The organism is Acinetobacter chengduensis, assembly GCF_003664645.1.
GTDB classification, from domain to species: Bacteria; Pseudomonadota; Gammaproteobacteria; order Pseudomonadales; family Moraxellaceae; genus Acinetobacter; species Acinetobacter chengduensis.
On the sequence record NZ_RCHC01000003.1, the window covers coordinates 1 to 115,343 of the forward strand.

At 38.8% G+C, this 115,343-nt stretch carries 119 protein-coding genes and 1 riboswitch (1 of these 120 running past the window's edge); of the genes, 52 read left to right on the plus strand and 67 right to left on the minus strand.

Annotation, left to right across the window (positions count from 1 at the left end; all coding sequences use genetic code 11):
- Nucleotides 1-328: 328 nt before the first annotated feature.
- From D9K81_RS03125 to ftsY, 4 genes are all read right to left on the minus strand, one after another.
- Nucleotides 329-958 (minus strand): DUF2057 family protein, encoded by a 630-nt coding sequence (locus D9K81_RS03125; RefSeq protein WP_120373191.1) that lies wholly within the window; start codon nucleotides 956-958, stop codon nucleotides 329-331.
- Between the two features lie 190 nt (nucleotides 959-1,148).
- The gene (locus tag D9K81_RS03130) at nucleotides 1,149-1,742 is read right to left on the minus strand and encodes a nitroreductase family protein (protein WP_120373192.1); all 594 of its coding nucleotides are present in this window, start codon (nucleotides 1,740-1,742) and stop codon (nucleotides 1,149-1,151) included.
- A gap of 216 nt (nucleotides 1,743-1,958) precedes the next feature.
- Entirely contained in the window at nucleotides 1,959-2,645 is a 687-nt protein-coding gene (locus D9K81_RS03135; protein ID WP_120373193.1) for a nitroreductase family protein, read from the minus strand.
- Between the two features lie 220 nt (nucleotides 2,646-2,865).
- Nucleotides 2,866-3,969, minus strand: coding sequence for a signal recognition particle-docking protein FtsY (ftsY, locus tag D9K81_RS03140; protein WP_120373194.1), 1,104 nt, complete (start codon nucleotides 3,967-3,969; stop codon nucleotides 2,866-2,868).
- Between the two features lie 245 nt (nucleotides 3,970-4,214).
- Between ftsY and D9K81_RS03145 the strand changes: the two genes are divergently transcribed.
- Entirely contained in the window at nucleotides 4,215-5,537 is a 1,323-nt protein-coding gene (locus tag D9K81_RS03145) for a M16 family metallopeptidase (RefSeq protein ID WP_227602054.1), read from the plus strand.
- An 11-nt stretch (nucleotides 5,538-5,548) separates the two neighbouring features.
- Nucleotides 5,549-7,048 carry a M16 family metallopeptidase gene (locus D9K81_RS03150; protein WP_120373478.1) on the plus strand — a complete coding sequence of 500 codons (1,500 nt, stop codon included), beginning with the start codon at nucleotides 5,549-5,551 and terminating at the stop codon, nucleotides 7,046-7,048.
- On the opposite strand, the gene D9K81_RS03155 is transcribed toward D9K81_RS03150, so the two are convergent.
- Both D9K81_RS03155 and D9K81_RS03160 read right to left on the minus strand, forming a co-directional pair.
- Complete coding sequence (locus D9K81_RS03155) at nucleotides 7,045-7,377, minus strand: hypothetical protein (protein WP_120373196.1); 333 nt, start codon at nucleotides 7,375-7,377, stop codon at nucleotides 7,045-7,047. The two genes, D9K81_RS03150 and D9K81_RS03155, sit on opposite strands and share 4 nt — an antisense overlap.
- A gap of 121 nt (nucleotides 7,378-7,498) precedes the next feature.
- Nucleotides 7,499-7,855: a hypothetical protein gene (locus D9K81_RS03160; protein ID WP_120373197.1), complete on the minus strand. Its 357-nt coding sequence runs from the start codon at nucleotides 7,853-7,855 to the stop codon at nucleotides 7,499-7,501.
- A 233-nt stretch (nucleotides 7,856-8,088) separates the two neighbouring features.
- On the opposite strand from D9K81_RS03160, the gene D9K81_RS03165 reads away from it, so the two are divergent.
- From D9K81_RS03165 to D9K81_RS03175, 3 genes are all read left to right on the plus strand, one after another.
- Entirely contained in the window at nucleotides 8,089-8,322 is a 234-nt protein-coding gene (locus D9K81_RS03165; RefSeq protein WP_120373198.1) for an SEL1-like repeat protein, read from the plus strand.
- A gap of 148 nt (nucleotides 8,323-8,470) precedes the next feature.
- Entirely contained in the window at nucleotides 8,471-8,833 is a 363-nt protein-coding gene (locus D9K81_RS03170; protein WP_120373199.1) for a DUF2750 domain-containing protein, read from the plus strand.
- A gap of 104 nt (nucleotides 8,834-8,937) precedes the next feature.
- Nucleotides 8,938-9,372, plus strand: coding sequence for a CBS domain-containing protein (locus D9K81_RS03175; protein WP_120373200.1), 435 nt, complete (start codon nucleotides 8,938-8,940; stop codon nucleotides 9,370-9,372).
- A 304-nt stretch (nucleotides 9,373-9,676) separates the two neighbouring features.
- Here D9K81_RS03175 and trpB read toward each other — a convergent pair whose 3' ends face one another.
- The 9 genes from trpB to D9K81_RS03220 all read right to left on the minus strand — a co-directional run bounded on the left by trpB (nucleotide 9,677) and on the right by D9K81_RS03220 (nucleotide 17,710).
- Nucleotides 9,677-10,885: a tryptophan synthase subunit beta gene (gene trpB / locus D9K81_RS03180; protein WP_120373201.1), complete on the minus strand. Its 1,209-nt coding sequence runs from the start codon at nucleotides 10,883-10,885 to the stop codon at nucleotides 9,677-9,679.
- Between the two features lie 164 nt (nucleotides 10,886-11,049).
- Nucleotides 11,050-12,237, minus strand: coding sequence for a vWA domain-containing protein (locus tag D9K81_RS03185; RefSeq protein ID WP_106986679.1), 1,188 nt, complete (start codon nucleotides 12,235-12,237; stop codon nucleotides 11,050-11,052).
- 263 nt (nucleotides 12,238-12,500) lie between these two features.
- Nucleotides 12,501-13,352: an AAA family ATPase gene (locus D9K81_RS03190; protein WP_106986678.1), complete on the minus strand. Its 852-nt coding sequence runs from the start codon at nucleotides 13,350-13,352 to the stop codon at nucleotides 12,501-12,503.
- Nucleotides 13,353-13,375: 23 nt separating this feature from the next.
- Nucleotides 13,376-13,759, minus strand: a complete 384-nt coding sequence (locus D9K81_RS03195) for a hypothetical protein (protein ID WP_120373203.1) — start codon at nucleotides 13,757-13,759, stop codon at nucleotides 13,376-13,378.
- Nucleotides 13,760-13,780: 21 nt separating this feature from the next.
- Nucleotides 13,781-14,086, minus strand: coding sequence for a YcgL domain-containing protein (locus D9K81_RS03200; protein WP_120373204.1), 306 nt, complete (start codon nucleotides 14,084-14,086; stop codon nucleotides 13,781-13,783).
- A 127-nt stretch (nucleotides 14,087-14,213) separates the two neighbouring features.
- Nucleotides 14,214-15,356 carry a ribonuclease D gene (locus D9K81_RS03205; protein WP_120373205.1) on the minus strand — a complete coding sequence of 381 codons (1,143 nt, stop codon included), beginning with the start codon at nucleotides 15,354-15,356 and terminating at the stop codon, nucleotides 14,214-14,216.
- Between the two features lie 192 nt (nucleotides 15,357-15,548).
- Nucleotides 15,549-16,145 carry a recombination mediator RecR gene (recR, locus tag D9K81_RS03210; RefSeq protein ID WP_120373206.1) on the minus strand — a complete coding sequence of 199 codons (597 nt, stop codon included), beginning with the start codon at nucleotides 16,143-16,145 and terminating at the stop codon, nucleotides 15,549-15,551.
- A 13-nt stretch (nucleotides 16,146-16,158) separates the two neighbouring features.
- Nucleotides 16,159-16,488 carry a YbaB/EbfC family nucleoid-associated protein gene (locus D9K81_RS03215; RefSeq protein WP_106985024.1) on the minus strand — a complete coding sequence of 110 codons (330 nt, stop codon included), beginning with the start codon at nucleotides 16,486-16,488 and terminating at the stop codon, nucleotides 16,159-16,161.
- 34 nt (nucleotides 16,489-16,522) lie between these two features.
- Nucleotides 16,523-17,710: an O-succinylhomoserine sulfhydrylase gene (locus D9K81_RS03220; RefSeq protein WP_120373479.1), complete on the minus strand. Its 1,188-nt coding sequence runs from the start codon at nucleotides 17,708-17,710 to the stop codon at nucleotides 16,523-16,525.
- A gap of 141 nt (nucleotides 17,711-17,851) precedes the next feature.
- On the opposite strand from D9K81_RS03220, the gene D9K81_RS03225 reads away from it, so the two are divergent.
- The 11 genes from D9K81_RS03225 to D9K81_RS03275 all read left to right on the plus strand — a co-directional run bounded on the left by D9K81_RS03225 (nucleotide 17,852) and on the right by D9K81_RS03275 (nucleotide 26,202).
- Nucleotides 17,852-18,949 (plus strand): alpha/beta fold hydrolase, encoded by a 1,098-nt coding sequence (locus D9K81_RS03225; protein WP_120373207.1) that lies wholly within the window; start codon nucleotides 17,852-17,854, stop codon nucleotides 18,947-18,949.
- 14 nt (nucleotides 18,950-18,963) lie between these two features.
- Nucleotides 18,964-19,836 (plus strand): NAD(P)-dependent oxidoreductase, encoded by an 873-nt coding sequence (locus tag D9K81_RS03230; RefSeq protein ID WP_120373208.1) that lies wholly within the window; start codon nucleotides 18,964-18,966, stop codon nucleotides 19,834-19,836.
- An 85-nt stretch (nucleotides 19,837-19,921) separates the two neighbouring features.
- Nucleotides 19,922-20,191: a YARHG domain-containing protein gene (locus D9K81_RS03235; protein WP_120373209.1), complete on the plus strand. Its 270-nt coding sequence runs from the start codon at nucleotides 19,922-19,924 to the stop codon at nucleotides 20,189-20,191.
- Between the two features lie 32 nt (nucleotides 20,192-20,223).
- Nucleotides 20,224-20,637, plus strand: a complete 414-nt coding sequence (locus tag D9K81_RS03240; protein ID WP_120373210.1) for an HIT family protein — start codon at nucleotides 20,224-20,226, stop codon at nucleotides 20,635-20,637.
- Nucleotides 20,638-20,959: 322 nt separating this feature from the next.
- Nucleotides 20,960-22,039, plus strand: a complete 1,080-nt coding sequence (locus D9K81_RS03245) for a porin (RefSeq protein ID WP_120373211.1) — start codon at nucleotides 20,960-20,962, stop codon at nucleotides 22,037-22,039.
- Between the two features lie 404 nt (nucleotides 22,040-22,443).
- Nucleotides 22,444-22,635, plus strand: coding sequence for a cytochrome oxidase putative small subunit CydP (cydP, locus tag D9K81_RS03250; protein WP_120373212.1), 192 nt, complete (start codon nucleotides 22,444-22,446; stop codon nucleotides 22,633-22,635).
- On the plus strand, nucleotides 22,635-24,221 hold the full coding sequence (locus D9K81_RS03255; RefSeq protein ID WP_120373213.1) for a cytochrome ubiquinol oxidase subunit I: 1,587 nt from the start codon (nucleotides 22,635-22,637) through the stop codon (nucleotides 24,219-24,221). The genes cydP and D9K81_RS03255 overlap by 1 nt, the downstream gene beginning before the upstream one ends.
- Nucleotides 24,218-25,363, plus strand: coding sequence for a cytochrome d ubiquinol oxidase subunit II (gene cydB, locus D9K81_RS03260; protein ID WP_120373214.1), 1,146 nt, complete (start codon nucleotides 24,218-24,220; stop codon nucleotides 25,361-25,363). Before D9K81_RS03255 ends, cydB begins: the two co-directional genes overlap by 4 nt.
- A gap of 23 nt (nucleotides 25,364-25,386) precedes the next feature.
- Nucleotides 25,387-25,488: a cytochrome bd-I oxidase subunit CydX gene (gene cydX, locus D9K81_RS03265; protein ID WP_004653762.1), complete on the plus strand. Its 102-nt coding sequence runs from the start codon at nucleotides 25,387-25,389 to the stop codon at nucleotides 25,486-25,488.
- Between the two features lie 3 nt (nucleotides 25,489-25,491).
- On the plus strand, nucleotides 25,492-25,794 hold the full coding sequence (locus D9K81_RS03270) for a cyd operon YbgE family protein (RefSeq protein ID WP_120373215.1): 303 nt from the start codon (nucleotides 25,492-25,494) through the stop codon (nucleotides 25,792-25,794).
- Between the two features lie 108 nt (nucleotides 25,795-25,902).
- The gene (locus D9K81_RS03275; RefSeq protein ID WP_120373216.1) at nucleotides 25,903-26,202 is read left to right on the plus strand and encodes a hypothetical protein; all 300 of its coding nucleotides are present in this window, start codon (nucleotides 25,903-25,905) and stop codon (nucleotides 26,200-26,202) included.
- Between the two features lie 305 nt (nucleotides 26,203-26,507).
- Here D9K81_RS03275 and rodA read toward each other — a convergent pair whose 3' ends face one another.
- The 6 genes from rodA to D9K81_RS03305 all read right to left on the minus strand — a co-directional run bounded on the left by rodA (nucleotide 26,508) and on the right by D9K81_RS03305 (nucleotide 32,721).
- The gene (gene rodA / locus D9K81_RS03280) at nucleotides 26,508-27,644 is read right to left on the minus strand and encodes a rod shape-determining protein RodA (protein WP_120373217.1); all 1,137 of its coding nucleotides are present in this window, start codon (nucleotides 27,642-27,644) and stop codon (nucleotides 26,508-26,510) included.
- An 87-nt stretch (nucleotides 27,645-27,731) separates the two neighbouring features.
- On the minus strand, nucleotides 27,732-28,457 hold the full coding sequence (gene ispD, locus D9K81_RS03285; RefSeq protein ID WP_407923616.1) for a 2-C-methyl-D-erythritol 4-phosphate cytidylyltransferase: 726 nt from the start codon (nucleotides 28,455-28,457) through the stop codon (nucleotides 27,732-27,734).
- Nucleotides 28,426-28,821: a septum formation initiator family protein gene (locus D9K81_RS03290; RefSeq protein ID WP_106985010.1), complete on the minus strand. Its 396-nt coding sequence runs from the start codon at nucleotides 28,819-28,821 to the stop codon at nucleotides 28,426-28,428. Before D9K81_RS03290 ends, ispD begins: the two co-directional genes overlap by 32 nt.
- Nucleotides 28,822-28,836: 15 nt before the next feature.
- Nucleotides 28,837-30,126: a phosphopyruvate hydratase gene (gene eno / locus D9K81_RS03295; RefSeq protein WP_120373219.1), complete on the minus strand. Its 1,290-nt coding sequence runs from the start codon at nucleotides 30,124-30,126 to the stop codon at nucleotides 28,837-28,839.
- Nucleotides 30,127-30,191: 65 nt separating this feature from the next.
- Nucleotides 30,192-31,049: a 3-deoxy-8-phosphooctulonate synthase gene (gene kdsA / locus D9K81_RS03300; protein ID WP_086174228.1), complete on the minus strand. Its 858-nt coding sequence runs from the start codon at nucleotides 31,047-31,049 to the stop codon at nucleotides 30,192-30,194.
- Between the two features lie 31 nt (nucleotides 31,050-31,080).
- Nucleotides 31,081-32,721, minus strand: coding sequence for a CTP synthase (locus D9K81_RS03305; protein ID WP_120373220.1), 1,641 nt, complete (start codon nucleotides 32,719-32,721; stop codon nucleotides 31,081-31,083).
- A gap of 225 nt (nucleotides 32,722-32,946) precedes the next feature.
- On the opposite strand from D9K81_RS03305, the gene D9K81_RS03310 reads away from it, so the two are divergent.
- The gene (locus tag D9K81_RS03310; RefSeq protein ID WP_121523125.1) at nucleotides 32,947-33,375 is read left to right on the plus strand and encodes an internalin; all 429 of its coding nucleotides are present in this window, start codon (nucleotides 32,947-32,949) and stop codon (nucleotides 33,373-33,375) included.
- A gap of 100 nt (nucleotides 33,376-33,475) precedes the next feature.
- Here the strand turns inward: D9K81_RS03310 and D9K81_RS03315 are convergent, their stop codons facing one another.
- Complete coding sequence (locus tag D9K81_RS03315; protein ID WP_120373221.1) at nucleotides 33,476-34,366, minus strand: LysR family transcriptional regulator; 891 nt, start codon at nucleotides 34,364-34,366, stop codon at nucleotides 33,476-33,478.
- 109 nt (nucleotides 34,367-34,475) lie between these two features.
- On the opposite strand from D9K81_RS03315, the gene dkgB reads away from it, so the two are divergent.
- A complete protein-coding gene (gene dkgB, locus D9K81_RS03320) occupies nucleotides 34,476-35,282 on the plus strand; it encodes a 2,5-didehydrogluconate reductase DkgB (RefSeq protein WP_120373222.1) in 807 nt (268 codons plus the stop codon).
- Nucleotide 35,283: 1 nt separating this feature from the next.
- Nucleotides 35,284-36,459 carry an MFS transporter gene (locus tag D9K81_RS03325; RefSeq protein ID WP_120373223.1) on the plus strand — a complete coding sequence of 392 codons (1,176 nt, stop codon included), beginning with the start codon at nucleotides 35,284-35,286 and terminating at the stop codon, nucleotides 36,457-36,459.
- A gap of 41 nt (nucleotides 36,460-36,500) precedes the next feature.
- Here the strand turns inward: D9K81_RS03325 and D9K81_RS03330 are convergent, their stop codons facing one another.
- The 3 genes from D9K81_RS03330 to D9K81_RS03340 form a co-directional block, all read right to left on the minus strand.
- The gene (locus tag D9K81_RS03330; RefSeq protein WP_120373224.1) at nucleotides 36,501-37,592 is read right to left on the minus strand and encodes a YheT family hydrolase; all 1,092 of its coding nucleotides are present in this window, start codon (nucleotides 37,590-37,592) and stop codon (nucleotides 36,501-36,503) included.
- 186 nt (nucleotides 37,593-37,778) lie between these two features.
- On the minus strand, nucleotides 37,779-38,183 hold the full coding sequence (locus tag D9K81_RS03335) for a nuclear transport factor 2 family protein (protein ID WP_120373225.1): 405 nt from the start codon (nucleotides 38,181-38,183) through the stop codon (nucleotides 37,779-37,781).
- A 108-nt stretch (nucleotides 38,184-38,291) separates the two neighbouring features.
- Complete coding sequence (locus tag D9K81_RS03340; RefSeq protein ID WP_120373226.1) at nucleotides 38,292-40,316, minus strand: NADPH-dependent 2,4-dienoyl-CoA reductase; 2,025 nt, start codon at nucleotides 40,314-40,316, stop codon at nucleotides 38,292-38,294.
- A gap of 183 nt (nucleotides 40,317-40,499) precedes the next feature.
- On the opposite strand from D9K81_RS03340, the gene D9K81_RS03345 reads away from it, so the two are divergent.
- The 3 genes from D9K81_RS03345 to D9K81_RS03355 all read left to right on the plus strand — a co-directional run bounded on the left by D9K81_RS03345 (nucleotide 40,500) and on the right by D9K81_RS03355 (nucleotide 43,167).
- On the plus strand, nucleotides 40,500-41,069 hold the full coding sequence (locus tag D9K81_RS03345; RefSeq protein ID WP_120373227.1) for a PadR family transcriptional regulator: 570 nt from the start codon (nucleotides 40,500-40,502) through the stop codon (nucleotides 41,067-41,069).
- Between the two features lie 139 nt (nucleotides 41,070-41,208).
- On the plus strand, nucleotides 41,209-42,120 hold the full coding sequence (locus tag D9K81_RS03350) for an alpha/beta fold hydrolase (protein ID WP_120373228.1): 912 nt from the start codon (nucleotides 41,209-41,211) through the stop codon (nucleotides 42,118-42,120).
- A gap of 147 nt (nucleotides 42,121-42,267) precedes the next feature.
- Nucleotides 42,268-43,167: a LysR substrate-binding domain-containing protein gene (locus D9K81_RS03355; RefSeq protein WP_120373229.1), complete on the plus strand. Its 900-nt coding sequence runs from the start codon at nucleotides 42,268-42,270 to the stop codon at nucleotides 43,165-43,167.
- 351 nt (nucleotides 43,168-43,518) lie between these two features.
- Here the strand turns inward: D9K81_RS03355 and map are convergent, their stop codons facing one another.
- Nucleotides 43,519-44,313: a type I methionyl aminopeptidase gene (gene map, locus D9K81_RS03360; RefSeq protein ID WP_120373230.1), complete on the minus strand. Its 795-nt coding sequence runs from the start codon at nucleotides 44,311-44,313 to the stop codon at nucleotides 43,519-43,521.
- A 360-nt stretch (nucleotides 44,314-44,673) separates the two neighbouring features.
- On the opposite strand from map, the gene brnQ reads away from it, so the two are divergent.
- Both brnQ and D9K81_RS18630 read left to right on the plus strand, forming a co-directional pair.
- On the plus strand, nucleotides 44,674-45,966 hold the full coding sequence (brnQ, locus tag D9K81_RS03365; RefSeq protein WP_120373231.1) for a branched-chain amino acid transport system II carrier protein: 1,293 nt from the start codon (nucleotides 44,674-44,676) through the stop codon (nucleotides 45,964-45,966).
- Between the two features lie 690 nt (nucleotides 45,967-46,656).
- Nucleotides 46,657-46,902, plus strand: coding sequence for a hypothetical protein (locus tag D9K81_RS18630; protein ID WP_120373232.1), 246 nt, complete (start codon nucleotides 46,657-46,659; stop codon nucleotides 46,900-46,902).
- A gap of 179 nt (nucleotides 46,903-47,081) precedes the next feature.
- Here D9K81_RS18630 and D9K81_RS03375 read toward each other — a convergent pair whose 3' ends face one another.
- Complete coding sequence (locus D9K81_RS03375; protein WP_120373233.1) at nucleotides 47,082-47,546, minus strand: hypothetical protein; 465 nt, start codon at nucleotides 47,544-47,546, stop codon at nucleotides 47,082-47,084.
- A gap of 122 nt (nucleotides 47,547-47,668) precedes the next feature.
- Between D9K81_RS03375 and D9K81_RS03380 the strand changes: the two genes are divergently transcribed.
- The gene (locus D9K81_RS03380) at nucleotides 47,669-48,535 is read left to right on the plus strand and encodes an alpha/beta hydrolase family protein (RefSeq protein ID WP_120373234.1); all 867 of its coding nucleotides are present in this window, start codon (nucleotides 47,669-47,671) and stop codon (nucleotides 48,533-48,535) included.
- Between the two features lie 813 nt (nucleotides 48,536-49,348).
- On the opposite strand, the gene D9K81_RS03385 is transcribed toward D9K81_RS03380, so the two are convergent.
- From D9K81_RS03385 to D9K81_RS03395, 3 genes are all read right to left on the minus strand, one after another.
- Entirely contained in the window at nucleotides 49,349-49,564 is a 216-nt protein-coding gene (locus tag D9K81_RS03385) for a hypothetical protein (protein ID WP_120373235.1), read from the minus strand.
- A 208-nt stretch (nucleotides 49,565-49,772) separates the two neighbouring features.
- Nucleotides 49,773-51,167 (minus strand): class II fumarate hydratase, encoded by a 1,395-nt coding sequence (gene fumC / locus D9K81_RS03390; RefSeq protein WP_120373236.1) that lies wholly within the window; start codon nucleotides 51,165-51,167, stop codon nucleotides 49,773-49,775.
- A 210-nt stretch (nucleotides 51,168-51,377) separates the two neighbouring features.
- On the minus strand, nucleotides 51,378-52,385 hold the full coding sequence (locus D9K81_RS03395; protein WP_120373237.1) for an NAD-dependent epimerase/dehydratase family protein: 1,008 nt from the start codon (nucleotides 52,383-52,385) through the stop codon (nucleotides 51,378-51,380).
- 416 nt (nucleotides 52,386-52,801) lie between these two features.
- On the opposite strand from D9K81_RS03395, the gene D9K81_RS03400 reads away from it, so the two are divergent.
- On the plus strand, nucleotides 52,802-53,362 hold the full coding sequence (locus D9K81_RS03400) for a lipocalin family protein (RefSeq protein ID WP_120373238.1): 561 nt from the start codon (nucleotides 52,802-52,804) through the stop codon (nucleotides 53,360-53,362).
- Nucleotides 53,363-53,922: 560 nt separating this feature from the next.
- Here D9K81_RS03400 and D9K81_RS03405 read toward each other — a convergent pair.
- Nucleotides 53,923-54,090, minus strand: a complete 168-nt coding sequence (locus D9K81_RS03405; protein WP_407923617.1) for an acyl-CoA thioesterase — start codon at nucleotides 54,088-54,090, stop codon at nucleotides 53,923-53,925.
- Between the two features lie 131 nt (nucleotides 54,091-54,221).
- Nucleotides 54,222-54,491: a hypothetical protein gene (locus D9K81_RS03410; protein WP_120373240.1), complete on the minus strand. Its 270-nt coding sequence runs from the start codon at nucleotides 54,489-54,491 to the stop codon at nucleotides 54,222-54,224.
- Nucleotides 54,492-55,455: 964 nt separating this feature from the next.
- Between D9K81_RS03410 and tusD the strand changes: the two genes are divergently transcribed.
- Genes tusD through D9K81_RS03430 form a run of 4 tightly spaced genes read left to right on the plus strand, consistent with a single transcriptional unit; the run spans nucleotide 55,456 to nucleotide 56,840 of the window.
- On the plus strand, nucleotides 55,456-55,824 hold the full coding sequence (tusD, locus tag D9K81_RS03415; protein ID WP_120373241.1) for a sulfurtransferase complex subunit TusD: 369 nt from the start codon (nucleotides 55,456-55,458) through the stop codon (nucleotides 55,822-55,824).
- Between the two features lie 44 nt (nucleotides 55,825-55,868).
- Nucleotides 55,869-56,219, plus strand: a complete 351-nt coding sequence (locus D9K81_RS03420) for a hypothetical protein (protein WP_120373242.1) — start codon at nucleotides 55,869-55,871, stop codon at nucleotides 56,217-56,219.
- An 11-nt stretch (nucleotides 56,220-56,230) separates the two neighbouring features.
- On the plus strand, nucleotides 56,231-56,515 hold the full coding sequence (locus tag D9K81_RS03425; protein ID WP_120373243.1) for a hypothetical protein: 285 nt from the start codon (nucleotides 56,231-56,233) through the stop codon (nucleotides 56,513-56,515).
- A 13-nt stretch (nucleotides 56,516-56,528) separates the two neighbouring features.
- Nucleotides 56,529-56,840, plus strand: a complete 312-nt coding sequence (locus D9K81_RS03430; protein ID WP_120373244.1) for a TusE/DsrC/DsvC family sulfur relay protein — start codon at nucleotides 56,529-56,531, stop codon at nucleotides 56,838-56,840.
- Nucleotides 56,841-56,907: 67 nt separating this feature from the next.
- On the opposite strand, the gene D9K81_RS03435 is transcribed toward D9K81_RS03430, so the two are convergent.
- Nucleotides 56,908-57,390: a winged helix-turn-helix transcriptional regulator gene (locus D9K81_RS03435; RefSeq protein ID WP_120373245.1), complete on the minus strand. Its 483-nt coding sequence runs from the start codon at nucleotides 57,388-57,390 to the stop codon at nucleotides 56,908-56,910.
- A 346-nt stretch (nucleotides 57,391-57,736) separates the two neighbouring features.
- Here D9K81_RS03435 and D9K81_RS03440 point away from each other — a divergent pair, with 346 nt between their 5' ends.
- Complete coding sequence (locus tag D9K81_RS03440) at nucleotides 57,737-58,960, plus strand: OmpP1/FadL family transporter (RefSeq protein ID WP_120373246.1); 1,224 nt, start codon at nucleotides 57,737-57,739, stop codon at nucleotides 58,958-58,960.
- A gap of 92 nt (nucleotides 58,961-59,052) precedes the next feature.
- Here the strand turns inward: D9K81_RS03440 and D9K81_RS03445 are convergent, their stop codons facing one another.
- The 16 genes from D9K81_RS03445 to D9K81_RS03520 form a co-directional block, all read right to left on the minus strand.
- On the minus strand, nucleotides 59,053-59,799 hold the full coding sequence (locus D9K81_RS03445; RefSeq protein ID WP_120373247.1) for an adenosylcobinamide-GDP ribazoletransferase: 747 nt from the start codon (nucleotides 59,797-59,799) through the stop codon (nucleotides 59,053-59,055).
- Nucleotides 59,796-60,407, minus strand: a complete 612-nt coding sequence (locus D9K81_RS03450) for a histidine phosphatase family protein (RefSeq protein WP_120373481.1) — start codon at nucleotides 60,405-60,407, stop codon at nucleotides 59,796-59,798. The genes D9K81_RS03445 and D9K81_RS03450 overlap by 4 nt, the downstream gene beginning before the upstream one ends.
- Nucleotides 60,408-60,436: 29 nt before the next feature.
- Nucleotides 60,437-61,489 (minus strand): nicotinate-nucleotide--dimethylbenzimidazole phosphoribosyltransferase, encoded by a 1,053-nt coding sequence (gene cobT, locus D9K81_RS03455; RefSeq protein ID WP_120373248.1) that lies wholly within the window; start codon nucleotides 61,487-61,489, stop codon nucleotides 60,437-60,439.
- Nucleotides 61,486-62,010: a bifunctional adenosylcobinamide kinase/adenosylcobinamide-phosphate guanylyltransferase gene (gene cobU, locus D9K81_RS03460; protein WP_120373249.1), complete on the minus strand. Its 525-nt coding sequence runs from the start codon at nucleotides 62,008-62,010 to the stop codon at nucleotides 61,486-61,488. Before cobU ends, cobT begins: the two co-directional genes overlap by 4 nt.
- Nucleotides 62,007-62,633, minus strand: a complete 627-nt coding sequence (locus D9K81_RS03465; protein WP_235831029.1) for a 2'-5' RNA ligase family protein — start codon at nucleotides 62,631-62,633, stop codon at nucleotides 62,007-62,009. Before D9K81_RS03465 ends, cobU begins: the two co-directional genes overlap by 4 nt.
- 188 nt (nucleotides 62,634-62,821) lie before the next feature.
- Entirely contained in the window at nucleotides 62,822-64,909 is a 2,088-nt protein-coding gene (mtlD, locus tag D9K81_RS03470) for a bifunctional mannitol-1-phosphate dehydrogenase/phosphatase (RefSeq protein ID WP_120373251.1), read from the minus strand.
- 476 nt (nucleotides 64,910-65,385) lie between these two features.
- A complete protein-coding gene (locus D9K81_RS03475; protein WP_120373252.1) occupies nucleotides 65,386-66,672 on the minus strand; it encodes an MFS transporter in 1,287 nt (428 codons plus the stop codon).
- Nucleotides 66,673-66,772: 100 nt separating this feature from the next.
- Nucleotides 66,773-69,019, minus strand: a complete 2,247-nt coding sequence (locus D9K81_RS03480) for a TonB-dependent receptor (RefSeq protein ID WP_120373253.1) — start codon at nucleotides 69,017-69,019, stop codon at nucleotides 66,773-66,775.
- Nucleotides 69,016-70,308 (minus strand): MFS transporter, encoded by a 1,293-nt coding sequence (locus tag D9K81_RS03485; protein ID WP_320158837.1) that lies wholly within the window; start codon nucleotides 70,306-70,308, stop codon nucleotides 69,016-69,018. The genes D9K81_RS03480 and D9K81_RS03485 overlap by 4 nt, the downstream gene beginning before the upstream one ends.
- Nucleotides 70,302-70,676 (minus strand): hypothetical protein, encoded by a 375-nt coding sequence (locus D9K81_RS03490; RefSeq protein ID WP_120373255.1) that lies wholly within the window; start codon nucleotides 70,674-70,676, stop codon nucleotides 70,302-70,304. Before D9K81_RS03490 ends, D9K81_RS03485 begins: the two co-directional genes overlap by 7 nt.
- Nucleotides 70,673-71,317 (minus strand): GNAT family N-acetyltransferase, encoded by a 645-nt coding sequence (locus tag D9K81_RS03495; protein ID WP_120373256.1) that lies wholly within the window; start codon nucleotides 71,315-71,317, stop codon nucleotides 70,673-70,675. Before D9K81_RS03495 ends, D9K81_RS03490 begins: the two co-directional genes overlap by 4 nt.
- A gap of 26 nt (nucleotides 71,318-71,343) precedes the next feature.
- Complete coding sequence (locus D9K81_RS03500) at nucleotides 71,344-73,215, minus strand: IucA/IucC family protein (RefSeq protein ID WP_120373257.1); 1,872 nt, start codon at nucleotides 73,213-73,215, stop codon at nucleotides 71,344-71,346.
- Nucleotides 73,212-74,672 (minus strand): lysine N(6)-hydroxylase/L-ornithine N(5)-oxygenase family protein, encoded by a 1,461-nt coding sequence (locus D9K81_RS03505; protein ID WP_120373258.1) that lies wholly within the window; start codon nucleotides 74,670-74,672, stop codon nucleotides 73,212-73,214. Before D9K81_RS03505 ends, D9K81_RS03500 begins: the two co-directional genes overlap by 4 nt.
- A complete protein-coding gene (locus tag D9K81_RS03510) occupies nucleotides 74,665-76,485 on the minus strand; it encodes an IucA/IucC family protein (RefSeq protein WP_120373259.1) in 1,821 nt (606 codons plus the stop codon). The genes D9K81_RS03505 and D9K81_RS03510 overlap by 8 nt, the downstream gene beginning before the upstream one ends.
- A 447-nt stretch (nucleotides 76,486-76,932) precedes the next feature.
- On the minus strand, nucleotides 76,933-77,400 hold the full coding sequence (gene ybaK, locus D9K81_RS03515) for a Cys-tRNA(Pro) deacylase (RefSeq protein WP_120373260.1): 468 nt from the start codon (nucleotides 77,398-77,400) through the stop codon (nucleotides 76,933-76,935).
- Between the two features lie 132 nt (nucleotides 77,401-77,532).
- The gene (locus tag D9K81_RS03520; RefSeq protein WP_120373261.1) at nucleotides 77,533-78,729 is read right to left on the minus strand and encodes an alkane 1-monooxygenase; all 1,197 of its coding nucleotides are present in this window, start codon (nucleotides 78,727-78,729) and stop codon (nucleotides 77,533-77,535) included.
- A gap of 190 nt (nucleotides 78,730-78,919) precedes the next feature.
- Here D9K81_RS03520 and D9K81_RS03525 point away from each other — a divergent pair, with 190 nt between their 5' ends.
- Nucleotides 78,920-79,855 carry a helix-turn-helix transcriptional regulator gene (locus D9K81_RS03525; protein ID WP_120373262.1) on the plus strand — a complete coding sequence of 312 codons (936 nt, stop codon included), beginning with the start codon at nucleotides 78,920-78,922 and terminating at the stop codon, nucleotides 79,853-79,855.
- 63 nt (nucleotides 79,856-79,918) lie between these two features.
- Here the strand turns inward: D9K81_RS03525 and lpxB are convergent, their stop codons facing one another.
- Nucleotides 79,919-81,097 (minus strand): lipid-A-disaccharide synthase, encoded by a 1,179-nt coding sequence (gene lpxB, locus D9K81_RS03530; RefSeq protein WP_120373263.1) that lies wholly within the window; start codon nucleotides 81,095-81,097, stop codon nucleotides 79,919-79,921.
- 115 nt (nucleotides 81,098-81,212) lie between these two features.
- On the opposite strand from lpxB, the gene D9K81_RS03535 reads away from it, so the two are divergent.
- From D9K81_RS03535 to D9K81_RS03550, 4 genes are all read left to right on the plus strand, one after another.
- Nucleotides 81,213-81,809 carry a hypothetical protein gene (locus D9K81_RS03535; RefSeq protein ID WP_147395904.1) on the plus strand — a complete coding sequence of 199 codons (597 nt, stop codon included), beginning with the start codon at nucleotides 81,213-81,215 and terminating at the stop codon, nucleotides 81,807-81,809.
- 122 nt (nucleotides 81,810-81,931) lie between these two features.
- Nucleotides 81,932-82,840 (plus strand): sulfite exporter TauE/SafE family protein, encoded by a 909-nt coding sequence (locus D9K81_RS03540; RefSeq protein ID WP_120373265.1) that lies wholly within the window; start codon nucleotides 81,932-81,934, stop codon nucleotides 82,838-82,840.
- 126 nt (nucleotides 82,841-82,966) lie between these two features.
- Entirely contained in the window at nucleotides 82,967-84,058 is a 1,092-nt protein-coding gene (locus D9K81_RS03545) for a 3-deoxy-7-phosphoheptulonate synthase (protein ID WP_120373482.1), read from the plus strand.
- A 76-nt stretch (nucleotides 84,059-84,134) separates the two neighbouring features.
- Nucleotides 84,135-84,659, plus strand: a complete 525-nt coding sequence (locus tag D9K81_RS03550) for a protein tyrosine phosphatase family protein (protein WP_120373266.1) — start codon at nucleotides 84,135-84,137, stop codon at nucleotides 84,657-84,659.
- On the opposite strand, the gene ispF is transcribed toward D9K81_RS03550, so the two are convergent.
- A complete protein-coding gene (ispF, locus tag D9K81_RS03555) occupies nucleotides 84,647-85,135 on the minus strand; it encodes a 2-C-methyl-D-erythritol 2,4-cyclodiphosphate synthase (protein WP_120373267.1) in 489 nt (162 codons plus the stop codon). The two genes, D9K81_RS03550 and ispF, sit on opposite strands and share 13 nt — an antisense overlap.
- Nucleotides 85,136-85,234: 99 nt before the next feature.
- Here ispF and D9K81_RS03560 point away from each other — a divergent pair, with 99 nt between their 5' ends.
- The gene (locus D9K81_RS03560) at nucleotides 85,235-85,882 is read left to right on the plus strand and encodes an A1S_1983 family putative colistin resistance protein (RefSeq protein ID WP_120373268.1); all 648 of its coding nucleotides are present in this window, start codon (nucleotides 85,235-85,237) and stop codon (nucleotides 85,880-85,882) included.
- 162 nt (nucleotides 85,883-86,044) lie between these two features.
- Here the strand turns inward: D9K81_RS03560 and D9K81_RS03565 are convergent, their stop codons facing one another.
- The gene (locus D9K81_RS03565; protein WP_120373269.1) at nucleotides 86,045-87,289 is read right to left on the minus strand and encodes a D-amino acid dehydrogenase; all 1,245 of its coding nucleotides are present in this window, start codon (nucleotides 87,287-87,289) and stop codon (nucleotides 86,045-86,047) included.
- Between the two features lie 163 nt (nucleotides 87,290-87,452).
- A riboswitch (glycine riboswitch) is annotated at nucleotides 87,453-87,544 on the minus strand.
- Nucleotides 87,545-87,703: 159 nt separating this feature from the next.
- On the opposite strand from D9K81_RS03565, the gene D9K81_RS03570 reads away from it, so the two are divergent.
- Both D9K81_RS03570 and D9K81_RS03575 read left to right on the plus strand, forming a co-directional pair.
- A complete protein-coding gene (locus D9K81_RS03570; RefSeq protein ID WP_120373270.1) occupies nucleotides 87,704-88,483 on the plus strand; it encodes a hypothetical protein in 780 nt (259 codons plus the stop codon).
- A 256-nt stretch (nucleotides 88,484-88,739) separates the two neighbouring features.
- The gene (locus tag D9K81_RS03575) at nucleotides 88,740-89,273 is read left to right on the plus strand and encodes a hypothetical protein (RefSeq protein ID WP_120373271.1); all 534 of its coding nucleotides are present in this window, start codon (nucleotides 88,740-88,742) and stop codon (nucleotides 89,271-89,273) included.
- Between the two features lie 139 nt (nucleotides 89,274-89,412).
- Here D9K81_RS03575 and D9K81_RS03580 read toward each other — a convergent pair whose 3' ends face one another.
- The 4 genes from D9K81_RS03580 to D9K81_RS03595 form a co-directional block, all read right to left on the minus strand.
- Nucleotides 89,413-89,964: a GNAT family N-acetyltransferase gene (locus D9K81_RS03580; protein WP_120373272.1), complete on the minus strand. Its 552-nt coding sequence runs from the start codon at nucleotides 89,962-89,964 to the stop codon at nucleotides 89,413-89,415.
- Between the two features lie 111 nt (nucleotides 89,965-90,075).
- On the minus strand, nucleotides 90,076-91,161 hold the full coding sequence (gene aroC, locus D9K81_RS03585) for a chorismate synthase (protein WP_120373273.1): 1,086 nt from the start codon (nucleotides 91,159-91,161) through the stop codon (nucleotides 90,076-90,078).
- 13 nt (nucleotides 91,162-91,174) lie between these two features.
- Nucleotides 91,175-92,185, minus strand: coding sequence for a 50S ribosomal protein L3 N(5)-glutamine methyltransferase (gene prmB, locus D9K81_RS03590; RefSeq protein ID WP_120373274.1), 1,011 nt, complete (start codon nucleotides 92,183-92,185; stop codon nucleotides 91,175-91,177).
- A 73-nt stretch (nucleotides 92,186-92,258) separates the two neighbouring features.
- Nucleotides 92,259-92,654 carry a lysozyme inhibitor LprI family protein gene (locus D9K81_RS03595; protein ID WP_120373275.1) on the minus strand — a complete coding sequence of 132 codons (396 nt, stop codon included), beginning with the start codon at nucleotides 92,652-92,654 and terminating at the stop codon, nucleotides 92,259-92,261.
- 156 nt (nucleotides 92,655-92,810) lie between these two features.
- Here D9K81_RS03595 and D9K81_RS03600 point away from each other — a divergent pair, with 156 nt between their 5' ends.
- From D9K81_RS03600 to D9K81_RS03625, 6 genes are all read left to right on the plus strand, one after another.
- Entirely contained in the window at nucleotides 92,811-93,116 is a 306-nt protein-coding gene (locus D9K81_RS03600; RefSeq protein ID WP_120373276.1) for a hypothetical protein, read from the plus strand.
- Nucleotides 93,117-93,260: 144 nt separating this feature from the next.
- Complete coding sequence (locus tag D9K81_RS03605) at nucleotides 93,261-94,634, plus strand: ABC1 kinase family protein (protein WP_120373277.1); 1,374 nt, start codon at nucleotides 93,261-93,263, stop codon at nucleotides 94,632-94,634.
- A 225-nt stretch (nucleotides 94,635-94,859) separates the two neighbouring features.
- Nucleotides 94,860-96,155, plus strand: coding sequence for an acyl-CoA dehydrogenase family protein (locus tag D9K81_RS03610; RefSeq protein WP_120373278.1), 1,296 nt, complete (start codon nucleotides 94,860-94,862; stop codon nucleotides 96,153-96,155).
- A 22-nt stretch (nucleotides 96,156-96,177) separates the two neighbouring features.
- Nucleotides 96,178-97,377: an acyl-CoA dehydrogenase family protein gene (locus tag D9K81_RS03615; RefSeq protein WP_120373279.1), complete on the plus strand. Its 1,200-nt coding sequence runs from the start codon at nucleotides 96,178-96,180 to the stop codon at nucleotides 97,375-97,377.
- Nucleotides 97,378-97,468: 91 nt separating this feature from the next.
- On the plus strand, nucleotides 97,469-97,957 hold the full coding sequence (locus tag D9K81_RS03620; RefSeq protein ID WP_120373280.1) for a GNAT family N-acetyltransferase: 489 nt from the start codon (nucleotides 97,469-97,471) through the stop codon (nucleotides 97,955-97,957).
- Nucleotides 97,958-98,196: 239 nt separating this feature from the next.
- Entirely contained in the window at nucleotides 98,197-98,772 is a 576-nt protein-coding gene (locus D9K81_RS03625; protein ID WP_120373281.1) for a lytic transglycosylase domain-containing protein, read from the plus strand.
- Between the two features lie 142 nt (nucleotides 98,773-98,914).
- Here the strand turns inward: D9K81_RS03625 and D9K81_RS18825 are convergent, their stop codons facing one another.
- Both D9K81_RS18825 and D9K81_RS03630 read right to left on the minus strand, forming a co-directional pair.
- Complete coding sequence (locus tag D9K81_RS18825; protein ID WP_407923618.1) at nucleotides 98,915-99,028, minus strand: hypothetical protein; 114 nt, start codon at nucleotides 99,026-99,028, stop codon at nucleotides 98,915-98,917.
- 297 nt (nucleotides 99,029-99,325) lie between these two features.
- Nucleotides 99,326-99,559: a hypothetical protein gene (locus tag D9K81_RS03630; protein ID WP_120373282.1), complete on the minus strand. Its 234-nt coding sequence runs from the start codon at nucleotides 99,557-99,559 to the stop codon at nucleotides 99,326-99,328.
- 206 nt (nucleotides 99,560-99,765) lie between these two features.
- On the opposite strand from D9K81_RS03630, the gene D9K81_RS03635 reads away from it, so the two are divergent.
- A complete protein-coding gene (locus tag D9K81_RS03635) occupies nucleotides 99,766-100,257 on the plus strand; it encodes a CinA family protein (RefSeq protein ID WP_120373283.1) in 492 nt (163 codons plus the stop codon).
- Nucleotides 100,258-100,331: 74 nt separating this feature from the next.
- On the opposite strand, the gene prpC is transcribed toward D9K81_RS03635, so the two are convergent.
- Both prpC and prpB read right to left on the minus strand, forming a co-directional pair.
- The gene (prpC, locus tag D9K81_RS03640) at nucleotides 100,332-101,468 is read right to left on the minus strand and encodes a bifunctional 2-methylcitrate synthase/citrate synthase (protein WP_120373284.1); all 1,137 of its coding nucleotides are present in this window, start codon (nucleotides 101,466-101,468) and stop codon (nucleotides 100,332-100,334) included.
- 3 nt (nucleotides 101,469-101,471) lie between these two features.
- The gene (gene prpB / locus D9K81_RS03645) at nucleotides 101,472-102,356 is read right to left on the minus strand and encodes a methylisocitrate lyase (protein WP_120373285.1); all 885 of its coding nucleotides are present in this window, start codon (nucleotides 102,354-102,356) and stop codon (nucleotides 101,472-101,474) included.
- Between the two features lie 235 nt (nucleotides 102,357-102,591).
- On the opposite strand from prpB, the gene D9K81_RS03650 reads away from it, so the two are divergent.
- From D9K81_RS03650 to D9K81_RS03660, 3 genes are all read left to right on the plus strand, one after another.
- Nucleotides 102,592-103,242 (plus strand): TetR/AcrR family transcriptional regulator, encoded by a 651-nt coding sequence (locus tag D9K81_RS03650; protein ID WP_120373286.1) that lies wholly within the window; start codon nucleotides 102,592-102,594, stop codon nucleotides 103,240-103,242.
- A 117-nt stretch (nucleotides 103,243-103,359) separates the two neighbouring features.
- Nucleotides 103,360-104,280, plus strand: coding sequence for an ornithine carbamoyltransferase (gene argF, locus D9K81_RS03655; RefSeq protein ID WP_120373287.1), 921 nt, complete (start codon nucleotides 103,360-103,362; stop codon nucleotides 104,278-104,280).
- Nucleotides 104,281-104,380: 100 nt separating this feature from the next.
- The gene (locus D9K81_RS03660) at nucleotides 104,381-104,851 is read left to right on the plus strand and encodes a hypothetical protein (RefSeq protein WP_120373288.1); all 471 of its coding nucleotides are present in this window, start codon (nucleotides 104,381-104,383) and stop codon (nucleotides 104,849-104,851) included.
- A gap of 393 nt (nucleotides 104,852-105,244) precedes the next feature.
- Here D9K81_RS03660 and D9K81_RS03665 read toward each other — a convergent pair whose 3' ends face one another.
- From D9K81_RS03665 to argC, 5 genes are all read right to left on the minus strand, one after another.
- Nucleotides 105,245-105,598 (minus strand): YnfA family protein, encoded by a 354-nt coding sequence (locus tag D9K81_RS03665; protein ID WP_120373289.1) that lies wholly within the window; start codon nucleotides 105,596-105,598, stop codon nucleotides 105,245-105,247.
- 78 nt (nucleotides 105,599-105,676) lie between these two features.
- Nucleotides 105,677-107,953, minus strand: coding sequence for an ATP-dependent Clp protease ATP-binding subunit ClpA (gene clpA, locus D9K81_RS03670; protein ID WP_120373290.1), 2,277 nt, complete (start codon nucleotides 107,951-107,953; stop codon nucleotides 105,677-105,679).
- Nucleotides 107,954-107,962: 9 nt separating this feature from the next.
- Nucleotides 107,963-108,379: an ATP-dependent Clp protease adapter ClpS gene (gene clpS / locus D9K81_RS03675; protein ID WP_120373291.1), complete on the minus strand. Its 417-nt coding sequence runs from the start codon at nucleotides 108,377-108,379 to the stop codon at nucleotides 107,963-107,965.
- 19 nt (nucleotides 108,380-108,398) lie between these two features.
- Nucleotides 108,399-109,151 (minus strand): DUF6776 family protein, encoded by a 753-nt coding sequence (locus D9K81_RS03680; RefSeq protein WP_120373292.1) that lies wholly within the window; start codon nucleotides 109,149-109,151, stop codon nucleotides 108,399-108,401.
- 77 nt (nucleotides 109,152-109,228) lie between these two features.
- The gene (gene argC / locus D9K81_RS03685) at nucleotides 109,229-110,281 is read right to left on the minus strand and encodes an N-acetyl-gamma-glutamyl-phosphate reductase (protein WP_171406865.1); all 1,053 of its coding nucleotides are present in this window, start codon (nucleotides 110,279-110,281) and stop codon (nucleotides 109,229-109,231) included.
- Between the two features lie 478 nt (nucleotides 110,282-110,759).
- Between argC and D9K81_RS03690 the strand changes: the two genes are divergently transcribed.
- Together D9K81_RS03690 and D9K81_RS03695 are read left to right on the plus strand one after the other, a co-directional pair.
- Entirely contained in the window at nucleotides 110,760-111,509 is a 750-nt protein-coding gene (locus D9K81_RS03690; protein WP_120373293.1) for an HD domain-containing protein, read from the plus strand.
- Nucleotides 111,510-111,565: 56 nt separating this feature from the next.
- Nucleotides 111,566-112,378, plus strand: coding sequence for an alpha/beta fold hydrolase (locus tag D9K81_RS03695; protein ID WP_120373294.1), 813 nt, complete (start codon nucleotides 111,566-111,568; stop codon nucleotides 112,376-112,378).
- Between the two features lie 28 nt (nucleotides 112,379-112,406).
- Here the strand turns inward: D9K81_RS03695 and D9K81_RS03700 are convergent, their stop codons facing one another.
- Together D9K81_RS03700 and rpiA are read right to left on the minus strand one after the other, a co-directional pair.
- Nucleotides 112,407-113,087: a M48 family metallopeptidase gene (locus D9K81_RS03700; RefSeq protein WP_120373295.1), complete on the minus strand. Its 681-nt coding sequence runs from the start codon at nucleotides 113,085-113,087 to the stop codon at nucleotides 112,407-112,409.
- Between the two features lie 168 nt (nucleotides 113,088-113,255).
- Nucleotides 113,256-113,927 carry a ribose-5-phosphate isomerase RpiA gene (rpiA, locus tag D9K81_RS03705; protein WP_120373296.1) on the minus strand — a complete coding sequence of 224 codons (672 nt, stop codon included), beginning with the start codon at nucleotides 113,925-113,927 and terminating at the stop codon, nucleotides 113,256-113,258.
- 107 nt (nucleotides 113,928-114,034) lie between these two features.
- Between rpiA and ilvA the strand changes: the two genes are divergently transcribed.
- A protein-coding gene (gene ilvA, locus D9K81_RS03710; RefSeq protein ID WP_120373297.1) for a threonine ammonia-lyase, biosynthetic crosses the window boundary here: on the plus strand, nucleotides 114,035-115,343 show its 5' portion. Its footprint extends 230 nt past the window's final position; the window shows 1,309 of its 1,539 coding nt (coding positions 1-1,309); its start codon is at nucleotides 114,035-114,037; its stop codon lies beyond the right edge, outside the window.

The following is a 115,343-nucleotide window of genomic DNA, read 5'->3' on the forward strand; positions in this document are numbered from 1 at the left end:
ATTCTTCATAATCTCTTAATGATCTATTTGCGCCTCATCAGCAACAAATTCAACAACTTAGCGTAACATTTTGTTTCGTTCATCGTGTTGATGTGGTGTATTCTATACGGATTTAAAACAAGCGCAACCCATATTTCCAAATTAATTAGAAATACTGAATCATTCGATTATTTTTTAGCCTAAAACAGCATATTTATTAAAATTATGCCTATTTTTAAAGCATGATTAAACATTTTATTTGTATCTGTACTTTTATCATTCATACGCACAATAAAAAAGCTGGATCACTCCAGCTTCAAATAATGCTATTAAATTAAACTCGCAATATTTAATTACTCTGTTCTGCCAACCAAGACATAAATGCTTGTCGCTCTTGCTTGTTTGCTTGTTGCCAACTTTTAATCAAAGTCTGTGTTGATGACGTAGCTGATGCATTTTGCACAGCTGGCGTATTATAAACAGCTGCAGGTTGATGTGCTTGTGGTGGTATTTGTGTTGCATCTAATGTATCTGAATCAGAAAATACTGAGCTTAACCACGACTTACTGGCTTTAGCTCCAGCTTGCTGAACTAATAGTTGTTTATTTTGATCATATAAGCCAATGATTGGCTCATCTTTATATTTCTCTGCTTGATCAAAATCTTTTGGCGGATTAATTAATGCCAAACTGTAATTATTACCATCTTTTAAAACTGGGGTTTTAACCGTTACGATGCCTGATTTTAAAATATCGTGTGAATTGTCTGGGTGTTGATAATAACCACTATAACGAACACTAATCACATTCGTTCCAGCGTTAAGTTTAATTTTGTTATTTGATCGCAAAAGATTAGCACCAATATCTTGATCATTCACCGCAACAATTTTAATTTCTTCAGGAACTGAAAGTGTAACCGCCGAAAAAGCGATGCTACTCAATAACAATGCGCCAATACCTGTCGCAATTTTAAAAACCATGTCTATACTCTTGCTGTTCTATTCAATTTTAGATGCACTATGCAATGTATAAATGACAGCTTTATGACAATGATTTTCTACTCATAAAAAAGAGCGCCTTAGCACTCTTTTTTACATCATGAGTATAACAAAGGAAATGCATTGATTTAACTTTTCACTTTGATATCTAACTCAGCTAAATGGTCTAGCATTAATTAAATGTTTTAAAACGTTCAGCATCATCTATAAATGTTTTGTCACCAGCAGGCGCTTCAATTGAACCAAACACCAATTGTGCGCGTAACTTCCATGATTCAGGAATATTAAATTTAGCCGCAACTTCTGCATCCACAATTGGATTGTAATGCTGTAAAGATGCGCCAATGTTTTGTTCTGCTAATGCTGTCCATACAGCAAACTGTGCAATGGCTGTTGAATGCTCTGACCATACTGGGAAATTATCTGCATATAGCGCAAATTGTTCTTGAAGCGCTTTTACTGTTGCTTGGTCTTCATAAAATAATGCTGTACCAAAACCCGCAGCAAAACTGCTAATTTTTGCATCAGTGCCTGCAAATGCTTCTGCTGGAACAATTTTACGTAAGGTCTCACGTACAATATTCCAAAATTGCGTATGTGATTCACCAAATAAAGTCACGACACGTGAAGTTTGTGAGTTAAAAGATGAAGGACTATGACGTACTGCTTCTTGAATTGTCTCTTCAATAACCTTTTGGTCAACTGATAGGTTTTTACCAATTGCATAAATCGTACGGCGTTGTTTAATTTTATCTAGAAAAGACATTTTGAACCCTCTTGTTGTTGTATCGCAAATATTGGATAACGCAATCATAGGGGATTTAGATGAATTAGAAATGACCAAATTTATGACATTACGTCTCATTTTTAGAACACCCTAAGTGTTCAAGCGAAATCAAATGCGCTAAAAGCCTTATTTTATTTAATAATTATTTTAAAAAGATGAAGCGGTATAAACATACCGCTTAAACAAAAAAACAACTTATGCATAGATGCGGAAGCTCTCTTGATCTTCTCGCTCTTCTTTTTCAGGGATTGAGCCTTCAATAGAACCAAAGACCAACTGCGCCCGCATAAGCCAATCCGAGTGAATATCAAAGTGCTGATTAACCGCTTGGTCAATCACTGGATTATAGTGCTGTAAAGAAGCACCTACACCCAAATCAGCCAAAGCAGTCCACACTGCGAATTGAGCCATACCAGATGTCTGCTCGGACCAAACCGGAAAATCACTCGCACTAAACGGGACTTTTTTCTGTAATTTCTGAATAACAGATTGATCTTCGTAAAACAAAACCGTACCAAAGGCATTCGCACATTTTGCGATTTTCATTTCTACGCCTTCAAATACACTGATGGGCACATTACGGCGCTCGACATCTCGCACAATATTCCAAAACTGCTGGTGCGATTCACCAAACAACACCACGATACGTGTACTTTGTGAATCATAGGCTGATGGGCAACTGCGCACAGATTCCTGAATTAGTTCTGCAATATAGGCTTGACTAAAATGAATCCGCTTACCTAAATCATAAATGCTACGGCGTTTTTTGAGCTGATCTACAAATGTCTGTTCCTCAGACACTTCTATATCTTTTTTCTTAAGCTTAAAATCTTTTGTGATATCTGCTGTTAGTACATGACTAATCTTACTCAACAGTGCCATAGTGAATCCCCTAAAAATAACATCACAACAACAATGTATTGATAAGCTTAGTGTAATAAATTTTAACCTTTAGATTTGGTTTGCTTTTTAGAAAATAGTTTGTTTTTCCATCGCTTAGCATCTTTAAAAACAACAAACTCCGCACTAGGCGGAGTTTATGTGAAATATCACACATTTAGGCTTTTTGTATTTTCAATACTTTAACTTCAATGTTTAATACTTATTTGTCGGTTTCAAAGAGTGCTGCTACAAATGATTTTGCTGAGAATGGACGTAAATCATCAATTTTCTCACCCACACCAATAAAGCGAATTGGCACATGCGTACGGCTTGCAATATTAAACAATACGCCACCTTTTGCAGTACCGTCTAATTTGGTAATGGTTAAACCTGTGAGGCCTACAGCTTCATCAAACATTTCAACCTGATTAATCGCGTTTTGACCTGTACCTGCATCAACCACCAACATCACCTCGTGTGGAGCTGTTGCATCAATTTTTTGCATTACACGTTTAACTTTAGTCAACTCTTGCATCAAGTTGCTTTTGTTATGTAAACGTCCTGCTGTATCTGCAATTAATACATCTATACCTTTAGCACGTGCACTTTCAAAGGCATCATAAATCACTGATGCAGAATCTGCACCATGACCTTGTGCAACAACAGAAATATTGTTGCGCTCGCCCCAAATTTGAAGCTGTTCAGTGGCTGCTGCACGGAAGGTATCGCCCGCTGCCAACATCACTTTCTTCCCTTCACCTTGCAAGCGTTTAGCCAGCTTACCAATAGTTGTGGTTTTACCTACACCATTTACACCCACAACCAAAATCACATACGGGTTTTTATTTGGATCGATGTGTAATGGTTTTACACGTGGTGCAAGCAAAGCTACCAATTCTTCTTGAAGGGCCTTATATAATGAATGCGAATAAATCAAATCACCACGTGCAGTACGTTCGGTTAGATTCGCAATAATCGTTTTTGTTGCATCTACACCAATATCAGCTACCAGAAGTTGTTCTTCAACTTCTTCCAATAATTCGTCGTCAATTTCCTTACCGCCGATCAGAATGTTCACCATTCCATCTGCAAGGTTTTTACGGGTTTTGGTTAAACCCTCTTTCATACGACTAAAGAATCCGCCTTGAGGCGCTTCTTTTTCAACTGCCACTTCTGATGCTACAGGCTCGGAAGCAGGAACTGCTACTTGTGGAGTTTCTACAATTGGCACGTTAACGGATGCTAAACTCGGTAATGTGACGTCATCATCCCCAAAATCAGCATCAATCAAAAATTTATCTTGCCCATTAGATTGCTGTTGCATGCCGAATCCTTGAAAAGCACTGCGTTAAAAACAATGATTCTAGCATAAGTTCCCAGTTTTTTAGCCATTCGTCTGCTCGCATTGCATGACATGCCAAAAAACAACATTGCTATCCTTGTGTTTATTCTTAGGTTTATTAAAAATAGTGCTCTACCACACACGCTTATTTGGAATCGCTTGTGCGCACTCTTTATTTTCGATCTTTTTTAAATCGCGCTTCGCGAGCACTCCTTTTTACAAGTTTATTGAGCACAACTGTTATTGGCTCAATCACACATGCAGATTCTCGTAGTCAGCTAAGCCGTACAACATTTGAAACCACGCTCAAAAATGGCTTAAAAGTCATTATTCGTGAAGATCATCGCTCTCCAATGGTGATGACACATATTTGGTACAAAGTTGGCAGTAGTGATGAATCGGGGAATCTTTTAGGTATTTCTCATGTGCTTGAGCACATGATGTTCAAAGGTACCAACAAAGTCCCAAATGATGAATTTACCCGTTTAAGTCGCTTATACGGCGGTAGTATTAATGCCGCAACGTTTACCAACTACACCAATTATTATCAGCTTTACCCTAAAACCTATTTCCCAATGGCTTTAGAACTTGAAGCAGATCGTATGAGTAACTTAAAACTTAAGCAATCTGACTTTGAACCTGAAATTAAAGTAGTAATGGAGGAACGTCGTCAGCGGACAGATGATAATCCCCGTTCTTGGGCTTTTGAGCGCTTTAAATGGTTGGCCTACCCAACCAGTCATTATCGCCAGCCCGTGATTGGCTATATGAAAAACCTACAAAACATTCAACTGGATGATCTAAAGCGATGGTACAAAACATGGTACGCGCCCAATAATGCTATTTTGGTGATTGTTGGAGATGTGAATGCTGAGCAAGCCTTGCTTCAGGTACAAAAATATTTTGGCGACATCCCTTCACAAAAACAGCCTTCTCGAAATGATGTTTTAGAATTTGAAAGACCTGGTTATCGACATTTGGAATTAAGCAATAATGTACAGATTCCAAATTTATATATGGCATGGAATGTACACTCTTTAAGTTCAGCTAAAAACCCGCAAGATGCTTATGTGCTTAACATTATTCGCAACTTACTCGATAGCGGTATTTCATCACGTCTACAAGAACGCCTCATACGCGATAAGAAAATATTGACCACATTGAGCGTCTCTTATGACCCTTATAATCGTGGTGATAGTTTATTTAGTATTTCTGCTATGCCTGCATCTGGAGTATCACTAACAGATGCGCAAAAAGCCATACAAGCTGAAATAGATTTACTTAAAAATGAATTAATTGATGCCACTGAAATGGATCGTATACGAACCAAATTTATTGCCAATATGATTTATAACCAAGATGATATTGCTGGTCAGGCCAAAACCATTGGCAATCTGGAAGTGAATGATCTGAGCTTTCGCCTGATGGATGAATTACCCCGCCATTACGAAAATGTCAGCCCACAAGATGTACAAAAAGTCGCCAACACTTATTTTGTTCGTGACAACTTAACCACCATGTACCTTACTCCAGACCAATCGTCTAAATAATGGATGCCAATATGTTTAACACAACATCTCGCTTGTTCTTGGCACTCGTAATCAGCGCTGGACTAAATAATATAGCTTATGCAACTTCAGATGAAGGCTACTTCAACAACCAAGATAATCTTGATATTTCACCAAATACATTACAGTCTATTCCACTCTTACAAAGCTTAAAAAACTTAGCAACTACAACTGAGTATCAAGCACCCTATGTTCATGAGCTCAAAAATCGATATGGCGTGCGTAGCTTATTTGTAGAGTCTCAAGACTTACCTATGGTAGATATACAGCTCACCTTTAATGCAGGTTCTGCACGTGATAACGAAATTGCAAATGGATTGGGTGGCTTAGCCAGCATGACTGCACGGCTGATGAGTGAAGGTACTGAAAAATATAACGCGACACAAATTGCCAGTGTATTTGAGCAAACAGGTGCTAGATATAGTATTCAAGCGTATAGAGATATGTTTGTGGTTCATTTACGCGTACTTTCAGACCCTAAAAAACTCGAACCTGCGCTCAACATGTTGCTTGAAATTTTAAACAATGCGACCTTTAAAAATAACAGTCTGAGCTTAGCTATAAGCAATAACCAAGCTGGACAACAACAGCTTAAAGAGAACCCAAGCCGTTTAATGGGCATTCAGTTTTATCGTAGTGTTTATGGAACACACCCCTATGCTGAGCCTATCACTGGCACCAATGGCAGTATTAAACGCATTAATCCAGAACGTTTAAAGCAATTCCGCGATACCTTCTTGGTGGCTCAGAATATGAATATTGCTATTACAGGAAAATTGAACAGCAAAGAAGCACAGAAACTAGCTGAATATATCTCTGGCCATGTGCCACAAGGTAATAAAGCAGGTGAATTAGCCCAACCTGTAAGCAACAACAACTTTGTGATTAAGCATATCCCATTTCAATCTGCGCAAGCCCATGTCACCTTTGGTCATATTGGTACCACACGTAATGACCCAGACCGCCTTGCTTTAGAAGTTGCCAATCGAATGTTTGGCGGTGGTGGTTTTAATTCTATTTTAATGCAAGAGCTTCGCGTGAAACGGGGCTATACCTATGGGGCATATAGTAGTTTTAGCTTCAGTCAAGCGCCGGGCGTATTTAGCTTTAGTTACTCTACACGTCAAGACCAACTGATGGACAGCATCAAAGTTGCTCATAAAGCGTTTGCTGATTTTATTCAGAAGCCTATAGACCGTAAGCAATTAGAAGATACTAAAGCAGGCATGCTACGTGCTTATCCCAATAACTACAGTAGCAACGCTTCAATTAATGCGCAGCTTGGATTATTAGGATTTTATGGGCAACCCGCAGATTACCTCAGCCAATATCCAAAATTATTGGCTCGTTTAAGTGTGGAAGATATTGAAAAGGCGCTACATAAACACTTACATGCAGATAACATGACGATTGTTGTGGTAGCACCATCTCTAGACCAAGATGAGTTACAAAGCATATTGCAACAAAACCTTAGTCCAGCACAAAATCCTTAAAGGCTTTCCTCTTGAGCATCAGGGAGTCGGTGCGCACGCACTGACTCCTTTTGATAGGCATGCATTAAGCGAAAGTACTGACGCAGGCTAATTTGACGTTGTTGCTTCAAATTCTCAGCCATTTCCTGTGTTAATGGATGAATGTGTTGCTCAGATAGCAACTCAACATTGTGATATTTCTGCACAGAGATAGGACGGGTTAAAGCAAAACACGATATACACAAAATGAGTACAACAATGGTCGCAATTAAATAATTATAAATTTGCTCTAGCTTTATTTTCGACAGATTCGATTTCAATTGAAGAATTTTTTCTAAATCAATAGTCATACACTACCTCAAGTTAAAAGTAGTGTATGGATGAGTTAGATGAAGTTCAAGTCACACTGCTGTTTTCTTGTACAAGCTGTGGACTTAGATACCAACAAGATAGAATTTTGCTCATATTTTTCTAAATAATGGCACGGATCACTGCAAAATATAAAATTGCAGCAATGATGACCAAAACCACGATCATAGCAAATACGCTTAAGCCACCCTCAGCCTCAGCAGGATGTAAGTCATCTTCGTCCGCAATGCTTAAAAGCTCTCCATTATAAACTTGATAAAAGGCTTCACGCTGAGGCACATCCAGTTCACGTGTAAAGTCATATACACGTTTACGCTGTGCTAAACCAAATTCTCCCAAATGAATTTCATTATGAAAAATTGCCTCATCCAATTTCATACGATGCAAGTGAGCCAGTGCAATCACTTGCTCCGCTGATGGAGGCATATCAAAACTTAAACCGTCTAAAATACGACTCATGTGCTGTTCTCCTTGTTATTTAATTATTTTCACTCATTATATTAATAAATATTCAAACTGATCATTGTTTAATCATGTAAACTCAACTACAGCTATATGGTTTTGCGTTTTTATTTGACAATTCCCATATTTTGTAATATTAGTTTAATAATACTTAGTTATATTGAGTATGCATCAAATAGGGTCTATGTACCCAAGTCTGATGTGATCATAATTACAATAAGGAGTTTTATATGATTCAACAAATCTCTCAACATGAACTAGAACATGTTTATGCAAATGCGGTAAATACAATTCAATCACAAATGAATTTTGTGGACGCAGTAACAGAGCTAGAACAAGCGGCACGCGCTGGCCACGGTAAAGCAGCAATGTTTTTAGCAGAACTTTACTATCAAGGTTTCCGTGTAGAGCGTGATTCCTACAAAGCCCAATACTGGGAAAAGATGGCCACCATGCAGGCTTAATAAAACGTCACCTAGGTGGCGTTTTTTTTATCTTAAAATTTCATGAATACACATTTATTTACGCTTTTTTGGCTAAGCTTAAACACTAGTTTCATCTCTGACTATTAAAATAAGCCAATGTTCCAACTACAGTAAGACCAGATTTCTAATGCACACCTTTCACCCTATTTCTAAAGAGCTGTTTTTTAAAATTACGATTTTAAAAACCATGATGTATTGTGGCGTTCTCTGGGGACTCTATCGAGACGGATGGGCAATGAGCAATGATGGGGAAGATTATATCTTTCCTTTTTGGCTCAATGGCTTACAAGCACATCGCTATGCCAAAAAACATTGGCCAAATTACACCCCAAAAAGAATTACCCCTCAAGATTTTGAAGTCGCATTATTACCTACACTCACCCGTATTCATGCCACGCCAGCACTTTATACAGCGAATAAAAAATTTAAATTGACCACAGCACAAATGCGACATTTTTTCTTTACGCCACACCAATTTGTGATAGCTTAAAGATAGAGATCACACAATAATTTTATGCATCTTGATATTGGATTTCTATGCAATATACGATACTTTCAAACCAATAATAACGCTAAATATGGAACGCAAAGATCATGACAAATGTAGCCCAAGTACTGAAAGAAAAAGCTTTTCAAACTGTTTACACCATACGTCCAGATGCAACTGTACTTGATGCCATTAGTTTAATGGCCGAAAAAGGCATCGGTGCTATTGTGGTGACTGAAACCAATGGCCAGCTTGCAGGTATTTTATCGGAACGTGATTACACACGTAAAATTGCGCTCATGCAGCGTAAATCGTTTGATACAACAGTGAGTGAAATTATGACTGCTAAAGTGCTCACCGTGACCCAAAGTGCAACTGTTGAAGATTGCCTTGAGTTAATGACCGATAAACACCTCCGTCATTTACCCGTAGTTGAGAACGATCAGTTGCTTGGCTTGATTTCTATTGGTGACCTCGTAAAAGCAGCAATGGATGATCAACACAAGCTGATCGAACAGTTACAGCAATATATTTCAGGTTAAAATATTTTGACTATAATCCCTGCATGTTCAGGGATTTTTATTATCTCAAAATTAAATGTAATGACAAAGACATTCCTTCGTATATACTTTTTTTATAACTTAACGGAAAATATCGCTAAATAAGGCTTTGTTTTTGTGATATATCTAAATTTTTATTTGGCCACTCTTCACTTCAACCCAGCTTTTATAAAAGATCTATACAAAAAAATATCCCAGTCAAAACTGGGATATTTAAGTCACAGATGAATCTGCTATGTACTCTCTAAATTAAATACATAGTGCTCAATCTATGGGCTAATAAGAATTAATTTAAACCTAATTTATCTGCAACATAATCTGCATCTTTATCGCCACGACCAGATACATTTACAACAATTTTAATTTCTTTGCCAAGTTTAGGTGCTTCACGTAAAGCCCAAGCCACGGCATGAGAACTTTCAAGTGCTGGCACAATACCCTCTACACGTGACAAAGTCATAAATGCATCTAAACATTCTTGATCTGTTGCGGTGGTGTATTCAACACGGCCTAAATCTTTTAATAAACTATGCTGAGGCCCAACCCCAGGATAATCCAAACCCGATGCAATAGAGTGCACAGGTAAAGGTTCACCCTTTTCATCTTCTAGCACATAGCACGCCATGCCATGAATTTGACTTGGCTTTCCTAAGGTTAAAGTTGCTGAATGCATGTTTGTATCTAGACCATGTCCAGCTGGCTCTACACCAACTAGCTTCACATGAGGTTCATTTAAAAATGCTGTAAATGCACCAACAGCATTTGAACCACCACCAACACAAGCCACAACATAGTCAGGATTTGCACCAAAGCGCTCATTGGTTTGAACTTTAATTTCTTCACCAATAATTGATTGGAAGTCACGTACCATCATTGGGAATGGATGTGGACCAACAACAGAACCAATTGCATAAATGAAGTTTTTCGGGTCTTTTAGGTATTCTTCAAAAGCACTATCCACTGCATCTTTAAGTGTTGCAGTACCGCGTGTAACTGAAATTAAGTTTGCACCTAAAATTTTCATTTTCACCACGTTTGGATGTTCTTTTTCAATATCTACTTGCCCCATGTGAATTTCACAAGGAATACCCACAAGCGCACATGCCGTTGCAAGTGCTACACCATGCTGACCTGCACCTGTTTCTGCAATCACTTTGGTTTTACCCATGTATTTCGCAAGCAATGCTTCGCCTAAACAATGGTTAATTTTGTGTGCACCTGTGTGATTGAGGTCTTCACGCTTCAAATAAATTTGTGCGCCACCCAACTTCTCAGACAAGCGCTTTGCATGAAATAACGGACTTGGACGACCAACATAGTGAGCAAATAACTCTTTTAATTCATCTTGGAATGCCACTGTTTGGCGGATTTCCTGATAAGCAACATTGATATCATCCATCGCTTGCTTTAAGTCAGGTGGAATAAACTGACCACCATAATGACCAAAGAAGCCTTCTTCATTTGGTAAGGCAATGCCATTAATTTGATGATCCATACATAACCCCTGCACATAAAAAACAAAACAAAAATAATGACCCGATACTAACGAATTTCTTCTAAATACAACAAGCCATAACTTAAATAATCTTCAAAAATATCTAATACAACATTCATAACACTAGACACATATATCTAACAAGATTACCCATTCAATCCAGCTTAACGTGCAAGATATTTAGTCATGTCTTCCACACCCTTTAAGGTCATTGGGTACATGTGATCTTCAAAGATTTGCTTAATTTGACCAATAGTTTGCGTGTAGTGCCAATAATTATCTTCTTCTGGGTTTAACCAAGCTGTTTTGTCAAAATGCTTACGCAAACGATGCAACCACACATTACCCGCTTCATCATTCATATATTCGACTGAGCCACCTGCTGAGTTCAACTCATAAGGTGCCATGCTGGCATCACCAACCACAATCACACGGTAGTCACGCCCATAGGTATTAAATAAATCCCATGTATTCATTCGTGTATTTGAACGACGGATATTGTCTTTCCAAACATAGTCATACAAACAATTATGAAAATAGAAGTATTCTAGGGTTTTAAATTCTGTTTTTGCAGCACTAAAGAGCTTTTCACATTGTGCAATGTGTGCATCCATCGAACCGCCTACATCAAAAAGCATCAGCACTTTAATACGATTACGGCGCTCTGGCACCAATTGAACATCTAAAATACCCTGCTTGGCTGTTTCACGAATTGTGCCATCAATATCCAGTTCTTCGGCGGCACCTTGGCGAGCAAATTTACGCAAACGGCGCAATGCCATTTGCATCTGACGACTACCTAAAATTTGGTCATCATCTAAATTACGATATTGGCGTTGTTCCCATACTTTTACCGCAGAACGTTTACGGCCGGGACCACCAATGCGCACACCTTCAGGATGATCACCAAAAGCGCCAAATGGTGATGTGCCTCCCGTGCCAATCATCTTATTCCCACCCTGATGCTTTTTATGTTGTTCGCGCAAGCGCTCTTCCAACATTTTCATCAGCTCTTCAAGTGAGCCTGCTTTTTTCAGCTCTTCACGTTGTTCTGGCGTTAAGTGCTTTTCAAGCAACTCCAAATCAAACCATTCTTTGGGTAGCTTATGCACCTGATTGAGCAATTCGTCTAAATCAAAGGTCGATATACCATCAAAATAGTCTTTCATTGCACGGTCAAATTTATCAAAGAATCGCTCATCTTTGACCATAACTGTTTTGGCAAGCTGATAAAACTCATCTTGGTCCGCAAAGACTAAGCCCGCAGCCACGGCTTCATTTAAATCAATGAGCTCACGTGTAGAAACAGGAACACCGTATTTTCGAAGGGTATAAAACAATCGCACAAACATAGGCGAATAAAATCCATTAAATTTATAGTGAGTCTAAGCAGATCACATAATCACAGCCAAAAATTTAGAGCATTTTTGCGAAGTATGTATCTTTTTGAACTATGGCCTTTTCTTCAATATTATTCAAAATTACTTTTATAAGTAAAGTGGCAAGCTGTAACTCACCATTCAGTATATTTCAAACAATATGATGAACTTCTTTTAAGCAGAACATTAAAAAAACAAAAGCTGGACATTCCAGCTTTTGTTTCAAATTTCATGAATTAACGACGTGACATAAATGCTAAACGCTCGAGTAACTGTACATCTTGCTCATTTTTAATTAATGCGCCGTACAGTGGCGGTATTGATTTCGATTTATCGGTATTACGTAAGATATCTTCTGGCATATCATCTGCCATGAGCAGACTTAACCAATCAATCAATTCTGAAGTTGAAGGTGGTTTCTTTAAGCCCGGAATTTGGCGTAATTTAAAGAATACCTGTAATGCTTCATTGACCAATGTGGCAGAAATATTCTCAAAGTGTACATCAATAATTTCACGCATCGTAGTTTCATCTGGGAACTCAATATAATGGAAGAAACAACGACGCAAGAATGCATCAGGTAGTTCTTTTTCATTATTTGAAGTAATGATCACGATTGGACGTTGTGTCGCCGTAATGGTTTCACCCGTTTCATATACATAAAACGACATTTTATCGAGTTCATGTAATAAGTCATTTGGAAACTCAATATCTGCCTTATCAATTTCATCAATTAATAAAACACAGCGCTCTTCACTGGTAAATGCTTCCCACAATTTACCCGGCTTAATATAATTTTTAATATCATACACACGGTCATCGCCTAATTGGCTATCACGCAAACGTGAAACAGCATCGTACTCATACAAGCCTTGCTGTGCCTTAGTGGTCGATTTGATATGCCATGTAATAAGCTTAAGACCTAAACTTTCAGCAACCTGTTCTGCGAGTAAAGTTTTACCTGTACCTGGCTCACCTTTTACAAGCAATGGTTTTTGAAGGGAACGCGCAGCTTTAACTGCAAGTTTTAAGCTATCCGTAGCGATATATTGAGCTGTGCCATTAAATTGCTGATTTTCAACAGACATGTCATAACCTTTATTTTTTTACTTTAAAGCGGTGAAGTTTTTTTGTGAACAACATTTGAGGCTTTGTTGGCAGTATATTTTGACCATAAGTAGCCAAGTACCATACAAATACCCAATACAAAAAGAATAAGTGATAAATTTGCCCAGACCAAAGGCTGATCTTTAGTTAATACACCAAAAAGCAAGCCAAAAATTGCGGGCGCAATCGAGGCATTGTTCCCCTCAGAAACTGTCGGCGTCAAAAGAATGGCAAACATGATAATCCATGTCATACCACCCAAAATCTTCGGCAAGCGTTTTGCCACGCCATACCAGCACAGTAGCGCAATCACGCTACCAAGCAAATATACCGTGACAGCAATGCTATCTTCAGGAATTGAGTCTAATACAGCCCATAAACTATCCATTTCACAACTCCTGAATATTAATTAAGCACCACGTAAACCTTCTGGCGCAGCGGCATTCGGGTCAATTAAGCCTTCCGGAGGCATTTGTAGGAAAAATCCTTTCGTAACAATTGAATCCATCACATGAAGCACGTTTACACGCGCCAATTTACGTGATTCACTCAATTCCAAATCCATAACAAAAGTTGCACGGCCAAATGCGGTACGCACTGCTTCAGGTAAAACTTCAAGCGGATTTGCTGGCTCTTGGTTTTCTTTAACTTCCTGACGAGCAATGTAAATATACATTTCGTCTTTTTTGCTCGATTTGTAAATTGAACAGAACATAATTTGAAACAACACTCCTAAAATGCAAGGCAAAGGATACATCAAAAAAAGACTGATACATTAATGTTTATTAACGCATCAGTCGTGAATTTGTACAATTGCCAAATCTTTAATCAATTCGACGTATTTAATCGCTCACTTTCATTTGTGTCGACAAATAAGACTCATCTGCACGCAATACTTCAATTAAAGGTTTGGTGAGTATTTCATAACGCCACCCCAATAAATACTTCGGCAAATCTTGCTCGTCATTACGAAATACCACATGTTGATATAAAGCATTCAACCATTTTTTACGCATCAAGACTTCTTTCGGCACAGTGGTTTCATCCACTACTTTTTGAATCGTTAACTCTACACGTTGGGTAATATCTTGTGATGAATGACGTATTGGACGCGCCATACGCAATGGCCATTCAGCTTGTTCTGGTAAATATTTGAGTAAATCTAAAATCGTTTTACCATGCTCACGGATAATATTTGGACGTATGCCTTTAATACTACTTAGCTGGAAATGATTACGCGGGTTTTTCTCCACCAAATCCTGCATGGTGGCTGACTTTAAGATAAAACTCCGTGGCTGATTTAAAGCCTTCACCATTTGCTCACGCCAAACCGCCAATTGTTGCAACTGCATGAGTTGTTTACGGCTATTACGGAAATTACCTACATCTAAATACAATTGATGTACTGGTGTTTCAACGCCAATTTCATAAGTTAAATGACGACAATCTTCAAGTACACAGTCTAATAACTGTTTTTGTTGTAGTTCATTTTTGACTTTTTCAGAAAGTGTCATGATGTATTCAACATCGTTGGCTGCATATTTCAATTGATCCAAACTTAATGGACGAGCGAGCCAATCAGAACGGGTTTGATCTTTTTCAATGTCTACATCTAGCATGAGTTTCAAGGCATTTTGATAACTCACTTGTAAGCCATGCCCTAAAAATGACATACCGACTTGAGTATCAAAAACATTTTCTAAAGATTTATGTGATGCATAATGGTAAATGAGGTCAATATCTTCACTACATGCATGAAACACATTTTGTTGCGCACCAAACAATCTTGTCCAAAATTCAGTTAAATCTAAAGCTGTTCCATCCAACAAAAAAACCTGACCATTCACATTAATTTGAAATACACCAAGTTTTGGCCACAGCGTATCTACCTTAATAAATTCAGTATCCAATCCATAGATTGTATGCTGACTCATTAAGTTAAGAACTTTTTGTAAATCTTGCTGTTGTTGAATAAATTGATACATAAGACTAGGAAATCTATTACAAAAGCTGTTTTAGCCTATTTTAACCTATATATAAGATATTTATATAAATAATTTTTGTATATTCGTTATATTTTTTTAAATATATTGGTGGTTTATTACATTTTTAAATAAATTATTATCGTTTTTTTGTATTATTAAGTAGCGTTTAAATAAGTGTAGCATGCACCACACCTACTTCATTCGCATTCTATTGTGTACCGCCTGACTTAGCGTATGACTGTCTACATATTCCAACTCACCACCTTGTGGTACGCCTTGTGCTATACGTGTCATATTAACTGGCAAATGTTTAGCAGCTTCAACTAAATAATGTGCCGTTGCTTGCCCTTCAACCGTCGCATTGGTTGCCAAAATAACTTCCGTCACCTGACCATCCGATAGCCGTTGAATGAGATAAGGTATACCAATTTCTTCAGGGCCAACGCCATCTAATGGCGACAAATGACCACCCAATACATGGTATTTACCTTTAAAGCTACCACTTTGCTCAATCGCCATCACATCAGCTGGAGATTCAACAACACAAAGTAACTGTTCATCACGGTCATTGGATAAACAAATATCACATACTTCATTCTCTGTCAGTGAATGACACACTGCACATTCATGAATATAACTGGTTGCTTCATTCAGCGCATGCGCCAAACCTAAAGCACCCTCTTTATTTTTCATAATCAAATGCAATGCCATGCGCTGGGCCGATTTTGGCCCAACGCTTGGTAAAATACGTAATGCTTGAACGAGTTGATCAAAACGTCCACTAAACATGCAAAACGCTTCCTTAGAACAATCCAGATAAGCCAGGTGGCAAGCCCATACCTGAATTTGCAGATTTCATTTTTTCTTCAGTGATAACTTCTGCTTGACGTGCTGCATCATTCATTGCAGCAGCAATAAGATCTTCAATCATATCTGCATCATCTTGAAGTAATTCAGGATTGATTTCGATACGTTTAACCACATTACGGCAAGTCATAGTTACTTTCACTAAACCGCCACCCGCTTCTGCATGGACTTCCGTTTGTGCAAGCTCTTCTTTAGCCTTCTTAACGTTGCTTTCCATATCTTTTTGCATACGCTGAGCTTGCTGCATCAACATGTTAATGTTCATAAAATACTCCGAACAATAAACTTTTTTAAATGGTTTAAATCAAATCTAAACCACGAGAAATATCGCGAATGATATCATTAATATCTTCCAAACCAACAGAAACTCGAATTAAACCTTCACTAATTCCTGCTGCTTGTTTAGCTTCTGCCGACATTCTACCGTGAGAAGTGGTTGCTGGATGTGTAATTGTAGTTTTTACATCACCCAAGTTACTTGTAATAGACAAGAAACGCGTATGATCAATAACAGTCCAAGCGCCTTCACGCTCACCTTTGGCAACAAAGGATACTACACCACCAAAACCTGATTGTTGTTTCTTCGCAAGTTCATGACCTTCATGATTTGGCAAACCTGCGTAATATACTTTTTCAACATTTGGATGTGCATCAAGCCATTCAGCCAAAATTTGTGCACTCGCGCAGTGCGCTTTCATGCGTAAACTTAGAGTTTCTAAGCCTTTTAAGAATACCCATGCATTAAATGGACTCATAGAATTACCCAGTGTACGAATGACACCCGTGATTTCTTCCATAAGTTTTGCGCTACCCACTACTGCACCACCTAAAGCACGGCCTTGACCATCAATATACTTAGTTGATGAATAAATAACGAGGTCAGCACCAAATTTCAATGGCTGTTGTAATACAGCTGTACAGAAGGTGTTATCTACAGCAAATAACGCACCTTGTGCATGTGCAATATCAGCAATGGCTTGTAAATCACCCACTTGAGCCAACGGGTTTGATGGTGTTTCAATAAATAATAAACGCGTATTTGGGCGAATCGCTTGTTTCCAAGCATCCAAATCTTCTAAATCAACAAAAGTGACATCAACACCAAATTTAATCACGTATTTTTCAAATAGTGAAATAATCGAACCAAATACAGCACGTGAACACACCACATGATCACCTGCCTTCAGGTAGGCTAATGTGATTGCATGAACACCTGCCATACCCGAACTCGTTGCAACTGCAGCTTCAGCACCATCTAAAACAGCTAAGCGTTTTTCGAAAGCTTGAACAGTTGGATTGGTGTAACGTGAATAGGTATTGCCTTCAATTTGGCCTGAAAATTTCGCCGCCGCGTCTGCCGCACTTTCACACACAAAAGACGATGTTAAGAAGATCGGCTCACTATGTTCTCCCTCAGAAGTACGATTATGGCCTGTACGAATAGCTAAGGTATCTAGTTGATATTCGATGTCGTCTTGTTGGTTCATTAGCATTACTCAGTCCAATGACTGCCTTTTGTTAATTATTGCCAATATTTTGAGCGCCTAAGCTATTTAAGGTCAAGGTATAATAAGCAAATATCGCTTAGACTTCGATCAAACCTGCAAGGATATAGGCCAACGCTCACCATGAACCCATTAAAAAAAAGGCTTTTAACACAGCAAAAAAAACTTAAACATCTATCCACACGTTTTTTTAATGCAAAATCATTGGTGTTATCCCAAACCAATCCTTATGAGGTCATTGAAGAATATAAGTTTTGTCGGGTGAGACATTACGCATCACCCAATCGTAAATATCAAGAACCGCTTGTCTTTGTTGCACCTTTAGCAATTAATATGGCGATTTATGACCTCTATCCATATCGCTCATTAGTTAAACATTTTCAACATAGTGGCTTTGAAGTCTATTTGCTTGAGTGGAACAAACTTAGCTATCAAGATCGCTTTCTGGACTTTTTATCCTTTATTGATGATGCGATCCCGCATTGCATCGATAAAATTTGCACGCATGCCCAAAGCCCTCAAGTTTCTTTACATGGATGGAGCATGGCGGGCATCTTTGTCACTTTATATACGGCTTTAAGTGCATCAAATCGTGTGAAAAACCTCATGGTGATGGGAAGCCCAATTGATAGCTATGCTTCTGGTCGCGTTGGTCGACTTTTTCAAAATATCAATCAGCTGATTTCACGCAGTCAGGCGCTCAAAAATACTATCTATACGGGTAAAATCCCTAAAAGAATGATTCATACACCCGGCCTACTGAATGCTGTGGGATTTAAAATCTTAGACCCTAAAGGCTGGTACACCAGTCAAAAGCAATTTTTATTTAATCTTTCAGACCCACAAACGCTCCATGAACATGCCACGATGGGTGACTTTTTAAATCACATGATTGACTACCCAGGGGGTATTAATCAGGACATGGTTTTACATTTATGGCTACAAAACCCCCTTAAAGAAGGTATTATTCAATTAAAAGATAAAGTTATAAAATTAAAAGATATTCACGTGCCTGTGTTGATTGGCGCGGGTTCTAGCGATCAAATTGTAACAGCCGCAGCGGCCCAACCCTTAGGCGAATTGACAAGTAGCCAAGATGTCACGTTTACTCTTATCCCTGGTGGGCACTTAGGCCTCATGTCGAGCCAAAAAAGTGCGAATGAATTTTGGCCTAAACTGACCACATGGCTTGAACAAAGATCGACAGTTATTAAAAATTAAATTAGGGTTCTATTATGATTCAATCAGTTGCATTTATTGGTTTAGGCGCAATGGGCTACCGCATGGCAGCGCATTTACCCAAGCACTTTGACACCGTTTATGTCTGGAATCGTAATTTTGACAAAGCCAAACAACATGCAACTGAGTTTGGCACGCTCGCTGTAGAGTTACAACAAGCTGTGCAAGCAGATATCATTTTCTCTTGCTTGCCGACCAGTGCTGATGTTGAAGCTCTAATTGCAAATATTGACATTCGAGCTGGCAGTATTTGGGTGGATTGCACCAGTGGCGTACCTAGCTCTGCTAAACAACTCGCACCGCTATTTCAGCAACACGGTGCATCTTATTTAGATGCGCCAGTTTCTGGGCAAACAATAGGTGCAGAAAATGCAACACTCACCTTCATGCTTGGTGGCGATGCGACTGCATTTAATGAAGCTTTTCCCGCAATTCAAACAATGGGCAAACTGATTCAACATGTAGGTGAATCCGGCGCTGGATTTGCAGTAAAAGCAGTCAATAATATGCTCATGGCTGTTAATTTATGTGCTGCTTCAGAAGGCCTAACAGTACTTAAAGCACATGGTGTAGATCTACACGCCGCTCTAGATTGCATTAATGCATCCAGTGGTAAAAGCAATGCAACAGAAACCATTTTACCGCAGCGCGTACTCAACCGTAGCTTTCCATTGACCTTTGCATTACCACTATTGGCCAAAGACACAGGGATTGCTGTTGATCTAGTCCGTGGTGCTAAACTTTCTGCCCCAGTCATTTCGCTCACGCAAAGTCTGGTTCAAATTGCGAGCGATACCGCACAAGCAAATAGTGACTTTTCAACTGTCGCAAAAATGTACGAATCATGGAGTAATATTACAATTGAGTAAGATCTCGCCATTGAAAATACATAATTAATTCTAATACTGTGATGATATGATCACACACATTGTTACAAACACAGAGGAAACTCGTATGAACAATTTCAAAGTTGCGGCATTGGTTGGCTTTGTTACGCTATTAGGGGCATCTACAGTAGCTATGGCATCTGAGCAAGAATGCCAAAAACTTAAAAATGATCATGATGTGATTTATGCATCAAAAGGCTTTTGTTTTAAAGACCCTGACGCTAAAGCAAAGTATGGTAATGACAATTGCTATACAACCAAACCAAAATTTTCAGAAAAAGAGCAGCAACGTCTTGACGCGATCAAAGATCGTCAGAAAGAATTGAACTGTAAATAATTACAGTTCAAAACAGCTTAAGGAAATCCGTCATGGCTTATGATGACCAAAACATTTTTGCAAGAATTTTACGCGGTGAATTACCAGCGATTAAAGTTTATGAAGATGAACGCGTTCTTGCATTTATGGATATTATGCCTCAAGCAGAAGGCCATACTTTAGTTATTCCAAAGTCACCTGCCGTCACCCTACTCGACTTAGCCCCAGAAGAAGCTGCTTATACCATTCAAATTGTGCAAAAAGTTGCGAAAGCAATTGAAACTGCGCTACACGTTGAAGGTATTGTTCTTATGCAACTGTCAGGCGTAGCCGCAGGCCAAACTGTGCCACATGTGCATTTTCATCTTATTCCAAGCTCTGTACATGAGCTGGGTAAACATGCAGCGCAAATGGGCGATCAAGATAAAATTAAAGCCTTGGCTGAAAAAATTAAAGCTGCACTCTGAAATATGCGTGTCATATTTTAAATAGCATAAGATGGAGCTTCGGCTCCATTTTTTATGGTTCTAAGTTTTGCTTATGATGACTAAAAACCCAGAAATACATATCAAAAATAAATTTAAACAATTAAATACAATAACTTAAATTAAATTAATCACCATCCCACTCAAGTTAAACAGCGATCATATTTCATATCTTTGCAATATTTCCTTAATAGAACTGTCTTATTTGTAATTAATACTTAGCGCCATTAGATAGCAAATTATTTTTAGCCAAGCTACTGATAAAACGTATTGATATGACTAGAAAAGTCTTCTGGAGCTTCAAATGAAAAAAACACTATGTGCATTAGCAATCGGGGCAACTGTTCTAACACCTGTAATGGCGTCTGCAGCAGATGTAAAAATTTATGGCCGTGCACACGTTTCTTTAGACTACCTTGATGATGGTAAAGATTATAACGAAGTTGGTTTGTCTTCTAATGCATCTCGCTTAGGCTTCAAAGTTGATCAAAAAATTAATGATGATTTAAATGTTTTTGCACAAATTGAGCAAGAAGTAAACTTTGCAAGTGGCTCTAAAGATGCAAGCGGCGTGAACTTCTCAACTCGCGATACCTTTGTTGGTGTGAAGAGCGCAAATTACGGTCAAGTCCGCGTAGGTCGTTTTGACAGCCCATTCAAAGTTGCACGTAGCCCAATCAACTTCTTTGGCGACATGGTTGGTGACGTACGTAACGTAACGCGTGTAGGCAACTTAAAGTTTGATGAGCGTAACGAAAATACCATCGAATATAAATCACCAAAATTTGGCGGTGGCTTTAATGTACTCGGCGCTGTATCTATGAATGCAGGCACAGAGTCAACAAAAGATGCAAATGGCGAAGGCAAAAAGAAAGACCAAGCTTATGATCTTGCTTTGACATATAAAGAAGGTCCTATTGATTTTGCAGCTGCATACGAAAAATATGAAAAAAATGCAGCTAACGTGAGCGATGGTGCAAGCCGTGATGCTTTCCGTCTTGCGGGTGCGTACAAAATTACCGAAGAATTTAATCTAGGTGCAATGTATCAGTTATCACAACATGATAACGACAAGGTAAACCCAGACGTACAAGTATTTGGCTTGGCTGGCGAATATAAACTGACACCTAAAACTTCAGTACGCGGCGAATATTTCTACCGTGATGTTGATACTAACGATGCCAATGCAAGCTTAATTGCGGTGGGCGTAGAGCATAAGCTTGATAGTACGCTTCGTGTATACGGCAACCTTGCTACAGTTTTGAACGACAAAAACTCAAAGCTTAATCCTTGGAAAGAAGGACGTAGCTTTGGTAATGGTGTGAGCGGTGTAGCAGATGAAAATTCAACTGCATTGTCTTTAGGTCTACGTTACGACTTCTAAAACAACCGTCTCCCCCAAAAAAAAGAACATGCTTGCATGTTCTTTTTTTTGCTTCAATTTTTCTCTTTCCCATCAGCAACTAAATTCCTTTTTTTAAATATAAGCGTTTTAGTTGGTTTTATCCGTATTAATTATCATTTGTAATTCCTAGTAAATACAACTGTTTTAGTCAGAATTTAAAATATAAATATAACTAAAAAAGTCGGGATAATTTTATTTAAATACGAGTAAAAAGATCGACTTAAAACACATGAAAATTAGCATATTTTTTAAATAACATTAACCATAAGTTATTGTTTTTATTTTAAATTATTAATATATTATTATTTTAACTGTTTAGTCTATTTATTTTATCTATTTTTTGTTTAATAATGTAAATATAGTTTTTAAAAACAGGCTTAACCATGAGCTTAGTTCCAAAAAATATCAATCGTAATGTAAGTCGAGAAATTGCCATTATATTAATAATTAAGGTGGTAATTTTGTTGACTATTAAACATATTTGGTTTGACGCACCGACTATTCCTAAAAATTTTGACAATCAAGTTGCCGAGCATATCGCTGGCAGTCCTTCCCCAATCAAGGAGACACGTTGATGATTTCTGAAAGCGTGGTCGATCTTTCGCGGTTCCAATTTGCGATGACCGCGATGTATCACTTTATTTTTGTTCCACTTACTTTAGGTATGGCTTTCCTTCTTGCCATTATGGAAACCACATACGTGGTTTCTGGTAAAGAAATTTACAAAGACATGACTAAGTTCTGGGGAAAATTGTTTGGTATTAACTTCGCACTAGGGGTTACGACTGGTTTAACTATGGAGTTTCAGTTTGGTACAAACTGGGCATATTACTCACACTACGTGGGCGATATCTTTGGTGCTCCGCTCGCAATCGAAGGCTTAATGGCGTTCTTCCTTGAATCGACATTTATTGGCTTATTCTTCTTTGGCTGGGATCGCCTCTCAAAAGTACAGCATTTGGCCGTTACATGGTTAGTTGCTCTTGGCTCAAATATGTCCGCACTATGGATTTTAGTGGCCAATGGCTGGATGCAAAATCCTGTCGGTTCAGCATTCAATTACGAAACCATGCGTATGGAAATGGTTGATTTTGGCGCACTGATTTTTAACCCAGTCGCACAGGTTAAATTCGTACATACCGTATCTGCTGGTTATGTTACTGGTGCAATATTTGTATTAGCAATCTCAAGCTATTACATGTTGAAAAAACGTGATTTGCCATTTGCCCGTCGCTCTTTTGCTATTGCAGCTATTTTCGGTTTGGCATCTACACTGTCTGTGATCTTGCTAGGCGATGAATCTGGTTACGAAATTGGCGATGTACAAAAAACTAAGCTCGCAGCTATTGAAGCTGAATGGGATACTCACCCAGCACCAGCGCCGTTTACTTTGTTTGGTATTCCAAATAAAGAAACTATGACAACAGACTATGCGGTTAAAATTCCTTATGTGATGGGCATTATTGCGACACGCTCAACCACTAAAGAAGTGACAGGCATTAAAGATTTAATCGTTCAACACGAAGAACGTATCCGTAATGGTATGGTGGCTTATTCACAACTTGAACAATTACGCGCAGGTGACCAATCTGCAGAATTAAAAGCAGCCTTCGCTGAGTCTCAAAAAGACTTAGGTTACGGCCTACTTTTGAAAAAATACACACCTAACGTTGTTGATGCATCTGATGCGCAAATTAAAGCTGCTGCTAAAGATACCATTCCACACGTACCAAGCTTGTTCTGGGCATTCCGTTTAATGGTTGCATCTGGTTTCTTAATGCTTCTGTTGTTTGCACTTGCAGCCTTTGCTGTCGCAAAACGCAATGCAGAAAACAAACCATGGTTACTTAAATTTGCATTGTTTGGCTTACCACTTCCATGGATTGCTGCGCAAACTGGCTGGTATGTTGCCGAAGTTGGCCGTCAACCTTGGACAATTGGTGAAGTATTACCAACTCACCTTTCAGCATCTAGCTTGAGTACAGGTGATGTGTGGGGATCAATCATCGCACTAGCATCGTTCTACACTGTACTTTTGATTATCGAAATGTATCTCATGATCAAATTCTCACGCCTTGGCCCAAGCTCACTTCATACTGGTAAATACCACTTTGAAAAGCTTGAAGCAGCAAATAAAGCAAATGAGGAGTCTAAAGCATGATCGAATATGAACTGCTCAAAATCATTTGGTGGGTTCTGGTAGGCGTACTACTTATTGGCTTTTCCCTCACCGATGGCTTCGACATGGGCGCAATGGCACTTATGCCATTTGTAGGTAAAACAGATGACGAACGTCGCGCTGCAATCAATACGATTGCACCGCACTGGGACGGCAACCAAGTTTGGTTTATTACTGCAGGTGGCGCACTATTTGCCGCATGGCCAATGGTATACGCAACCGCATTCTCAGGCATGTACTGGGCACTGCTCCTCGTTCTATTTGCGCTCTTCTTGCGACCTGTCGGCTTTGACTATCGCTCGAAACTTGAGAACACAAAATGGCGTACGTCTTGGGACTGGGGCTTATGTATTGGTGGCGCCGTACCTGCTTTAGTATTTGGTGTAGCGTTTGGTAATATGTTTTTGGGTGTGCCATTTACACTGGATGAAACTGTACGCTCAACTTACACAGGTAGTTTCTTTGCGCTACTCAACCCATTTGCGTTGGTGTGTGGCTTAGTGAGCCTCTCTATGTTGGCAGCACACGGTGGTGCGTGGCTAATGATCCGTACAGATGGTGAATTACGCAAACGCTCTGCGAAAGCAACACAAATTATGGGTATCGTTTATCTACTCACCTTTTTGGCTGCTGGCGCATGGTTATACTTCGGTGGCATTCAGGGCTATACACTTGCAGAACCGTTCAATACTAATGGTGTTGCAAACCCACTTGCTAAAGAAGTCATCACCAATGCCAACCCAGGTTGGATGAACAACTATTCTACTTACCCAATTACCATGATTGCTCCAATTATGGGTCTATTAGGTGGTTTGATTGTTGTATTAGCAGCTGGCAAAAACAAAGCTGGTATGAGCTTCTTAGGTTCAAGTTTGGCAGTCATTGGTGCAATTTTAACTGCAGGTTTTGCATTGTTCCCATTCCTAATGCCTTCAAGCACCAACCCAACTGTAAGCCTGACAATGTGGGATGCTGTATCCAGCAAAAATACATTAACTGTAATGACTGTTGCAGCCTGCATCTTCGTTCCAATCATTCTGTGTTACACCACTTGGTGCTACTACAAAATGTGGGGCGTAATTACTAACAAACATATTCAAGAGAATTCACATAGCCTTTACTAAAAGCTATGTATGGGAGAAAAAAGATGTGGTACTTTGCTTGGATTCTCGGTGTATTGATGGCATGTTTCGCAGGTGTACTGAGTGCGCTGTACATTGAACATCATCAAGATTTAGATGAGGAATAAAACATGACCGATGTTGCTATAGAAAAACCAGTCGTAGAGAAAAAGCCAAATAAATTTGCAATGCTAATTTCCTGCCTTTTGGCTTTTCCCTTGGCAGCAGTCCTCCTTGTTCACCCAGCAGCAATGCTGGATGACAATGGTGGATATAGTCATCGTGCCCTCATGATGGTGATGATTGGTATTTCAGGTGGTTTTGTTCATGGTGTAGGCTTCCTGCCCAAACATTGGTTTTGGAAATGGTTGTTTAGCCCATACATTGCTTGGCCACTGATGCTGATCGGCTACTACACTTGGTTTATTGCCTAAACACCCAAAACAAAGCCCTCATTTGAGGGCTTTGTTTTTTTAATTTTCTCTTGGGAATTTACACCGCTAAATGTATGATCTACAAATTTATTTTATACACGATTCAGCATGTTAGATAATATTTTAGGTAAAATGAAAGATCAGCTCAATTTAAATGAGATGTGGAAACAGAACAGTTCAAAAGTTGAAAACCTCGTTATTGATGGATTGCTCGGTCTAACAGAAGATAAACTCATAAATGAAACTGAAATCCGCGCAGTCATTGCAAAAGTTTATGAGCTATTACCAACACCAATACGTTTAGTTCTTCCTCGCGACTTTATCATCAATAAAATTTTAGAACAAAAAGGACCCTTGCTGAATAAAGTGACTGAAACTCGTTTAAAACGCAAAAATAAAGAATTATAAAATTCAGCTGCCAGACGATTTAAATCAATTTAGAATGGCAGCCTACCTCATCATTCATTGTTCACTATCTATATAAAAGCGTGAAATTGAAAAACTACAATTCCCGTTTCAATGAAGGCGAAAAAACTTTTACATTGATAAAATTGGCAATGACAGTTCAATAATATTTTTTTATATCTACCTAATGTTTTCATTATCTGATTGATCTAATTTAAATATTAAAGAAAATAGTTCAAGTTTTCTGTTTTAAATAACTTCTCATTAAAAAGCCGGATATAAATCCGGCTATGCAGTATGTCTGCTATTTAACGATGCGTGTGAATCGACATCACAATTCCCATACCTGCAAGCATAGCAATAACCGCTGTACCACCATAACTCATTAACGGTAATGGGTCGCCAGTTACAGGTAAAATACCACTCACCATACCTGAGTTTAAAAACACAAAGAAAAAGAAAGTCAGCCCTGTTGCGCTGGCATATAAACGCCCAAAATTATGAAAGCTATTCATACCAATCATTAAGCAACGAATAATAATGGCAAAAAATAAACTAAATAATAAAAAGACACCAATAAAACCAAATTCTTCTGCATAAGTGGACATAATAAAGTCTGTGTGATGCTCAGGCAAATAACCCAAATGTGACTGTGTGCCTTCAGTAAAGCCCTTACCCATCATACCACCCGAACCAATGGCGATCTTAGATTGGATAATGTTCCAACCTGCACCCAATGCATCCGATTCTGGATCAAACAACGTTAATATGCGCTTCTTTTGATATTCTTGTAATAAAAATGTCCAAAGCAGAGGCGCAACTACGGCCAAAGCCCCCATTGCCCCTGCGATTAACTTCCAAGACATTCCGCTTAAAAATAAAATAAAAATACCTGGAATAATCAAACCAATATTTAAATCGGGCTGTAAAGCAACCAATACGAACGGCACCATCATAATAATCAGCGCAATAACAATATGCACAAATTTTGGTGGAAATGCACGATTAGAAAAATACCATGCCATCATGAGTGGCATCGCAAATTTCATCACCTCACTGGGTTGCATGCTACCTATGCCCGGAATGGTAATCCAGCGTTTTGCACCAAGCCGTGTCTCACCTATCACAAGCACCAGCATCAACATAATGAGTCCCACAATATAAAAATAAGGACTAATCGCTTGATACACTTTTGGCGGTACCTGTGCACACAAAAACATTAAAGTAAAACCAACGGCAAAACTTGTTGCTTGGCGTAGCAACATGCCAGAGTTTTCAGCAGTTGCACTATAGACAACCATCAATCCAAGTATGGCATTTAGAACTAAAAAACATAATAACCAAGGGTCTAAATGTAATTTAGCCCAACGCGAAGAATCGTGCTTTATGCTCATTCCATCTCGTGCGGAATGACGCAAAAAACGATACTGCTGTGAAGGGATCATTTTAAGATTAAGCGTTAAGTAGAATTCAGAAATTATAAGTGAAAGCCACAGCGAAAATACCGCTGTAGCTAAAATAATTTTGAGATATTAGGTATTCCGTGCTGACTGTGAAGCCAAAATTAACTTCGCCAACTCCAAATCGTCTGGATAGGTAATTTTAATATTATCAGCGCGACCTTGTACGACTTGCACATTCAAACCAACATATTCAAGTGCACTGGCTTCATCTGTAATGAAAACACCATCTTGCAACGCTTGCTCAATCGCTTTTTTTAATAGCCCTAATGGTGCAATTTGCGGTGTTTGAGCTTGCCATAGACTTGTACGATCAACTGTTTTATCAATCCGCGTACCTTGCTCAACATACTTTAAGGTATCGCGCACAGGCACAGCTAAAATCGCACTGCTCTTTTGCTCAATTGCTGTGGTTACCAATTTTTCTAAACAAGCAACCGACACACATGGTCGAGCAGCATCATGTACAAACACCCAGTCGTCATCCGATGCAATATTGGATAAATACGCTAAGGCATTGAGTACCGAATTTACTCGTTCAGCACCACCTGAGCAAAGGTGCAAACGCTCAGCATGTGAAAGAGAAAGTGTCTGTACAAAATTATCCTGCTCACCAACAGCCAACACATAACCTTGTAAAGGCAACTGATTTAAACGCTCGACGGTATGTTCTAATACGGTTTTATTTTGAATAACTTGATATTGCTTGAGTTCTGTTTTAGAAAAACGACTACCTGAACCCGCAGCAGGTATAACAGCCCACAACTTAAGGTTCTGTAGGCGGGAGCTCAGCGACATCTGATTCATTGGTACGTAAATCTACTTTTTCATTTGGATCGATATAAATCGGTTTATATTGGGTACTAATTGTACTCATTTGCACAAATGTTTCGTGTGGCTTCACCAAGCCCAAATCTAAACGTGCATGTTCTTCAATGGCTTCAACACCATTTTTGAGATCGAAGACTTCTGCAGCCAAAACACGATTGCGTTCTTTTAATTCATCATTCAGCTCGACTTGTTGCTGAATTTTTTGTGTGAGTTCTTGATGGTCTTTATAACCACCTTCACCAAACCAGTATAAATACTGAAACCCTGCGATCAAAATGATCGCAAGGCCCAATAGTACTTTACTCGCTTTGGAGTCGAATACATTTAACATAGAGAGCATGAGCGCTTAGTTCAAACCTTTGAACTCAGCTTTACCGCGATATGCAGCATTAGTCAATTCTTCGATACGAAGTAATTGGTTATATTTCGCTACACGGTCAGAACGGCAAAGTGAACCAGTTTTGATTTGGCCCGCTGCTGTACCTACTGCAAGATCCGCAATTGTAGAATCTTCTGTCTCACCAGAACGGTGTGAAATAACAGTAGAGTAACCATTTGCTTTAGCAAGATAGATCGCATCTAAAGTTTCAGTCAATGTACCGATTTGGTTGTACTTGATCAGAATTGAGTTACCAACTTTTTCGTTGATACCACGTTGAAGAATTTTAGGGTTTGTAACGAACAAGTCATCACCAACCAATTGGATTTTGTCGCCAAGGATAGAAGTGAGGTAAGACCAACCTTCCCAATCAGACTCGTCCAAACCATCTTCAATTGAGATGATTGGGTATTGTTTAGCAAAACCTGCTAGATAATCAGCAAACTGGTTGCTTGTGAATGCTTTATTGCCTTCACCTGCAAGGATATATTGACCATCTTTGTAGAATTCTGAAGATGCACAGTCAAGCGCAAGCATAATATCAGAACCCGCTTTGTAGCCAGTTTTTTCAATCGCTTCTAAAATAACTGTAATTGCTTCTTCGTTAGAACGAAGGTTAGGTGCAAAACCACCTTCATCGCCAACAGCAGTATTTAAACCTTGTTTCTTTAAAACTGATTTTAAAGAATGGAAAATTTCTGCACCAGCGCGTAAAGCTTCAGAGAATGAAGTGAAGCCTACTGGCTCAATCATAAATTCTTGAATATCTACGTTGTTGTCTGCATGTGAACCGCCGTTAAGGATGTTCATCATTGGAACAGGCATTGTTAAAATGCTGTTATTACGAAGGTCTGCGATGTATTGGAAAAGTGGGATTTTCTTTTCATCAGCAGCAGCACGCGCAGCAGCAAGAGAAACTGCCAAAGTTGCGTTAGCGCCTAATTTTTCTTTGTTTTCAGTACCGTCAAGCGCGATCATTGTGTTATCAATGTCTTTTTGTTCGAATACTGATTTACCCAACAATGCATCACGAATTACTGTGTTAACGTTGTTAACCGCAGTTTTAACGCCTTTACCTAAGTAACGAGCTTTGTCGCCGTCACGAAGTTCTAAAGCTTCACGAGAACCAGTTGAAGCACCAGATGGTGCACATGCACGGCCAACTACGCCAGATGCTAAGATAACGTCTGCTTCGATGGTTGGGTTACCACGAGAGTCCAAGATTTCACGTGCACGAATGTCAACGATTTGACTCATGAACAATTCCTCAGTTGATTAATAAAACGATGCGCCAATAAATGACGCATCAATGTTGAAAATTTTTAATGTGTATCAAGCTTCTGAAAACCTTTTACCAAGGTATCGAGCTCTTTTAACTGTGCTAAGAATGGCTCAAGTTGAGACATACGCAATGCACACGGACCATCACATTTGGCTTTATCAGGATCTGGATGACCTTCTAAGAATAATCCCGCCAATCCTGTTGCCATACCTGCACGCGCAAGTGTTGTGATCTGCGCGCGACGTCCGCCTGCAGAATCTTCACGACCACCCGGCGTTTGCAACGCATGAGTCACATCAAAGAATACAGGCACGTTCATCTGCTTCATGGTGTCAAAGCCCAGCATATCCACAACAAGGTTGTTGTAGCCAAATGCAGAACCACGTTCACATAGAATCAGTTTATCGTTACCTGCTTCCAAACACTTATTCATGATATGACGCATTTCATGCGGTGCAAGGAATTGTGCTTTTTTGATGTTAATAATGGCATCTGTTTTTGCCATAGCTTCAACAAGATCCGTTTGACGGCTTAAGAAAGCTGGCAATTGGATAATGTCTGCAACTTCTGCAACAGGCGCAGCTTGGTATGGCTCATGCACATCAGTGATGATAGGCACATTGAAATGTTTTTTAATGTCAGCCAACCACTCGATGCCTTTCTCTAGGCCTGGGCCACGGAAAGAATTTAAGCTTGAACGGTTTGCTTTATCAAAGCTTGCTTTAAATACGTAAGGAATATCTAAACGTTTACAGATATCTACGTATGTTTCAGCAATTTCAAAAGCAAGATCTTTTGACTCAAGTACGTTCATACCGCCGAATAGTACAAATGGCAAATGATTTGCCATTTGTATATCGCCTAAACGTACAATTTCTTGTGGTTTTAATTGTGACATTTAAACTTCCTAGTTTAGTCCTACAATGCCATTACTTTGATTTTTGATACTGTTTCTTAGCAGCATCAATAAAGCCAGCAAATAATGGATGACCATCACGTGGTGAGCTGGTAAATTCTGGGTGGAATTGTACCGCAACAAACCAAGGATGTGCAGGAATTTCAACAGTTTCTACTAAACGCTGTACTGGAGAATAACCAGAAATCTTCATGCCTTTTTCTTCAAGCACTGGGATATAACGGTTGTTCATTTCATAGCGGTGACGGTGACGTTCGATAATCTCTTCAGAACCGTACACTTGAGCTGTTTTAGTACCTGCAACCAATTCAGATTTTTGAGCACCAAGACGCATTGTGCCACCAAGGTCAGAATCTGCATTACGTTGCTGAACTTCACCACGTTCATCTAACCATTCAGTGATTAAACCAATGAGTGGAGACTTAGTAGAACGGTTAAATTCTGTTGAAGTTGCATCGCTAATACCCGCTACATTGCGTGCATATTCGATTACAGCCAACTGCATACCTAAGCAAATACCAAGGAATGGCACGCCATTTTCACGAGCGAATTTAATCGCTTTCATTTTGCCTTCGGTACCGCGTTCACCAAAGCCACCTGGAACTAAGATTGCGTCAGCATCTTTCAATACTTCTACTACATCTTGGCTTTCAAGTTCTTCAGCATTGACATAGTCAATCTGAACTTTCACACGGTTTTGAATACCTGCATGTAAAAGCGCTTCGTTTACAGATTTATACGCATCTGGAAGTTCAACATATTTACCAACCATAGCAACACGAACTGTGTATTCTGGGTTCAGCAATGCTTCTACCACATTATCCCAATCTGTTAAATCAGCTTCAGGAAGATCGTTATAACCAAAACGTTCACAGATTAAATCATCAACATTTTGTTCATAAAAGGTACGTGGAATTTGGTAAATGCTACGTGCATCTTTACATACAACAACTGCACGTGCTTCTACGTTAGTGAAAAGTGCAATTTTACGTGTTGTGTCTGCATCAACATCGTGTTCAGTACGACAAATTAAGATGTCTGGTTGAATACCAATTGATAACAACTCTTTTACTGAGTGTTGTGTCGGTTTAGTCTTTAACTCTGCTGCTGACTTAATGTATGGGAGTAACGTTAAGTGCATAAGCATCGTGCGTTTATGACCAAGTTCAACCATTAACTGACGTACAGATTCCATGAATGGGAGAGATTCAATGTCACCTACTGTACCGCCGATCTCAACGATCGCAACGTCATAGCCTTCGCCTGCGCGAAGTACACGTTCTTTAATATTATCAGTAATGTGTGGAATAACTTGAACTGTACCACCTAGGTAGTCACCACGGCGTTCTTTATTAAGAACATCTTGGTAAACACGACCTGAAGTGAAGTTATTCAATTTGGTCATTTTCGCACGACGTAGGAAACGTTCGTAGTAACCCAAGTCTAAGTCAGTTTCAGCACCGTCTTCTGTTACAAAAACTTCACCATGTTGGAATGGGCTCATTGTCCCTGGATCGACATTAATGTATGGATCCATTTTTACCATGGTCACTTTTAAACCACGAGCTTCTAAAAGTGCAGCAACAGAAGCAGCTGAAATACCTTTACCTAGTGATGAAACTACACCACCAGTAACGAAAATAAAATGGGTCATTGGGTTTCTCGTACAATCGAGCCTAAATCGGCCTGCAATGTTGCGCAATTTTACTTTACTCTGTACCTATAAAGCAAAGTCAATCCGCATCAATTATTAGAACAATAAACAATTGGCTATTGTATCAGCATTTCCGATAAAAAATTAGTGTAAGTTCATAGGATTTCTATCTTGTGAATTGCTGTTATAATGGCAACATCCCATTCACACCCTATTTTTTGCATTATGAATAAAAAATTTTTGATCTGTGGTGCACTTGCAGCTGGCTTACTCTTAACTGCATGTGTGAAAAAAGAAGCACCAAAGGAAGATGAGCAAGAACACGTTGAAACTGCAGCATCTGAAGTAGCGCCAGCAGAATTTCAAAAGTTAGATGCAACTGACGAACAAGAAATTCCACTAACGCCTTCAAATACAGAAGTTGAAGTTATTCGTGAAGAAACGCCTAACACAGTTACTGAAGTTCGTCGTGAAGTAGCACCAGCTGCCGAGGCTGCAAAACCAGCGCCAGCTCCAGTTCAAAAAGCTAAAGCACCACGTGCAGAAGACAAACCGACTCAAGCAGTTGCACCTAAAAATACAAGTGCAAGCCAATCTGAAGATGATGCTGTCGCTGCTGCAATTGCCGCTGCAACGCCTGCTTTAGATAACTAATTGTTTATTCGCTAAACAATTCATGAAAATGCCCAGTTTTGACTGGGCTTTTTCATGTTTCTATATAAATAGAAATCTGTACCAAACGATTCACTTTTTCTCACAATCGTTCTTGTAGTTTTTCAGCTAAATATTCAATAAATAAACGAACACGTTTGGGTAGATGCTCTTGTTGATAATACACGGCATGAATAAGTTGCTCGTGTGGCTCAATTTGATCTTCTAAAAGTTGTACCAATCGCCCTTCTGCAATATCTTTTTCTAACATAAAAATCGATAGACAAGCGATGCCCATACCATGAAGCGCCAGCTCTCGTATCGTTTCACCGTTTGATGCCTTAATGTTTGGTCGGATCGTTAGTGGTTTCCCCTCGACTTGGATTGGCCAAGTATTCATATGTGTAATTTGACTAAATCCAAGTAATGCATGTGCTGAAAGCTCATCAGCATTTTTCGGACGTCCATGCTGATGAAGATATTCAGGACTCGCCACCAGACATAGTCGACTCTTATAGATGAATTTTGCATGCAAACTTGAGTCATTTAATTTTCCAAAGCGAATTGCAACATCTGCTTTATGCTCTAATAAGTCAATCACTTGATCGTGATTCACTAATTCAATCTGAATATGCGGATAACGTGCATTAAATTCAGGAATTAATGGCACAATTATATGCAGAATAAAAGAAATTGCAGAATCGACTCGCACAAGACCAGAAGTATCCGCATCTAATTTCAGTAGAGAATCTTCCGCTTCGGTCAAATCATTCAGTATCTGCCGAGTTTTAGCTAAAAATAATTGCCCCTCTTGCGTCAGTTTAATTTTGCGAGTTGTGCGTTCCAGCAGCGTAACATTTAATTTGGATTCCAGACGCTGTAATGCACGGCTTATGCCAGATGCTGTTTGATCCAGCCTTTGTGCTGCTTTGATAATAGAGCCACTATCTACAATAACAGTGAAAACCTGTAGCTCCTCAATGGTCGATTTCATTGATATTCGAATTCGTGATTTTTAATCAATAATATATTCCAAACTCATGCATTTTTCTTCATTAAAATAAGCAGCACAATACCATCCATTCAAAAAAAGAGAATTTCTAATGATTGTTCCTCAAATGGGTGTTGGCACATTCCGCCTCGGTGGCCAAACCGTTATAGACTCGATTAAAAATGCACTGAATGCAGGATATCGAGCGATTGATACGGCGCAAATTTACGGCAATGAAGTAGAAGTGGGTCAAGCAATCCTTGAAAGTCAGGTGAATAGAGCTGATATTTTCTTAACCACTAAAATTTGGACTGAAAATTATGCTGCCGATAAACTGATACCCAGTTTAAAAGAAAGCTTAATTAAATTGCGAACTGATGCGGTCAATCTCACACTGATTCATTGGCCAGCACCCGCGCTAGGCGTCGATATTCCTGAATTAATGGAACATTTACTTGAGGCTAAAAAACAAGGATTGACTGAGTATATTGGTGTATCCAATTTTAATATTGAGCTAACGCAACAAGCAATCGATCACATCGGGCTGGAAAATATTACAACCAATCAAATTGAACTCAGTCCATATTTGCAAAATCAAAGCGTGGTCAATTATTTACAAGCAAACCATATAGATGTCACCTCCTATATGACTTTGGCCTATGGCAAAGTTTTACAAGACCCCATTCTTTTAAACATCGCCGCCGAACAACAAGCAACTTCGGCTCAAATTGCACTCGCATGGGCATTGCAAAAGGGCTATGCCGTAATTCCATCTTCCACTAAACCTGAACATTTAATCAGTAATTTAAAAGCTCAAGATATTCATTTAACACCAGAACAGATGCAGGCCATTGCAACACTTGACAGAAATGCACGTGAAGTGAATCCATCTGAACTTGCTCCAGTTTGGGATATTTAATATGAAATTCAATTTTCCATTAATTGCATTAGCCGTAGGTGCTTTTGCAATTGGTACAACGGAATTTTCACCGATGGGCTTTTTGCCTGAAATTGCAACAGATTTATCGGTGTCAATTCCTCAAGCGGGCTTACTGATTAGTGCCTATGCCGTTGGCGTAATGATTGGTGCCCCATTAATGACATTATGGTTAGCACGTTTTCCAAAACGCACTGCTCTTATTTTACTGATGGCGATCTTTACGATCGGTAATGTTTTGGCAACACTTGCACCCAATTATCTCGGTTTAATGACAGCACGTTTAGTAACCAGCTTGAATCATGGTGCATTTTTTGGCTTAGGCTCTGTGGTTGCAGCCAGTGTTGTACCCAAAGATAAACAAGCTAGTGCTGTTGCCATGATGTTTATGGGCTTGACTATTGCCAATATTGGCGGTGTACCACTAGCAACTTGGGTGGGTCAAAATATCGGTTGGCGTATGTCCTTTGCGGCCATTAGCTTACTTGGCATCATCACCATGTTGGCATTATGGAAAGCACTTCCGCATCAGCAACAAACAGAAAAACCTGATGTACGAGCAGAATTAAAAGTATTAACACGTATGCCCGTCGTTTTAGCACTGCTGACCACAGTAATGAGTGCAGGAGCAATGTTTACGTTATATACCTATATTGCACCAAGCTTAAAAGTCTTTACCCATGCGAGTCCAGAGCTGATTACTTTCATGTTGGTGTTAATCGGGATTGGATTTTCAATCGGCAACCATTTCGGCGGTAAGTTTGCAGATCGATCATTAGACAAAACCTTAGTTGGCTTTTTAGTGCTACTGATGCTGATGATGCTGTTATTTCCAGTTTTAGCAACAACCATCATTGGAGCAGCTATCGCATTAATCATCTGGGGAGTAGCCGCTTTTGCCGTGGTGCCACCTTTACAAATGCGCGTTATGACAGTCGCTCATGATGCACCAGGCCTCGCTTCTTCAGTGAATATCGGTGCATTTAATCTTGGAAATGCTTTGGGTGCAGTCGCAGGTGCCACTGTGTTAAATCTCAACTTAAGCTATGCTACGGTTTCGTATGCAGGTGCCACACTCAGTGCTATAGCGTTAATTTTAGTATTCATTCAGATGAAGCTTAAACCTCAAACAACTACATGTTGCGCACAAGCTGATTAACTGCACAAGACATAGCCTACCCAAAGTAGGCTATTTTGTTTCTAGCTCGCATATAACTTTAAGAAATCTGCCATCAATTTAGTTGCCCATGAATGAGTGTCGACTAAACCTTCATAATAACCACAGTGACTGCCTTTTTTGGTGGTTACAACCACAACATTTGGCATATTTTCAATCACTGTCTTATAGGGTTCTAAATTTTTAATGTGACAAACAGGGTCATCCTCTGCATTTAAAATCATTAACGGAATTTTAACATTATCAAATACATAAATTGGGTTAGTAGATTGAGCATAACTTTCATAATCGGAAAAACCCGCCATTTGAAAATAAGCGCGTTCAAACTCTGCCAGATCTTTACTTTTCAGCACTTCGATTAAAGATGGTATCGTTGACCATGTTGCAGAATAGGGTTCTACAAATTTCTGAAATAGCTTTTTCGTCATCATTTTACTGTAAAAAGGATGCACATTCTTAAAGCCAAGCTCAGTATCATAGCCAGGGCACAACGCAAAAGCCGCTTTGAGTGGTGTATCTAAGCCAGCCTCACCTAAATATCGAACCAATAAGCCAGTTCCCGCAGATGAACCGACACCGAACAAATTCGATTCGGGAAATTTCTGCTGAATAAAGGCAATCTGTTCACGTAGGTCATCTGTTGAGCCAAATAAATTTATTTTGGCAACAGGCATGGGTAAGTTAGCATGACCACGTCTTAAGCACAGTGCAATGCGCCAACCTGTATATAGATTGAGATCTCTAACCACTTCTCGCATACTTTCAGGCGTTCCCGTAATCGTATGCATAAGTACGACTGTTGGTACATCTGCTGGCAAATCTAAACCCAACCATGCAATTGCCGTAATCCCACCATCAGCCATGGTCAGTTGTTCTATGGCATCGTATTTAAGCTTCACTTGACGTTTTTTAATGACATCAAAATACAGTAAATGCGCATGGGCATTTGACAGCCAAGGCGTAGGACGATATTTTTCATGTAGTTGATTTAACTTCGGCAACACATGTTTCATTTGCCCTTCTGGATGATAATAAAGCTGCGGCAATTCTGCACCAGTTGCATGATCTACAAAGTTTAAAAGTGCCTGACGCCCTTTATGAATCGTATTATTCATTGATCCTACCTTCACCTCGCTTCAAACTATAGCAAATCATTCCAATCTTTTAACTTTGCCAAACAAAGCCCATTAAACACCAATATCTACCGCGCTATTTTTTGCTTAAGCCTAATAAGCAAAAAGCATGACAATACCCATCATGCTTTTTATCATTTTGAGATGGACGTTTAAAAATCAGTAGCTTTAAGGCTGATATTGCGCAATGCGCTCGCCCATTTTTACTGCTAAAGCTTCCAATCCACTTTTCGGACGTAGCATGACTTCAAAATCAATAATTTGTCCTTGTTCATTAAACTGAATCATGTCGATCCCCTTTAACTTTTTCTCCCCGACATTGGCAGAAAACTCAAGAACCACATTTAACCCATCCTCTGTATAAAACTCACGGTGATAGGTAAAATTTTCAAAAATTTGAACCACATTGATCAAAATAAAAGTCACCACTGGCTTACCCGGATAAGGGTTAAATGCAACAGGTGAGCGAAACACCACATCATCTGCCAATAGTTCATTTAAAATATTCATATCTCGTGTGTCGAGCATTTCATGCCAACGGGCAACAGATTTTTTTGTTGTTTCAATCATCATTTTGTGTCCTTTTTTAGTTTATACCCCCCCTTCATTAAAGAAGGAAGGTTAAGAGGGATACTTTTAGTAAATCCCCCTAAATTCCTTTGTTTCTAATGGAGACTTCGATTAAATAACCGCAGCCAAGTCAGCACCTTGACGAATTGCACGTTTAGCATCTAGCTCACCTGCTTCTTTTGCCCCACCAATTAAATGTACAGATTTACCCGCCGTTTTTAATTGTTCGTACATTGCTGTAAATGGTTCTTGACCTGCACAAATAATAATATTGTCCACGTCAAGTACAGCAGGCTGATCATTGACCACAATATGTAGACCTTGATCATCAATTTTTTCATAACTTGCACCACCAATCATTTTTACATTGCGGTGTTTTAAGCCAGTACGGTGAATCCAGCCCGTTGTTTTACCTAAGCCACCACCAACTGAACTTGCCTTACGTTGTAATAGGTAAATTTCACGTTTAGGTTGCTCTACTTGTGGTACTTTTAACCCCCCAACATGCGCATAAGTGGTATCAATACCCCACTCATCGTAGAATTTTTCAGGGTTTAAGCTACCACTTTCACCTTCATGACTTAAAAATTCAGCTGTATCAAAACCAATACCACCTGCGCCAATAATCGCAACGCGTTGTCCTACGGCTTTACGGTCTTTTAATACATCTAAATAACTCAGTACTTTCGCATGTTCAATGCCATCAATTTGAAGTTCGCGTGGTGTAACACCCGTAGCAATCACAATGTCATCAAAATCACCAGCTTCAAGCTCTTCAAATGTCGCTTTATGATTGAGTTTCAATTCGATGTTTGACGCGAGTTCAATCTTACGTTTGAAATAACGCAAGGTTTCATAAAATTCTTCTTTACCCGGAATCGTTTTCGCAATATTAAACTGACCGCCAATTTGATTGGATGCTTCAAATACTGTTACTTGATGTCCACGTTCTGCCGCATAAGTTGCAAAGCTTAATCCTGCTGGGCCTGCACCAACAACTGCAATCTTTTTCACATCAGATGTGGACTTAAACAGTAATTCCGTTTCATGACATGCACGAGGGTTGACTAAACACGATGCAATTTTCATAGAGAAAATATGATCTAAACAGGCTTGGTTACAGCCAATACAGGTATTGATTTCATCGCTACGACCTTCGGACGCTTTTTCTACAAAAAATGCATCAGCTAACATCGGACGTGCCATTGAAATCATATCCGCATGCCCAGAAGCCAAGACATGCTCCGCCATTTCTGGTGTATTAATACGATTTGAAGTAATCAGAGGTACTTTCACTTGGCCTTTTAATTTTTCAGTGACCCAAGTAAATGCCGCGCGAGGAACTTTGGTTGCAATTGTAGGAATACGTGCTTCGTGCCAGCCAATACCCGTATTAATAATAGTTGCACCCGCTTGTTCAATGGCTTTTGCCAGTTGTACAACTTCTTCAAAAGTCGAGCCACCTTCTACCAAATCCAACATAGATAAGCGGTAAATAATAATAAAATTCTCACCAACAGCTTCACGTGTACGGCGTACAATTTCTAAAGGAAAACGAATACGATTTTCATAGCTACCACCCCATTCATCATCACGGTGATTGGTGCGTTTCGCAATAAATTCGTTAATTAAATAGCCCTCAGACCCCATGATCTCTACGCCATCATAGCCTGCATACTGAGCAAGGCTGGCACAGTTTACAAAGTCTGCAATAGTTTGACTGACTTCTGCTGAACTGAGCGCATGCGGTTTAACTGGATTAATTGGTGCTTGAATAGCAGAGGGTGCAACATTATCTGCCTGATATGAATAACGCCCTGTATGCAAAATTTGTAAGGCAATTTTACCACCAGCATCATGCACGGCTTGAGTCACAACTTTATGTTTATCTGCTTCTTCTTTGCTATCAAGCTTATTACCACCTGCAAAGGTTAGACCGGCTTCATTGGGTGCAATACCACCAGTCACAATGAGACCAACACCACCTTGCGCACGTTCTGCATAAAAAGCAGCCATGCGCTCATAGCCTCCAGGTGCTTCTTCTAAACCGACATGCATAGAGCCCATGAGTAATCGGTTTTTTAAAGTAGTAAAGCCCAAATCCAATGGTGCCAATAAATGGGGATAGTTAGACATAATCTCTCCTTAGCGTGCTTGTTGTGCTGGCTATTTTTATTTCCAAATCCAGATTAAACGTGTAATAAACAGTCTCAATCTAAGATTTATGCAATTTGTTGCATATATTTATATTCGAGATTTGATTTTTATGCAACTTGTTGCATAATAAAGTTGTTGAAATTTTGAATGCGATTTGCCCTTATGTCCTTAGCTCATGTTTTGCTAACCAGTCTGATTGAAAAACCAAGCACGGGTATAAATTTGGCACGTCGCTTTGACCGTTCAATGGGTTTCTTTTGGAATTCGACCCATCAGCAAATTTATCGTGAACTCAATGTCATGATGCAAAAAGGTTGGATCTCCACATTAGAGGAAGATGACAACAGTCGCAAAAAAACCTATCAAGTTGAACTTCTTGGCCGTGCTGAACTTGCCGACTGGATGGTTAAGCAAAGCCCGCCAGGGCAATTGCGTGAAGACCTCATGGTACGCCTGCGTGCAGAGGCACAGTTTGGTGGTAATAGTGTTTTACCAGAATTAGAACGCCATTTGCATCTACATCAAGAAAATTTAAAATTATACGAAGCCATTTTTGCTAAAGATTTCCCCAGCCATATACCTTGTGATCGTAAATTATTTATTCATAAAATGATTTTACAGCTCGGCATTGACTTAGAGCATGGCTGGATTCGTTGGCTTGAAGAGTTAATTCCTGCTTTAAAAGACTTTGATGCCACAGCAGATACAGAAAAAAACACGATGTTTAAATAAAGTCACTTAGACTGCCATGGCAGTTTGAGCATAGTCAGTACGAAAATGCGACTTAAAATTGCTAAAGATTGAGTTAAAACTTGATGTGGCATCTTGAGGCTACTGAAATGCACCAAGAAAAATAAAAAAGGAAGAAGACATGCCTTATTACCAAATGCCAGATGGCGAACAATTGTTTGTACGACGCTATGGTCAAGGCCAACCCGTTTTGGTGTTATCAGGCTTAGGCATGCAAAGCTGGCAATGGCATCCTTTTTTATATCCACATCATAAAAAATTCGAATTTATTATTCCAGACTGGCGTGGTTTTGGTGGCTCTAAATATTGCAAAATTCCCAATTCTGATGCTATCAGCAGTCATTGGAAAGACATTGAAGCACTACTTCCACAGCTTAATATTCCCAAGTTTAAAGTGATTGCCTACTCTATGGGCGCAACCACCGCCATGCATGGTATGCAATATAGTCAGTTCTACCATTCTATTCAGCAATATTTACACATTGATCAAACCCCCAAAATAACTACCGATCAAAGTTGGCCTTTTGGTTTATTTGGTCAAAAACATGCAACTTTTATCGAGATTTTGCAGCACATTTCTCAAGTACTTAAAGCCAACCCTGATGCAAAAGCCATGCAAGATTTAAGCAGTACTGACCGTAAGCGCCTATTAAATAGTTGGTTAGCATTTATAGACTTGCAAGCCAGTAGCAAAGTTACGCCATTTTTAATTAAACAAGCTTTGAAATATCCTCGCTTGCAAGCTCATGTTTTGCCTATACAGCGTTTAGATTATTTATCTTGGTATATACATAATTATCTTGAGCATAAAGAAGATTACCGAGTAGCACTAACACAGCTCAATTGCCCTGTGACTTTTTTTATTGGTGCCGAATCCACTCTCTATCCAGCTGAGGGTCAACAGCAGATTGCTCGCTCAATCCCGCAAGCGCAACAAGTGATTTTCCAAAAATCTGGTCATACACCACTCTTAAGTGAACCGATGAAATTTGCATCTGAAATTGGTCATTTTTTAAATCAATATTCAGCTTAATGCTTATTTTACGTGGGTCGATATTTTCAAGGTTTCTAAATAGCAATACTAAAAAATCCTGTGCAAACTTTGCCAAAATACAATTGACATTTTTTGCAACGATCATATTTAATACTCCAATATTGTTGCATATATGGAAGTATAAACATGCTGAGTGATTTGGATGATTTTTATTGTTTTGCCCAAGTGGTAGAACATGGTGGTTTTAGTGCTGCAGAACGTGCCACAGATATTCCAAAGTCCAAACTTAGTCGACGCGTATACAACCTTGAAGAACGCTTAGGGGTTCGACTGATTCAACGTAGCTCACGCCATTTCGCAGTGACTGATATCGGTATGAATATTTACCGTCACGCTCAAGTCATGATGAATGCCGCTCAAGCTGCTCACGACTTAGTCGATCATTTAAGTACAGAACCACGTGGTGTCATTAAACTGAGCACACCTGTGTCCATTGCACAAAATGAAATTGCACGCATCCTACCTAAGTTTTTAAAAAAATATCCCGAAATTAAAGTTCAAATGATTGTGACCAATCGTCGTGTAGACATTATTAATGAAGGTTTTGATTTAGCCTTACGTGTACGTGATAACTTAGATGATGATCCGAACTTGGTCTTACGTAAATTTGAAACCATTGAGCAACATCTCTTTGCCAGCCAAGCCTATTTAAATGAGCATGGTGACTTAAAACATCCAAGTGAATTAACACAGCATCAAATTTTAAGTATGTCCGATGAGCATTTAGATCAAAATATTGTGCTTCACAATGAAGAAAACCAACAAATTAAGATTCGAGTTAATCCGACAGTACTAGGTTCAGACCTGAGTATGCTAGCTGAGCTTGCTCGACAAAATTGTGGAATAACTTTATTGCCCGACAGTGTTGTAAAAACACATTTAAATTCAGGTGCATTGGTTAGAGTACTGCCAACATGGAAAGCGCCACACGGTATATTCCATGCAGTTTACCCTTCACGCAGAGGCCTGTTACCTGCTGTGCGCGTATTCATTGATTATTTAGTTGAGCAACTAAGCAAACACTAATCATCGCGATACCTTATCAATTACTCATATCTTTACTTAAATACTTTATTGACTTTGTATCGAGGATTGATAAAGTTCAGCGCAAAAAAAAAAAGCTTACCCTAAGTGTAGAGTAAGCTTGAAATCAGAAACTACAGCTAATTTCTTAAAACAAGGATAGACCAAAATACATCCAATAATAAATCTTTTTTAACACTAAAAAAGACTTGATGAGAAACTAATCTCATTGTTTTTAAATCTATTTTTTCATATAAATTATAGCTAACACCTATAAAAGTAGCATTTCAGCATAAACTTTAGACCAAAGTCTAAAATTTACGAAGATCTACCACGATTGTTAAGCCTGTATATTTAGATTTCTGGATAAGATCCATAGCCTTCTGGCCAAGGTGACAATAATTCAAAACCGTCATCAGTAACTGCAACCATGTGCTCCCACTGTGCAGACAATGATTTATCCGCGGTCACTACACCCCAGCCATCTTTAAGCTCTTTGGTTCGGGCTTTACCTGCATTAATCATAGGTTCAATGGTAAATACCATACCTGTTTTAAGCACAACACCTTGGCCTTGTTGACCATAATGCAACACACTTGGTTGCTCATGATAAACCTTACCAATCCCATGACCGCAGTATTCACGCACTACTGAATAGCCTTCACGATGTGCAACAGATTGAATGGCATACCCCACATCACCCAATGTTGCGCCAGCTTTAACCGCATGAATACCTGCAACCATCGCCTCGTAAGTGGTCTCGACCAAGCGTTTTGCTTCAGGTTTAATTTGACCGACATAGTACATTCGGCTGGTATCACCAAAATAACCATCTTTAATAATCGCAACATCAATATTAATAATATCGCCATCTTTTAAGATAGTTTCAGCAGACGGAATACCGTGACACACCATTTCATTTGGTGAAATACAGGTTGTTTTGGTATAGCCATAATAGCCAACATTGGCAGGAATCACTTTTAAAGTATTCACAATGAAGTCATTACACAGATCATCTAAATACTCTGTTGTTACGCCTGGCTTCACATGCTCCCCAATCATTGCTAAAACTTGCGCAGCTAAACGTCCTGAAATACGTAGTTTTTCTAAATCCTGCTCGGTTTTAATCGTGATACTGGAAGCTTTCATTACATCATCCTCAAATTCGATACAAAAGAGTATAGACCTTTTTACAGCATTTTGTTTTTTATGCTGGGTTTTAGGGTATTCAATTTACATAATGCCATTGCAAAATAGCCTATTTTGTAATCAAAAAATTCATAGCCTGTTAATTTTTTTTCAATAATAAACAAGCCAGCTTGATTACATTCACTTTTAAATATATTCCGTATAATCAAATGTATAAATTAAACAACATTTGATCCTTTAATATATTAATATTAAATATTATAAAAAATATTCATCAATGAAATAAAATATTTTGCAAATCAAAATTTACCTGCTTTAAAATTACCGACTTCTATTGGCTAGCCCATCTCCCTTTTACTTATGACAAATCTCCGTACAAGAGATATTGTTGCCTTAGGTTTTATGACCTTTGCCCTATTTATTGGCGCTGGTAACATTATCTTTCCACCGATTGTGGCACAGCAAGCCGGTGAACATGTATGGTTAGCTGCTTTTGGTTTCTTAATCACAGCAGTTGGCTTACCTGTAATCACCATTATTGCTTTATCTCGCGTAAATGGTTCTATTCAAATTTTAAGTTCACCTCTTGGTAAGGCAGCCAGTATTTTACTGACCGTTGTCTGTTACTTAGCGGTAGGACCATTATTTGCTACACCACGTACCGCAACTGTTTCTTATGAAATTGGTTTCTCGGCTTACTTTGGCGACTCTTCAAATACTTTGATGATTTATAGCATCATTTATTTTGCCTTAGTCACGATTGTTTCATTGTATCCAAATAAAATTTTGGACACTGTAGGCTTCTTCCTTTCGCCACTTAAAATTTTAGGTTTATTTATTTTAGGTGTGTCCGCGTTCTTTATTCCAGCTGGTCTCATCCCACCTGCTGTAGGTAACTATGTTGCAAGTCCTGTATCTGAAGGGATTGTGAATGGTTATTTAACCATGGACACTTTAGGCGCTTTAGTTTTTGGTATTGTCATTGTAAAAGCAATCACATCACGTGGTGTAACTGACAGCAAGCTCATTACCAAATACGCAGTCATTGCCAGCATTATCTCAGGTATTGGCCTAACACTGGTTTACATTAGTTTATTCAAACTCGGTATGAGTAGCCACGATATCGCTCCAAATGCCACAAATGGTGCAGTGATCCTACATGCATACGTGCAGCATGCTTTTGGTGATATGGGCGCTTACTTCCTTTCTGCAATGATCTTTATTGCATGTATGGTTACTGCTATTGGCCTGACTTGTGCATGTGCTGAATATTTCTCAGAATTAACTAAAATTCCATACAAAGTATTTGTATTTATTTTGGTTGGCTTTTCATTGGTGATTTCAAACTTAGGTTTAACCAAATTAATTGCGGTTTCTGTACCTGTATTAAGTGCGATTTACCCACCTGCGATTGCCGTTATTTTATTAAGTTTCTGTGCTAAATTTTTCAATAACCCTTCTCGAATTATTGCACCTGTAACTGGCGTAGCACTTTTATTTGGTATTGTTGATGGTATTAAAGTTGCTGGTTTTTCAGAACAACTTCCTGTCTTTTTACAAAATTTACCGTTAAATGAACAGAATCTTGCCTGGTTAATCCCATCAGTCATTGTTCTTATCATTGCATTTGTGATTGATAAAGTAAAAAACTAAGCTTTCTTACTTTAATGGAATAAAATCAAATTTTTACCCAAAATTCGATTTTAACAATGACCAATAAATGTCATATTTTATCCAAATATGCTTTTATTCGTCTTCCCATTCGTTTCTGCAATGTTATGCATCGCTGAAGGTTATCCAGCACTATTTTATATGCTTCGCGGTGTAATTCATAAATTCAATCAGGCAGATTAAATCTAACTCATTAATAGCACAGCAATACGAATAGCGATACCTTAGTACAACATAAATCCAACAAAAACACGCACTTATTGATTTTTAGCTTTGCTATACTATATAACTTTAACCATTAAGCAATTTTATATCAGCTTTAGTGATCTCTTAATCGCATCCAGCTATGATTCCAAACAAGAACTGGTCCGTATTTTGCTTAATTAAGCCATAACCAAGCTATTTTGCCCTGTTTTAGACCATGCAAAATCACTGGTTTTTTAGAAGTATCCAACAGTGTAAAAGCGCTCATTTTTTAAATGCATGTAATAAAATCTGTTGAATATTTAAACAATCTCACTATATACACGAATTTCGTGACTTAGCATGTCAATATGACAAAATAATGACATCTACTATTGAAATACACTCAAAATCACAGTAAAACTGTAATTGAAATCCAGACTAAAACATTCAAGTTTTAGTACTAACAACAAAAAAGGAGGGATGGAGATGTTATCTATACATTTCAACAAGCAATTCTTCATTAACGCTCTAAAGGCAAATAAGAACATGGTGACATTTGTCAGCACAACTTTTGCCCTCATGTTGACGTTATTAATACAAGGCCTTATTCATGGCAATTTAAAGCCTGAATATTTCATGTATGCAATCATTGTCTCGTGTGCTTTTTTTGTTTGGGCTGTCGTGGACCAAAAATATCGTCGCAGTACTTCTTCTCAATATTTCAAAGATTGAAAGGTGGATGACTCCGTCATCCATCTTCAATCTAAAGATAGTAATAATAATAAAAATTCCAACATCCCTTCAAATATCAATTTCTCAATATCATTTAAATACTTAGTTGAATTCTGCTTAATCTTGCTCTTAGATTATTAATATCTTTAGATTCAATGTATTCATATCAGATACAATTTTTAGTTTAAAAAACGTAGCATGGTGCCTAACACCAACAAAAATGTCGCACCTAATTCACCAATAACAAGTAATAGCATCGCCAAACTCATACACCATGTTGGTAAAGTCCAATGTGCACCTAAACGATGCGGTGTTTTAAATTGATTCGTCGTGTCTTGTAGGGCTCCATGCAAGACATAACTCAGAATTGAAAAACTAAAAAAGACCAAATTTACCCAAACGCATAATAAATTTATCCACTCTGGAAACTGGGAAAAATAAGCCAAAACCGCCAAAATTAGCGATGCAGGTGCATATAACAAACTACTCCGATGCGCGATATCTACATAATAGTGCGCTCTAGCCTGTGCCGAATTTCGGATTTGCCAATATTTCCAAACACCTGTAAGCATTCCCACCCATAAAAAAACTCCACTAAATACAATTGCGGATTGCACCGAAACAGGTAATAGCACATCATTCATTCAAATTGTCCTTATTTTATTTTGATCTTCCAACTGACTTTAAAGTCACTTATTTAACAAGTTTCTTTTTGGAACTCGTGTAAATTAAATTATCACTCATCTTTTATTAATGGCTTTTCATCATGTCTCAAAATGAAAAACTCCCTATTCTATGTAAAGATGGCTATGAATTAGCTGCACGCTTTTACGCACAGACCAACACTAAAAAACCAAATTTACCTGTTTTAATTTGTCCAGCCACAGGCATTACAAAACAGTTTTATCATCACTTTGCCCTTTGGCTCAGTGAGCAAGGTTTTGATGTCATGGTATTCGATTTCAGAGGCATTGGCGAATCACTACACGGTCAACTTAAAGACTCGACAGCTAGTATTGTTCAATGGGGTGAGCTAGATATTCCTGCTGCCATTGATGCGCTTTTACATAAAACGCAGGCCCAACAAGTCTATTTATTGGGACATAGCGCAGGCGGTCAGCTTATGGGAGTAAATGCGAATCATCATAAAGTTGCTAAAGTGGTGGCTGTATCTGGCTCAACCGGTCATATCAAGGGCTTAAAAGGTCGCACTAAAATTCTGGCACCCATTATGTTTAAGGGAATATTCCCTATTGCGCGTTTAACATTAGGCTATGGACCGACCAATGCAATTGGCATGGGTGAAAATTTACCTAAAGACGTTGCACGTGAATGGGCTCAATTCTGTTCAAAGCCTGGCTACATTATAAATGCTGTAGGTAAGCAGATTCATGAGGACTTCCATGCAAAAGTGCATACTCCAATAACTGTACTTTGGTCGTCTGATGATGAAATTGCTACAGAAGCAAATGTAAAAGATTTGCTACGCCTTTACCCAAATGCAAGTACAGATATGATTGAGCTTAAACCAGCCAACTACGGCCATAAAATGATTGGTCACATGCTGATGTTTAAAAAGTCACATCAAAACCTCTGGCCACTGATAGCTAATCAATTATTAGTAGCATCATAAGACCTCTAGGCAAAATTAAAGCTATCTTGTCGAGATGAAATCTACGATACAAAGACTTAATAAAAAGCTCATTTAATTATTTAAATGGGCTTTTTAGAGCAGATGCAAAATCAATCACTACTTGGCATCTATTCTCATTTTATTTGGACATTTTTTCTGATTCTGCATTAAATGAGACCATGCAAAGCTGTGAATGATTGTTTATGAATCTCGAGACTTGAAGTGAATAGCCACCAAAATTCTAGAGAAGCAAAGCTATGGATCGGTCTATATCTGATGTAATACTACAATCAGATACGACCACATCAATTTAACGATGGTGTCAGTCCGTATCAGGCTGAATAAAAACTTGAATCTGTGCCCAAAATTTGTTGATCACTAGAGAGCTTTCAAAATTTATTAAGTATGAATATAACGATCATTTCTTGATTTATGAAAGATATATATTTTTCCATAGTCATGACTGCTCAACCTTGTTGTGCATATTAATTTAAAAAATGAGTAAATTTGATCGGGCCAAGTTTTGAAAATCCTAAAAACAAAGAACATAGTAAACTTTCTTAATCAAGAATAAATTATATTCTTTCATTTGTAGTTGTCTTAAATTTTTTTAATGCTAGGCATACAATTTGCCAACTAATTTACAGTGCAACGCATAGCCGAATAGCATGGCCAATAAACTTTATAAGATGTCATTTTTTGAAATATGTGCTTTAATATACGCAGTATGAGATGAGCCTTATATGAGTATCACGAGAGTGATACGACTAGCCCCTTAACCATAGGGGCTTTTTAGTGTCTAAAATTTAACAATTATTCAATATCAAAAACCCAGTTATGTGCTTGTCTATCTGTCGTGGTTTCACACACATAGTAGTCATGATCCCACGCATCTTGGTTGAAAATTTCTTTTTTAAAGTAAGTAATTTGCTTACCATTTTCTACACAAGTAAAACTGTCACCTTGGTCTTTCACTTGAGTTCCATTTAGAAAGCCACCAATGCACAGAAATCGAGTTTGTTTAGGCATCTTTACATCAAATTTTAAATAAAACGTTTCTGTAGATTAAACCGTTTATCTATTTCACTGTAAAGCGATGGATGCTTTTTGCTAAATCAATTTTTGAAGATAAACTAAATATAAATTCACGCCATAAAAAAACCACCGATAAAAGAGCTAAGCAATCTATTATCAGTGGTCTAGGATTTTGTACTTATAGCCTAAAAGGCTTTAATACCTATTGAGTATTGGGTGAAACCATTTGTTCTGGTCGCACCACTTCATCAAACTGTTGCTCTGTCACAAGGCCTAATTCAACTGCAACTTGCTTTAAAGTTTTACCTTCTTTATAAGCCGTTTTAGCCACTTTAGCTGCATTTTCATAACCAATGACTGGGTTTAAAGCCGTGACTAACATCAATGAATCATGTAAAAAATGATCAATTTTTTCTCGGTTTGGCTCAATCCCTACAGCGCAATGGTCATTAAAACTATTACAAGCATCGCCCAATAATTGGATAGATTGTAATAAGTTAAATGCAATGACTGGCATAAACACGTTTAACTCAAAGTTGCCCGAAGCACCTGCAATATTAATGGTGGTATCGTTACCCATCACTTGTGCAACAACCATAGTCATCGCTTCACTTTGAGTTGGGTTTACTTTACCTGGCATAATGCTTGAGCCAGGTTCATTTTCTGGAATTCTAAGCTCACCAAAACCACAACGTGGACCACTTGCTAACCAACGAACATCATTGGCTATTTTATTTAAACTTGCAGCTAATGTTTTTAATGCACCAGAGGCAAAAACTGCAGCATCTCGTCCTGCTAAAGCCTCAAATTTATTGGGTGCTGTTACAAAGTTCAGACCCGTTAAATTCGCCAATTGCTCTGCAGCCTTCACTGCATAATCAGGATGAGCATTTAAACCAGTACCTACAGCTGTACCGCCCAATGGCAGTTCATACAAACCTTCTAAAGCTTGATGTAAACGCTTTAAACCATGATCTAACTGTGACACATAACCACTAAACTCCTGACCCAATGTAAGTGGTGTCGCGTCTTGTAAATGTGTACGGCCAATTTTTACAATATCTGAAAATTGTTCAGATTTTGCCTGCAAGGTATTACGTAATTGAGTAACCGCAGGAATAAGAAGTTCATTAATTTGCAAACTTGCAGCAACATGAATTGCAGTTGGGAATGAGTCATTGGTCGATTGTGCACGATTCACATGGTCATTTGGATGAACTGGCTTTTGTGAACCCAAAGCATTACCCAGCTTTTGATTCGCAATATTAGCAATCACTTCATTGCAGTTCATGTTACTTTGCGTACCAGAACCTGTTTGCCAAACGACTAAAGGGAATTGCGAATCCCACTGCCCAGCCATCACTTCTTCAGCAGCACCTACAATATATTGCGCCAATTCTTGTGGAATTTGATTCAACTCCGCATTGGTTAATGCAGCTGCTTTTTTTACCAGTCCCATCGCACGAATCATTGGTCTAGGTAAGCGTTCTGCACCAATTTTAAAATTTTGTAGGCTTCGCTGTGTTTGCGCTCCCCACATTGCTTCGCTTGGTACTTCAACCTCACCCATCGTGTCATGTTCAATACGTGTTTGCATGTTACAACCCTATTTCCTTGTTTAAGACCTTGGCTTTAGCTAATGAAACAACACTCTGCTATGGCTAATTTGAGTGTATGAAATTACCAAACAAATGTAAATAAGAATCAATATCAACTGTTGTGCTTTTTACAATAGGTTTGATCTGAAAATTAGATCTTGCGTGACTTTTTCACTTAATTTGATGTTGTGAATGTTGAATATCTAATGTTATTGGCCGCGTAAAATTTGCTGATAAAAATTCCACTCATCTTTGAGCATTTGTTGCAAACTCCGCACGGGTTTCCAGCCCAAAACTGCTTCTGCCTTGCTAATATCTGCACCTAAACGGTCTAATTCTTCATTCGGATAGTAACTCGATTCAACTGTCCGGATTGTCGTTTGTGTTACCTCTGCAATTTCATCTAATAATTTTTGTATAGAAATCAGCTCGCCCGCAATATTAAAGGCTTCACACGCCTGTTGCTGTTGGCTCAGCCACTCCAAACTTTTACCAATTGCATGGCAGGCATCTAAAACGTGTAAAAAGCTTCGCTCATTGGTTTGATCATCCGTATTTGCGTGTTTACGTAGCTCTATATAGTCGCGTTGCATGGCACCAGCTTGCATGGCTAAAGGCACAATATTTTTGGGTAATGGCATGACAAATTCACCCAAAACACCTTGCTCTAAGGCACCCGCAATATTAGACAAGCGTAAGATCGCGATCTTCCATTCACTGTCTGTACGAGCAGTATCTCGTATAATTTCTTCAACCATTTGTTGCGATTTAATATATGGATTTGGATAAGCGTACTGAAATTCCATATCCTCTTTTAAGTGCGCTGAGGATTTTCCATATACGGCTAAGCTCGATAAATGCACCAAGGTACGCACACCAGTACGTTGCATAGCACGCATTAAACTCATAATACAACTGACATTATCATTATAATATTCTAAAGGTTTGAGCACAGATTCTTCGAGTGATTTAAACCCTGCAGCATGCACCACAGCACTCACAGAGTACTGCTCAAATACCTTATTTAAAGCAGGTGTATTACGGATATCAATTTTAACAAATGGCACATACATGCCAGAAATAAATTCCAAGCGCTCCAAAATTTGTAAATTTGCATTTGATAAATTATCAACAATAATGACCTCTTGTCCTTGCGCTAAAAGACTTAAAGCAATATGTGAGCCTATAAAGCCTAAACCACCCGTGACTAAAATCATTGTTTATAAACTCCACTTATAAATCAGTAGGATATGTATTATTGGTGTTATTTTGGTGCTATCTCTAACTTATCCTTCAACTCTAAAAAACGAAGAAACTAGCTTAAGATTTCTCTTCAGCTGGCTAATCTTCAAGAAAATTATAGTTATATCTTAGCGTTTAAAAAAAAATCATTTGTTGCAGTTATGAATATCAACTGTATTTGCTTTATGACAAAAAGACTGCCATTAAGTCGATCTCCACTCTGAGCAAAGCTAATTGATTCGTTGGTTATAATTTAAATTGAGGAAGGTACAACTACCTTGAAATACTAAACTATGATTTAAGATCAAATACTTAATACATAAAAAAAACAAAATCGGATGAAAAGCAATTTATAGTAATCAATTCACTTTAAAATTAAAGTAGGCTTTACATGAATTTAAAAAACCGAAAGCTCCTTTTAGTGACTGGAGCTGTTTTAATTTCTGGCTCTTTACTTTCAACAGCAAATGCCAATACGGCTGATGTTCAAGCTGTATCTCAAATTGATCTAAAACAGTATTTGGGTACTTGGCATGAAATTGCACGTAAACCCCTCTACTTTCAAAATAAATGTGATTACAACGTCACTGCAAAGTACTCACTTAATGATAATGGCAATGTAAAAGTTGACAATAGTTGTTATAGTTCAGATGGTAAGTTGAACCAGTCGATTGGCGAAGCTTATGTACAAAATGCTCCAGCCAACTCAAAACTCAAAGTCAGCTTTTTACCCAAAGCTATTCGTTGGTTACCTGTAGGCCGTGGTGATTACTGGGTTTTAAAAATTGATGATAATTATCAAACCGCGTTGGTTGGCTCACCCAATAAAAAATATCTTTGGGTCCTCAGCAGAACTGCCAATCCAGACCAAGCAACGGTAAATGAATACCTTAATTATGCAAAATCTATAGGTTTTGACCTGTCTGATTTGATTAAAACAAAACATAAATAATATGCCAAAGCCCTCAAATGAGGGCTTTACTTTTTGCAAGTTGTAGCTGAACTATAGTCTTTTGATTCTTCTCATAAACTCAAATTGTAACAAGATAGAATGCTATACCGAGTATATTTAATACTTTTCATAAAGAATCTTTAACTCAATAGCAGAAGTATAAATGAATACATAAAACGTCCTTCACAACTGATATGCTCTATTATTCTAATTTTGCATTATCTTCCCGCAATATTTACACTATTGCCAATAATGATGAAAACTTCATAAATCATAATGCCTTATATTATTGGAATTCTAATCTTAATCTTTATTGCATATCACTATAGACTGGATCAAGCATCAGGCATCGGTGAGTATTTTCTCTATATTGTCATTTTATCCATCGTGATTCTCATCAGAGTCGCGTGGCGTGTGCTGAACTAAAGCTGAGATTTCATGTTTTAAAAGCTGTGTCATGAACAACTTAATGCGACATAGCTTTAAATTTTGTTTTATCGGTGATGCTTGGTCTAAGCTAAAACCACCAATAAATACTCTCACTATGCGATGCTCAGTATTTATTTCGTTCTAAACCGTCTCATCTGCCATTCACGACGTAAGAGACCTAGAGCCTCTTTACGCTCTATAATCTGCTCTTCTGTATAAGGCAAATATTCAAGTAATACAGCCATATTAACTGTGCTGTTTTCAATTAAATAAATGTCTTGTTCCGTTGTCCAAGTCAATGCTGAAATCATTTTCTTTCGGCAGGGTCTTTTCATACCCTCTATTTTAGCTGATTTAGAAACATACAAAAACAGCGATATTTAGCATAGAGGGTAAGTAAATCATTTCGACATCATTCCAATTGTAAAGCTCAATGTATTTGCTTAACCACCCAGTCTACAAACTTATGCTTATCAAAAAATTCTGGTGCTGCATTAGCAACAATACATTTTTCAATATTGTTAAATATACCCTGAAATTCTAGTGATCTATGTGCTTGAAAAGTTGCATCTACCCCTTCATGCAATGCTTTAAAAAACATTGAAAGCTGCATAAATCGGCTTTTTGCATCCAGTCCTTCAAACTCAGCCACAAAATTATATATTTGTTCTACAACTAGTTTTGGTGTTGAATTCATCATTGCTATTCTCATCTTGTTTTATAAAAAACTACCATAAGATTATATTTATGCAACACATTATTATAACTAAATCATTATTTATTATAGATTTTTAACAATAATTAAGCTTTATTAAGCTAGTGTTTAGAGTATTTACTCATATTTTTAATGTTTAAGTAATGAGCTTTAAAATGAGCAATGCAACATTAATAATGTTCAACACCTTTTGATCTAAAATCACGATTTAAAATCAATAGATCACATAAGCACACCGAATAAAGCGATTGAGATCACAGCAAATTCTTTTGATTAATCCAATCTAAAATGCATCTTTATAGAATTATTCAAATTCTCTATGAAAAGAGTTTTCATGCCATCAAGTCATCGTAGATTGACAAGCGCATTCATTCCACTTAAAAAAATGCAAAACATTGGAAAGTAAAAAATGATTTCAGTAGATGCAAATGACTCACTTCGAACAGCTCAATGCTTAGACAGGACATACAGAAAAATGGTCAGGCAATACCCTGCAAACTTTGATCGAAATCAGAATGCATTGCACAATATTATGAGGTGATAAATACTGTTCAAGAAATTTAGTAGCTCATTGGGCGACTCATACACAGGTAGCTGTATTAAATAAATTTAATTTTCAATAACCTATTAAATTTTATTTTTTAATCCCTTAATAAAGAAAGCCGTAAATTCTGTCCAGTTTCAATAAAGTATAGTTACTTTATGCAATCAATTATTGTTCATTATCTAAGTTTAGATTCATATTTCATATAATGAAAAAAAACATCGCTTTAGGCAAATTTTCTAAAAAATTAAATTTGATAAATTCATATCATCTTAAATTTATTTTTAGTCATAATTTTAAATATGCGTCCATTTAAAATTATGCTAGTGCAGATTATTGTATAATGTCTTTTTCTTATGAAATCTAAATTCAGTTGCATTTGCAGCTCATTTTTGCAGTGAAAGTATGAGTACCTTATTACTAATTACCTCCTCTCCAAATTCTATACATGCATGGCATGCTTTAGGTCTGGCGCAAGCATTGCATCGTAAAAACGAAGCCTTTCGGGTTTTTTTCTATCAAGACGGTGTGACTGTTGCCAATATGTTGCAGTGGGTGCCAGATGACCAACGTAACTTGACTAAAGAATGGCAAAATCTCGAGATTCGTTTACCTGTGTGCGTGAGCGCAGCGCTGGCACGTGGCATCACTGATGAAGAAAATGCCCAACGTCATAATATTCAGCATTACAATCTTGCTGAAGGCTTTGAGTTAGTGGGATTAGGTGAACTTGCGGATGCGGTTCAATCTTCAGAACGTCTCATTCAATTCTAATGAATATTACTGACGTAATTTGCTGTATTTAAAGGGTTTACCGTGTGAAAAAAGTACTCGTTATATTAACTCAAGCTAACTTAAGTAGTTTGCAAGTGCATGAAAGCCTTTCTGCGACTATGGTTTTGGCTACTTTTGGCAGTGAAGTAAAAGTGCTTTTACAAGATGCTGCATTAAGTTTATTGGCTTCTGATATAGAATTTAACCAAATAAAACATGCATTTAAAGTTGCATCAAATATGGTGGATAGCTTCGAATTTTATGACTTAACCCCAGTTTTAGTTGAAAACAAAAACCAAAACTATCATTGGGTACAAGCAACAGAACAAGAGCTTGAGTTTGTTGAACTCAATGCAACGCTTATTCAGCAATTTGACCATGTTTTGTATTGGTAAGGAATGATACTATGACGACTTCTACATTATTTTTAGTTCAGGCCAGCTACGCAAATACACTATCAGTATTAGAAAAATTGCAACAAATGGCAACGTCAACAGATCGTATCGTGCTGATGGGTGATGCAGTCATGCATGTAGCCCACCCGATGCTTGCAAATTTTTCATGTGCGATTTTAGCTACAGAACTAGCATTAATACCTGCTGATAGCACGTTGGAGCATATAGCCATATTGGACTATACGCAATTTGCAGATCTATGCCTTCAATACAACCGTGTTGTAACTTTAAAATAAGTGATGATTTAAAATGAATTTAGCCTTGGACCAAGACGGCCATTTAGTCGATTACACCATTTGGAATGAACAGGTTGCTCAAGAGCTGGCAAAATCTTTAGATTTAGAATTGACGGATTGGCACTTTGAAATTTTACAAGCTGTACGTCAGTTTTACCAACAATTTGGACACTCTCCTGCAACACGTCCTCTAATTAAATTTCTCATGAAAACGGTTAGCCCAGATGTAAACAATGCAATATTGCAGGAAAAATTTAATACAGGTTTGGTTGCAAGACATCTGAGCCGCTTAGCAGGTGTGCCAAAGCCTGCTAATTGCCTTTAATTTAATCAAATTACTAAAGCATATAAATTAAATGTGTGAAATCAAAAAAAGCGCCTAAGGGCGCTTTTCACACAGCCTGATTAAGCTGGTTCAGCTTTGTATAATAGGCTTCTGTAAAAATAGCTTTGACTTGCTTCGCATGTAAAACTTCGCCACATTCTGAACAAACCATTAAGGGTTTAAAGACCTGCCCGCAACGTTTATGCACATATTGAACTGGCGAACCCAGCCCTTCGTCCATCCATTTATCTGCCCAAGTATTCATGGCCATTAAGAGTGGGTACAGTTCTAAGCCTTTTTCGGTAAGTCGATATTCAAAGCGCTCCTGCCGATCCATATACGGCGTTTTCACTAAAATTTGATGCTCGACCAAACGCTTTAGACGATCAGACAATACATGCCGAGTTAAGCCTAGGTTTTCTTGAAAATCATCAAAACGGTGCATGCCTAAAAATGAATTGCGAATAATGAGTAAAGTCCAGCGATCACCCACGACTGATAATGCCCGAGCGATGGAACATGGTTGATTACCAATTTCTTCCCATTTCATGAATTTGAACCTTTAGCAACTTAAGTCTTACACGCGTATGCATACTTTTGGTATTCATACCGCTCTTTTATAGCATGATTGTGCGTGGCAATACATCTGGTCGTGATGAATATCCATATTCATAGCTAACGATATACATGTGTATTTTTAGGACAAACAATCCAACGCTAACGATCGAAACAATGTTTAGATAATCATTTTAAAACAAAAACATGTAAAGCATTATGTATTATTTTTATTCATTTTTTGATTAATAATTATTTTATATACATCTGTACTTTTTTAAATATTATGTTATTTTTCCATCAATTTTTTTCTACTTTGTCATCTCTTTGACCTGCCTGCTATGAAACTTACGACGCTTCAATCTGCCATTTTACTTAGTGCATGTACTAGTCCTATGGCTTTTGCTGGTGGCTTAGACCGCTCTGGTCAATCTATTTCTGCCTTTTTACAGCCTGGTAATTACTTTGAAGCAGGCATTTCTGTGCTTGACCCTTCTGTTTCAGGTCAAGACAAAAATGGCAATACGGCCAACAATATGGCCGGAGATTACTATTTCCCCAGCACGGCGTTAAAAGTTCAAGCGACAGACCATATTTCATTAGGTTTACTATATGACCAACCTTATGGTGCAGATGCAGAATATTCAGGGGAAAATGCGTTTGTCTCTGGCGCCAATATTGCGCCTTTAGGCATTTCTGGCGGTACAGAAGTTACAGTTAAAACGCAAAGCTTGTCATTGCTTATGGGCTACCAACCCAATGAAAATTGGAACCTCTATGCAGGCCCTGTTTACCAATCTGTCAATGGTGATGTGAAATTACGTGGCGCATTATTCTCTGTTTTAGATGGTTATAACCTCGAAACGGGTAATGACTATTCATGGGGCTGGTTAGCAGGCGTTGCTTATCAAATTCCTGAAATTGCTTTAAAAGCATCTTTAACATATCGTTCTGAAGTCGAACATAAAATTGATGCGAAAGAACAAATTGATTATGCACGCATTGCATTAAAACCGTATGTGACAGCAGGTCAACTCAATTTAAGCACCAACCCTGTTGATACATTTACCTTTTCTACACCGCAATCTGTGAACTTAGACCTACAGACTGGCATTATGGCCAATACCATTGCCTTTGCGAATATTCGCTGGGTAAACTGGTCTAACTTTGTTGTACGTCCTTTTAAATTGGGTCAAGTGAGCCAAGCAACTGGCCCATTGGTTGGCAAACCAAATGGTTACAACCTCATTGATTATAAAGATGATCAAATTTCTGTAAATGCAGGTGTTGGCCGTAAGTTTAACGATAAATGGGCTGCAAACCTTTCTGTAGGTTGGGACTCTGGCGCAGGTAATCCTGTTACTACACTTGGCCCAACAGAAGGTTACTGGTCTGTAGGTACAGGCGTACGTTATAGCCCCGCAAAAAATTACTTTATTGGCGCAGGTATTAAATACTTCTGGTTAGGTGATGCCGATGCCGTAACAGGTGCACATACTGAAGCTGGCCGTTTTAGTAATAACCATGCTGTAGGTTATGGTCTAAATATTGGCTATAGTTTCTAAGTTTAGATCAAAAACAAAAAAGCCTCTGTTCATCAGAGGCTTTTTAATTGTATTCATAAGGAATATGCCCGACTCAGCTTTAAGCTTTATCCTTATGCCAATATAAAATAACTTCCCAGCACAAAAGCCAAAAGGCTCACACATTCACAAATTTCAATACTTGCACCTACCGTATCCCCCGTAATACCGCCAATACGTTGCTTAAATTTACGGCGCAAATACAACAAACCTAAAATAGTCGCTAAGCTTGCAATACATCCTAAAACTGAAGAATATAAAGACGAAATCACCACAAACAGCATTATGGCCAACGCTATTTTTTTAGGAATATACGATGCCATTGAACTGCCTAGTCCTTTCTCACGTACATAATCTGTAGTTAAAAACAAAAACATCGGTGCTAAACGACCTAGAACTGGAAATAACACTAAAGCGCTATATAGTTGCTTTTGGATTAATAAGTACAACGCAGACCATTTTAATAAACAGATGATGATGAGGCTCAGCACACCAATCGGCCCACAAGCAGGATCTTTCATAATTTTAAGTGTGCGCTCAGCATCACCAAAACCACCCACCCATGCATCAGCAGTATCAGCGAGACCATCTAAATGTAGGCCACCTGTTAGCCATATCCACAGCACTAAAATGATACTGGCCGACAATATCGCAGGAACCGCCTGTAGCAACATCGCTATACCACAGAGTATCGCGCCAATAATTAAACCAACAAGTGGATAAAACAGCACAGACTGTCCATTTTGTTGCTTGCTCGGCATAGCTTTGAGCTGTACTGGAAATGTAGTAAGAAATTGAAGCGCTATCCAAAATGGCATCATAAAGCTGATTCCTTGGCATGAACCAGAGTCAAATTTATTGCATTTGTGCCACAAAAATGATTGAGCTGCCCTAAATCTGCCACCATTTTGAGTAAATCATTGAGGGGTAGGTTTTGGGCTTTACATTTAAGGAGCTTAATTACTCCACCATGACTAATCACCAAAGCCTTTTTTAGTCCATTCTCTTGCATATAGGCCATCATTCGCTCAACGGCTTGACTCACCCGTATATCAAACTGTGGCAACGTTTCTGCATTAGGCGGGCTAAATTCAGTAGGTTGTAACCAAAATTTTTCCAGTTGATCGGGCACAGTTTCGTACAAAAACTGCGTGCTTTGCCCTTCCCAGTCACCAAAATGCATTTCTTGCAACTGTGGTAGGCAATGCAAATCTAATTTTAGTTGTGTTGCAATTGACTGCGCAAAGTGCTGACAACGTTGCAGTGGTGAACTAAAAATCACATCCCAGCTTCGCCCCGCATCCATCGCATGTTGTAGCGTTTGCTGCATTTGTTGCCAGCCTGTTTGTGTCAATGCATCATCGGTTGAGCCACGTAAAGTATGGCTCAGTTCAGTTTCGCCGTGACGTATCACATCTAAAATCAACATTTCTGCTGAAGTAACTGCCTGACTCGACATTACACCTTATCGCCTATGACAGCAGCTTCAGCAAAAGTAGCCATATTATTGTGCAAGCTACATGCTAGCTTAATTAGGCCAAGTGCAGCACCAGCACCACTGCCTTCACCTAAACGTAAATTAAGCTTCAACAAAGGTTCGGCGTTCAATTCATCTAACAAACGACGGTGACCATATTCGGCAGATTGATGACCGAATAGCATCCATTCACGTACTTGCGGATTTAATCGAACTGCCAATAAAGCTGAAACTGTACTAATAAAACCGTCAACTACCATTGCTAAGCCCAATTGCGCACAGCGAATATATGCACCTGTCATGGCTGCAATTTCTAAGCCACCAACCGCAGTTAATGCTTTAAAAGCATCCTGTTGCACATACGCCTGATGTAATGCCAAAGCTTGATCAATCACTTGTTTTTTATGTGCTAATTGCTCTGCTCGAATTCCTGTACCTACACCTGTTAACTTTTCTGCAGATTCATTTAATAAAAAGCATGCAACAGCAGATGCAGAACAAGTATTACCAATACCCATCTCACCCGCGACATAAATAGATGCCTGCTCAGCAAAGGCTTTTTCGGCACTAAGATAGCCTAGTTGCATCGCCTGCAAGCACTGCTCTTCAGTCATAGCAGCTTGACGTGCAAAATTTGCAGTTCCTTGCATAATACAGTGACGCTCTACCCCAGCGTAATCATAAACTTCACCTACAGAACCACAATCAATCACCTGTAAGTTTGCATTGTATTCTTTGGCAATCACACTAATACATGCACCGCCCGAAGTGAAATTTTGTAGCATCTGGCGTGTTACAGCCTGTGGATAGGCCGAAATATTTTCTTCCATCACACCATGATCGCCTGCAAAAATACAGATCCATGGTCGGTCTATAGAAGGACGAGGCTGATCTTGTAAAGCGGCTAATAATACCGCTGTGCGTTCTAATTCAGACAAAGAACCTGTAGGTTTGGTTAATTGAAGCTGTCGTACTTCAGCCTGCTGTTTTGCATTTTCACTTGGGGCTTTACATGCATTTAACCACCAACTCATTCTTTATCTCCTTTTAAAATCATGGGAAAACCTGCTACACAAAATACAACTTTATCTGCAATTTGGCCTAACTGCTGGTGCAAACGCCCTGTTTCATCAACAAATTTACGACTTATTTGCCCCATCGGCACTACACCGAGCCCCGTTTCATTACTGACTAAAATAATGTCCGATTGTAATGTAGGCAGCACGTCTAATAACTTTTGACATTCTATGGCTTGGTACGAGGCTTGTTCATCTTGCATGAGTAAATTACTCATCCATAGGGTCAAGCAATCAACCAAAATGACTTGACCCGCCTGATCCAGTGATTGTAAACACGTTGCCAATTGCAAGGGTTCTTCAATTACCCGCCAAGATGCAGGTCGCTGTGCTTGATGATGTGTAATACGTTCAGCCATTTCATCATCCCAAGCTTGTGCAGTCGCGATGTAGGTCACAGCCATATTGGACTGCTGTGCAGTGCCTTCAGCTAAACGACTTTTACCCGAGCGTGCGCCACCCAATATCAATTGAATCATAATGAACCTAAGTGAAAATAGTGTTGAGCCATTAACTCAGCTTGTAATTGCTGGGCGTGATAGGTACCAAAGGTTAAGGCATTCACCTCAAATTCGAAACTTTGCTGTTGCACTTCTGCTACCCATGCGAAGACTTCATTGCTATTTAAATTATGCCCATACAAACCCAAAGTAATATGCGGGCAGTAATCTAAAGGTGCGATTTCATCCGAGCACATATTAAGGGCCTGACGGATTTGTCCTAAGACCTGATCTGGATCTTCAATTTCTACAAATAATGCACTTTCAAAGCTATTGATTTTGCCTGTTTTAAGGCGAAATGGCCGTACGTTCAATTGTTGTAATTGATGCTGGTGTATCTGTAATTGCTTCACACTAAAGTTATCGCTAGCACTGTGCTGTGCGTTCCAAAATCCACATATAAATAGTGTGATATGAAATTGGCGCGTATTGGGTTGTAATAATATATCCGCAAATTGCTGACGTAATTGTGATAAATACGTCAGCAGTGCTGGTGAATGTATTTCAAGATACCATAATGAAAACTCTGTGCGCCCCAAATGCCATTCAGGATAATCTTGTTGTAGCGTGGCAATCACTGGCATATTTGGCTGGAGAAACACAAACAATTCACAATAAAAATTGGTAACTTACTTTAACCATGTTTCAGCATGAAGACCATGCTTAAGGGCGGTCAATTGAATTAACAATATTCACTTTGAGTTGAATATTGCTCATCTTCTAGCCAATTGTTCATAAATTACCAATTTTTTATAACATTTACTTCACCCAAGACTTTGAATCATTCAATCTAAAAATCATCTTGTGCTAATTGATTCTGTAACACGCTATCAATCGCATTAAAACTTTGCTGGATCAGGTTCGGATCTGCATCTAACAAGGCAAATTGTTTTTGTAAAAATAACCGTACATCGGCTTTAGAATATTGTAGTTGTTGAACAGCATACATCGCCCCAAATACAACACCTTGTTCTAAAGCAGTTGTTGGCAATCCATGTGCAAGGTTTGTTTGCAATGAACCCAACACACGTTCACCAGCTTTTAACTTACGCAAAGGATCACGTGCGACGCGCTCACATGGGTCTTTAAATGCATTATGGCAAGATTTTAAAAATGCCTGAGCCAATTCTGTTAAATCATGGTGATAATTTGGCATACTGATATTTAAACCCGCAGTGACTTCTTTAAGTAGCGACTGGCAAAACAAACTTACACGTTCATCTGCCATCGCTAAGCCAATCGTCTCGTGCCCCAATGCACTGCCATACCATGCAGTCATTGCATGCACACCATTCCATAACCGGTTTTTAATTCGCTGAATATCTTGAATATCATCCACCAAAATCATTTGGCGCATTTTACCCAGCAAAGGACTGTTATTTTCCACATACAAAGGCATATTCAGCTCTGCATGAAATAAAACTAAATCCATATTTTGTAATGCGTGGCTCGGCTGTAAATTACGGCGTAAGTGATCAATGTAAATGGTCGCTTGCTGTTCTTGCTCAAGCGTTAATTGAGTCGCATCATCCCACTGCTGTTGTACATCATCTTCAGCATCTGCTTGCTGTTGTTGAAAAATTCCATGCTTAATTTTCAGTTGACGATATAAATTTTGATCGCTCAGCTTAGACACCATACGATTCACCACCGTATCGCAAAAATGATGCTGATGCATAATCTTCTCTGCAATCTCTGCATCAGTGATGTCCAATAACGCTTGATGAACCAGTTGCATGAACAGCGCTTTTGCACCAATTTTATTTAAGATAATTAAAAATGTGAGCGGAAGCTCTTGTTGTTCAAACGCAACATGACGTGCCATCAGTCCCTGTGCAATGGTTTTTGCTTCTTGCACTAAGGCAGACTCAGGTAAACACACCGCCACCATCGTCGATTCCGTATACATCTGTTGCATCTGCTCAAGATTGCTGGCATCAATGACTTGTATATTATCAATGCGCTCGTCATGAGACATTTCACCATAACGAATACTATAAGCGCCAAAGGCATTTACCGCAGATTGATACAATGGATTACGCGTAGTTGCATAAATACGTTTAGGACGTGTGTAGCCATCCCAATGTGAAAAAACTTGCGCCAGATATCCGCCACCTATAGCCCCAAATCCATGGATACCCACGCTTAATAAATTGATGGTTTGCGGAAAAGTCGTTTGTAGTTCAGGCATCGACAAATGATCAACATATTGATCTAAATCATCAAAAAAAGCATACATATCATTATAATAAAAATCTGCATTACGCATCATTTCATCATTTGGGGTTTTAATGTCTTTTAATAAAATAGTAATGCCATCTGCATGACGTGCTGAGCGAATACCATTGGCAGAGTCCTCAAACATTAAACTTGCACTCGCTTCGACATTTAATTGTTCGGCGGCCTTCAAAAATATCTCTGGATGTGGCTTACCTTGTTTAACTTCATCACCACAAACCAACACATCAAAAAACTTATATACGCCTGCATTAATTAAATATTCTTCTGCAATTGCACGGCGACTAGATGTAGCGACCGCCATACGTAAGCCAGATTTACGTAAGCGCTCTAAAACTTGAACCAAACCTAATTTAATAGGTACACCGTTGCTACGAACATGCTCCAATTCTAATTGATCTGCTCTTTGGCGAATCTCGGCATAAGGAATAGATTCACCATATTCTTGATGCGCCAAGGCTTCTGCACTTTTTGCACTTAGTCCTAAACACGCCATCAAATATGCATCTGAAAATGCCTCGCCGTGAAGTTCTTGAGATGCCTGTTTCAATGTTTGAAACCGAAGTCGCTCAGTGTCAAACATTGTTCCATCCATATCAAAAATGGCAGCGACAATATTTTTTCCATGAAATTTAAACATTTAATCCCCTAATTTATAAATTAACGCATACACCTATGCTAGCTGAGCTTGCATAAAGAAAGCCTAAAATATAAATATGGAAACAAATTTGATTATTTTTTGATCTAAAAGTTTAAGGATACGCTATTTTTTGTTGTTTTTTCTTTAGCGCTCTAATGCGCTTATGTAATTCCAGTGGGCTATAAATGTATGGGAGGATCAACATGAGTTCAAACTCATGTTACCGAAGCAATCCAATTTTCTACAATTTTCAAGTTTAATTGTCTAAATGAAATCAATATTCAGCGACATAAAAGGCAAATCATAGATAAAGAAAATTTACCTGAAATAAATCCTCATTTGCCATCAATAAGCCACTCCATCAAGTGTAAGTATTTTGCTACTTGATTACGATTGGCTTAAAGCATCAAGCTTTGCGAATGTGTGTAGCTAAATTTAAGCCATCACTCCTATCTACATAAACTTAATAAGCAAATTTAACGCACTAATTCAGCTGTTTTTTCGGGACTGAATTGCTTAAATGCAAAAAATACCATTAATGCTAACATCGTGAGCATTAAAAAATAATAAGGATAAGACGTATGCCATTGGTATAAGCCTGTGCTCATCATTGGCCCAACCACAAAACTTAAAGCTTGGGTGGCAGTACACCAACTGGCAACCTTAGCCTGCTGATGTTTAGGTGCTGTTTGCGCAGCACCTGTAGTAAAGGCAGGAATTAAACACGCGACCGAAACGCCATATAGCACATAGGCCAGTTGAAACACCCTTAAATGTTCTGTACTCACAGAAATCCAGAGTGCCACACTCATGGCAACCAGCCCAACCCAAAGTAAGGTATATACAGACCATTTCAGTTTTTTAGAAATGAGTACTTGCATCACCACAAGCGAAATTCCCACCAGTAAAGAGCACTGTGAAAAATATGTCGCACCTTGCACAATACTGGTTTTAAAATGATCTTGAATATAAAACCCAGCGGTTAAATTGACCGTAACAATAGCCAAGTACAAACTAAAACCTAGTACCAGCCATGCCATTGAGCGCTTTAAACTAACATTGTGCTCTTCTGCCTCTACTTCATCTGCATCTGTGCTTTTATTCTGTTGAACATGCTCTTGTTTAGCAAAATTACTTGCAGATTCAGTGCTGATTGAATTTTTTGGACTTACATCCATTTTCTCTTGCTGATCAAACATCACAACAATAACCACACTAATGACAGTTAAGATCGCTATTGCCGTCCAAAGTGGCGTCAGCATGCCCCATGCCAACAGTATCGTGGTTAAAAATGGCCCAAATACCACGCCTACGCTATTGAGCGCACCAAATTTTGACATGGTTTTTGAGCGTAGCTTCTCTTCTTCATAACTGGTCATGACATAGGTTTGTAATGCAATCTGTGGCATTGCCATAAATATGCCTGTACTGGCACGAGCTAACATAAGCAAGCTAAACAGCAACATGACTGATATTTGCACATTTAACCCATACATTAATACGCCTGTAAACATCCCCCAAGTTATAGCCATGCCAATAAAACCAATACTGAGCAATTGATAAATTGAAAACTTGTTTTGATTTTTACTGATATAAATTGCAGCACATGCCATCAATAAAGCACCTATAGACACCATAGCTCCCGCTTGAAGCTCTGATAACTCAAGCTTTCGAACCAACGGTGCAAGCAAGGGTAAAATCATAGAAAAACTTGCGCCATTGGCAAGGCTTGCGGCAATAAAAATCTTATTATTTTGCTTCATTATTTTATAACTCATACGGCTGACATGTTTATAAAGCAAAAAAGGTAGCCTGCGCTACCTTTTTTCGATGCACTGCATAAAGCGGAAATACCAAAGAAGTTTAATATTTCAAACTATAGCTCAAACCATAAGTACGCCCTTGCGCAGGTAAGCTCGAAATTGGACCATATACAGTTGCAACAGACTGGCTGTACACCGACTTATAGTCATTATTCCATACGTTATATACGCCCAAGCCCAAGTTACCAGGGCCAGCTTTGGTATTAAAAATCACGTCCATCGTGCTAAATCCTTTAATTTCAGCAGGAGCACGAGCGCCATATTTTTCAGCATCTTTTTTGGCTTTATCTGTACCACCAATAGCCAATGCTTGCACACGTAAACTCATATCGTGATCAAACTGCCATTCCGAGAATACAGTTCCTTTTAAAGGTGCAATACGGATAGCATCCAATTCTTGCCAAGCACCTGATGTATTTTTAAACTGACCTCGTGTATAAGCCAAAGTTCCGCCCACAGTCCAGTCTGGTTGTAGTTGATAACTCATATTGCCTTCTAAGCCATATACACGTTCATCTGTATCAATCACATCAATGGTGAAATTAGGCTGACCAAATTTAATAGATTTATTTGAGTCATTGTAAAAAGCCGAAACTCCCGCATTAAGCCCTGCTGTAGACTGTTTACGCCAACCGAGTTCATAGCTATTAACTTTAATAGGCTCAATACTTTGGTTACTCACTTCAAAACCAGCAGGTACATCGCGAAGCATACGTTGTACATCTGGCAAATTGGCACCTTGCGAGAAGTTAGCAAATAGCTGTTGCTCATCGTTTAAGTGATAGACCGCACCCAAGTTAAATAAGGTTGAATCATGGTCAATTTTACCCCCATTCAGTGTTTTAGCCTGATAGTTAGGCACATCATTGGCTACGACCTGTTCCGAATAGGGTGTAGATGCTGAAACTTTACTTTCTACATATTCTTGACGCACGCCTGCTTGCACACCTATACGGTCTGTTAAATCAACTTGGGCTTGCACAAATGCACCGACTTTACTGGTCTCAACATCTGGCCCAAAACCATATTTGCCCAGTGCTTTAAAGTTTAGACCATTACTTTGCATAAATGTGTCGAGGTTATAACGGCGGAAGGTCGCGCTATCTTGCTCATTTTCATAGTCCACACCATAAGTGAGACCTAGTGTTTTATTTGCGACATCAAAATCTTTTTGTAATGCAACACGTGCCCCAAATACATCCATTTCACTTTCGGACTGACTCACCAAATAGGTTTTGAGTGAAGGATGATCAAAACCATTTACAGACGGATAAAAGCGTGCAACTTCATTGCGGTAATACGCTTCTACATTCAGATGGTGGCCTAAAAAGTCTTGATTTTCATATTGTGTATTAAACCCATAACGCTCTGTTAAGGGTTGCTCATCCAGTTGTAAGCCTTTTACTGCATGTAAAGATGGTGCTTGCCCTTTTAATAACACTGCTAAATCCGGCCCATAATCTGGCCCATATTCGCTGTCTTGTTCATCATGGAAATAATTTGCCCCAAAGCTTAAGCTTTGCCCTTCAGCAAGTTTCCATGACACACGGCCATTTAAATCGATAGTATCGGTATCTTGACGATCGGTTTGTGCCACTTCAGGGCCAATTCGCTTGCCATGACTGTCTTGAAATTCACCGCGCTTCGTATAGCTTGCACCTAAAGTACCTTTTACATCACCTTGATTAAAATTCATCACTTGCGAAATTTCATAAGCCAGCGCATCAGACTTAATATTATTACCAGAGCTTAAACCCAATTTAGTTTCAAAACTTAAAGGCTCATCACCACCGCGACGCGTAATAATATTAATAATCCCTCCAGTAGCACCAGAACCATAAATACTGCTGGCCCCTGAAACCACTTCGATACGTTCAATCATCGCTGGACTAATACTGTTGAGCTGGCGTGATAAATCACGATAGCCTGTTTGTGGTACACCATCGATCATGTATTGCACAACACGGCCACGCATAGTCATACCGTAATTAGATGTAGTGCCTGATCCTGAAGTTAAAGATGGAATTAATAGACCCAAAATGTCTGATGTACTCTTACCAGCATTTGATTGTTTTTCAATTTCCTGACGTGGAATGCTATAGACCGTTCCAGCAATATCTGCGATATTTTTTGCTGAACGTGTCGCGGTCACAACAATAGTATCCATTTTCGTGGTGGACAATTCAGACTCTGTATTTTTCGTAATATTGGTATCGGCAGCATAGAGCTGTGTGCACACTGCAAGACTTAAGCAGGTGAATTGCATTGGAACAAAAAAGCGTTTCATGGGTTTTCCTCACTGTGTGAAACAGTATTTTTTTGATGAGTTTTGTGTTTTTTTATTTGCGAAATAATGATTTGACTGAGTACGACACTCAATACAGAAGCTACGGCTAACACCAAATAGAAATTGCCATAACCTAGCCCCTTGGCTAAAAATCCTGAAAAAGCCCCCCCAATGAAATACACCAATAATTCAAAGCACACTAAAAGCGTAAAATCAGTTCCCGCTTGTGATTTGGAGGCACTTTGCATGAAATAGGCATATAAAGAAGTCATGGCGATATACCGAATGGCTAACATGAGCACTACGCAGAATGCCAATAACAAATGCCACTGTTCGAACCATCCTAAAATGATGGCAAAGCCCATGACTGCATAGAGCGCTGTACGACACCACGCAGCCCAAATAAGCAATTGAGTTGAGGCTATTTTTTTAAGCAGAAATGCAGCACTTACTGCAGCCAACAATCCCACGCCTGCACCAATCACTGACATCAATACGCCAATTTGTGATAGTGACCACTGTTGGTCAATTAACATTGGATTGAGCATCGCCATTGCGGGTGCTTCTACCACGCGGTAGCACAGGATTAGCGCCAAAGCCCATAAAATTTCAGGACGTTTAAATGCGCGTTTTAAACTTGGCTGTGTGAGTACATTTTTTTCAGTAATTTTAGAGCCAGTTGATGGCTCTTTAATCCAAAAAATGGCGAGCATTGTTAAGGCTGTCAGCACAGCCAAAGTAGTGAGTGCAAATTGCCAGCCATAGTATTGATATAACCAAAGTGTGGCTGCTCCTCCAATCATACTGCCCAAAGCTACACCTATACTTTGTGCCATACTCCCAAAGCGATAATCTGCTTCTTGAAAGCTTTCTACGGTATAACCATCGATGGCAATATCTTGTGTGGCAGCAAAGCTAGAGATCCATAGGCCAACAATAACAAATACGCCTAAACCATAGGAAAACTGTGTCATCGCCAAGGCCAGCACTCCAAATACCAAAGCAATTTGGGTCAATAACAGCCAGGTTTTGCGTTTACCTAATTTTTTAATATAAAAGCGATCGATATATGGTGCCCAAAAAAACTTAAATGCCCACGGCAAATACAGCAAAGACAGCATACCGATCCAGCGTAAATCAACACCTTGATGCCTTAAAATTGCAGGTAGTGCAACGTTATAAAAATACAGTGGCAATGAATGTGCTAAATACAACACAATAACTACGCCTAAGCTCAAAGCAGTGAGGCCTTGCCCTGTCATTGAGCTGGGTTGTTTTTCACTTAACATAACCACCTCTGAACAGCCCATCGCAATGCATCTTCATGGGATAAAGTGACGTAATAAGGAACACGCCATGCGGCATGTAAAGACGGCGTGTTTAAGCGCTGTTGATCAGCGTGATCTTGTGCGATACGCACTAAACCCAAGCAATAGTGGAAAAAATCCTGTTTATAACGCTTGTACCATGTGGCTTGTAGCTGTCGATATTGCTCTGGAAACTCAGTCACAGGATCGGTTTGCATGACCAAAACAAAATTTTTCTTCTTTAAAAAAAAGCGTTCAACTTGAGTGAGCCACAGCTCAAATTCATCAACAGAAACATGCGCAGAAAAGCGCATGTCCATGATTTGGATATGGGTGGAGGCATAGCTCATAGCATGGCCTCAGTCTGCGGTGCAGGCTTTTTTTGTACTTTGGCCTGTTCCGAGGCTGTCAAATAAGCACCAAATTTGTGATAGAACTTATCTTTAAAGCAGTAATACAACATCGCGGTTTTTTCAGGCATTGGAATTAAGCGCTGTGCCTCATAACACAGCTCTTCAACCACAACCGCATAAGGTTTGACGGTATGATCTGGTTCACCCACAATTTTTGTAGAAGGTGCATGTTCGAAGATATAAAATCCAAGCATTCGCATCACAGGTCTTAAATATCCCTGACCAAATGCAGACTTTTCACCGAATAATAAATGCCAGCCTAAATCTGTGTCATGCCCATCATAATAACGTCCCAAGCGATCACGCTTGCCCTCATAAATCTCGGTATAGCCAACGTCTTGCCCATTCACACCAACAATCAATATTCGGTGATGATCATCTGCTAAGGCTTTTTCATAATAAACTTGTAGCTCAATTTCGGATTTGTTCAATTGCCATTGAGGAATCACATGTGGTTCATGCATCCACTTATGTACCAAAGCCATATCTTCTGGATATTGCATTTGACGCAAGTAGAATTGCGTCTCATTCTCAATGTATGAATAAAAATCAGGTAATTGACGTGATAAAGTTGTCATTATTGTGTTCCTAAATGTTTTTAATGCTATGAAGTAGCATGCTGTTGTTTTTGAAATTTCGATTCAGATGACGCTATAGGTGTACTTTGGCGTATTGCCCAATCTCGCAATGTATGTGGGCTGACAGGGTTTGCAATCGGATCTAAAAAGACTGGAACTGGACGCTCTGCTTCATCGTTATAACTGGTGGTAAATAAGCGCACACGATTCAGGCAAATTTTGTCGTATTCAGGTCTAAATATTGCGAATTTTTCAATGCGTTCAACCCACTCAGGGTGCGCCTGATGAAACTCTTCAATCACCTCAGAGATGGTTTGCCAGAACTCAAGCTCGCTATGTTCAGCAAAATCTTGCAAAAAGACATTACAGATATAGCGGTAATGAACCATAAACAGCCCAGTAAATATAAAATGACTGAGTTCTAAAGCGCTATGGCGCAATAAAATATTGGCCTCTTCAGGTAAGTCTGCCAACTCTGCAAAATCTTCATCGACCAAATTTACATCATCAATAAAGTCTTTCAGTACCAGCTTTTCAGGCAGACCATGACGATGAATCAGCATGGTATTTTCCCCGTGAGGCGAAAAAGCCAAACCATATTTGTAGAGGCAAATCAGCAAGGGCTGAACACTGACTTCAGCAAAGCGCTTTAACCATTGCAGTGGCGTGAGCCCCGAAACATCGATAAGCACTTTTAAAATAGACTGTCCATTGGCATCACGGTGCAAAAGTGCAGCTTGGGACAGCGCAGACTGCCCCGATCCAATGCATGGATCAACACTTTCACGCCATAAACATCCAAACAACTCTTTAAATTGATACGGCGCTCCCTCAATTTGGTCATAACAAGGTTGCTGAATGGTCAGTGTTGCAACCTCTCCCAAAAACTCGACACCAGAAGCTTTTAAATCAGGATCTTGTTGTTGGATTTGCTTTAACCATGCCGTGAGTGCTGGCGCAGCTAAATTACGTTTCGATGGTAAGCCACGATAAACCGCCGTATTTAAAATACTCACGGGCAATTTCACGTAATGACGTTTCGGTTGACTTACATTGCATAAGGTTCGAATAGATTGCATTGGCACATACTGATCTTGTCCAATGTCTAGCTCAATAATACGCTGTGCCACAATTTCATGCGCATAAGTCGCCACCAACCACTGATGCCACTGCCATGCATGCACAGGAATAAGGAAATAATCTGCGCTCGATAAACCACGTTGCAACAGTATATTTTCAAAATGATTTCTTTCGGAATCACTCAATTCATGCACATATAAATGACTGGCTTGCCAATCTGCAGTTGCACGAAAAGTGGCTAAATCACGATGTACCGCCAACCACAGTACTTTAACTTGCGGAGAAACTTCAGGCGCACTGGTTAAATAATCATCATAACCAAAGCCCATACGGCCCTTGCTCATAATCAACCATGGGTGACCACGCAGCATGCCTTCAATTTTGTAATGTGGCTCTGTCAGAACCGCCGTACTCGGAAGGCGCTGTTCTAACATTACATGCGCTTCTGCCAGCCATGTATTATTCATTTCTTTCATTAAATACGCTTGGGTAAACGGCTTTACATCTGCATAAGTAGCGAAAGCCTGTATAAATGCATGTAAATTCCATGCCGGCTCAATATTTAAATCTGGATCATCTTGTTGATCCGTTAAAATCTCGCGAACTGAACCAGCATCAATTTTCCAGTGCCCAAGCAAATATTGCTCGCCTTTAAACTGGTACACTTGATCATTGAATGCCAGCTGATAAGTTCGTGGCACAATTTTCGTAACGCTCATCATTTCTTCATACAAGAACTCAGCAATTGCCATTTCAATTAATTGCTGTCCCGCACGACGCCACTCTTTTTGGCCAATCTGTAACTTTGCAAAATTCATAATATTTTCTCAAATGCATTATTTTTTTGAGGTTGTTGGCTTTTTGATTCAAAGACTTGAGCTCGAGAGATTGGCTTTTTTATGCAAAAATGCTCCTGCATAGGCACCACTTGTGCTGTAGTAATTAAAAGACTCAACTCTGGATTGTTTTCAGGTTGAAAATGTTGGAAACACTGGGCCTGTTCGCTCACTTCATACAGCGGATAACCTGCCAATTGATTCGCAATTTGGGCAGCACGACACGCACCTAAGCCAAGATCAGGAGTACCTACGCCATGCGTGTGCAACTCTTGGTTTTGCACATAAATTTCCCCCAAAGCATCGTGTGACAATCGATAGTCAAGTTGCACTTTCCAGTGCCCTTGCGCATCCGTATGAATGAAGGGTTTGAGAGGTTTTAAAAATTCAAATTCTAGGCTAGCGTAGCCTGTTGCAGCCACAACACAATCTGCATGCAATACAAATTGTTGCTGTGTCACGGTATGCTCAAAATGCAATTGAATTTTGCCGTCCACATACTGTGCATGCTTTAAATGTGATTGCGCATGTAAATGCGTCATTTGCTCACGTGTACCAATACTGCGGTGATACAGCTTTTGGTAAATTTCACGTATGGTTTGTGCACTAATGCCTTTATATAACAAAGCTTGTTGCTTTAATTGATCGGCTTTTTGAGCCGGACTTAACTGATAAAAATGCGCGGTATAATCTGGGCTAAAGTGCTCTAGACCAAGTGGCGCATATTCCATAGGGAAAAAGCCATTAGAACGTGTAAGCCAGTGCAACTTATAAGGCAATGCTTGACTAGTAGATCTTGGCTGGCGCTCTTGCGCATACTGTTGATCAAACAAGTCCATAAATACTTCTGCAGCAGATTGACCTGAACCAAGTACCACCACGTTTCCACTACGAGGCTGACCAGTCTGGTTTAAATAAGCAGCCGAATGTAAACACTGTTCAGGATATTGCTGTTGTAAAGGCTGTAAACACGCAGGTAAATGTGGCATATTGCCCGAGCCAATCACCAAGTGACGGCATAGTAAATGTTGCAACACTCCCCCTTGCTCTACCACAACTTCAAAGCCTTGCTCTTTGGCATAAATTGCTTTAACCGTAGATTGATACTGAATATGACTCAGTTGATCAGCGACCCATTGGCAATAATGGTTATATTCACGGCGCGGAATTTGCGAACGCTCCAGAAAATAAAACTTATATAACCGTTGCTGTGCTTTTAAATAGTTTAAAAAGCTGTATGGACTGGTGGGATCAACCATTGAAACCAAATCAGCCATAAATGGTACTTGTAATACCGTATCGGGTAACTGCATCCCCGCATGCCAATCGAACTGTGCTTTTTGCTCAAAAAACTGGTATTTCAAGCGAGTTTTATCTTGTAATAAGCTGGCCAGACTTAAATTAAATGGCCCCAATCCAATTCCAATAAAATCAAGCATAGCGCGCATCCTGATGTTTTAATTGCAATGGATTAGGCAGTTGCACATATACAGACTGTTGTTCTACAGGTGCAATCAGCTCATCAAGTTCGTGTAAACGCGTCAGTAGATTGGCTTTATAAGGAAGCGTTTCATGATAGAGCAACCCATATAACAAACTGCTTTCAGGATACTGTGCATATAAAACCAATAAGCGTTGCTGTAACTCAGCTAATAGTTGTTGTTCCTTAATCCAGCCCGTCGCACCAATTGCATTAATTAAGCCAAATAGCGTGTTACCAAAGAAATAATAACTAAAACGCTCATCCACAAATTCTTGGGAGCCTACCGCAGACGCTTTGCTGGCCAATTCAGGAAAAGCTTCTAAAACCTCTCCAGCGAGCTCTTGAATATAATAAAAACCTTGATTGTCGCGTAGCCATAAATATTGAGGTAAGCCATTTTTCAGCTCAAGCAATACATTTTGCTGATGCGACTCAAACGCCATGCCATATTGGTGATAGACATGCATCAAGGGTTGTAATGAAATATCTAAGAATTTTTGGAACCAATACAGCGCAATTTGGCCACGGTCTTGAGTGGGTTGTTGCTGATGTAAATAGGCGAATAAAGTATCAAAACGATTTTGTTCTTGACTTGGATGATCCTGACATAAGGAAGCGATACAGCTCACCTGCTGTGTTTGATCAAACGGCTGATCTCTAAAAATACAGATGGTTTCATTGATGATTTCATCTTGCTGTTTTAGTGCAATCCAAGCGGGATCATTCAATGCTTTTAAAGTTGGACATTGCGCTAAAATTTTTTGTCCTAAAGCACTGTGCCAAAGTTTATGGGTCATTTCACCGCGATAACATTCTTTGGCTAAATTCACCCGTATAGAGTTAGTAATCATTACAGAGAGTGATGGCTTTAACATCCAAGGCGCATCAAAACTTGCCAAGGTTCGTACAGAAGTTGTCGGAGAAAATTCCCATGCTCGCTCGCCCAAATCAATAATTTGATCTTGAGACTTTAATTGCTTAAACCAGGGCTTAGATTGCAAATAACGAGCTTGCCAAGGGTGTAAAGGCAACAATTTATAATGTGGATATTGTTCTAAGCATGCACGATCTGCTTCACTTAAATGCTTCTGTAAATATTGTTTTAATTCACTGGAAATAGGCGTATTTAGAGCATTTCCTTCCGCAATAAAGTCTGGTGAAACCAACCAATAATGCATTTGGGTCTGTGACTTGGCTTCTGGTGAGAAACTGGTCCAATCTTCGTGTACAAACCCTACCCGACTTTTGGGTGCAGGATGCATACTGTGGCCTAAAATTAAGGCTTGTTCTGTTTCTATAAAACTTTGTTCGAGCTGAATAAAATCATCAAATTCATGCTGACGAAGTGTTAGAAATTGAGTGAGTGCATCACGACTTTCAATCCAACGTTCCAATAACGATGCTGGGTCTAAACGCGTGCTTTGGTAAGTGGGCGTTTCATTGCTCTCATTTAAAAGAGGAGTGATCACCAGTTCTTCTAAAAGTAAGGCCACCATGGCCACACAACTCATATTTTGAAATTGCCCTTTTCTGAAGACCTTAGGCAAAGTGGCAATTCGGTGGCGCCCAACCGTACTAGCATAGGACAGTGGCACCAAAAGTTGCGAATGTATGGCATCTAAAGGGAGTATTAATAACGTCAAGCCTTGGCTAAACGTCAATTGAGATGAATTTTGTTGATACTTCTCGAGTAAAGTCGATTTACCCGTTTCTTGTGAGTATGCATTGACAAGATGCTGCATCGCCAAGCGACTAGCAAGCGCTTTCATCTGACCATATCCTCTGTTTTCAAAGCTCAAAATGAGACTTTCATGTGTTTATGTTTCTTTTAATGCACAAATTTTGTGACTGCGCTGGCCAACGCCCCAAAACATATTAATGATAATCATTATTATTAACATTTGCACTTTTGTGAACTTTTGCTAACAAATAGGTTTTTTACTGTAATGATCTGTTTTTAGGTTATTTATTTTTTAATATGAATATTTCTGCTGAAAACTATTAAAAATATTGGTATGGAACTAAGTGATAAAATTAGCATTTACTATTGTTTTTTATTATTCACAATCGATTTATTGGCCTAAATTAAAATGCTTAAAAATAATGAATCCTTAATTTAATGCTTTAAAATCAAAAACTTAAAAACAAATTACGTAAAAAAGCACAACTCTTAGGATTGTGCTTAATATAAAATATGCTTAACTGAATGAAATTGCTTATTGATCCAGAACATCAACAAAATTTGCACCCAATACCTTAGCCAAGTCTTGCGGTTTTAATCCAATGTCTAGTCCCCGCTTTCCACCACTCACATAAATTTTAGCTAAAGTTTCAGCGCTGGCATCAATAATAGTTTTTAGACGCTTCTTTTGACCTACGGGACTAATTCCACCCACTAAATAGCCCGTGAGTCGCTCAGCATCTTTAGGATCTGCCATTTTTAACTTTTTACACCCCAAAGCCGAAGCCACTTTTTTTAAGTTGAGCTGATGATTCACAGGGAGTACTGCTACAAAATAGTTTTTATCGTCTGTGACCATAAGCGTCTTAAACACTTCTTCGACTTGTAAACCCAACTTTTCAGCAGCTTCTAAGCCAAAGCTTTTAGCATCTGGGTCATGTTCATATTCATGAATCGAAAATTCAATCTTTTGTGCTTTTAATAACTTACTTGCTGGAGTCATAGATATTCTGATGATTTAAACAATAATTTATTATATGCCTTTAGACTTAGATCGACAGCTTAATTTTTTAAAAACAAAGTAGCCTCTCATACTCAAATATGGGTAACTACTTTTACATCGTTATTAAAATATTTATGACAAACTTAGCCCAAATTTTTTAAAGATTTGAGCACGGCGCTTCGGATGAATATTGGCCTTAGTTAAATCCCCTTCATAATGGTCATAGACACGTTTATCCATCATCTTAAACCAAACTGACGGGATCAATGCTGGTATGAGCATGGTGGCATAACCACTTGGTAACTCAGGGGCTTCATCAAAATGACGTAAAGCTTGAAATGGTCGCGTTGGATAGGCATGATGATCCGAGTGACGTTGTAACTGATACAAGAATAAATTCGTCACAATATTATTATTATTCCAACTGTGCTCAGGCATTGTGCGTGCATAAGAACCATCTTCTTTTTGTGCCCGCTTCAATCCATAGTGCTCAATATAATTAATTACTTCAAATAAGCTAACACCATAAAATGCTTGGGTAGCCAGATACGGCGCAACTTTTTGACCAAATAAAGACAACATTGTGCCATGGAAGCCAGCACTCATTGCCCAACCGTGAAATAACTCATTTTCCTTACTAAAGAAAGATAAGCCTTTACGTTTTAGACGATTTTTTTCAATTTCTACAGCCGATTTTAAGCCACCAAACACCGTTCTTGGCCAAAATTCATAAAAGGTTTCACCCATTTTAGAAGAAGCGGGATCTTCAGGCGTCGCAGCACGTTTATGGTGCCCATACGGATGCTCAATACGAAAATGGTTATAGGCCAAAGGCATAAGTGTGGCATGTGACCAATAGTGATCTTTTTTGTTTGGGCGGTGGCAAAGTTCGTGTGCTGTATTCACAGCCACACCATTAATTGCACCCATCGAAACACCAAGCAAAACTTGATCTAGCAAAGAAACATTTTGACGGGTAACCACATAACCCGCAAATAGGTTGGCTGCCATTTGTAGTGGAATAAACACTTTTACAATACGATCATAATATGGGTCTTTGACCAACTGCTTAATGTCTTCATCACTCGGGTTGTTATCATCCGAGCCGACCAAAGCATCGATAGTCGGAATAATCACGTGTAATAATAAAGGCCCACCCAAGGCAAATATTTTTTTGGTTGCTTTCGGGCCAAAATGATATCCAGCCAAAATACCCATTCCAATGACAGGTAAACCTGGACTGAGTAACCAACCGAATCTTTTTTTGTCTAGCTGACGTCCTGTACGCAGCGTAGAGTTCTCTGTCGTGAGTTGTAGAGGCGCATTCATCTGCAAAAAATCCTTATTTCTTTTACTTTCTTTATCTTTGTAGAAATAAGGCCTTAACAACAGTCTTGAGCGTCCAAAAAACCTATGCCAAAGTCTTTGGCTTAATTTGATAAATAATGACCTACAGACACTATTTCTGTTATGTTTGGATAATAAAGCAATAAAGAATTAGGGCAGAAAAACAAAATACATGGACGCTTTAAGTAAAATTTTCGATGATATCCATCTAAATCATTCTGAATATATCTATTTGAAAGCCAAGAATAATTGGGCTTTTCAACATCAAGAGCAAGGCGCAATGGTCGCCTATATCATGATGCATGGCAAATGTATTTTACATATTGCCGAAAAACAAATTATGCTCGAATCTGGTGACTTACTTTTGCTTCCATCGGGCTTAGCACATGTCTGTACGGCGTCCACACAAGCAGTATTTCAAGAAGCGCTCGACATCCATCCCTTATTTGATGAAAAGAACCAAAAAACCATACACATTGAATCTGAACAACTTCCCCAACATGAGGAATGTTTAATTTTAGCTCTACGGGGTCGTGTGGACAGCATTATGGCCAAACCTTTGTTTAATGCACTACCCCACTATTTGCATATTCATCACATACTTAGCAGTACAGCTCCAGAATGGCTACAGATTGGCTTACAATTTTTGGCGGTGGAAGCTCACCAAATTCGACCAGGTCGTGACAAAATTCTCGATCACTTGGTGAGTATTTTGTTTATCGAATGTGTCCGTGATCATATCGCACAGTTAAGTGATTCACAGAATTGGTTGAACGCACTTACACATGCTGAACTTTCTAATGCATTGGCAGCCATCCATGGTCAACCTGAATTTGCATGGACAGTAGAAAGTCTTGCTGAGCAATGCTGTATGTCACGTTCGAAGTTTGCCAGTTTATTTAATCAAATTATTGGTGAAACACCTCTGGCCTATTTACAACAGCATAGACTACGTTTGGCATCACAACATTTACGCCACGGTGATTTGTCCATTCAACAAATCGCACATCGGGTAGGCTATTCATCCGAAACAGCATTTAGCCAAAGTTTTAAGCGTGCGTATGAGCTCACACCGAGCCAATACCGACAACATTATCAACACCATTAAAATGCATAAAAATAGCCAAATATCCTTATAAAAATATTTGGCTATGACAATCGCTTTAAAAATTTAGCTGGTTTCTAAAATAGACAAAACTGCAGCGACTGGATCTTCACTATTGCCAGATAAAAGCTGTTTATGCATTGTAATATGTTGCATGGCTTGGATTTGTGCTGTTTCAACATTCATAAGGCGTTCAATTTCAGCTGCCAGCTTTTCTGCTGTGGCATCTTTTTGAATCAGCTCCTGAATCACTTTTTTACCTGCAATAATATTTGGCAAAGAATAATAAGGAATTTTAACCAATAGTTTAGCAATCCAATAAGTTAGCGTATTTAACTGATAGAAAGTCACCATCGGTCTGTGCAGTAACATCGCTTCTAAAGTTGCTGTCCCTGATGCCAACGCGACAATATTCGATGCATTCATCACTTGACGGCCAATTTTAGATTCAGTATCCGTATTTTCCAGTAATTGAATTTTTTCCTTCAGTGCCTTTGGGTATTTTGCTAACAGTGCCTGTATTTGTTGCTTACGCGCATCATTAATGGCAGGAATTAAAAATACATAGTCAGGATGTTTGGCCGTTAAAATTTGTGCCGCATCCAGCACTAAAGGCCCTAAACGCTCAATTTCACCACGACGACTACCTGGTAAAAGTGCAATATGTTTCTGATTTTGTGCTAAGCCTAACTCAGCTTTTGCCTCTGCAATTGGGTTTTTTAAAGGTAACTGGCTTGCAAGCGGATGACCCACAAATGCAGCCGGCACATCCCATTTTTTATAAAATGCTTTTTCAAATGGAAATAAACACAGTACCAAATCAATACTGGCTTTAATACCATGTACACGACCCTGTCGCCACGCCCAAACAGATGGGCTGACATACTGAACCGTTTTAATCGGCAGTTGTTTCTGCTTTAAACTTTTAGAGAGTCTTAAATTAAAATCTGGTGCATCAATACCAATAAACACATCGACAGGATTTTGGCTCCATGTTTCAATCAAACCATCACGTACTGCGAATAATTTTTTAAGGTCTTTTAATACTTCTACAATCCCCATCACAGACAAAATATCCATGGGATAATAACTTTTGAAGCCTTCTGCAATCATTTGTGGGCCACCAATGCCTTCAAACTCCGCATCTATACCCTGCTCACGAAAACGGCGGATCAATTTGGCGCCTAAAGTATCGCCTGATACTTCTCCAACAACGATACCGATTTTAAGTTTCCGATTTTGCAAGATTTAATCCTTTGTCTATCTAATAATCTTTAGACTTGATTCTAACATAAACATTTGTTTATAAATGTTGTTGCGTCTTTTAATACGCTATCTCATTGAGCATTAAGGTAATCTTTTGTCTAAAATAACAACTTGGCTAGATCAGGAAATCATCTATCCTGTACGGCATATTTGGCAATCCACAGTACAATATTTAGCTCTATTTTTAATTATATCCATTCTGATTCAAGGTCTGACTTTTTTAATCATGCCGAAGGTATGGTTGCCTGTAAAAACTAAAATTCTGAGCTTGCAACATCCTGAAAGCAAAATCGTTAAAGGCAAAATAAGCAATATTGTGTTACAGCAGAACGCTAAAAAGTACATCGCCAATTGCGCATGGCAAATGCCAGAAATTGAACAGTTATGTGAATCCTCAACACATCAACAGCAACTTAAAATACAATCGGTGCAATTTATTTACTTAACCACAGCTTGGCAACCATCTAAAGGTGCAAAAGAGCAGGTCTTTATTCAATCGATCATTTTAGAGTCTGAGCATCATACCCAACAATCACATTTGCTTGCGTCACATGTAAATCAACAACTTTGGATTAAAGCACAATACAAATTTGTCCATATCATCCGCCTACTTCTCATCTTAAATATACTGCATATGGCGGTCGCATTTATCGTCAAAATAAAAAGTTTGGATCGCAAAGTTTTAGACTAAAACGGCTTATAGATTAAATTGCATCTTTATCTTTTTTTTGCATAAGCAAATCAATAATCAAGACAACGACTTATATGTAAAAGTCATAAGATATGCACGTTTTTTGATTATGGCAAATAAGCATGTTTGGTCCTTTAGAATTTATTATGGCTGGTGTTTTAGTTGGTTTCTGCGTCGGTATTACTGGCGTAGGCGGTGGCTCACTCATGACTCCCATTTTAATTAGCTTATTTCGAATAGAACCTCACATTGCCATTGGTACAGACCTTCTATATGCCGCGATTTCTAAATTTTGTGGCTCATTGGTCCATGCTAAAAAACTTAATATTGTTTGGCCAATTGTCATTTGGCTTGCTATTGGCAGTATTCCAGCATCATTTGCAACACACTGGGTACTCGACAACTATTTAAGCCAATCGAGCAGCTATAAAGCCGTATTAACGACTGTACTGGGCTTTATGCTGACCTTAACTGGCCTATCCATTATGTTTCGTGGTCATATCGAACGATTCTTTAATAAGTTCCGCCAAGCCAATACGCAAGACGATATGACATCGGATTTAGAACGCGTTAATCTTCAAGCTAAAAATAAACGCGTTTATATTGTCATTATGGGCATTGTACTCGGCATTTTCGTTACGCTTTCATCTGTGGGCGCAGGTGCATTTGGTATTATGGCCTTAGTACTCATGTTCCCTAATTTACCTATGATTCGTATTATCGGATCAGACGTTGTTCATGCCGTTCTACTCACCTTTGTTGCAGGTATGGGTCACATGACTTCTGGTAATGTAGATTTTCATCTTCTAGGCTGGTTACTCTGCGGTTCTATCCCAGCGATTGTGGTGGGTACACTCATTAGCTCACGTTTGCCTGAAAAACTGATTCGTAAAATTTTGGGTATTACACTGTTTGCACTTGGCTTAAACTTTATGATTAATCCTGTAAAAGCTAAACCTGTAGCAAAACCAGAAACAGCAATGATGATTCAAAGTACAACGCATACGGATATAAAAACTGTGAATGTTTAAATTATCCATACGATTCATCACTTTTTTTTAACCAACCTATTGATCTTTTTTATAACAATGAAGCTGTACATTCATGTTATATTCAGTGCATGAAACAACCTCTTGTATGAACAACCAGTGACGGCAATGAATACTTTACAGTCAAATTCTATTACCCAAAGCGATATCGATGACGTGAATGTAAAAAGCATTCAGCCTCTCGTAACACCAGCACAATTAAAATCAGAACTGCCACTCACTGAAACTGCATATCAGACCGTGCTAAAAGGCCGTGAAACTGTTCGCAATATTTTAGATGGTCAAGACAAACGTTTATTTGTTGTCATTGGCCCTTGCTCTATTCACGACATTAAAGCGGCACATGAATATGCAGATCGCCTTAAAGTATTAAGTGAAAAAGTCCAAGATACGCTTTATATCGTGATGCGTGTGTATTTTGAAAAGCCACGTACAACAGTGGGTTGGAAAGGCTTAATCAATGACCCGGATATGAACGACTCATTTAATATTGAGAAAGGTCTACGCTTAGGCCGTCAATTACTACTCGAATTAAATGAAAAAGGTTTGCCTTGTGCTACTGAAGCGCTCGATCCAAACTCACCACAGTATTATCAAGATCTTATTTCTTGGTCTGCAATTGGCGCACGTACTACAGAAAGCCAAACACACCGTGAAATGTCTTCTGGCCTTTCATCACCTGTAGGCTTTAAAAATGGTACAGATGGTGGCCTCACTGTTGCAACCAATGCCATGCAATCGGTAAAACATGGTCATAGCTTCTTGGGTTTAAATGAAGACGGTCAAGTGTCTGTCATTAATACCAAAGGTAACCCTTATGCACATGTAGTATTACGTGGTGGTAATGGCAAACCTAACTATGACGCAGGTTCAGTTGCAGAAGCAGAAACTGCTTTAGCCAAAGCTAAAGTCAGTGGCAAAATCATGATTGATGCCAGCCATGCCAACTCAAATAAAGACCCGTACTTACAACCATTGGTACTGAAAAATATTACTGAGCAAATTCAAGACGGTAATAAATCAATTGTAGGTATTATGGTTGAAAGCCACTTAAAAGGTGGTCGCCAAGATATTCCAGCAAATCTATGCGATCTTGAATACGGTAAATCAGTTACAGATGGCTGTATTGATTGGGATACAACAGAAAAAGTCTTATTGGAAATGGATGCAGCGCTTAAAGAGTTGCTCCCAACCCGCTAAGTCATCTAAAACGCCATCGTCAAGATGGCGTTTTTACTTTATAGTAAAAATGGGATTAGAACTTTAAATACAGCGTATGAATGATATTGAAAATAGTTTAACTCAAATTGATCACTTCCAGTTTGTTCATGAACATTTATTTAGCTCAGGACAACCTTCAGTAGCCGAACTCAAACACATTAAAGAATATGGTGTCACCACCATAATTAACCTTGCACTGAGTGATGCGCCAAACCATCTTCCACAAGAAGATCATCTGTGCCTAGATTTGGGACTCAACTACATTCAGATTCCAATTTCTCTAGAGACACCTTCTGATGCACAATGTTTATTGGTGCTCGATATGATTGATCATTTGGTGCAAGAACAAATGATTTGGGTACATTGCACAGATAACTTTACTGCCAGTTGCCTGATGTATTTATATCGTCAATTTTATATGAATATTGATATGCCCACTGCACAGGAATATTTACATCAAATTTGGGAACCCAATGCAACTTGGACAGGACTGATTCATGCAGTAACCGTGCAACTCCAAGGTCGAAAATCAACCCAAGAGTTACAGTATTCAATGATCCATCCAGATCATTTTGCGTGAGAAATTAACACCGTTGCTGTTGATAAAATCCCTTCTTGGCGACCAGTGAAACCCAATTGTTCAGTGGTCGTTGCCTTGACGCTAATTTGTGTCACATCTACATTTAATACATCCGCAATGCTTTGGCGCATGGTTAAATTATGCTTAGCTAATTTTGGCCGTTCACAAGCCACCGTAATATCAGCATTATTGAGTACATATCCTCGATCCAAAATCAATTGATAGACATGCTTGAGTAATACACGGCTATCTGCACCTTTAAAGTCTGGATCTGTATCTGGAAAATGCTGGCCAATATCTCCAAGTGCCAAAGCACCTAACAATGCATCAGATAAGGCATGGAGCACAACATCACCATCTGAATGTGCCTTTAAACCATGTGTATGTGGAATTTGAACGCCTGCCAATGTAACAAAGTCACCTTCTTCAAAGGCATGTACATCTAGGCCCTGACCGATACGAATTTGTGCAACCACCTTATGTTTCCTTAGAAATAAACGATTGAAATCTTGTATTCACGCTTTCTATTTCGCTATAGTTAGGTCAAGCGCAACGTAATGAAAGTATAAGCGATCATGCTGTTGAAAACTGATAAAAAAATCATCAAAAACTTTAGATTAGCCATTATCCTTGGCTGTTTCTGCACGCCTGTAGCATTTGCTGAAGCAATTCAATGCATGCCACCTTCAACATCGCTCAAAAAAGTGTGCTCAGAAGAGTTTAATACACAACGTGAAAAGCTTGATAATCTATATCTTACAGCCAGTTTAGTCACCGATGCACCTTTACGAATTATTCAAGATACCCAGCAGATTTGGCAAAGTCGATTACAACAATGTAAAAGTATAGATTGTTATAAACAACAATTTGAACTACGCGCTGATGATCTCAATATTTTTGTTTCGCTCAATCAGAGCCTGACACAACATTATTTAAAATTTGAACATGGGACATTTGCGCAACCGTTTACCCAACTGAAAGTTCATCAATTAACAAAAGATCGCATTAAAATTGAGGGTTTGTCTTATCGTAACCCCAATAACCGTTTAGAAACGCAGACTATTCCTTTTCTTGCCTACACTACGCCTGATCAAAAAACAGATATTTTAGATAATGAACATGATTGTAAATATCAGTTCAACTATAGCAAAGCCATCCTGTCAGTTCAGACCAAACAAAAAGGTTGTGAGCGCTTCGCTGGCATCTATCGCCTCTACGATTAATCCTGATGTATAGCTTTGATTGAAACACTGTTAATTTTATCGCCTGTAAAGGAATAAGGAATATAGCGTCATCACATTGCGTTACCTGAGCTTTATACGTGGTACTGCTATTTAGATTCGGCTATACCCCTACCATTTGTAATTCAAAACTGCATTGCTTATTTAAATGGGATGACTATGCGCCACTTGCTGACTAATCATGGCTGCAGTGGCAGCGGAAAGTGTCCACCCCAAATGACCATGCCCAGTATTATAAAATACCCGTTCACGTTTGCCACGATTTACGATGGGCATCATATTCGGCATCATTGGTCTTAAGCCCGCCCACGGAACAGAAAACTCTGTCGACAGTTCAAAATTACGGTTCACCCAATCAACCAAAGGTTGAATTCGATCCGAACGAATGTCTCGATTGTAACCATTAAATTCTGCTGTACCTGCAACTCTTAAACGATCTGAACCAAGTCGCGAAGTCACTATTTTTGCACTTTCATCAAGCAAACTTACCCATGGCGCATGTTTTTGGCTGGCTTCATCCCTCAGCTCAACGGTAATTGAATAACCTTTAACTGGATAAACATTTACACGATCGCCTAACATTTCTGCCAAGTGATAACTTCCCACGCCACCGCACACCACCAATGCATCAAAGTCTAAGGTGAGCAACTGTTCATCTGTGCCTTCCATATTTTCATCGCTGGCCTTTAAAGCCAAACTTACACCTTGCTGATGATGCTGAACCGACGTTACTTCATAGCCAAACTTATAATTCACACCATGTTTACGTGTAACCTCTGCTAGCCCCGTAGTAAATTTATGAATGTCGCCTGTCGCATCACCTGGGCAATAAAAACCTGCATAATAATCACCCGTTAAAGCAGGCTCAATACGCTTAATTTCATCATTACTGACTGCATGACGCTCTAAGCCACCTTGGCATAGCATGTCATTTACCCCAATCGCTACATCGTAATCCGCTTTATTATGATAAAAATGCAGGATTCCTCGTTTTTCTAAGTTGAAATCAATACTTTCTTTTTCTGCGATTTCAAATAAGCGTTGGCGTGCCAAAAGTGCCAAGCGTACAGTTTCTTGAGTGTTTTCTTTATAGTGCTTAATATTGCCTAAAAACTCCATCAACCAAGCATATTTATGAATACTAAAACTCGGATTGAGCAATAAAGGTGCCGACTTTTGCGACATCCATTTAATACCTTTCAATACCGTGGCTTTTTGGTTCCAAACTTCAGCATTACATGCTGAAAGTTGCCCACCGTTTGCAAAAGAAGTTTCCATTGCTGGATATAAATGCTTGTCAATCACTGTAACATGGTAGCCAAGTAAAGCTAACTCATAAGCAGTGGTGACTCCAGTAATTCCTGCTCCAATAACTGCAATATGACACATAACGCCTCCTTAAAATGTATGCTCTACATTTTAAATTGGGTGCCTCATCTGTCTTCCGTCATGCTGATGACGACCTGAGAGCTTCAGCCTACATAGCCACATGCCATACAAACCTTCCTCCTTCGGTGAGCGTACTTTTTATTGTTCGCTTCTCTCCAGATATTGAATTGCTGCAGTCCTTTTGCCTGAGAGTTTCCTGAGGCCTTGCTCCTTCGGCGAACGTCATTCAAGACGTTTCTCTCCTACAGCAATTAATAGTCTTAATATGAGCAATTTATGTACCAACGAAAAGCATTAAATGCACATAAATTGTTCGCCATTTGTATATAGCCTTAATTTCACAGCCTAAGCCCTTGATTATGTAATTAAATAGTCGATAAATTAATAGTTCTGCCTAAGTGAATTTGATACTCCATGACCCAACACAAGCAATTGTCTGATTTCGTCTGCACCATTCAAAGCCATACATTGGAGCAACTGTATCAGGAAGATCACCTCAAAATTGGACAATTTGGTCAGTTAAGCAGCTATTACGCGCCATTTGAAGCAATCAATCCAATGGCTCAAGTGATATTTGTAGGAATTTGCCCTGGTAAAGCCCAGTGGCAACATGCAATTGCGGTCGCAAAAACGGGTTTAGAAAGCAATATTCCCTTTGCAACGCTTTTGAAACAGATAAAATCAGAAAGCGCATTTCGTGGTCCTATGCGCCGTAATATTGTTCATCTATTGGATTATGTGGGACTACATCATAAGTTGGGGATTGAAAGCTCACAAAATCTATTTGAACAAGATCAAGAGCGAGTTCACATGACATCTGTACTCAGGCATTGTATTTTGCATAAGGGACAAAACTATAATGGCTCTACGCCAGACATGCTAAAAAATGATTTTTTACAACAACATATTCAAAAAAATTTTATTACTGAGATTCAGCAACTTTCCCCCACAGCGGTATATATTCCAATGGGTTTAAGTGTTGCTCAGGTTTTATATCATCTGGTTAGCTTAGGCTATTTAAAGGAGTCACAAATTTTAGCGGGTTTCCCCCATCCATCAGGCGCAAATAGTGAACGTATCCAATATTTTTTAGAACAAAAAACAGCGCTTCAACTTTCAAAAAATACCAATGCGAAAAAAATAGACCTAGATAAAGCCAATTTATTAAACAAAATAAAAGACTTAAATTTTTAAAACCCAAGCCTAATAGATAAAAAATCCTTCAAATATATAGCCTGAACTTGCTCATTCCTGCCTAAAGCGCCATAAAAATCAACATATTTAATACGGTATAATTAAATAAAATTTAATAAATCATCAATTTAGTTATTTGATTAATACAATTATTATTGAAAAGTGTGATTTATTTTACTTTTTATAAAAAATATGTGATTATTTTTATAGATTCAAATAATCGCTCTATAAAAATTACATTGTTTTGGAACTCAAAATGAAAAATTTACTAGGATTAGCACTTGTAACAGTCTTACTCTCTGGGTGTGTTGTCATTCCAACTGGCAAATCTAAAGATAACAACCCTGCATCCCTTATTAAAGGTGATAGCAATGTTGATAACTCTAAAAATGACATTACTCGTGTAAATACTCGTGGGCAATTAACTTGTAATACCAATGAAGTTTGTCCTGAATTAGACATTGATTGGAACAAAAATCAAGGTCAATATAATGTTTCATTCCATTTATATGATCGACAGCAGTATGATTTAAAAGAATTTACTTTTATTGTAGATGGTAAAACGCGCTCATTTAGCACCATTGGCGCAACAACTACACGTAATATTAATAATTCAGGCATTTATGAATCTACCAATAATGCCGAAGTTCCTAGTAATTTGTTTAGTCAAATTAATCAAGCTAAAAATATCCAAGTGGTGATTAGTACCAACCAAGGTGATATCACACGCGATATGCTTAGTCCGAACAAACAATCTGATGCATTCCGTTTATTCCGTCGTGCTTACTAATTAAAAATAGCGGCTAAAACTCTCCACTTTGTATTTTTTAATATGACATTTGCGCATCTTCGGGTGCGCTTTTTTATGGCTATGTATAACATTTACATGCAGTCCAGTATATTCTAAATTTGGCTTATAACCATCAGGCTTATGCTGAAATATCTTTTTTTAAATGAACTAAGTGCACTTCAACCGTTGGAATGCCTACATCCAACTGAGTTGGATAAGCTTCCGTATAACCACTCTGCTGATAACCTGCTCGTTCATAAAATGCAATGAGTGATTGGCGCACATGCAATACATACATATTAATGCATTCCACTTCAGCATAATTATCACGGATATATTGCTCTACAAATGTTAAAAATTGACGCCCCAAACCCTGATTTTGAAATTCCGGTTGCACGGCAAATGTGCCAATTTCTAGCTGACTAGCATCTTCTGAATCATGGGTTAAACCTATACAACCCAGAAGTATAGGGTGTTGTTTTGTGCTATCAGCTGTAGGCTTTTCACATACCCATAATTCAAAGTCTGGATTTGTAAGTAAATTTTCTAGTTGTTTAATCTGTATACGTTGGCCTTGAATAACATGCTGTTCATTGGTCCAACTCCGACCAATATTTTCACGATAGGCTTGATTAATTAAAACAACTAAATTCTGAATATCGTTTGATACTGCAGGACGAAATGTATTCATAACGGGCCTTTAAATAATATTATTTAATAAAAATATAAAGTTAATTTATTTTTATTCTAAATTTTAATTAAAAAAACCAGACTGAAGTCTGGTTTTTTTAGAGGATACTTCTTAAATAGGTTCAAATGGTGCAACCACATCTGCATTTTGCGCTCTATGACGCATGAAATGATCCATGAGCACAATTGCAAGCATCGCTTCTGCAATAGGTGTAGCGCGAACGCCCACGCAAGGGTCATGACGACCTTTGGTTAAAACATCTGTGTCTTCACGATTAATCGTAATGGTTTTACCAGGCGTGGTAATCGATGCTGTTGGTTTTAAAGCAATAGATACACGAATATCTTGACCGCTTGAAATACCACCTAAAATACCGCCGGCATGATTTGCCAAGAAACCATCAGTCGTCAGTTCATCACGTGTTTCATGCCCAAATTGCTCAGCAACAGCAAAACCGTCGCCAATTTCAACACCTTTTACAGCATTAATAGACATCATGGCATGGGCAATATCTGCATCTAATCGATCAAATACAGGTTCGCCCCAACCTACAGGCACTTGAGTCGCAATGATCTCAAGTTTCGCGCCACAGCTGGTACCTTGTTCACGAAGCGATGTTACCAAAGCTTCGAAACGAGGGACTGCATCAGCATCACCGCAGAAAAATGGATTATTTGGAACTTCATTCCAATCCAATTTTTCAGCTTTTTCAGTTCCAATTTGTGTTACATGGCCACGGATTTCAATACCAAATTTTTCAAGCAAGAATTTTTTAGCAATCGCACCAGCAGCCACGCGCATTGCAGTTTCACGTGCACTTGAACGTCCACCACCACGGTAATCACGGAAACCATACTTATGGGTATAGGTATAGTCTGCATGACCTGGGCGGAAGGTTTGTGCAATATTGCCATAATCTTTCGATTTTTGGTCCGTATTACGAATAAGTAAACCAATTGAAGTGCCAGTGGTTTTACCCTCAAACACACCCGAAATAATTTCCACTTCATCTGGTTCTTTGCGCTGAGTTGCAAATTTAGATGTGCCCGGCTTACGTCGGTCTAAATCTTTTTGTAAATCAGCTTCAGTTAATTCAATACCTGGTGGCACACCATCAACGATGGCCATAAGGCCAACGCCGTGAGATTCACCACAAGTCGTTACACGGAACAGTTGCCCTATACTATTACCTGCCATGTCAAACGACTCCTTATGCTTGAATAGATTGAATGAATAAATCGCGGAATGTACGGCACTGTTCCGCAGTCAAAGCAAAGATGCCTGTACCGCCTTTTTGGAACTGCAACCAGTAAAAGTCAACGGTATTGAAGTTTTGACGCATTGCCCATTCAGAGTTACCCACTTCAATTACGATCAAGCCGTTTTCAGTAAGGTAATCCGCCGCTTGTGCCAACATTTTACGCACAAGATCCAAACCATCTTGCCCTGCTGCTAATGCAAGTTCAGGCTCATGATGGAATTCATCTGGTAAATCAGCCATATCTTCAGCATCCACATAAGGTGGATTTGATACGATTAAATCGTATTGATTTTCTGCTGGGATTTTTGCAAATAAGTCAGATTCAAGCAAAGCCACTTGGTACTGTTTATTATGATGTTCTGCATTAATCGAAGCCACTTCAAGTGCTTCTTTAGAAATATCTGTTGCATCCACTTCTGCATCTGGATAAGCATAAGCTAAAGCAATTGCAATACAACCAGACCCAGTACACATATCTAAAATACGTTGCGGTGTTTTAGGATTTGGGTTTTCTGGCAAGTTATTTACAGCCGCGCCCATCTGCCCATTTTCACCCAAGCAATACGGCGCAAAACGGTTTTCAATCAGCTCTGCAATTGGAGAACGTGGAATAAGCACACGCTCATCAACATAGAATGGTTTGCCATAAAAATATGCCAAATTGAGTAAGTATGAAGTTGGCACTTTTTCGTTAATACGACGTTCAAGTAAAGCTAAAAACTCAGTAGCTTCGCTCGGCAAAACTTTCGCATCTAAAATTTCAGCGTCTGCATTCCAATCTAATGATAAGGTCTGTAAAACCAATGCAGAGCTTTCAGCGAAATAGTCTTCTGTACCTTGACCTAAATGTGCATCGTATTGACGTAATGCTGTTACACCAAAACGAATGTAATCTCGAATGGTGGATAAATTTTCAGCAGCTTCCTGCAAATGTTCAGGGCTAATAGTCGGTCGATCCACTTAAGGCGTCTCCAAGGTCATATTTTTTAAAACGCCTTATGATACCTTAGTTTTCATGGTTTTTTTGCAAAAATCACTTCATATTTTTATTGTTCAAACGGACTTCCATCATATCAGCATGCGACATTGTCATTTGGAGTGCACAACTAGAATTTGAAATAGAAAATGCTTTTGCTTTTTTATTTTGAATATTACATGCATGATCTCGACGCTGTAGCCAAACATCTTGAGACTGTTTTACTAGCGCTTGTTCGTTTTCTGCGGTTGTTTTTAGTGTTAATTTATACAAGTGTTTCACGCGTTTATTTTGCGCTTTGTATTCTTTAATCTGACAAGTATTAATACTATCAGATTGGCTTTGAGCTTTTCTCATACACGCTTCAAAATCGGCTGTGTAACCTAATGCAAATGCATTCACTGAAAAACCAGCACATGTAATAAACAAACCCTGTATTAAGCGCTTCTTCATTATCCCATCCCCAATACACAAACAAATATTTATATAAAATTATTCTGCATTTATATCATCTTAGATTTGTATTTTAAATGCTTTAACAAAGCGTGATTGAAAATTAAAAATTTAACTTCATATTACATACACTAAGTTCACTACATTTGATGAAACATGAGCTACAAGCACAATAACCTAATGGCAATGCGTCAAAATTACTGGGATGATGCACATACGCCTCGTGTTCATGAAGAAAAATTGTTTTTTCAACGCCTTCTAAATGATTTAGGTGTCTTTGAAAAAGCCAGTCTTGAGGACGCAAAATCATTATTTTTTAGTCTTCCCAGCATTATTCTTATTAAAGGCTATGCCAAAGGTTTTACAGAACCTTCGATTCAACAACTCATTACACAGCACATCGAGTTGCATCGTAATGAACTGCAACAAAAATTTGATGTCAAAATTAAATTCAGGGTCTAAAGCCTTTTATTCTCTTATTTTAGAATTTTCAGTTGCATAACTACACTGTAAATTCAGCATGTTGAACTTTTTTAATACGTGCAGACCATGTAAGATTCGCTACAATGAATTTTTCTGCGAACTGTTGAACAGGATTAAGTTTAAATGTCAGATCAGAACGATAAGCTTAAACAATTGAAAACCTCCTCCATGGATCGACGCTTATCGATTGCGAAAGCCTCTTTACTGGCTGGTACGCGCTGGGCTGCCTCAAGTGCAAGCACAATGTTCTCAAGTGAAGAAGAAAAAGAACGTAAACGTAAAAAAGCGATGAAAGAACAAGCTGAGTATCTGGTCGCAGAAATTGGCAAACTCAAAGGCTCTATTGTTAAAATAGGCCAAATGATGGCTTTATATGGCGAACATTTTTTACCTGAAGAAATTACTCAAGCCTTAAATACGCTGAATAACCAAACTGTTGCTTTGGCATGGCCTGCCATCAAAGCGCAACTTGAAACACAGTTAGGTTCAAAATTAAACGATCTCACAATTGATCATGAGCCATTAGGTACTGCGTCTTTGGCACAAGTCCATCGCGCAACCCGCAAATCAGATGGCTTAGAGTTAGTGTTAAAAGTTCAATATCCTGGTGTTGCAGATGCCATTGATTCAGATATGAACTTATTTAAGAACATGCTTAAGCTGACACGAATGGTGCCTCAAACACGTGAGTTCGACCAATGGTTTGAAGAAGTTCGCGAAATGATGCATCGTGAAGTGAACTATAAAATTGAGGCAGATACTACTCGCCGTTTTGGTGCTCGCTTAAAAGAAGACCCGCGCTATGCAGTGCCACAGATTATTGATGATTACTGTACTGGCCAAGTGCTATGCATGACATTTGAACGCGGTGTGCCAATTAACAGCCCTGTTATGCTATCGCTTCCTCAAGAACGACGTAATGCTTTAGGTGAAGCTTCACTTGAAATTGCAGTTCGTGAAATATTCGAATGGGGTGAAATGCAAACCGATCCAAATTTTGGTAATTATTTAGTTCGCTTAGGTGATGGTGCAACAGTACAAGATAAAATTGTGTTACTTGACTTTGGTGCGATTCGTCAATTTGATGCCAATCTATTGAAAGTTGCGCGTAATTTAATTGAAGCTGGATACCATCATGATGCCTCAGAAATGGTGAATGCGATGACAGGCTATGAATTCTTTGATGCCATGCCTCTGAGTATTAAACCAGATATGGCCAAAGTATTTTTACTGGCAACAGAGGCTTTTAGTAGCCCGTTAAATAACCCAGACTTGCCTGCTGGCGTGATGGATGAACACTTACGCTACGATTGGAAAAAGAGCCAATTACATAGTCGTGTGATGCAACGTGCATCTAAGTCTATGGCATCGCGCTACTTTAGTATTCCACCCAAAGAATTTATGTTTATAAGCCGTAAATTCATTGGTGCATATACTTTTATGACGGTGATTGAAGCAAAAACCAATGTTCGCAATATGATCCAAAAATATCAATAAAAATTCAGGCTTGAATGATACAGTGTCATTCAAGCCAATTTATCCAAAAAATAAAATTTTAAAATGATTATTAAGTTATTAAAAATCAACAGATTAAATACAAAATCTAGATTCTATTTTACCGTTTATCTTAGCCAATAAACAATGTCAAAACTGACATAGTTTTTTTAAACTGCAAATGTCAGCATAAAAATAAGCATAAATTTGCGCTAAGGAATAATCCGTATGACCAGCATGGTAAATAAAGCCCAAGGATTTGGGTTATCACTCATTACAAAAATTGCAGGCAGTGAAGTATTAGATCAACTAAAACTTCGAAAGTTTGTAGAAAAATCACTTTATCAAGGTTCAAAAGCTGGATTCAAAACACTGAACCAAACACAAAAAATTTTTAAACCTCAGCCTAATCTCAGCAAACAGCGCTTATCCAATCAACAAAAATCACTTTTTGATTTAAGTTTGAGTGAAGAGCAAACCATGATCTGTGATGCCATGAAGCAATTTGCCAATGAGGTTCTACGACCTCTAGCTGCGCAAGCAAATCATGACGAATTATTTCCACAACAACTATGGCAACATAGTGCAGAGCTAGGCTTAAATTTTTATGCTTTACCAGAAAGCCTCGGTGGTGTTGCAACTGAAAAAAATATTGTGACCAATCTACTGATTGCAGAGAAACTTGCACATGGAGATTTTAGTTTATGTGCTGGACTCCTCTCTAGTTTTAGTGCCATTAATGCACTCACGCAATGGGGCACAGCGGATATTCAAGCCAAATATCTCACTGCTTTTAGTACAGATCCAGAACTTAAAGCCAGTTTTGCTGTGCAAGAGAACACACCTGCCTTTAATCCATTTGAACTTAAAACCCAAGCAACCGACCATAATGGCCAATATCGTATTAGTGGCGAAAAAACAGCTGTCCTCTTAGGTGAATCTGCGGATATTTTACTGGTCAATGCCATGCTCAATGGTCAACCCGAAGTTTTTGTGGTACCTCGCCACTCCTCTATTCAGTTTAAAAAATCATCTGCAATGGGCTTAAAACCAGCAGAAACCGTGACTTTATATTTTAAAAATACCCCTGCTGAGCGTCTGTCTGACCAAGACTTTAATTACAGCTCATTTTTAGATTTGGGCAATTTAATGTGGTGTGCACTTGCGATTGGTACATGCACTGCAGCCAAAGAATATTGCATTCAATATGCCAATGAACGTACGGCTTTTGGTGAGCCTATTTCTCATCGTCAAAGTGTCGCATTTATGATTGCCGATATGGCCATTGAAATTGAAGCGATGCGTATGCTGTTACTCAATGCGGCTAGCCTTGCTGAATCTGGGCAATCTTTCCATCGCGAGGCTTATTTAGCACGTCTGCTTTGTGCTGAAAAATCGATGAAAATTGGAACAGACAGTGTGCAAATTTTAGGTGGACATGGCTTTACCAAAGAGCACCCTGTAGAGCGTTGGTATCGTGACTTACGTGCCGTAGCCATCATGCAATCAGGTTTACACGCCTAAAATATAAGACAAGGACATCGTTATGAATTTGCAGAATCCAAAAAAATTTAAAATGCTGATCGATCAAGCACACGAAGTCGCATTAAATGTACTACGTCCCATTTCACGCAAATATGATAAAGCTGAACATAGCTATCCCAAAGAGCTCGACATGCTGTCATCACTGGTCGATGGCATGAACCAAGGCGGTGACGGTTTAAATGCAGGTGCGGCGGTCAACAAACGCGGTGACACCCAAACAGGCAATAAAAATGGCGTAAATATGTCAACAGCATTAAGCGTTGTTGAAATGTGCTATGGCGATACAGGCCTATTACTCTCTATGCCCCGTCAAGGCTTAGGAAATTCTGCTATTGCTGCTGTGGCAAATGACGAACAACTTAAGCGATTTGAGGGTGTGTGGGCTGCCATGGCGATTACAGAACCTAGCTGTGGTTCGGACTCGGCTGCCATTCGTACAACCGCAACTTTGGATGGGGATCACTACATTCTCAATGGCGAAAAAATCTTTGTCACCAGTGGTGAACGTGCAGATGCTATTGTCGTTTGGGCCACTTTAGATAAAAAACTGGGCCGTGCCGCTATTAAATCCTTTGTAGTCGAAAAAGGCACTCCTGGAATGAACATAGACCGACTAGAACATAAGCTCGGTATTAAAGCTTCAGACACAGCTGCTATTAGCTTTATCAACTGTCGCGTTCCAGCAACTAACTTGTTAGGCAATGCCGAAATAGATGTGGCTAAAGGTTTTGCAGGCGTAATGGAAACCTTCGACAACACTCGACCATTAGTAGCTGCCATGGCGATTGGTTGTGCAAAAGCATCTTTAGAACGTATTAAAGAAATATTTAAAGACTCACTTGATGCTACTTATGCAACTCCCTACTTACAAACATCAAATATTGCTGCGCAAATCTATCGTATGGAAGCTGATTGGGAAGCTGCTCGCCTATTAATGATTAAAGCAGCATGGATGGCTGACAACAAAATTCCAAATTCACGTGAAGCATCTATTTCAAAAGCAAAAGCAGGCCGTGTAGCCAATGAAATCACCTTAAAATGTGTCGAATTAGCATCATGTGTGGGCTATAACGAAGATGAATTACTTGAAAAATGGGCGCGTGATTCAAAAATTCTAGATATTTTCGAAGGCACCCAGCAAATTCAACAACTCATTATTGCTCGTCGTGAGTTAGGTAAGACCTCAAGTGAACTGAAATAACAGAATATTGTTGATATTTCCTCGCATCATAAATACACAAGAGATGTTTTTTTTGCTATAAAAAAATCATCTCTTTTTTTATCTCATTTTCATGTACCACATTCGCACCATCCAGCAAAAAGACAATGTACAAATCGCAGCACTCATTCGCAAAGTTTCACTAGAATTTGGCTTAGCACCTGAATCAGGATTTGCGGTTGCTGACCCCATTTTAGATGACTTATATCAAGTGTATAGCCAAGAGCATACACAATATTGGGTAGTGGTTGATCAACATGATCAGGTGTTAGGTGGTGGTGGCATTGCCCCGCTTCTGGGTGATCCTAATGTTCTCGAAATTCAAAAAATGTACTTTGACGCTTCTGTACGTGGGTTTGGATTTGCCAAAAAGATTTTAGAGCTTGCTTTTGATTTCGCAAAATTAAATGAGTTCCAAAACTGTTATTTGGAAACAACCGCAAGCTTATGGCAAGCCGTCAAGTTATATGAAAAATTAGGATTTTTACATCTTAAAGCACCGCTGGGTGCTACGGGCCATAGCCATGCATGTGAAATTTGGATGGCAAAAGACATTGTATAAATGCTATAGCATGACTTGATAAATACGTGCTATCTAGATGATTTCATCATGCATTCTGATGGTGAAATCCATAATGAATAAGCTAAATTTGTTGGTTTTGTAAAACTAGAAATGATCTGAAGACTTTTTCTAAGTAACATTTTGCAATCACAATCATGCTTTTATGTGCTTGACCTAATGCCAATGTGCTTGATAATGATGGCAAGTAAAATTTGTAATGCCCATAGAACAGGTCTTTTATGCTCGCCAATATATTTTTCAATGCTCGCCAAACATTTCCTTCTCAGCACAACATACTGAAGTCCGCTGTTCTTTTTCTAAGTTTAAGCACACTGGCTGGCTGCTCTTCTCTTGGCGGTGGCTCTGTAGAAAAGCGTGCGAAAAAATTATCTAGTGGCATACAAAGAGCTTATTCTGTTGCTCCACCAACTGCTGATCGCGTATCTCCGATGATCATTCAAAGTGCAGAACGCTATCAGATGGATCCATTATTGATGGCTGCTTTAATTCGCCAAGAATCATCTTATCGAAGTACTGTTACATCCCCTGCAGGTGCTGTAGGTCTCACGCAAATTATTCCGCGCTACTGGCAAAATACCTGTACAGGTGATTTATTTGATGAAAATACCAATATTAACTGTGGGACCTACATTCTATCCAAATATACGCAACAAGCTGGCGATAGCAAAAAAGCCTTAGCTTATTACAATGTTGGACCTACAGGTTATAACAATAATCGTGCTATGAAAAAACAAGGTAAACGCTATGCCAAGCAAGTCAAAGCTCATCGCAAAACGTTGAAAAGTGCGCTTTAAATTTCATTCAATAGCGACCTAAGCTCGTTTTACCGTAGCTATTGACATAAAAAAAAGAGCAATGTGATATTCACATTGCTCTTTTTTCTCTGGCTATCATCAGGTAACAAATTTAGCTGGAGTAAATATTTAACGATGGATCCTATACTGGATTTATCACATAAAAATAAACAACCAAAAATGCTAAAATCACAATAGATAATGTGAGATATGCACCTGAAGTATTAAAGCTTTTAATGAATTTTAGGATATTCATGACTCAAACCGCTAATACAACGTATTAATTATACATTTTCATCAATTGAAGTCAGTGAATAGTAGCTTTTTTTTAACCAAATGTTACATTTTATTACATTCCAAGAAGTCTACTACGTCTTAACCTGTATGAATTGATTAGCTATTTATCACATACTTTTTATAATATTAAAATAATGTCACATTTTAATATTAAGCTCATTTTTTCTTTTATGGTTTCAATGAAAGCTATTCACTGATACTAAAAAGAAATAAAAAAACTCCAACATTGGGAGTTTTTTTATTTCTTTTTCACCTATTAATTTAAAGCTAAGACTTTCACAATAATGGTTTGTGAATCTTCAAACTCTTCGACAATTTGTAATCGCTTCAGCTCTTTGCTTTTGACTTTGAACTTGTGATTTTGATATGAAATTTCTGCAGGAATTTGGTCAAAATATTGACTATCTGCCTCTAATTCCTCTTGAAAAAGTGGCGTGCCTAATTGGTAATCTAAGCTTTTTAAAACGACATACTTTACTGTTGTTTTCATCTATGTATCCTACTTTCTTAACACACTTTATTTTTATTTTTACCACTGTTTAGAGTGAAGTAAAACCTTTAATTTCAAAATTTGTCCATACTTTAATCACTTAAACCATAAATATTAAATTAAAATAAGTTTCACCAAAAAGTTACCCTACTTTCAAATATTTAAACATTATTGCTAAAATATACTAAAAACTTCAAAGAGCAAAAATGCCCAAAACTCAATTAATACAATGTTGCCAAACTCTTGAGCAGAATCATCAACGGATTGCCTTTATCGAAAGTGCCAGTTCAGGCTATCTCTCTAGTCAATTTTCTATCTATAAAAATTCTGGCGCAGATATTTTGTTAGGCGGTTTAGTCAGTTATGACCCAAGCATCAAAATTTCTATATTAAATGTGTCCGCACAGCTAATTGAGCAATACACTGCTGAGTCCGCCGAAGTGACCCAAGCGATGGCACAGCAAGGGCAATTACTCTTTACTCAAGCAGATGTGATTGTGGCATGTACAGGTTTACTCAAACCTGGCGGTAGTGCCACCGCTAGCAAACCTGAGGGTACATTCTTTATTAGTATTTTATTTAAAAATCAATTTTATAATTTTCAATATTATTTAGCAGGACAAGCCTTAGAGCGACTAGAACAATTAACCGAACTTGTAGCAAAAGAAGTTCACTTCCTCATTTCATCAATACAATAAATGTGTGTACACACTCGTTTTCTTCACAATGTAAAAAGCCTCCGCAGAGGCTTTTTAGTACTTTAGATTATGGATTATGCTGCTGAACGCTCTGCGATTGGCACCACTTTACGCAGTTCTGGTCCAGTATAATCTGCACTTGGGCGAATAATACGGTTGTCAGCACGCTGTTCCATCACATGCGCAGCCCAGCCTGTAACACGTGACATCACGAAAATTGGTGTAAACAGTTTAGTCGCGATATCCATAAAGTGATATGCAGATGCATGGAAGAAGTCTGCATTACAGAATAATTTCTTCTCACGCCACATCACTTCCTCACAGCGTACAGAAACTGGGTAAAGCACAGTATCACCCACGTCTTTTGCTAAGCGCTCAGACCAAATTTTGATAATACTATTACGTGGATCATTGTCTTTGTAGATCGCATGACCAAAGCCCATGATTTTTTCTTTACGTTCCAATTTGCCAAGCATTTCACGCTCTGCTTCTTCTGGTGACGTCCAGTTTTCAATCATTTCCATCGCAGCTTCATTGGCACCACCGTGTAATGGACCACGTAATGAACCAATTGCGCCAGTAATACATGAATGCATATCAGACAACGTCGAAGCGCATACACGTGCTGTAAATGTAGATGCATTAAATTCATGCTCTGCATATAGAATTAGCGATACATTCATCACTTGTTCATGCAATTCGTTTGGCTTTTCACCACGAAGTAAATGTAAGAATTGCGCGCCAATTGAATCGTCATCGGTATTTTCTTCTACACGTACACCGTCATGGCTAAAGCGGTACCAATAGCAAATAATCGCTGGCAATGTCGCAAGAATACGATCTGCGACATCTTGTTGTTGTTCAAATGATTGTTCTGTTTCAAGGTTACCCAGCATGGATACGCCTGTACGCATCACATCCATTGGGTGTGAATCTGCAGGAATGCGTTCAAGCACTTCTTTTAATGCCTGTGGCAATTGACGCAATGATTTAAGTTTGGCTTTGTATGCGACAAGTTGTTCTGTTGTAGGTAATTCACCAAAGAAAATCAGGTACGCGACTTCTTCAAACTGGCAGTTTTCTGCTAGGTCTTGAACATCATAACCACGATAGGTTAAGCCCGCACCACTTTTGCCTACAGTTGACAATGCTGTTTTGCCAGCAACTTGTCCACGCAATCCTGCGCCCGTGAGTACTTTTCCTTCAGCCATTTCTTATTTTCCTTCAGTGAATAATTTATCTAATGTATTTTCAAATGTGTGATAGTCAAGGAATTCGTAAAGCTCTTTACGTTGTTGCATTTTATCTAACACATTCACTTGTGTCCCTTCTTTACGAATCGAATGCATGACTTCTAAGGCCGCTTTTTGCATAGCACGGGTTGCTGACAATGGGTACAGCACCATGCTAATCCCTTGTTCACCGAGTTGTTCTGTTGTGTAATAAGGTGTGTCACCAAATTCTGTAATGTTGGCTAAAACAGGCACACCTACTGCATCGCAAACAGTTTTGTACATGGTAATGTCGGTCATTGCCTCAGCAAAGATTGCATCTGCACCCGCTTCCACACATGCACATGCACGATCAATCACAGCTTGCAGACCTTCTTTTTGTAGCGCATCTGTACGTGCCATGACCACAAAGTTTGAATCCGTCTTCGCATCAACAGCAGATTTAATCCGATCAACCATTTCTTGTTGAGTGACGATTTCTTTATTTGGACGGTGGCCACAACGTTTTTGTGCGACTTGGTCTTCAATGTGAACCGCTGCTGCACCAGCCGCAATCATTTGCTTGACACTACGTGCAATATTAAATGCGCCACCCCAACCTGTGTCGATATCCACCAAAAGCGGTGTGTCTACACGTTCTGTAATACGACGGACATCTTCTAAAACGTTATCCAGACTGGTCATACCTAAGTCAGGTAGACCATAAGAATAGTTCGCAACCCCAGCACCCGAAAGATAGATGGCTTTGTAACCCACCTGTTTCGCCATCATTGCTGCATAAGCGTTGACTGTGCCGATAATTTGTAATGGTTTTTCCACTTCTAATGCTTGTCTAAATCTTAAACCTGCAGACGTTTGTTCTGTCATATTCCCTTCCACAGAGGCTTCTTTATTTGTTGAGGCTTGAGTATAACCATAATTATTTGGCGTGCTATGACCAATTAGAATTTTTACTCTATAACTTTAGTCAAATATTTTTGAACGATATAATATTATTTCGTGACTGTATATTGCTTAAGCAACGTAGATGTTTACAAGCTCTTTGTACAAAGTTTTGCTATAATTACAAGTGTTATTTTCCGTGGATATATTTATTTCAAATATGCAAGATTTAGCTCAGTTAGAACCGCTCGCACGTGACGTACCACAAACCAAACGTGGTCATGAACGATGTGTCGCGCTTTTAGAAAGTGGTGCTGAACTATTTCTACAACATGGATATGACGCCGTTTCACTTGATGATATCGTCAATCATGCAGGTGGCTCAAAAGCGTCCATTTATAAATATTTTGGCAATAAAGAAGGTTTATTTAAGTCGATTTGTGATTATCGACGTGATCAATTTTTTAAAGACATTTGCATTCCATTCGATCCAGAGATTTCCAGTTTTCGCAATTATTTAGTCCAAACACTATTAAATTTTCAGCACCATTTAAACCAGCCCGATAAATCTGCATTTATGCGTTTAGTACTCGAACAGAGTCAACGCAACCCAGATATCGCTCAACACATTCATGAGCACGGCCCGAAACAAATTCAATTGGCGATTGCCACAGCATTAGAAAGTGGGCATCAAAAAGGTTTTCTCGTCTGTGAAAACCCCATTTTTTCAGCACAATTTTATTTTGGCATTTTACGCGATTTAGAATGGAAAATTTTAATGGGTCTTCCAAATGAAGAAACTGATCAAGAAAACATCAATTATATAAATTACTGCGTAGATCGCTTCTTGGATGGACATCAAAAGCCCTAGTTTTTTTGCATTTTTGCTGGTTTTTGGTATAGAGTACTTGATTCTCCTTTTTTTCATTAACCAACCAACAACTAATTGTTGTTTATTTTTTGATTCAGCAATTATTGTGGAGTAATCATGGCTCTGCGTCATTTTCTGACTTTACGCGATTTATCGACTTTAGAACTTAACCAAATTGTGCAACGTGGTATTGAGCTGAAACGCAAACAGCACAACAATGAAGTGTTCCAACCATTTGTTGGCAAAGTAATGGGCATGATTTTTGAAAAATCAAGCACTCGTACGCGTGTATCGTTTGAAGCTGGTATGAGCCAGTTTGGTGGTAGTGCAATCTTCCTTTCATCACGTGATTCACAATTGGGTCGCGGTGAACCAGTAGAAGATTCAGCACGTGTAATTTCAAGCATGCTAGATATCGTCATGATTCGTACTTTCGGCCATGACATCGTTGAACGATTTGCTTCTTATTCAAAAGTGCCTGTTATTAATGCTTTAACAGACGATCACCACCCTTGTCAGTTACTTGCAGACGTACAAACTTTTGTTGAACACCGTGGTTCAATTGAAGGAAAAACAGTTGCTTGGATTGGCGATGGCAACAATATGTGTAATTCTTATATTGAAGCTGCACACATGTGGGGCTTTAAATTAAAAATTGCTTCACCAAATGGTTATGAACCGCAAGAGCAATTTCTGTCTGAATTTGCGCACTGCGTAGAGCTTGTAGACTCAGCTGAAGATGCTGCTGTCAATGCTGATCTAATTGTGACTGACGTTTGGGCGAGCATGGGCCAAGAGGAAGAGCAAAAAGTACGTGAAAAAGCATTCGCCGACTATCAAGTGAACGAGCGCTTAATGGACTTAGCTCATCCAGATTGCCTCTTCATGCACTGCTTACCAGCTCACCGTGGTGAGGAAATTTCAGAAAATATGCTTGACCACAAAAATGCAGTGGTTTGGGATGAAGCTGAAAATCGTTTACATGCTCAAAAAGCATTGGTTGAATTCTTAATTAACGAAAATCTTAAAAAAGACTAAGTTTTTTCGTGGAATAAAGAGCACCTTCGGGTGCTTTTTTTATATATGCATGGCTATAATCAAAACATAAATTTTATAATTTCTGAAAGTGACACTCTCCATGCATTTAAAAAAGATTGGCCTGTTCCTGATTGCTACTATTGGTTCTACACTATCTCAAGTTCATGCCTCAGAATTTGATGACTACCTACAATCAAAAAATATCATTGATCAAAATTTTAAGATCCAACAGCCTGAAGCATTGAATGAAGTACTGACTGTATTAAGTGCTGAAGACTCCAAAACACTTCCCATTGAAATTGACCACAACACCATTATTGAGCAATTACAAGTCAGTGCAACTAAAACCGAATTAAAAGGCATGATTATTACACCTGATTTTGCACAATTTGAAGCTGATTTGGGTCGTAAGGAAGTTCAGAAAATCATTATGAAAAATTTAGTACAAAACTGCCCTATTTTCTTTGAGCATGAATATCAGAAAAAAAATCCATATTTGGTTGAGTTTGATTTAAGTTCAGAGAAAAACCATTACAAACTTGAATTAAAGCAAAAAGATTGTGGGCTTTAATCGTTACTCAATCTTTGATACAAAATGCAGATAGGCTTCTGCAAACATCTTTGCATCTTTCAGAAGCCTCATCACCACAATAAAACAGCGCCAATCTTGCCACGTACGATATTATTTTTAACTATTATTCAATACTCATTATTAAGAGTATAAGGCTTGTGAATAAGCACTATGTTAACTATTCAAGTTTAGTCAGAAACAATCTAAATATCCTTCTGCGTGGTAAATCACAACATATAAACTGCAACTCAATGCACTCAAGCAATCTATACCTGAGCCCTTATGCTCTCTAAAAAACTAGAGAAAAGATACACATTTCCTTTATATATTTCAAAATAGCCTTGTCCGAACTAAAGTCTTGCTAAATATTGACTTACAATTAACTTAAAAATGCTATCGAATCACGCCTTGTGGTTGCAAAATAATTAATGCTGCTCCTACCAAAACCACCGCCCCACCTGCTAAATCCCAACGACTCAGACTGACTTGATCGACATAACGAAGCCAAAGTAATGCAGTAAAAATATAAATACCGCCATAGGCTGCATAAATACGCCCAGAAGCTGCCGGATGTAAGGTTAATAGCCAGACGAATGTACCCAAAGCTAAAGCTGTTGGGATCCAAAGCCATTGGCTTTTATTTTGATTTAAAATTAAATAAGGGAAATAACAACCTAAGATTTCCATCACGGCGGTGATTAAAAACAAAAAGAATGTCGTTAATATTTTAGCAAAAGGAAAATCCAAAACCTTAACCCTTTAAATCAATTGAATAGTAAAAAATAACCCGTGACAACACGGGTTATTTTAAGTCAGTTATGCAAATTATGCTGGTTCAGCAGTTTGATCTTCAAACACTTCCAGTTTTAAACCAATCGCTTTGCCATTTTCTTTTTTCACAGAAACAGCAACATTACCACCATGTTCAGCCAACTCACCAAATAGAATCATTTCCGCAAGTGGTTTTTTCAAATGCTCTTGAATTAAACGCTGCATAGGTCGAGCACCCATGAGGCGATCATAGCCGTTTTCAGCCATCCATTCACGGGCATCTTGATCCACTTCTAGCATCACTTTTTTATCATCTAACTGTGCTTGGAGTTCAGTTAAGAACTTATCAACCACATTTTCGATGACTGTTGTAGGCAATGCACGGAACTGAATCACACCATCCAAACGATTACGGAATTCTGGTGAGAATGCTTTTTTCATTGCATCTTGGTTGTCATTACTGTTGTCTTGGTCCATAAAGCCAATGCTGACACGAGAAATACTTTCTGCACCAATATTCGTTGTAAGGACCAACACCACATTACGGAAATCAGACTTACGTCCATTATTATCCGTTAATGCACCATGATCCATAATTTGAAGCAACAGATTAAATACATCTGGATGCGCTTTTTCAATTTCGTCCAAAAGCAATACACAATGCGGATTTTTATGAATCGCATCAGTCAACAAACCACCTTGATCGAAACCTACATAGCCTGGAGGCGCACCAATCAAACGGGATACGGCGTGACGCTCCATATATTCAGACATATCAAAGCGTACGAGTTCTACACCCAGCAATTTAGCCAATTGCTTAGTGACTTCAGTTTTACCCACACCTGTTGGGCCAGCAAATACAAAGCTACCGACTGGTTTGTCTGGAGACTTCAAGCCTGCACGAGACAATTTAATTGCAGAAGATAATGCTTCAATTGCTTCATCTTGACCAAAGACCACACGCTTTAAATCACGATCTAAATGCTCGAGTACAGATTTGTCATCCTTAGATACCGTTTTTGGCGGAATGCGTGCAATTTTAGAGACAATATCTTCAATATTTTCAACTGTAATTGCAGTATCGTCTTGCTCTGCTTTCAAGCGACGTTGTGCGCCAGCTTCATCAATCACATCAATGGCTTTATCTGGTAAGAAACGGTCATTAATGAATTTAGCCGAAAGCTCAACTGCCGAAACCAAAGCTTGATCTTCGTATTTCACATGGTGAAATTCTTCAAATTTAGATTTTAAACCACGTAAAATATCAATGGTTTCTGAAATTGAAGGTTCATTCACATCAATTTTTTGGAAGCGACGTGATAAAGCATGATCTTTTTCAAATACCTGACGATATTCTTGGAAAGTGGTCGAACCGATGCAACGTAAAGTACCATTTGCGAGCGCTGGCTTGATCAAATTCGATGCATCCATCGTGCTACCCATACTTGAGCCTGCACCAATGATCATGTGAATTTCATCAATAAATAACACTGCTTCTGGTTTTTTCTTTAACGCATTTAACAGTTGTTTTAAGCGTTTTTCAAAATCACCACGATATTTAGTACCAGCAACCAATGCGCCAATATCCAAACTGAATATTTCAGCATTTTCAAGTGGTTTAGGCGCTTTACCATTGACAATGAGCCAAGCTAAACCTTCAGCAATAGAAGTTTTACCAACACCAGGATCGCCGACTAAAAGTGGGTTGTTTTTACGGCGACGGCATAGGATTTGAGCTGCGCGTTCAATTTCTTTTTCACGCCCAATGAGCGGATCAGTTTTACCCTTTTGCGCTTCGACATTTAAATTAGTTGTATAAAGCTCTAATGGTCCTGCATTGGCTGAAGCTGCTGATTCACCATCCAGCTCTTCCACTTCTTCTTCAGCTTGTACTTCTTCTTTACGTGTTCCATGAGAAAGGTATTGAGTCAATGTCAAACGATTAATTTGATGGCGTTTGAGTAAATACACCGCAAAAGAATCACGCTCAGAATACATCGCCACCAAAATGTCCGCACCTTCAACCGTACGGTCACCACCACTAGATTGCACATGAAAAATCGCGCGTTGCAAAATACGGTCAAAACTTTCCGTAGGATGAGGCGCTTGATCCTGATTTTCACCCAATTTTGGTGTGTGTTGTTCGACGTATTCTTCTAACTCTTTGCGAAGCACAATAATGTCTGCGCCACATGCTTTTAAAGCATTTACAGCAGAGTCATTATCGAGTAAAGCCAATAATAAATGTTCTACCGTCAAAAACTCATGTCTCTTTTGACGAGCCATGCTGACAGCCAAACGTAATGATACTTCTAATTGACGACTGAGCATGCAACCCCCTTAATCTTTGGACTCTATCTGACAAAGTAATGGATGACCTTGTGATCGAGCGTAATTATTGACTTGGTTCGCTTTAGTCTCCGCGATGTCTCGCGGATAAACACCTGCAACACCTTTTCCTTCATAATGTACAGTTAGCATTACTTGAGTAGCTTGGTCAAGATTCATTGCAAAGTATTGTTGTAAAATTTCAATAACAAAGTCCATTGGGGTGTAGTCATCGTTCATTAAAACAACAGCGTACATTGGTGGACGTTTAAATTCTGGTGGTGCAGTCATGACCGCTGCATCTGAATCACCTTCTTCATGCGAATCGTCATTGCTCAAGCGTGGGCTAAGATGCCAATCGACCAATCCAGATTGATGAAAAGAGTCTTTGATACTTGATAGGCTAATTTGACGCTTATTTGTTCGCATAATTTTTTTGTTACACACTTTAGTTTACGTTTGCTTCAGTTTGGGGAATTTCCGAAAGGAATGCTGCTTGGTTATCTACCGCAGGACCTTTCGTCCAACTGAAACGACGGATGACTTGTTTACCTGAACCATTTAAACGCACCTCAATAAAGCTTGGATTAAAGCCTTTAGGCATAGTCCATCGACCAGTTAAACGTTCATTGTTTTCAAAATTAAAGTTTTTATCTTCCATAGGCACAGTCAGAACTTCTGTACCTTGGATTAAGCGCATTTCGACACTACCCGACACATTGGCTTTATTGGGGCTCACCTGCATTAAATCCAGTTGATATTCAAAAGCATTTTCTGGTAATGGTTTAATCGCTAAATGCTGTACTGCCAGCGCAATACCACCGCGTTGGCGCAATACTTCACGATACAGCACACCAAGATTTTCGGCTTGCTCTTGTGCATCACGAGATTTAATGACAGTCAGACCCAAATCATTTGAGTTACTTACTGCAATATCACGCTCTTGTACTGCTGTATTAAGTGATTTGTGAAGTACAGCCAATTCAGTTTTTTGCTTTTGTACGACTTCAACCAATTGCTCTGCATCTGCATCATAGCCCACAACCGTTAGGCCTTGGCGATGCCCTACCGAATAGCCCAACAAACCACTGCTTAGTGCAACAATTGCAACACCAGCAACCAAAGGCATATTGCTTTGTAAAAATGGTTTTTTGTTACTTGAAGTCGGTTCTGACGTGATATTAGAGTCTGTATTCGGCATCGTCGTCTCTTGTTTGATTTATTCAAAACACACATTTAAATCGAAATCTAAATGTGTGTGAAGTTTTAATGCGTTTCTTATGGTAATAAACCAATGCCTTGTAATCCTGCATCTTCTGCAAAATTAAACATTAAGTTCATGTTTTGTACTGCTTGACCTGCAGCACCTTTCACGAGGTTATCTTGCACAGCAAGAATCACCAGCTTTTTAGGCTGTGGTTTATACAATGCAATACGTAATTGGTTAGCACCACGAACTGTACGTGTTTCTGGTGAACTACCCGCTGGCATCACATCTACAAATTGTTCATTCGCATAGAAAGCTTCATATAAACTTTGTAAGTCAGCTTCAGCACCTGCATCAGTCAAATCAATATAGATTGTGCTCAGCATGCCACGAATCATTGGCACCAAATGAGGTACAAATAAAATTTCGTTAAATACATCTTTTTGACCTGAAATATTTTCAAGTGCCTCTACAATTTCAGGATGATGGCGATGACCCGCTACGCCATAAGCCTTAAAGTTATCAGCATTTTCAGAATAGATCATACCAAGGCTTGCCTTACGACCTGCTCCAGATACACCAGATTTCGCATCAATAATAATACTTTCAGGTTTCACTAATCCTTCAGCTTTAAGGACTGGTGCTAAACCTAACTGTACGGTTGTTGGATAACAGCCTGGGTTGCCAATCACATTGGCTTGTTTAATTTTGTCACGGTTTAATTCTGATAAACCATAAACTGAATCTTTTAATAGCTCTGGACATGCATGGTCTAAACCATACCATTTCTCAAATTGAGCTAAGTTTTGCAAACGGAAGTCTGCAGCAAGGTCAATTACTTTAGTATTTGCAGCGACCAATTCTTCTGCATGTTTCATCGCTACACCATGCGGTGTCGCAAAAAATACAACGTCACATGCTTTTAATGCATTGATATCAAGGTCTGAATATTTGAGTTCAGTGTGACCACGTAAGCTTGGAAACATGTCATCGACACGGCGACCATTTTCAGTACGTGAAGTCAAAACCTTTACTTCCGCATTTGGATGACGCAGTAAAATACGGAGCAATTCAACGCCTGTATAACCTGTACCGCCGACAATACCAACTGAAATCACGCGCATTACCTCAAATATAAACAATCCATTTAATGACTGCATAGTATGACAGGAAGTTGAAGTTTTCTGAACTGTTTTGGTTGGGATTATTTAGCGCTACTGCGTGAAATTACAGGAATTAAACAACGCGACTTCATCATTTTGCAACAAAATCTAAAATGCTTATTTTCTAGCATCCAAATATGAAGCAATTTAAGCTCTAATGTTCTCATTGCTCTCAAACCTGTCTACATTAGATTTAATTTAGGATCATCCCTATACATTTATCTAAAAGTGCACTTTGATTCATTTTAATGTGGCAAGCTAAAAGCTAAATATAGAAAAGTGGTGTAGTAAACAAATTTAAGTTATGACAAAAAATTAAATATATTATTTTCAATATTTTAAGTTTAAATAAGTCGTTTTAAAGTACTATTCTTGCACACAATTAAATAGCATGTATAATAATTAGAGTATTTGCTCTAAAAAATAAGAGTACTCACTTATGATTGGTTCTCGTGCATGGATGCAACTGAGTCAAGGAAGGCTTAGTTTTAAAGAAAAGATTCTATTGGCAAATCAAGTTTTGCTTCCATCAGCTTTGGCTTTCAGTAAAACTTTATTTCTAAAATCACCCGCTGAAACTTCCTTAAAATTCGCGCATATTCGCATGCCTGATACCGCTATAGTTAAAGATGCTGTTGATGAATTACACAGCACTGCTCAACCAAGCATTGTCATGCATTCATGGCGTTGCTATTACTGGGGTGTTGCTATTGCACGTACTAAACACTGGCAATTTGATGAAGAGAGTTTTGCTGTTGCCTGCCTCATGCATGATCTGGGTTTAAATCAAAATAGCTCTGAAACCTGCCAATGTTTCACTCTCGCGAGCGCTTTAAAAGCCGAACAGCTATGTCTAGCACATGATTATCCCGAAGATCGAATGACAAACATTTCTAATGCCATTTGCCTGCATTTTAATGGTTATTTAGATGAAACGGATAACAACTTAACGAAAGAAGTATTACTCATGCAAAAAGCAACTGCCTGCGATGTGATTGGTACAGATTTGCACCGTATAAGCACCACATTTCAAAATGAGGTACTACAGCAGTTTCCACGTCAGCAATTTAATCAGCAGTTCAGGGAGTTATTAAAAAAAGATGCTCTGCACCGACCTCATTCGCGTAACGCGCTACTGTGCAAATTAGGTTTACTGCAAATGATTCAAATGAATCCATTTATAGAATAAAAACCCGCTCACCATCTATAACTAAAAATAAAAATTTGAATAAGGATTTTTTTGATATGACTGAATGCACTCAAATCACCTTTGACTTTGCTGGTTACCCCATAATTGCAGACGTTTATATACAACCCGAAAATCTGCATACGCTCATTCTATTACCAGCTTTAGGTGTGAGTTTAAGTAAATATCAAAACTTTATTCATCAACTGACTAAAGCTAAGATCAATGTGATTGCGACTGACTATCCGCACTGCGGTCGAAATTTTCCTACAGTTTCTGCAAACATTGACTACGGCTATGCAGACTTGCTGCACGCATTTATTCCAAAGTTAGAACAGATTGCCTTAGACAGGACAGGTCAATCCCCTATTCTACTCGGACATAGTATTGGTGGACACTTGGCTACATTGTATGCGCAGACGCATTCTATTTCAGTGATTGGCCTTGCCACAGGCAATATTGGACTTAAATATTGGGATATAAAAGGCAAACTGATGATTTTAAAAGCAGTGTTTGCCATAAATGCACTCATTGTGAAAGACGGTTATTTACAGGGAACCAAAATTGGTTTTGGAAACAAAGAAGCAAAAACACTGATGCGAGACTGGTCTAAAACTGTTTTTAGTGGCAAATACACACATATACTTCCTCATGCATCGATTGCTCAAAGTAAGGCGCTATTTGTATATTTTGAACGAGATCATTTTGCACCTCAATCTTCTACACTGGCCTTGAGTCGCTACTTTAGCAAACCTCAAGTATACAGTTTAAATCTGAGCACTGCCGTTACAGGCAACCAGCACAGCGCTTGGACCAAGCAACCAGAAGCTGTAGTCAAAATGATCCGAGAATGGCTAAATTCTTCTTTTTAAGAATTTAATATCTTAAGCAAATTTACAACTATGACGTTATCCACCAATAAGGCATTGGCGTCGTTTTCAAAATTTTACGATGATTTTTATAATTGAGATCCTGTTTTTCCACTTCTGCCCAAAATTTTGCACTATGATCAAAGTGTTTAGTGTGAGCCAACTCATGCACCGCAACGTAGCGGGTTATTTCCTGCGGGAAAAGTACCAAACCACTATTGAGCATAATATTATGCTGAGCAGAACAACTCCCCCAACGAGTTTTCGGCTGTCGGATCGCACATTGATTAAATTTCAGACCTGTCTCAATGCTCAGCTTTTCTAAATACGGCGGTAAATGTGTTTTAGCATAAGCAATTGTAAAAGCTTTTAAATAACTTTCGGGCTGACGATCACTAATAAAAAGCTGATGATTTTGCTGATCTAAAATAAAAGAGTTTTTCTGTGTTTGATAAACAATACTTAAAGGCTGATCCAAATTAAATAATTTTATTTCGGTTGGCAAAGTTCGATCCTGCAAGCCTACTTTTTCCTGTTGCTTTTGCCATGTTTCAATCATCCATTGTTCGGATTGTTTTAAAAATTCTTGAACTTGGCGCTGGGTACAAAATTGCGGAACAGTTAATTTAATTTGGGTTGGTTCTACACGCAGTCTTAAGCGTGTTGCGCGTAATTTTCGGGTGATTTGTATTTCGGGTAGGTTTTGAGTCATTTATTCTTTTATTAAAAGTTCGTAAACAATACATAAAATTGAAATTTGAACAGTTTTCAAAAATATATTGGGAGTTCCATCTCCCTCTGGGAGAAGGTTAGGATGAGTGAACTGTTAACACAACCTCTCCCTAACCCTCTCCTAAAAGGAGAGGGAACCTTCACCGTATTAAATCGCTGTACGCTCTTCAATACCGTTATCAGTTGCAACAACAGCAATATCTGCTTTGTTTAATGCAAAGATACCGTTACATACCACACCAGGGATGTCGTTCAAGGTTTTTTCAAGCTCTAAAGCATTCAAAATATTTAGATTGTGAACGTCTAAAATTACGTTACCGTTATCAGTAATAACGCCTTCGCGGTAGACAGGATCACCACCTAAAGCAACAATTTTACGTGCAACAGCAGAACGTGCCATTGGAATTACTTCCACAGGAAGTGGGAAATCACGGCCCAATTGATCGACCCATTTTGAATCATCTACGATACATACAAATTTTTTCGCAATAGACGCAACGATTTTTTCACGTGTAAGTGCTGCACCGCCACCTTTGATCATGTGCATGTGACGATCAATTTCATCCGCACCATCTACATAGGCATCTAGGCCACCAACGCTGTTCATATCAACAACTTCAATACCTAATTTTTTTAAACGTTGTGCAGTTGCTTCAGAACTTGCAACAGCGGCTTCCAATTGAAGCTCTGGCAATAATTCAATGAGGAAGTTTACTGTACTTCCTGTACCAACACCCAAAATACCGCCTTTAGGCAAGTGTTTTAAAGCTGCTTTAGCGACAGCTTGTTTTTTTTCATCTTGGGTTGCATACAGACTCATAACTTGGCTCAACTATTTTTTGACATTTGTTGCTGATTTTACAGCCCAAATGTACAGGGGTTTGTTACAATAAACGCCTATTTTAAACTGTTAGATGGAAAATTAACATGCTGTCTCGTTTGGTTCGACAAATATTACAGGCAACGGTCTATGACGTTGCAATCGAAACCCCACTCGAAGCAGCGCCACGAATTAGTGAAAAGCTCAAGAATAATATCCGTTTTAAACGCGAAGACTTGCAGCCTGTCTTTTCTTTCAAATTGCGCGGTGCATACAACCGTATCAGTCAATTACCGAAATCTCAGTTAGAACGTGGCGTTATTACTGCTTCTGCAGGTAACCACGCACAAGGCGTGGCTTTATCTGGCAAAAAGTTAGGTATTCGCGCCATTATTGTGATGCCAAAAACCACACCGGACATTAAAGTACAGGCAGTCAAACGTCTTGGTGGTGAAGTTGTACTGCATGGTGACTCTTTTGATGTTGCCAATAAATATGCTATTGCACGCGCACAAGAAGATGGCATGACGTTTATTCCGCCTTATGACGATGAATTGGTTATGGCTGGTCAAGGTACGATTGCCAACGAAATTTTGCGTCAATGGCGTGATGTGGAATATGTATTTGTTGCAGTGGGCGGTGGTGGCCTCATTGCAGGTGTTGCAGCCTACTTAGGCGATGTTGCACCGCATGTGAAGGTCATTCCAGTAGAATATGACGAATCTGCATGTTTAAAAGCTGCATTTGAATCCAATGAACGTGTGATTCTTCCATCAGTCGGTTTATTTGCTGATGGTACAGCTGTAGCACAAATTGGTGAAAAACCATTTGAAGTCATTCAACTACAAAAATCTGATAATTCTGGCCCAATCGTTGAGCGTGAAGTTGTTCTTGTAAATACAGATGAAATCTGTGCAGCGATTAAAGATACGTTTGATGAATGCCGTAGCATTGTAGAACCATCTGGCGCAATGGCTTTGGCTGGTATTAAAAAATACGTTGCAGAACATGGCCTAGAAGGCAAAAACATGGTGTCCATTGTTTGTGGTGCGAATATGAACTTTGACCGCCTGCGTTATATTGCAGAACGTACAGAACTAGGTGAACGCAAAGAAGCTATTTTTGCAGTGACCATTCCAGAAGAAAAAGGCTCTTTCCTCAAATTCTGTCGCGCATTACAAGGCCGTAACATTACAGAATTCAACTACCGTGCCAGCGATGCATCAGCTGCACAAGTCTTTGTCGGTATTAGCTTAAAAGGCGGTGAAAAAGAACGTCATGACATCTATGAAACTTTGAAATTTGAATACGATGTAGATGATTTATCTGATGATGAAGTGGCTAAATTACATATTCGTTATTTAATTGGCGGTCATGCAGATATTGAAAATGAACGTTTATTCCGTGTTGAGTTCC

Coding starts and splice junctions, on each gene's coding strand:
- D9K81_RS03125 (WP_120373191.1), bottom strand. CDS start 958: ATGGTTTTTAAAATTGCGACAGGTATTGGCGCATTGTTATTGAGTAGC.
- D9K81_RS03130 (WP_120373192.1), bottom strand. CDS start 1,742: ATGTCTTTTCTAGATAAAATTAAACAACGCCGTACGATTTATGCAATT.
- D9K81_RS03135 (WP_120373193.1), bottom strand. CDS start 2,645: ATGGCACTGTTGAGTAAGATTAGTCATGTACTAACAGCAGATATCACA.
- ftsY (WP_120373194.1), bottom strand. CDS start 3,969: ATGCAACAGCAATCTAATGGGCAAGATAAATTTTTGATTGATGCTGAT.
- D9K81_RS03150 (WP_120373478.1), top strand. CDS start 5,549: ATGTTTAACACAACATCTCGCTTGTTCTTGGCACTCGTAATCAGCGCT.
- D9K81_RS03155 (WP_120373196.1), bottom strand. CDS start 7,377: ATGACTATTGATTTAGAAAAAATTCTTCAATTGAAATCGAATCTGTCG.
- D9K81_RS03160 (WP_120373197.1), bottom strand. CDS start 7,855: ATGAGTCGTATTTTAGACGGTTTAAGTTTTGATATGCCTCCATCAGCG.
- D9K81_RS03165 (WP_120373198.1), top strand. CDS start 8,089: ATGATTCAACAAATCTCTCAACATGAACTAGAACATGTTTATGCAAAT.
- D9K81_RS03170 (WP_120373199.1), top strand. CDS start 8,471: ATGCACACCTTTCACCCTATTTCTAAAGAGCTGTTTTTTAAAATTACG.
- D9K81_RS03175 (WP_120373200.1), top strand. CDS start 8,938: ATGACAAATGTAGCCCAAGTACTGAAAGAAAAAGCTTTTCAAACTGTT.
- trpB (WP_120373201.1), bottom strand. CDS start 10,885: ATGGATCATCAAATTAATGGCATTGCCTTACCAAATGAAGAAGGCTTC.
- D9K81_RS03185 (WP_106986679.1), bottom strand. CDS start 12,237: ATGTTTGTGCGATTGTTTTATACCCTTCGAAAATACGGTGTTCCTGTT.
- D9K81_RS03190 (WP_106986678.1), bottom strand. CDS start 13,352: ATGTCTGTTGAAAATCAGCAATTTAATGGCACAGCTCAATATATCGCT.
- D9K81_RS03195 (WP_120373203.1), bottom strand. CDS start 13,759: ATGGATAGTTTATGGGCTGTATTAGACTCAATTCCTGAAGATAGCATT.
- D9K81_RS03200 (WP_120373204.1), bottom strand. CDS start 14,086: ATGTTCTGTTCAATTTACAAATCGAGCAAAAAAGACGAAATGTATATT.
- D9K81_RS03205 (WP_120373205.1), bottom strand. CDS start 15,356: ATGTATCAATTTATTCAACAACAGCAAGATTTACAAAAAGTTCTTAAC.
- recR (WP_120373206.1), bottom strand. CDS start 16,145: ATGTTTAGTGGACGTTTTGATCAACTCGTTCAAGCATTACGTATTTTA.
- D9K81_RS03215 (WP_106985024.1), bottom strand. CDS start 16,488: ATGAACATTAACATGTTGATGCAGCAAGCTCAGCGTATGCAAAAAGAT.
- D9K81_RS03220 (WP_120373479.1), bottom strand. CDS start 17,710: ATGAACCAACAAGACGACATCGAATATCAACTAGATACCTTAGCTATT.
- D9K81_RS03225 (WP_120373207.1), top strand. CDS start 17,852: ATGAACCCATTAAAAAAAAGGCTTTTAACACAGCAAAAAAAACTTAAA.
- D9K81_RS03230 (WP_120373208.1), top strand. CDS start 18,964: ATGATTCAATCAGTTGCATTTATTGGTTTAGGCGCAATGGGCTACCGC.
- D9K81_RS03235 (WP_120373209.1), top strand. CDS start 19,922: ATGAACAATTTCAAAGTTGCGGCATTGGTTGGCTTTGTTACGCTATTA.
- D9K81_RS03240 (WP_120373210.1), top strand. CDS start 20,224: ATGGCTTATGATGACCAAAACATTTTTGCAAGAATTTTACGCGGTGAA.
- D9K81_RS03245 (WP_120373211.1), top strand. CDS start 20,960: ATGAAAAAAACACTATGTGCATTAGCAATCGGGGCAACTGTTCTAACA.
- cydP (WP_120373212.1), top strand. CDS start 22,444: ATGAGCTTAGTTCCAAAAAATATCAATCGTAATGTAAGTCGAGAAATT.
- D9K81_RS03255 (WP_120373213.1), top strand. CDS start 22,635: ATGATTTCTGAAAGCGTGGTCGATCTTTCGCGGTTCCAATTTGCGATG.
- cydB (WP_120373214.1), top strand. CDS start 24,218: ATGATCGAATATGAACTGCTCAAAATCATTTGGTGGGTTCTGGTAGGC.
- cydX (WP_004653762.1), top strand. CDS start 25,387: ATGTGGTACTTTGCTTGGATTCTCGGTGTATTGATGGCATGTTTCGCA.
- D9K81_RS03270 (WP_120373215.1), top strand. CDS start 25,492: ATGACCGATGTTGCTATAGAAAAACCAGTCGTAGAGAAAAAGCCAAAT.
- D9K81_RS03275 (WP_120373216.1), top strand. CDS start 25,903: ATGTTAGATAATATTTTAGGTAAAATGAAAGATCAGCTCAATTTAAAT.
- rodA (WP_120373217.1), bottom strand. CDS start 27,644: ATGATCCCTTCACAGCAGTATCGTTTTTTGCGTCATTCCGCACGAGAT.
- ispD (WP_407923616.1), bottom strand. CDS start 28,457: ATGTCGCTGAGCTCCCGCCTACAGAACCTTAAGTTGTGGGCTGTTATA.
- D9K81_RS03290 (WP_106985010.1), bottom strand. CDS start 28,821: ATGTTAAATGTATTCGACTCCAAAGCGAGTAAAGTACTATTGGGCCTT.
- eno (WP_120373219.1), bottom strand. CDS start 30,126: ATGAGTCAAATCGTTGACATTCGTGCACGTGAAATCTTGGACTCTCGT.
- kdsA (WP_086174228.1), bottom strand. CDS start 31,049: ATGTCACAATTAAAACCACAAGAAATTGTACGTTTAGGCGATATACAA.
- D9K81_RS03305 (WP_120373220.1), bottom strand. CDS start 32,721: ATGACCCATTTTATTTTCGTTACTGGTGGTGTAGTTTCATCACTAGGT.
- D9K81_RS03310 (WP_121523125.1), top strand. CDS start 32,947: ATGAATAAAAAATTTTTGATCTGTGGTGCACTTGCAGCTGGCTTACTC.
- D9K81_RS03315 (WP_120373221.1), bottom strand. CDS start 34,366: ATGAAATCGACCATTGAGGAGCTACAGGTTTTCACTGTTATTGTAGAT.
- dkgB (WP_120373222.1), top strand. CDS start 34,476: ATGATTGTTCCTCAAATGGGTGTTGGCACATTCCGCCTCGGTGGCCAA.
- D9K81_RS03325 (WP_120373223.1), top strand. CDS start 35,284: ATGAAATTCAATTTTCCATTAATTGCATTAGCCGTAGGTGCTTTTGCA.
- D9K81_RS03330 (WP_120373224.1), bottom strand. CDS start 37,592: ATGAATAATACGATTCATAAAGGGCGTCAGGCACTTTTAAACTTTGTA.
- D9K81_RS03335 (WP_120373225.1), bottom strand. CDS start 38,183: ATGATGATTGAAACAACAAAAAAATCTGTTGCCCGTTGGCATGAAATG.
- D9K81_RS03340 (WP_120373226.1), bottom strand. CDS start 40,316: ATGTCTAACTATCCCCATTTATTGGCACCATTGGATTTGGGCTTTACT.
- D9K81_RS03345 (WP_120373227.1), top strand. CDS start 40,500: ATGTCCTTAGCTCATGTTTTGCTAACCAGTCTGATTGAAAAACCAAGC.
- D9K81_RS03350 (WP_120373228.1), top strand. CDS start 41,209: ATGCCTTATTACCAAATGCCAGATGGCGAACAATTGTTTGTACGACGC.
- D9K81_RS03355 (WP_120373229.1), top strand. CDS start 42,268: ATGCTGAGTGATTTGGATGATTTTTATTGTTTTGCCCAAGTGGTAGAA.
- map (WP_120373230.1), bottom strand. CDS start 44,313: ATGAAAGCTTCCAGTATCACGATTAAAACCGAGCAGGATTTAGAAAAA.
- brnQ (WP_120373231.1), top strand. CDS start 44,674: ATGACAAATCTCCGTACAAGAGATATTGTTGCCTTAGGTTTTATGACC.
- D9K81_RS18630 (WP_120373232.1), top strand. CDS start 46,657: ATGTTATCTATACATTTCAACAAGCAATTCTTCATTAACGCTCTAAAG.
- D9K81_RS03375 (WP_120373233.1), bottom strand. CDS start 47,546: ATGAATGATGTGCTATTACCTGTTTCGGTGCAATCCGCAATTGTATTT.
- D9K81_RS03380 (WP_120373234.1), top strand. CDS start 47,669: ATGTCTCAAAATGAAAAACTCCCTATTCTATGTAAAGATGGCTATGAA.
- D9K81_RS03385 (WP_120373235.1), bottom strand. CDS start 49,564: ATGCCTAAACAAACTCGATTTCTGTGCATTGGTGGCTTTCTAAATGGA.
- fumC (WP_120373236.1), bottom strand. CDS start 51,167: ATGCAAACACGTATTGAACATGACACGATGGGTGAGGTTGAAGTACCA.
- D9K81_RS03395 (WP_120373237.1), bottom strand. CDS start 52,385: ATGATTTTAGTCACGGGTGGTTTAGGCTTTATAGGCTCACATATTGCT.
- D9K81_RS03400 (WP_120373238.1), top strand. CDS start 52,802: ATGAATTTAAAAAACCGAAAGCTCCTTTTAGTGACTGGAGCTGTTTTA.
- D9K81_RS03410 (WP_120373240.1), bottom strand. CDS start 54,491: ATGATGAATTCAACACCAAAACTAGTTGTAGAACAAATATATAATTTT.
- tusD (WP_120373241.1), top strand. CDS start 55,456: ATGAGTACCTTATTACTAATTACCTCCTCTCCAAATTCTATACATGCA.
- D9K81_RS03425 (WP_120373243.1), top strand. CDS start 56,231: ATGACGACTTCTACATTATTTTTAGTTCAGGCCAGCTACGCAAATACA.
- D9K81_RS03430 (WP_120373244.1), top strand. CDS start 56,529: ATGAATTTAGCCTTGGACCAAGACGGCCATTTAGTCGATTACACCATT.
- D9K81_RS03435 (WP_120373245.1), bottom strand. CDS start 57,390: ATGAAATGGGAAGAAATTGGTAATCAACCATGTTCCATCGCTCGGGCA.
- D9K81_RS03440 (WP_120373246.1), top strand. CDS start 57,737: ATGAAACTTACGACGCTTCAATCTGCCATTTTACTTAGTGCATGTACT.
- D9K81_RS03445 (WP_120373247.1), bottom strand. CDS start 59,799: ATGATGCCATTTTGGATAGCGCTTCAATTTCTTACTACATTTCCAGTA.
- D9K81_RS03450 (WP_120373481.1), bottom strand. CDS start 60,407: ATGTTGATTTTAGATGTGATACGTCACGGCGAAACTGAACTGAGCCAT.
- cobT (WP_120373248.1), bottom strand. CDS start 61,489: ATGAGTTGGTGGTTAAATGCATGTAAAGCCCCAAGTGAAAATGCAAAA.
- cobU (WP_120373249.1), bottom strand. CDS start 62,010: ATGATTCAATTGATATTGGGTGGCGCACGCTCGGGTAAAAGTCGTTTA.
- mtlD (WP_120373251.1), bottom strand. CDS start 64,909: ATGTTTAAATTTCATGGAAAAAATATTGTCGCTGCCATTTTTGATATG.
- D9K81_RS03475 (WP_120373252.1), bottom strand. CDS start 66,672: ATGAAGCAAAATAATAAGATTTTTATTGCCGCAAGCCTTGCCAATGGC.
- D9K81_RS03480 (WP_120373253.1), bottom strand. CDS start 69,019: ATGAAACGCTTTTTTGTTCCAATGCAATTCACCTGCTTAAGTCTTGCA.
- D9K81_RS03485 (WP_320158837.1), bottom strand. CDS start 70,308: ATGTTAAGTGAAAAACAACCCAGCTCAATGACAGGGCAAGGCCTCACT.
- D9K81_RS03490 (WP_120373255.1), bottom strand. CDS start 70,676: ATGAGCTATGCCTCCACCCATATCCAAATCATGGACATGCGCTTTTCT.
- D9K81_RS03495 (WP_120373256.1), bottom strand. CDS start 71,317: ATGACAACTTTATCACGTCAATTACCTGATTTTTATTCATACATTGAG.
- D9K81_RS03500 (WP_120373257.1), bottom strand. CDS start 73,215: ATGAATTTTGCAAAGTTACAGATTGGCCAAAAAGAGTGGCGTCGTGCG.
- D9K81_RS03505 (WP_120373258.1), bottom strand. CDS start 74,672: ATGCTTGATTTTATTGGAATTGGATTGGGGCCATTTAATTTAAGTCTG.
- D9K81_RS03510 (WP_120373259.1), bottom strand. CDS start 76,485: ATGAAAGCGCTTGCTAGTCGCTTGGCGATGCAGCATCTTGTCAATGCA.
- ybaK (WP_120373260.1), bottom strand. CDS start 77,400: ATGACTCCAGCAAGTAAGTTATTAAAAGCACAAAAGATTGAATTTTCG.
- D9K81_RS03520 (WP_120373261.1), bottom strand. CDS start 78,729: ATGAATGCGCCTCTACAACTCACGACAGAGAACTCTACGCTGCGTACA.
- D9K81_RS03525 (WP_120373262.1), top strand. CDS start 78,920: ATGGACGCTTTAAGTAAAATTTTCGATGATATCCATCTAAATCATTCT.
- D9K81_RS03540 (WP_120373265.1), top strand. CDS start 81,932: ATGTTTGGTCCTTTAGAATTTATTATGGCTGGTGTTTTAGTTGGTTTC.
- D9K81_RS03545 (WP_120373482.1), top strand. CDS start 82,967: ATGAATACTTTACAGTCAAATTCTATTACCCAAAGCGATATCGATGAC.
- D9K81_RS03550 (WP_120373266.1), top strand. CDS start 84,135: ATGAATGATATTGAAAATAGTTTAACTCAAATTGATCACTTCCAGTTT.
- D9K81_RS03560 (WP_120373268.1), top strand. CDS start 85,235: ATGCTGTTGAAAACTGATAAAAAAATCATCAAAAACTTTAGATTAGCC.
- D9K81_RS03565 (WP_120373269.1), bottom strand. CDS start 87,289: ATGTGTCATATTGCAGTTATTGGAGCAGGAATTACTGGAGTCACCACT.
- D9K81_RS03570 (WP_120373270.1), top strand. CDS start 87,704: ATGACCCAACACAAGCAATTGTCTGATTTCGTCTGCACCATTCAAAGC.
- D9K81_RS03575 (WP_120373271.1), top strand. CDS start 88,740: ATGAAAAATTTACTAGGATTAGCACTTGTAACAGTCTTACTCTCTGGG.
- D9K81_RS03580 (WP_120373272.1), bottom strand. CDS start 89,964: ATGAATACATTTCGTCCTGCAGTATCAAACGATATTCAGAATTTAGTT.
- aroC (WP_120373273.1), bottom strand. CDS start 91,161: ATGGCAGGTAATAGTATAGGGCAACTGTTCCGTGTAACGACTTGTGGT.
- D9K81_RS03595 (WP_120373275.1), bottom strand. CDS start 92,654: ATGAAGAAGCGCTTAATACAGGGTTTGTTTATTACATGTGCTGGTTTT.
- D9K81_RS03600 (WP_120373276.1), top strand. CDS start 92,811: ATGAGCTACAAGCACAATAACCTAATGGCAATGCGTCAAAATTACTGG.
- D9K81_RS03605 (WP_120373277.1), top strand. CDS start 93,261: ATGTCAGATCAGAACGATAAGCTTAAACAATTGAAAACCTCCTCCATG.
- D9K81_RS03610 (WP_120373278.1), top strand. CDS start 94,860: ATGACCAGCATGGTAAATAAAGCCCAAGGATTTGGGTTATCACTCATT.
- D9K81_RS03615 (WP_120373279.1), top strand. CDS start 96,178: ATGAATTTGCAGAATCCAAAAAAATTTAAAATGCTGATCGATCAAGCA.
- D9K81_RS03620 (WP_120373280.1), top strand. CDS start 97,469: ATGTACCACATTCGCACCATCCAGCAAAAAGACAATGTACAAATCGCA.
- D9K81_RS03625 (WP_120373281.1), top strand. CDS start 98,197: ATGCTCGCCAATATATTTTTCAATGCTCGCCAAACATTTCCTTCTCAG.
- D9K81_RS18825 (WP_407923618.1), bottom strand. CDS start 99,028: ATGAATATCCTAAAATTCATTAAAAGCTTTAATACTTCAGGTGCATAT.
- D9K81_RS03630 (WP_120373282.1), bottom strand. CDS start 99,559: ATGAAAACAACAGTAAAGTATGTCGTTTTAAAAAGCTTAGATTACCAA.
- D9K81_RS03635 (WP_120373283.1), top strand. CDS start 99,766: ATGCCCAAAACTCAATTAATACAATGTTGCCAAACTCTTGAGCAGAAT.
- prpC (WP_120373284.1), bottom strand. CDS start 101,468: ATGGCTGAAGGAAAAGTACTCACGGGCGCAGGATTGCGTGGACAAGTT.
- prpB (WP_120373285.1), bottom strand. CDS start 102,356: ATGACAGAACAAACGTCTGCAGGTTTAAGATTTAGACAAGCATTAGAA.
- D9K81_RS03650 (WP_120373286.1), top strand. CDS start 102,592: ATGCAAGATTTAGCTCAGTTAGAACCGCTCGCACGTGACGTACCACAA.
- argF (WP_120373287.1), top strand. CDS start 103,360: ATGGCTCTGCGTCATTTTCTGACTTTACGCGATTTATCGACTTTAGAA.
- D9K81_RS03660 (WP_120373288.1), top strand. CDS start 104,381: ATGCATTTAAAAAAGATTGGCCTGTTCCTGATTGCTACTATTGGTTCT.
- clpA (WP_120373290.1), bottom strand. CDS start 107,953: ATGCTCAGTCGTCAATTAGAAGTATCATTACGTTTGGCTGTCAGCATG.
- clpS (WP_120373291.1), bottom strand. CDS start 108,379: ATGCGAACAAATAAGCGTCAAATTAGCCTATCAAGTATCAAAGACTCT.
- D9K81_RS03680 (WP_120373292.1), bottom strand. CDS start 109,151: ATGCCGAATACAGACTCTAATATCACGTCAGAACCGACTTCAAGTAAC.
- argC (WP_171406865.1), bottom strand. CDS start 110,281: ATGCGCGTGATTTCAGTTGGTATTGTCGGCGGTACAGGTTATACAGGC.
- D9K81_RS03690 (WP_120373293.1), top strand. CDS start 110,760: ATGATTGGTTCTCGTGCATGGATGCAACTGAGTCAAGGAAGGCTTAGT.
- D9K81_RS03695 (WP_120373294.1), top strand. CDS start 111,566: ATGACTGAATGCACTCAAATCACCTTTGACTTTGCTGGTTACCCCATA.
- D9K81_RS03700 (WP_120373295.1), bottom strand. CDS start 113,087: ATGACTCAAAACCTACCCGAAATACAAATCACCCGAAAATTACGCGCA.
- rpiA (WP_120373296.1), bottom strand. CDS start 113,927: ATGAGTCTGTATGCAACCCAAGATGAAAAAAAACAAGCTGTCGCTAAA.